The following is a 115,343-nucleotide window of genomic DNA, read 5'->3' on the forward strand; positions in this document are numbered from 1 at the left end:
TCAGGTGGTTAGCCAGCAAAAGGCGGCGACACTGATCAGTTCTGACGAGAAACCGCAGGCGCTGCTGACGCCCGATCCCATCGGGGGTCCGGCGCGTATGCCGTTATTTTCCTTACCAGCAAATAAAAGCAGCTTACAGCAACTGGAGAGTGATTTTTCCCGCGTGCTGAATAGCCGCAGTGGACTGGTGATTTTTTATAGTAATGCCGCGTTGTGGGGAAAACTATCACCCGATGAATTGGCCATTTGGCTTAAGCGCATGCGTCGATTGATAACTAAAAAACAAATCACGCTGTTAATGATCACCTCCGGCACGTCAATAATTCACTTACGTCATCATCTGCAAGCTTATTTTCGTCAGCTTGATGGTCTCGCGCATTTAGATTTTCAGCAGGACAGTTGGCAATATCGAATTAACTGGTGGTCTGCAGCAGATAAATTGCTGGCCGATCGTGCGATCCGTTTGATTTGCGGTGATAATCAATTTATTGCCGTAAATGACGCAGAAAAAAATATTCCATTAAGCCGCAATGATGAAAACCAATTCCTTGCGCAAGAGGGTGTGCTGGAAGGCGCACCGCCACTTTCTGTGCAGTGGCAATTATTTAGTGACAATGAAAGCGTGTTCTCACGTGCTCAGCAGGCAAATGCGGCAACCGTCATCTTTAGCCTGGTCCATAACCAAGACATTAATTCTTTAGCAACCATGGTCCATAGTCTGCGCCGTTCACGTGGTAGCGCGCTTAAGATTGTGGTGCGCGAAATCAGTACCACGCTGCGCTACAGTGATGAGCGTTTGCTGCTGGCCTGCGGCGTGAATGCCATCGTGCCGACGGCGGCCAGCTTGTCGCGTTTTCTTACCATGCTGGAAGGGATTCAGGGGCAACAGTTCTCGCGCCATGTGCCTGCCAATCTCAATGCACTGATGCAGGCGTTGCAGCCCTTGCAGCAGAAAGGCTATTTACCGCTGGACGCGTTTTGCGCGGCGGTGCAGCAGCTAATGGCCAACACGTTGCTGCCGGAAAATGACAAAGGTTTGCTGGTGGCGCTGCGCGCGGTGCCGCAGCTGAAACCCGAACAGATTCTGACGCTGTGTAAACCGCGCCGCTTTGGCGATTTGGTGACGCTGGTGAATGACCGCATTTATCTGTTCCTCTCTTCGTGCCGCTTCAACGATTTGGATATCGCGCTTAAATCAATCTTCTCCTTGCCGCATGACGAGCTGTTTAGCAATCGCATCGTCTGGTTTGAAGATAATCAGATCGTGTCGGAGGCGGACAAAATTCGTCAGCTGACATCGGTGATACAGCGCGACAGACAAGCCGCGCCGCTGGCCGCTGTGCCCGTCGCTGCGCAGGCCGATGTGCCTGAGCGCGGAGCACAAACGCCGCAGCCGATCACCCTCAACCTCGATGGAGCAAGCCACTAATGACACTGATGGATTGGGTGCAGGTGGCGATCCTGCTGTTACTGATTTTACTGTTCCTGAGATCACTGTTTGGGCGCGGGCTCACGCGCAGCGGCACCAATCCGCTGCTGCGTTTGCTGCCGACGCGCGCATTGAAATCAGAAGGACAGTGGCAACGCAAAACCAATAAAACGGATAAACATGAATAACAGATTCACGATGCACGGTTCGTGGTGGCGCGGCCTCGGTGGCTGGAACTTTTACTTCCTGATTAAATTTGCGCTGCTGTGGTACGGCTACCTCAATTTCCACGCGCTGAGTAATCTGGTGTTTCTGGCGTGGCTGCTGTTCCCGCTGCCGAGCGCGCGGCTGCATCGTCTGCGTCAGTGGATTTCGCTGCCAATTGGCATTGCGCTGTTCTGGCACGATACCTGGCTGCCGGGACTCAGCTCGATCATGAGCCAGGGCAGTCAGCTGGCGGGCTTCTCGCCCAGTTACATGCTCGACCTTGCCAATCGCTTTATCAACTGGGAGATGATTGGCGCGGCCTTTGTGCTGCTGGTGCTGTATCTGTTTGTCGCGCAGTGGATTCGCGTCACCGTGCTGGTGTCGCTGATGCTGATCTGGCTCAACGTGCTGACGATTGCCGGACCGGCAATGAATTTACTGCCAAGCAGCGCCGCTACGCCGACGGTGAAGCTCAACGATACGCCAGCGGCGAAAGCACCAGATGGCCTCGATCAATCCGCGCCGCCAACCAGCGCCAATCTTACCGCGTGGCTTAACCGTTTTTACGACGCCGAGCGCCAGCGTTCAACGCACTTCCCGGACGCATTGCCTGCCGATTCGCAGCCGTTCGATATTCTGGTGATCAATATCTGTTCGCTGTCATGGTCGGATTTGAATGTCGCGCAGTTGCGCAATCATCCGCTGTGGCAGCACTTCGATATTCTGCTCAACAACTACAACTCCGCCACCGGTTACAGCGGCCCGGCGGGGATTCGTCTGCTGCGTGCCAGCTGCGGCCAGAGCTCGCACAGCGATCTGTACAAAGCAACCGATCAGCGCTGTTATCTGTTCGATAATCTGGCCAAGCTGGGCTTTAAACAGCAGTTGATGATGGATCACACCGGCGTGTTTGGTAACTATCTCAAAGAGCTGCGCGAAGAGGGCAATCTGCAGGCGCCGTTGATGTCGCAGGCGGGCATCGCGCCGGAGGTGACGTCGTTTGATGGCTCTCCGGTATTCAATGATGCGCAGTTGATGCAGCGCTGGCTCGACGACCGCACCAAGAGCAGCGATGCGCGCTCCGCCACCTTCTATAACCTGATTCCGCTGCACGACGGTACGCGTGAACTCGGCAGCACGCGCAGCGCAGACTGGCAGCCGCGCGCCAAAGTGCTGTTTGATCAGCTCGATGCTTTCCTGACTAATCTGGAGAAATCGGGTCGCCGCGTGATGGTGCTGGTGGTGCCGGAACACGGCGCAGCGCTGCAGGGTGACAAGATGCAGATGTCGGGATTGCGTGACATCCCAAGTCCGGATATCACCCATGTGCCGGTCGGCATTAAGTTTGTTGGCATGAAAGCACCGCATCAAGGCCAGCCGCTCAGCGTGGAGACGCCAACCAGCCTGATGGCGATTTCGGAAATCGTGTCGCGCGTGGTGGATGGTCAGGTGTTTAACGCGCCGAACGTCAATATGTCGGTGATGACCGATAATCTGCCGCAGACGCCGGTGGTGTCCGAGAACGATAATGCGGTGGTGATGATGTATCAGGGCAAACCGTGGATCCGCCTGAACGGCGGCGATTGGGTGCCATATCCGCAGTAATCCGGAACGAGGATGAACCAGGTCGCCATAAATGACGACCCTACAGGTTTTATATCGTAGGGGCGCCATTTATGGCGACCTGGCATGCATTTACTCACGCCAAAACCTGCATAATTCCGAATCACTTCATAAATAACCCAACTTACCGATTTTTCGCCTTTATCCCGGCGAAAAAAACGCGTGACCTGGGATATACTCGCTGCGAATTTCATCTCATTACACGCCTGTGTGGCCTGGAGAAGTTTTGTTGCGCGTCAGTCGTTCTCTAACGATAAAGCAGATGGCGACGGTTTCTGCCGTGGCGATGGTGACCATCTGCATCTTTATTGTCATCCAGCTCTTTCACTTTGTGCAGCAGCGCAGGATTGACTACGCCCAGCAAATGGAAAATGTGGCGCACACCGTGCGTCAGCCGCTCTCCGAAGCGGTACTTAAAGCCGATATCCCGCAAGCCGAACGCATCCTCAATACGCTAAAACCGGCCGGTATTTTATCGCGTGCCGATGTGGTGTTGCCGAATGCCTTCCAGGCGCTGCACGCTGATTTCGCGCCGGAAAAACCGGTGCCGCGCTGGGTCGCGCGCCTGTTTGAACTGCCGGTACAAATCACGCTGCCGCTCTATTCGGTGGAGCGATCGGGCTTGCCGAAGCCGATTGCCTATCTGGTGTTGCAGGCCGACTCCTCGCGCGTTTATCAGTTCCTGCTCAGCACCTTATCGACCATGATCACCACCTATCTGTTGCTGGCGCTGATCCTCTCCATCGCCATCAGCTGGTGTATCAATCGGTTGATTGTGCATCCGCTGCGCGACATTTCGCGTGATTTGCAGGAGCTGCCGCCGCAGGCGATTCTGACCCACAAAATGAAGCTGCCGCATAATCATCGTGATGATGAAATCGGTATGCTGATTCGCAGCTACAACCGCAATCAGCAGGTGCTGGAGTCGATTCACGACGAAATGAGTCGCATGACCACCCATTTCGCCGTGACGGATCTGCCCAATCGCGCGCTGTTCCTTGCGCTACTCGAACAGCACATCAGCCATCGCCACAATCGTCAGGCGTGGGGCTTGATGGTGATTCGAATTGAAACGCTGCAGGAAGCCAACGGCGTACTGAGCGATGAACAGCGCGATACGCTGATGCTGACGCTGGTGGAGAAGATTCGCAGCACCGTCGACGATCACTCGCTGCTGGCGCAAACCGGCCCCAGCGACTTTGCCTTGCTGATGAAGCGCGCGCACAATCCGTTCCGCGCCATGCGTTTAGCGCGCAACCTGATGATTCGCATCAATCAGCCGGTGAACCTGCAACAGCTGCAGCTGCGTCCGAATGCCAGCATCGGTCTGGCGCTGCACGAAGAGAACAGCATTTCGGCTAGCGAACAGCTTGATCGCGCGACTTCGGCGATGATGTCGGCGCGCCATCAGGGCAAAAACCAGATTCTGTTCTTCGACCCGGCGCTCACCGAGCGGGCGCAGAAGCGTTTAACGCAGGAGCACGACATCTTGCAAGGTTTACAGGACGAGCAGTTTGCCCTTTATCTGCAACCGCAAATCAATATGGAAACCGGCGGGCTGGCCGGTGCCGAAGCGCTGCTGCGCATGCGCATGCCGGATGGCAGCTACGGATTGTCAGAAGAGTTTATTGCCAGCGCCGAAGAGATTGGTGTGATTTCGGCCATTGGTCGCTGGGTGTTTGAGGAAGCCTGCCGCATTCTGGCCGGCTGGCAGAAGCAGGGCATTAATATCCCGCTCAGCGTCAATATCTCGGCGGTGCAGCTGCGTGATGCCAGTATGGTCAGCCATTTGCAGGGCTTGCTGGAGCGCCATCGCATTGCACCGGGCAACTTCGTACTGGAAATCACCGAAACCGCACAGATTGGCGATGCCGAGCAGGCGATTGCGCTGCTGCGCTTACTGCAGCAAACCGGCGTGGCAGTGGCGCTCGACGATTTCGGTATGGGCTACTCCAACCTCAACTATCTGCATCAGTTCAAAGCGCTGCCGGTGAATAAGCTGAAAATGGATCGCAGCTTTGTCGCCGCGCTGCCGGATGACGACACCATGGTGCGCATCGTGGCGGCGATTGCCGACATCATTCACCTCGACGTCATCGCCGAAGGTGTGGAAACCGCCGAGCAGCGCGACTGGCTGCTGGCGCGCGGAATTACTATAGGGCAAGGCTACTTATACGCTGAAGCGCTGCCGCTCCACGTCTTTAATCAACGCTGGCTCAATACCTCGCAACTCCCTGAATAATCACCTTGCTTATTGATTTTCCTTACAAAATTGTAGCGAAGCGCTGTGCTGAAGCGTTTCAGTTCATAGTTAGAGTTTTGTAACTTTTGTAAGGAATAGTAGGGGATATTAATCTTGTTAACAGGGTGTTATTTTCCTCGCCATCGGTAAGGTTTTACGCTTCTGGCGGCTTGCCGCATGCGTTCTCCACAACAATGGCGGTGCGAACCGTCTTACTGGACACCTGTTATGAAAATCTTAAAAAGCCTCTATTTTCAGGTACTGGTTGCCATCGGCATCGGCGTCCTGTTGGGCCACTTCTATCCTGAGTTAGGCGCGCAAATGAAGCCGCTTGGCGATGGTTTCGTTAAGTTGATCAAGATGATCATCGCCCCCGTGATTTTCTGTACGGTGGTGACCGGTATTGCCGGCATGGAGAGCATGAAAGCCGTTGGACGTACGGGCGCAGTGGCGCTGCTGTACTTTGAAGTGGTCAGCACCATCGCGCTGATCATCGGTTTGGTGGTAGTTAACGTGGTGCAGCCAGGCGCGGGCATGAACGTTGATCCGGCCACGCTGGATGCCAAAGCGGTCGCGGTTTACGCACAGCAGGCGGAGCAGCAAGGTGTGGTCGCCTTCCTGCTGGATGTGATTCCAAATAGCGTGATTGGTGCCTTCGCCAGCGGCAACATTCTGCAAGTGCTGCTGTTCGCTATTCTGTTCGGCTTCGCTCTGCATCGCCTCGGCAGCGCTGGCACCGTGATGTTCAACGTCATTGAGAGCTTCTCGAAAGTGATCTTCGGCGTGATCAACATGATTATGCGTCTCGCGCCAATCGGTGCCTTCGGGGCGATGGCCTTTACCATCGGTAAATATGGCGTCGGCTCGCTGGTGCAGCTGGGTCAGCTGATCATCTGCTTCTATATCACCTGCGTGCTGTTCGTGGTGGTGGTGTTGGGGCTGATTGCACGCTTCGCCGGCTTCAACATCTTTAAATTTGTCGCCTACATCAAAGAAGAGCTGCTGATTGTGCTCGGCACTTCCTCATCTGAATCGGCGCTGCCGCGCATGCTGGATAAGATGGAGAAGCTGGGCTGTAAGAAATCGGTGGTGGGCTTGGTGATTCCAACTGGCTACTCCTTCAACCTCGATGGCACCTCGATTTACCTCACCATGGCGGCGGTGTTTATCGCGCAGGCGACCAACGCGCATATGGATGTGTTCCACCAAATCACGCTGTTAGTGGTGCTGCTGCTCTCCTCAAAAGGCGCAGCGGGCGTAACCGGCAGTGGCTTTATCGTGCTGGCGGCCACCCTGTCAGCGGTGGGACATTTACCGGTTGCTGGTCTGGCGCTGATTCTCGGTATCGACCGGTTTATGTCCGAAGCGCGTGCGCTAACCAATCTGGTGGGTAACGGCGTAGCGACCATCGTGGTGGCGAAGTGGGTCGGACAACTGGATGAGAAACAACTGAATGCGACGCTTTCTGCAGGGAAAAAGGTGAATAACGCACCAGAAACCGCCGCATAGCCTGCTATTTGCGTTAATTTGCCGAGAAATGCCCGCTGTCGCTTGCCCTGACAGCGGGCATTTGCATAATAAACCCCATTGATTTTTTTCCCGATTTTTTGCCTCGTTGCGCGACATCCTGACCTTCTCGTGGTCAAAGAGTCTGTTATTAAATAAACGTGGCGGCAAAATGCCGCACCGGTCACCCCAGATGTGGCCGAACATGCCGCGCTAACGAGCGTTGATCTGTTTGAGTAGGGGTTCACATGCAGGGCACCAGAATTCGGCTTTTGGTTGGCGGATTGCTACTGGCAGCGTCCGGTTTTGGCGTGCACGCCGAGACGCTCCAACCCGATCCCGCCTGGCAGGAAGGCAAACTGGACAATGGTTTTAGCTGGCAGCTGCTGACCACACCACAACGTCCAAGCGATCGTATTGAACTGCGCCTGATTGTTAACACCGGTTCGCTGGTGGAGAGTGCGCAACAAACGGGCTATAGCCATCTTTTACCGCGTTTAGCGATGGTGCATAACGCCACGCTGGACACCAATCAGCAACGCGCGCTGTGGCAGCAAGCCATGGATCCGCAACGTCCGCTGCCGCCTGCCATCTCGTCGTACGATTACACCCAATACAACCTGAGCTTGCCGAATAACCGCCCTGATCTGCTGAAAGAAGCGCTCAGCTGGCTGGCGGCGACTGCCGGGAAAATGACAATCAATGAGCAAGTGGTGGCTACCGCGTTAACGGCCACCGATCCGATTGCCACCTGGCCCGCCAATACCCAGGACGTGTGGTGGCGCTATCGCCTGAAAGGCTCGGCGATGCTGGCGCACGATCCGGGCGAGCAACCGCGCGCGCCGGTGGATATCGCCCAGCTCAACAGCTTCTATCAGCAGTGGTACACGCCCGATGGCATGACGCTGTACGTGGTGGGTAACGTCGATAGCCGCAGTATGGCGGAGCAGATCAACAAAGCCTTCGCGCCGCTGAAAGGCAAGCGCGTGGCACCTGCCGCGCTACCGACGCTGTCACCGCTGCCGCATCAGCCGGTGAATCTGGTGAATGGCGGCATGAGTCAGGATCGCCTGTCGCTGGTGTGGGACACCGCATGGCAGCCGATTCGCGATTCGCAGAATTTGCAGCGCTACTGGCAGAGCGATTTAGCGCGTGAAGCGCTGTTCTGGCATGTGCAGCGGGCGCTGGCTGACAGCAAAGCGCAAAGCGTGCAGGTTGGTTTCGATTGCCGTGTGCTCTATCAACGCGCGCAGTGCTCGATCAACATGGACAGCCCGAACGCCTCTTTGCCGCAGAATATGAATCAGGTGGCGAAAGAGCTGGCGGCGGTGCGCGACAAAGGGTTACCGCAGGAGGAGTTTGATGCGCTGATGGCGCAGAAGCTGCTGGAGCTCAATAAGCTGTTTGCCACTTATGCCCGCACCGATACTGATATTCTGATGGGCCAGCGTCTGCGCTCGCAGCAAAATTCGGTCGTGGACATTGCGCCTGAGCAGTATCAAAAGCTGCGTCAGACGTTCCTCGGCGAGATGACGCGTGACCAGTTGAATCAGGAGCTGCGTCAGCAATTGTCGCAGGAACTGACCATGGTGCTGATTCAGCCGCAGGGTGAAGCCGAGACCAACGTGAAGATGCTGCAGGAAGGCTGGGATAAAGTGATGAAGCTACCGGTACCGCCAGCGGCTCCGGCTAGCCCGGAAGACGTGAAGCCGGATAGCAGCGCAGGCGCGGCGGAACAGACCGCGCCATCATCCTGATGATCAGGTCTTCGCTCTGAGCCATTCGGTGACGAGCATCGGCCAGCTTGCCAAAGGCAAATCCGCCACGCCACGGATACCAAATCCGTGGCCGCCTTTCTGGTAGAAGTGAATCTCCACCGGCACTTTGTGCTCACGTAGCGCGCTGAAGAACACCATGCTGTTGTTCACCGAAACCGACTCATCATCGGAGGCGTGAATCAGCAGCGTCGGAGGCGTTTGCGCATGCACGCGCGTTTCCATTGAGTAAGCATCAATCATTCTTTGATCCGGCCACGCGCCGAGCAAGCGGGTGCGCGCACCTTCATGCGCCAGACCTTCACGCATACTGATCACCGGATAAAGCAGCACCATCGCATCCGGGCGCGGCGTAAAGCTGTCGGCCTGATCCTGCACCGGATAGAGTTTCTCGCCAAAGCGCGTGCCGAGGCTGGCAGCAACGTGTCCGCCCGCCGAGAAGCCCATCATCACGATATATTTGCCGTTCAACCCGCGCTGCGCACGTTCACGCAGCACGCGCACCGCACGCTGCGCATCAGCCAGCGGCGCGTCTGGACCTTCATGGTGACCGTCATACGGCAGGCGATAGGTCATCACCGCCAGCGTGTAGCCCATTGACGTGAAGAAGGTGGCGAGCGCGCTGCCTTCACGGTCGATCAATACCCGCTGATAACCGCCGCCCGGCGCCACCAGCAGCGTGATGCCGTTGGAGGTTTCCGGATGCCAGATAGCAATCTCCGGGCAGCGCACGCCGGTGGCGGCGCGGTCATAAGGTTCGTACTCTTTGGCGAGATCGACGATCTGCGGCTGAGCGCGCGAATCGCTCGCGCCTGGCGCATCACCGTGTGGCCAGATGTTGATGATTTCTGTGTGCATAAGTCAGTCCTGAGCGAGTCATGTTGTCGTTATTTTTTTCGCGGCCGGAGTAACAGCGTCCTGCTGTTATTGATTAAAACATGGTCTCTTTTGCAGCTGGCGTCCAGCCGAAAACCGCCGATTTAGCCAGTTTCGGACTATGCCTGGCGGCCAGATTTCGTGCCATAACGCATTGAATTTAAATCGATCTGATTAGCGTGATTGAAGAAGCAATACGGGTTTTGTTACAGAAGTGGATGAGTCAGGTGATTAGCGGAAATTGGCAGGGAAAAATGCTGCGTTAAGGCAAACTGCGCGGGCGGGTTGGTTAGCACAGGTAATAAATGGCGCAGAGATTTTTAGCGGCGCGATTCATCGCGCAACAAATTGCGCCGCTACGGTTGGTGCAGGTGGTTATGTCATTTCGGCATCGCGCTGAGCGGGATAATCGCGCCGCGATGCTGGATCACCGTGCTGGCGGTGAGATGACCGCGTGCGGCGGCATCTTCGGCGCTTCCTCCGGCTAAACGCACCGCCAGATAACCGGCGCTGAAGGAGTCGCCAGCCGCGGTGGTATCGATCACTTTCTCTTTCGCCAGCTTGATGGCGGCGACTTCGCGCAGTGGCTCATCGCCGACCGCCACCAGACAGGAATCCGCACCGCGTTTAATGGCAATCTCCTGCACGCCCGCAGCGCGTGTGCGGGCAATCACCGCATCCAGCGGCTGCTCGCCCCACAGCAAATCTTCGTCGTCGAGCGTCAGGAATGCCATGTCGGTATGACGCAGCATCTCGGCATACGCCTGCTGAGCGCTGGCTTTATCGGCCCACAGACGCGGACGATAGTTGTTATCGAAAATCACCTTGCCACCGTTCTGACGACAGGCGCTGAGCAGCGTCATCAGTTTTTCGCGACTGGCCGCTGGCAGAATCGCCAGGCTGATGCCGCTCAAATAGAGATAATCGTAGTGTGCCAGCTGCTGGCAAATCAGGTCTGCTTGGGTGCTGTCCAGCCAGAAACGGGCGGCAGCGTCGTTGCGCCAGTACCAGAAAGTGCGCTCGCCGTGTTCGTCGGTTTCAATGAAGTACAAACCTGGCATTTTATTGTCGAGGCGCTGAATCAGCGTGGTTTCGACCTTTTCCTGCTGCCAGGCGGCGATCATCTGGTCACTGAAGCTGTCGGTGCCGAGTGCGGTGACATAATCGACACGCAGTTGCTGGCTATCTGACTGACGCGCCAGATACACCGCCGTGTTCAGCGTATCGCCGCCAAAACCGCGTTTGATGTTCTCACCTTTCTCGGACAGCTCAATCATGCATTCGCCAATAATGGCGATTTTCTTCTGCGTCATGGTCTTCGGCCTATAGTGAATTCTGCCTTAGTCTCGCGTCTGGTATGGCAGTCGTCAATGGTTTTTAAAACGATGTTTTGATTTAACTTAAGGCAGTAAACCGCCTACGCTACGGCGATTTAACGGCCAAAGCGCGTTTTGTTTTGCCGATTAAGCGCGGCGCACGCTGTTACACTCAACTCTTCATGGGACTAACGAGATTGATAAAGTTATCCCGGCGATCGCCGATACTTGCTGCTGAGATGCTATTTGCAGGCACTCGACACCAACCAGGAAAAAACCATGGTGATGAAGAATTTGAGTCATCGGCTGCCTGTTTCAAATGAACTGGAGCAACAACAGGAAACGCGTCTCTTCTGGCAGAAATGCCAACGATTCTATACTTTCCAGCCGATTTACCAGGTCTCAGGCCGCTTGCTGGCCATTGAATTACTGACGGCGGTGACTCATCCCTCCGCGCCAGAGAAAAGGCTGTCGCCCGAAGACTATTTTGAAGCACTGACTATCGCGCAGCGGCTCGGTGTCGTCCAGGAACAACTTGAGCTGCTGATAACATGGTCACCGTTTTTCAATCAGCGTCAGCTGGTGGCGTCGGTGAATATCGACGGTCCAACATTGATGGAGATTGAGCAGCATGAGTCGATTCGCACGCTGATCGCACAGCTGCCGTGGGTGCGCTTCGAACTGACGGAACATCATGCGCTGCCGCAGGAAGAGATGGTAGCGAAGATGCCGGAACTCGGGCCGCTGTGGCTGGATGATTTTGGCTCCGGCATGGCGAACTTCTCGGCGCTGACCGAACTGCGTTACGACTACATCAAACTCTCGCGCGAGCTGTTTATGCTGCTGCGTGCCACCGATGAAGGCCGCTCAATGTTCTCGATGCTGCTGGCGTTGATTAACCGTTATTGCAACGGCGTCATCGTCGAAGGTGTAGAAACCGAAGAGGAGTGGCAACAGGTACGCAGCTCGCCAGCCATGGCGGCGCAGGGCTACTTCTTCTCGCGTCCGGTGCCGTTTAGCGAGCTGGAACGTATGGCACTTCAGCTTCCCTGATCCCGTTCCGCGACGTCTCGACTATCCTTAGTCAGACGTGGAAGGGCAAGGAGGAAGCAATATGTCACGTACTCGAAAGATCCTGAGCTGGGTGTTCGGGATTTTTTTGTTATTGGTTGTAGTGATTGTGGTGATCATCGCCACCTTTGACTGGAACCGCCTGAAACCTACGATTAATCAAAAAGTTTCGGCCGAACTGAACCGACCTTTCGCGATTCGCGGCGATCTTGGCGTGGCCTGGGTTCGCAATCGCGAAGAACCTGGCTGGCGCAGCTGGGTGCCGTGGCCGCAGGTGCATGCCGACGATGTGATGCTCGGTAATCCGCCATCCATTCCTGATGTCACCATGGTGCATCTGCAGCGCGTTGAAGCGACGATTGCGCCGCTGGCGCTGCTGCATCAGCAGATCTACCTGCCGTGGATCAAGATGCAAAAGCCGGATGCGCGGCTGGTGCAAACCGCTGATAAAAAGAATAACTGGACCTTTGATCTCGCCAGCAGCCAGAACAGCGATGCTAACGCCGCGCCTTCTGCCTGGTCCTTCCGCCTCGACAACATTATGTTCGATCAGGGACAAGTGCGCTATCGCGACGCCGTCAATAAGGCCGATGTCACGGTAACCATCAATCCGCTGGGCAAACCGGTGCCGTACGCACAGGTAGCGGGCGGTGACGATCAGCAGAAAGGCGCGGGTGATTTTGTCTTTGGCTGGCAGGCGAGCGGCACTTACAACAATCAGAAGCTGGAGGGCGACGGCAAAATTGGCGGCATGTTATCGCTACGCAGTAAAACCACGCCGTTCCCGCTGCAGGTGGATGTGCGTAATGGCACCACGCGCGTGCGCATTGACGGCACCTTGCAGGACCCGCTCAATCTCGGCGGGCTGGATGTGCGCCTGCGCTTCGCGGGCGATACGCTGGCGAATCTGTATGGCCTGACGGGCGTGCTGCTGCCTGATACGCCGCCGTACGAAACTGACGGCCATTTGATTGCGCGTTTCAATGAGGAGAAAGGGCCGCTGTTCCGCTACGAGAAGTTTAACGGCCACATCGGCGACAGCGATATTCACGGCTCCCTCGTTTATCGTCAGGGCAAACCGCGCCCAACCTTGACCGGTGAACTGACCTCAAACCAATTGCGGATGGAAGATTTGGGGCCGCTGATTGGCGTCAACTCGGGCAAAGGTAGCGAGAAAACGCAGCAGGCCAAAGCGCAACGTGGCGATGCCTCAACGCAGCCCGCCGATCGCGTTCTGCCGCATGACAAGTTCGATACCAAGAGCTGGGATGTGATGGATGCGGATGTGAAGTTCAGCGGCAAACGCATCGAACACAGCAGCAAGCTGCCGCTCAGCGATCTCTATACGCATCTGCAGCTGAAAAACGGCGACCTGTTGCTCGATCCGCTGCGCTTCGGTATGGCCGGCGGCAGCATCAACTCCACCATTCATCTGGAGGGCGACCGCAGCCCGATGCGCGGACGTGCCGATTTGCACGCGCGTAAGCTGCGTCTGCGTCAGCTGTTCCCGGATGTCACCGCGATGCAGAACAGTTTGGGCCAGCTCAACGGCGATGCCTCGCTGAGCGGCACCGGCAATTCGGTGGCGGATCTGCTCGGCACCAGCAATGGCGAACTGAAGCTACTGATGAATGATGGCCTGATCAGTCGCAGCCTGATGGAGATTGCCGGACTGAACGTCGGTAACTATGTGGTAGGAAAGCTGTTCGGCGATGATGAAGTGAAGATCAACTGCGCGGCGACCGATATGAATATTCGTCAAGGCTTAGCGACGCCGAAACTGTTCCTGCTGGATACCGAGAATGCGGTGATCAACGTGACGGGCAACGTCAACTTCGCGAATGAACGCATGGACTTGTCGATCAATCCGGAGAGTAAAGGGATCCGCATCATCACGCTGCGTTCGCCGCTGTATGTGCGCGGCACCTTTAAAAATCCGGATGCCGGGGTGAAAGCCGGACCGCTGATTGCACGCGGTGCCGCAGCGGTGGCGCTCGGGGCGGTGGTTGCTCCCGCCGCCGCGTTGATCGCACTGATTTCGCCTAGCGATACTGACGACAATCAGTGCAGTAATGTGCTGCAGCAGATGAAGAATCAGAAGTAATCAGTTACGCCACAGCACTTTGATGATGTGGTAACCAAAGGCGGTTTTCACCGGTCCGTAAGGCTGTAGCAGCGGACAGGAGAAGACCGCCTTATCAAATGCCGGTACCATTTGTCCTTTACGGAACTCACCCAAATCACCGCCGTTGCGCCCGGATGGGCAGGTAGAGTGTTTCTTTGCCAGCTGCTGGAAGTTCGCCCCTTTCTCAAGCTGCGATAGCAGGGATTTGGCCTGCGCTTCCTCTTTCACGAGGATATGTAAAGCCGCCGCGGTTTTCGCCATGATGAAGTCCTAATGTGTATAATCCGGCCATTATAACCCTGTTTCTTTTGATCCCACTGAGCGAATTCCGTTATGCGTTTAAACCCCGGCCAACAACGAGCTGTCGAATTTGTCACCGGTCCTTGTCTGGTGCTGGCCGGTGCTGGCTCGGGTAAAACCCGCGTGATCACCAACAAAATCGCCCACCTGATCCGCGAATGTGGCTATCAGGCGCGCCACATCGCCGCCGTGACTTTTACCAATAAAGCCTCGCGCGAGATGAAAGAGCGTGTGGCGCAAACGTTGGGACGTAAAGAGGCGCGCGGATTGATGATTTCCACCTTCCATACACTTGGGCTGGAGATCATCAAACGCGAATACAAGGCGCTGGGAATGAAAGCCAGCTTCTCACTGTTCGACGATCAGGATCAGCTGGCTTTGCTCAAAGATCTAACCAAACAGTGGCTGGAAGAGGATAAAACGCTGTTACAGCAGCTGATTTCCACCATCTCCAACTGGAAGAACGATTTGGTCGATCCGCAGGGCGCAGCGGGTTTGGCGCAATCGCAGCGCGACCAGATTTTTGCGCACTGTTATCAGCTGTATGATCAACACCTGAAATCCTGCAACGTGCTGGATTTCGACGACTTAATCGCGCTGCCAACGCTGCTGCTGCAGCGCAATCACGAAGTGCGCGAACGCTGGCAGCAGCGCATTCGCTATCTGTTGGTGGATGAGTATCAGGATACCAACACCAGCCAATATGAGCTGGTGAAGCTGTTGGTGGGTGCGCGGGCGCGCTTTACCGTGGTGGGCGATGACGATCAGTCGATTTATTCGTGGCGCGGCGCGCGTCCGCAAAACCTGGTGCTGCTGCAACAGGATTTCCCGGCGCTGGAAGTGGTGAAGCTGGAGCAGAATTATCGCTCGACGCAGCGCATCCTGAAATCGGCCAACATCCTTATCGCCAACAATCCGCATGTGTTCGAGAAACGCCTGTTCTCAGAACTGGGGCAGGGCAGCGAGCTGAAGGTGCTGAGCGCTAATAACGAAGATCACGAAGCGGAACGCGTGGCGGGCGAACTGATCGCGCATCACTTCATCAACAAAACCGCCTACAAAGATTACGCCATTCTCTATCGCGGCAACCATCAGTCGCGGGTGTTTGAGAAGCAGCTGATGCAGAACCGTATTCCGTATCGTATCTCAGGCGGTACGTCGTTCTTCTCGCGTCCGGAAATCAAAGATTTGCTGGCCTACCTGCGTGTGCTGACCAATCAGGAAGATGACAGCGCGTTTCTGCGTATCGTGAATACGCCGCGCCGTGAGATTGGTCCGGCAACGCTGCAAAAACTGGGCGAATGGGCCAACCTGCGCAATAAAAGCCTGTATAACGCCAGCTTCGATATGGGACTCGAACAAACGCTGAGCGGGCGCGGGCTCGAGCATTTGCAGCGCTTTACGCACTGGTTGAATGAGATCGTCCAGCTGACCGAACGTGAGCCGGTTAACGCAGTGCGCGACCTGATTCGCGGCATCGACTACGAAAGCTGGCTGTTTGAAACCTCGCCCAGCCCGAAAGCGGCTGAGATGCGTATGAAGAACGTCAATCTGCTGTTCCAGTGGATGACCGAGATGCTGGAAGGCGATGAGCTGAACGAACCGATGACGCTGGCGCAGGTGGTGACGCGCTTTACGCTGCGCGACATGATGGAGCGCGGTGAGAGCGATGAGGAGCTCGATCAGGTACAGCTGATGACGTTGCACGCCTCAAAAGGGCTGGAGTTCCCGTATGTCTATCTGGTCGGCATGGAAGAGGGCTTATTGCCGCACCAGAGCAGTATCGATGAGAACAATATCGAAGAAGAGCGACGTCTGGCTTACGTGGGGATTACGCGAGCGCAGAAAGAGCTGACCTTTACGCTGTGCCGTGAACGCCGTCAGTACGGTGAGCTAATGCGCCCGGAACCGAGTCGCTTCCTGCTGGAGTTGCCGCAGGACGATGTGGTGTGGGAGCGCGAGAAAAAAGTGGTGAGCGCAGAAGAGCGCGTTAAGACCGGACAGACGCGCGTCGCCGGGTTAAGGGCGATGCTGGAGAATGCGAAGAAGGGTTGAGTTCTCAGTCCGTGCTTGCAGTCCCCCTCCTCGGTCCTCCCCCATTAATGGGGGAGGAAGATGCTGCCACATGTCAGTGATGGAGCTGCATGTGGCAGCATCTCCTTCCCCCGCTTGCGGGGGAAGGTCGGGATGGGGGGCAGCCAGCACATGCCAAATCAGGAAATCGTCAATAACCAGTGCACGTACGACTGATAATGACTCTCCTGCTCCAGCAGCTCAGAACGCAATGGATGCACTTCGCGCCAACCGGCTGGCAGCGTCAAATGCAGCGCATCATCATCCGCCTGTAAACGCACGGCAGGCAAAGTGTCATCGCGACGACGGCTTGAGAAAATAATCGCTAAACGCAACAAACGGCTCAAACGCTCCGCCATGCGCGGCGGCACGGCGTTTTGTTGCGTCAGCAACGCCAGATCAATGCTGCCGCTTTGGTTCTGCAGCAGGCAAGCCAGCATTTTTTTCTGTGCGGGAGTGAAGCCAGGAAGATCGAGATGGCGAATCAGGTAAGCGGCATGCTGCGGTGCCTGACGGAAATCGACGCTCAGGCCAATTTCGTGGATGGAACAGGCGCTAAGTAGCAGATCACGACATCGGTTATCCAGCTTCCAGCTGCTGCTCACCTGACGGAAGAAGCTCTCCGCCAACTGACGCACACGACCGGCCTGATCAATATCAATGGCAAAACGACGCTGCACGTTCTGCAATGTGCGGCTGCGGATATCGCGATCAACCGGCAGATGCAGCATGCCATACACTAAGCCTTCGCGCAGGGCGCCACCGGCCAGCGTCATACCTTCAATGCTCAGTTCCTGGAAGATAGCGATGAGGATCGATAAACCGCTCGGGAACACTAAAGCGCGCTCCAGCGTCAATCCTTCAATTTCCAGCTCTTCCAGCTTGCCGCACTGAATTGCGCGTTGTTTCAACTGTTGCAGCTTGCTCAGGGTGATGCGCTCATCCATGCCCTGCGCCATCATAATTTCCTGCAACGCTTGTACGGTGCCTGACGCGCCGACACAGATTTGCCAGCCTTTCTCGCGCAGCGCAGCGGCCACCGGACGGATCATCTCGCGCGCGGCCAGTTCGGCCTGCTCAAAATTCTCTTTTGCCAGATGACGATCGCTGAAATAGCGTTCAAGCCAGGTTACGCAGCCCATCGACAAGCTGAACAGCGTGGTGGCATGCGAACCTTCGCCAGTCACCAGTTCGGTGCTGCCACCGCCGATGTCGACCACTAAACGCTGATCGGAACCGCCGGTGGTATGCGCTACACCCTGATAAATCAGGCGTGCTTCCTCTTCGCCGCTGATGACATTCACCGCGCAGCCAAGAATCTGTTCAGCCGTTGTGAGGAAATCCTGCGCATTTTCAGCAAGGCGCAGCGTGGCGGTTGCCACCACGCGGATTTGTTCCGCAGGAATATCCTGTAGCTGTTCGGAGAACAACTTCAGGCACTGCCAGCCGCGTTGCATCGCCTCGGCAGAGAGATGATTCGCTTTGTCGAGGCCAGCCGCCAGACGCACTTTGCGCTTTATCCGCGCGACGGTCTGAATGCTGCCAGACACCTCGCGCACCACCAACATATGAAAGCTGTTAGAACCTAAATCAATCGCTGCATAAAGTGACGATGCGCTTAGCATGGTGTGCTTAACCCGAACGTTTACGGTTGCTATTGCGCGGCGCGCCGCTCCGACGGTTATTGTTGTTCCCGCCACGGCGTGGACCGTTTCCTGAACGACTGCGTTGCAGACGCTTCGGCGGTGGCAGTTCATTCAGTAAGGCATCGCTGTTGTACTTGCTCACCGGAATACCGTGACCGATGTACTCTTCGATTGCCGGCAGGTTCAGCGCGTACTCTTCGCATGCCAGGCTAATGGAGTGACCGCTGGCGCCCGCGCGGCCAGTGCGGCCGATACGGTGAACGTAGTCTTCGCGATCGTCAGGCAGATCGTAGTTGAACACATGCGTGACGGCAGGAATGTGCAGACCACGTGCCGCGACGTCGGTGGCAACCAGGATATCCACATCGCCTTTGGTGAAGTCGTCGAGAATACGCAGACGTTTTTTCTGCGCCACATCACCGGTCAGCAGACCCACGCGATGACCATCGGCAGCAAGATGGCCCCAAATGTCTTCGCAGCGGTGCTTGGTGTTAGCAAAGATGATGGCGCGATCTGGCCACTCTTCTTCTACCAACGTCTGCAGCAAGCGCATTTTCTCTTCATTCGAAGGATAGAAAAGCTCTTCTTTAATGCGGTGGCCGGTTTTCTGCTCAGGCTCAACTTCCACGTATTCGGCGTTGTTCATGTGCTCAAATGCCAGTTCACGCACGCGGTAAGACAAGGTCGCAGAGAACAGCATACTCAGGCGTTGGGTGGCCGGCGGCATGCGGCGGAACAGCCAACGAATGTCTTTAATAAAGCCGAGATCGAACATGCGATCGGCTTCATCCAGCACAACAACCTGAATCGCGCCCAGGTTGACATGGTTCTGCTTGGCGTAGTCGATCAGACGTCCGGTGGTGCCCACCAGAATATCGACACCATCAGCCAGCACTTTCAGCTGTTTATCGTAGCCGTCGCCACCATAAGCCAGGCCCAGCTTTAAGCCAGTGACCTTCGCTAATGGTTCAGCATCGGCATGGATTTGTACGGCGAGCTCACGCGTCGGGGCCATGATCAGCGCACGTGGCTGATTAGTCTGGCGACCTTCTGCGGCAGGATGAGAAAGAAGATAATGAAACGTTGACGTAAGGAACGCCATCGTTTTGCCGGTACCGGTTTGCGCCTGACCCGCAACATCACGCCCTGTAAGCGTAAGAGGCAACGCGAGCGCCTGAATAGGCGTGCAGTGGCTAAAGCCTTTAGTATCAAGGGCTTCTATCACCTGAGGGTGCAGGGCGAAGTCGGAAAACTTCTGTTCAGTTAAGTGTGTTTTGCTCATAGTGTGGTAGAATATCAGCTTACTAGCGCTTTACGAAAGCGTATCCGATGAAATAAAGTCAACCTACGTTGGTATCATTTCCGCCAATTCGCCAGGCGCAATCTTTTGGAGTTAAACATGAGCAGCGATAAGATCGTTCACTTGACCGATGACAGTTTCGACACAGACGTACTGAAAGCAGACGGTGTCACTCTGGTTGATTTCTGGGCTGAATGGTGTGGTCCTTGCAAAATGATCGCCCCAATTCTCGACGAAGTCGCAGAAGAGTACGAAGGTAAACTTACCATCGCTAAGTTGAATATTGATGACAACCCGGGTACGGCGCCGAAATACGGCATCCGCGGTATCCCAACTCTGCTGCTGTTCAAGAACGGCGAAGTGGCGGCAACCAAGGTTGGCGCACTGTCTAAAGGACAGTTGAAAGAGTTCCTGAACGCCAACCTGGCCTAAGCCCAGCAGGGTGTTTGTTCGGCAGTGGTGAATTTTTTCGCCACTGCTGGACGTCTCACTTTAAGCGTGTTAAGTTGAGTTCACTGCATTACGCTCTTACCTTGTAGTTTGCATCTAAGTTTTCCCTTGTCAGACCCTACTCGCAATGAACGTTATCGTGGTTTGGCAATCTGATGACTAGCACATTCGGCATCATCTTTCGACCGTCTCCTCGTTTCCTATCGCCACATCTGACGATAATCGTCGAGCTGAGTTGAAAAAGAGCCATTAACAGGCATGGAATTTTTGCCATACCACTCACGACAATCATTTCGAGAATTACCCCGAGTTTAAGAACCCATCACTATGAATCTTACCGAATTAAAGAATACGCCGGTTTCTGAGCTGATTACCCTCGGCGAAAATATGGGGCTGGAAAACCAGGCGCGTATGCGCAAGCAGGATATTATTTTCTCTATCCTGAAACAGCACGCAAAAAGCGGCGAAGACATCTTTGGTGATGGTGTGCTGGAGATATTGCAGGACGGATTTGGTTTCCTCCGTTCTGGAGATAGCTCCTACCTCGCCGGTCCCGATGATATCTACGTCTCTCCTAGCCAAATCCGCCGTTTCAACCTCCGCACTGGTGACACCATTTCTGGCAAGATTCGCCCGCCAAAAGAAGGTGAACGCTACTTTGCGCTGTTGAAAGTTAACGAAGTTAACTACGACAAGCCGGAAAACGCGCGTAATAAGATTCTGTTCGAAAACCTTACGCCGCTGCACGCCAGCAAGCGTATGCGTATGGAACGCGGTAATGGCTCGACTGAAGACCTGACTGCACGCGTGCTGGATCTGGCTTCTCCGATTGGTCGTGGTCAACGTGGTCTGATTGTGGCGCCGCCGAAAGCGGGTAAAACCATGCTGCTGCAGAACATCGCGCAGAGCATCGCTTACAACTATCCAGATTGCCTGCTGATGGTGCTGCTGATTGACGAACGTCCAGAAGAAGTGACCGAGATGCAGCGTCTGGTTAAAGGTGAAGTTATCGCTTCGACCTTTGATGAGCCAGCATCACGTCACGTGCAGGTTGCTGAGATGGTGATCGAGAAGGCCAAGCGCCTGGTTGAGCACAAGAAAGACGTGATCATCCTGCTTGACTCCATCACGCGTCTGGCGCGTGCCTACAACACCGTGGTTCCAGCATCAGGTAAAGTCCTGACCGGTGGTGTGGATGCCAACGCCTTGCATCGTCCGAAGCGTTTCTTCGGTGCGGCACGTAACGTGGAAGAGGGCGGCAGCCTGACCATCATCGCGACCGCGCTGGTTGATACCGGTTCGAAGATGGACGAAGTGATTTACGAAGAGTTTAAAGGTACAGGTAACATGGAATTGCACCTCTCGCGTAAAATCGCTGAGAAGCGTGTATTCCCAGCGATTGATTACAATCGTTCCGGTACCCGTAAAGAAGAGTTGCTCACCACTCAGGAAGAGCTGCAAAAAATGTGGATCCTGCGCAAAATCATCCATCCAATGGGTGAAATCGACGCGATGGAGTTCCTCATCAACAAACTGGCCATGACCAAAACCAACGACGAATTCTTCGATATGATGAAGCGTTCCTAAGTTGCGATCGGCGAGTCGCTAAGCCAAGCGGTGATTCGCACAATTTGCCAGGAAATATTGCTAACGCCACGTCTTAACGTGGCGTTTTTTATTTATGGGCATTAGGATTAGCGCAGTCAGGAAGCTTTTATAATGACTGTGGCAGAGATGCGTTTGTTTTTTCAACAATCAGGCTTTTCTGCAGCAGAATTCGGAATAGGGATATGCGGCAATGGCGGGTGTTTTGCATATTGTTGTCCACGATTTTAGCTGAGAGCATTAATGTGAATTTACTCACTATGAGTACAGAGCTTGGTCTAACTTTTCTTTTTTCTTTGGCCTTTATCTTCATCGCTCGAAAAGTAGCGAAAAAGATAGGGTTGGTAGATAAGCCAAACTTAAGGAAAAGACATCAGGGTGTTATTCCTTTAGTTGGTGGGATCTCTGTTTATGCAGGCGTCTGTTTTGCTTTTATGATTACAAAATCCTATATGCCGAACGGGTTTCTCTACCTGATATGTGCTGGCATTTTGGTTCTGGTTGGTGCTCTTGATGACCGTTTCGACATTAGCGTTAAATTTCGTGCCTTCGTACAGGCGGTAATTGCTGTTGTCATGATGGTAGGCGCCAAGTTATATCTCCTGAGCCTTGGATTTATTGTTGGTCCGGTTGAATTTATCGTTGGGCCTTTTGGATACGTACTTACCCTTTTTGCCGTCTGGGCCGCAATTAATGCATTCAATATGGTTGATGGTATTGATGGCTTACTTGGCGGCCTTTCATGTGTCACCTTTGCCGCTATGGGCATCATCCTTTATTTTGATGGGATGTTTAGTCTTGCGATGTGGTGCTTTGCCATGATTGCAGCCACCATCCCTTACATACTTCTTAATCTGGGATTTCTCGGACGACGTTATAAGGTCTTCATGGGTGATGCTGGCAGCACCATGATAGGTTTTACGATTATTTGGATATTGTTAGAAACGACTCAAGGGCTTAGCCATCCGATAACACCGGTTACTGCGCTCTGGCTCATCGCCATACCTTTGATGGACATGATAGCGATTATGTACCGTCGCTTACGTAAAGGGATGAGTCCTTTTTCTGCAGACAGGCAACATATTCACCATCTCATCATGCGAGCGGGATTTTCGTCCCGACAGGCTTTTTTACTCATTACCGTTGCAGCCGCATTATTAGCGGGTATTGGCGTATTAGGTGAATATCTCGCTTTCATTCCAGAATGGGTCATGCTCGTCCTTTTCTTAATGGCATTCCTTCTTTATGGCTATTGCATCAAGCATGCCTGGCGGATGGCACGTAGATTGCGTCGCTTAAAACGTCGATGGAATAAGGCCACTTCTGGCAATAATTACTCCAGGTAAGTAAGTGCCTAAATAAGGATTTTGTTATGACCTCTGTCGTTGTGGAGAACGAACTGGATATGCGTGGCCTAGGCTGCACGCTCTGGCGTGGTAAACGCTGGATAATCGGCTTGGCGCTGCTGTTTGCGCTGGTCGCCTGGCTGGCATCGATGTTAATGAAGCAAGCGTGGAGCACCACGGCGGTGACCGATCGTCCAACGGTGAATATGTTGGGTGATTTCTTCGTGCAGCAACAATTCCTTAATAATCTGGATGTGCGCACTAATACGCTCAATCTAAGCTCGCCAGCCCCAACCGTGATGGATGAGGTTTATCAGGAGTTCACCATGCAGCTGGCATCCTGGGATACGCGTCGTGATTTCTGGCAGCAGACTGAATACTTCAAAGGTCGTAAAAGCGGTAACGCGCACAACGATGCGGCGCTGCTCGACGACTTAATCACCAACATCCAGTTCACCGCTGCCGACCCGGCGCGCAATATCTTAGATAACATCAAGCTGGTCGCTGAAACCGCCAGCGATGCCAACAATCTGCTGCGTCAATATATTGCCTACGCCAGCGAACGTGCGGCGCGTCATCTGAATGCGGAACTAAAAGGTGCCTGGCAGGCGCGCAGCGTGCAGTTGGCGTCGCAGGTTAATCGCCAGCAGGAAGTGGCGCAGGCGGTATTTGAACGACAACGCCAGCGCATCGAGCAGGCGCTGAAAGTGGCGAGCGAGCAGGGCATCAAAGAGAACCGCGCACCGGCAACCGGCGAGGCGCTGCCAGACAGCGATCGTTTCCTGCTCGGGCAGCAAATGCTGCAGGCGCAACTCGACACTTTACAAGCCAGCGGACCTGCTTACGATTTAAGCTATGATCAAAACAAAGCGATGCTGAGTACGCTGCAGGCCGGGCCGCGTCTGGATCAACAATTCCAGACTTACCGCTACTTGCGCACCCCGGAAGAGCCGGTGTCGCGCGACAGTCCGCGCCGCCCGTTTATGATGATCATGTGGGGCGTGATTGGCGCGCTGGTCGGTGCGGGAGTGGCGCTGGTGCGTCGTCCGCGTTCAACGTTAGCAACGAGCCATTAAGAGAAGCCACGTGAAAGTTCTGACGGTATTTGGCACGCGTCCTGAAGCGATCAAAATGGCTCCGCTGGTGCAGGCGCTGGCGCAGGATGCTGCGTTCGAATCGCGCTTATGCGTCACCGCACAACATCGTGAAATGCTCGATCAGGTGCTGCGTTTGTTCCAGCTGCAGCCTGATTATGATCTGAATATCATGCGTCCGGAACAAGGGCTGACGGAGATCACCAGCCGCATTCTGCAGGGCATGAAAACCGTTCTGGCCGATTTCCAGCCGGATGTGGTGTTAGTGCACGGCGATACCACCACCACGTTTGCGGCGAGCCTGGCAGCGTTTTATCACCAGATTCCGGTGGGTCATGTGGAAGCAGGATTACGCACCGGCAACCTGATGTCGCCGTGGCCCGAAGAGGCCAATCGCACGCTCACCGGCCATCTTGCCAGCTATCACTTCACGCCGACGCAAAATTCGCGGCAAAACCTGCTGCGTGAGAATCTGCCGGATGCGCGCATTTTTGTCACCGGCAACACAGTGATTGATGCGCTGCTGTGGGTGCGTGACCGCGTGCTGGACGATGCCGATCTCAATGCGCGCCTTGCCGCGCGCTATCCGTTCCTCGATGCCGACAAAAAGCTGATTCTGGTCACGGGCCATCGCCGCGAAAGTTTTGGCGACGGCTTCGAACGCATTTGCAGTGCGCTGGCGCACATCGCGCGCCAGCATCCGCAGGTGCAAATTGTCTATCCTGTGCACCTCAATCCCAACGTCAGCGAGCCGGTCAATCGCATTCTCAGCGGCATTGAAAACATCATCCTGATTGAGCCGCAAGAGTATCTGCCGTTTGTCTGGCTGATGAATCGCTCATGGCTGATTCTTACCGATTCCGGCGGCATTCAGGAAGAAGCGCCGTCATTAGGTAAACCGGTGCTGGTGATGCGCGATACCACCGAGCGCCCGGAAGCCGTGGACGCAGGTACGGTGAAACTGGTCGGCACCGATATCAGTAAAATTGTCGCTGAAGTCAGCCTGCTGTTGCAGGACGATGAAGCCTGGCAGGCAATGAGCCGCGCGCACAATCCGTATGGCGATGGCCATGCCTGCGCGCGCATCTTGCAGGCCCTAAAACAACACAGAGTCTAACCATGCGTTTTGAAACTATTTCCGTTATCGGACTGGGCTACATTGGGCTGCCAACGGCGGCCGTTTTTGCCTCAAAGGGAAAGAAAGTCGTTGGTGTGGATATTAATGTCCGCGCCGTTGAAACCATCAATCGCGGCGATATCCATATCGTGGAACCCGAGTTGGGTGATGTGGTGCGCGAAGCCGTACACGCCGGTCATCTGCGTGCTACCACCCAGGCCGAAGCCGCCGATGCGTTCCTGATTGCCGTGCCCACGCCGTTTATCGGCGACCATCAGCCGGATCTCAGCTATGTGCAGGCTGCGGCGCTGTCGATTGCGCCAGTACTAAAAGCGGGCGATCTGGTGATCCTCGAGTCGACGTCGCCAGTAGGTGCCACCGAGCAAATGGCGGAATGGCTGGCGGCGGCGCGCCCCGATCTGCGTTTCCCGCAGCACGGTGATGCGTGCGATGTGTTTATCGCTTACTGCCCGGAGCGCGTGTTGCCCGGCAAAGTGATGGTCGAACTGCTGGAAAACGATCGCGTGATTGGCGGCATGACGCCAGCCTGTTCCGCACGCGCCAGCGAGTTGTATCGCATTTTCCTGCGCGGCGCGTGTGTGGAAACCCATGCGCGCACCGCCGAGATGTGCAAACTCACCGAGAATAGCTTCCGCGATGTGAACATCGCCTTTGCCAATGAACTGTCGCTGATTTGCGCCGAGCAGGACATCAACGTGTGGGAGCTGATTGCACTGGCGAATCGCCATCCGCGCGTCAACATCCTGCAACCTGGACCGGGCGTCGGCGGGCACTGTATCGCCGTCGATCCGTGGTTTATCGTGGCGCAAAATCCCGAGCAGGCGCGACTGATTCGCACCGCGCGTGAAGTGAATGACGCCAAACCAGGCTGGGTGCTGGATCAGGTAAAACAGGCGTTAGCAGAGTGCCTTACCGCCAGCGGTAAATGCGCCAGCGATGTCACCATTGCCTGCTTTGGCCTGGCCTTCAAACCGAATATTGATGATCTGCGCGAAAGCCCGGCGATGAGCGTCGCGCATCGAATTGCCGAATGGCACAGCGGCAAAACCTGGGTGGTTGAACCGCATGTAAAAGACATTCCACAACGTCTGGCGCATGAAGCCACGCTGGTTGCCACTGACGTGGCGCTGCAGCAGGCGGATATTCTGGTGATGCTGGTTGATCACGCCCAGTTCCGCGCAATTGATGCGGCACAGATTGCCCAGCCGTGGATTGTTGATACCAAAGGCGTCTGGCGATGAAACAGTTTCTGGTCACCGGTGGCGCAGGTTTTATCGGTTCGGCGCTGGTGCGCTTTCTGCTTGAACACACCGATCACCGCGTGGTGGTGGTCGATAAGCTGAGCTATGCCGGCAATCTGGCGTCGCTGGCACCGGTGCAACAGGATGCACGTTTCGCTTTCGAGCAGGTGGATATTTGTCATCGCGCCGAGCTGGATCGCGTTATGGCGCAGTATCAGCCGGATTGTATTATGCATCTGGCGGCGGAAAGCCATGTTGACCGTTCGATCGATGGGCCAATCGCCTTCGTCGAAACCAATATTGTCGGCACCTATCAGCTGCTGGAAGCGGCACGTCATTACTGGAATGGCATGGCAGATGAACGCAAAAAAGGCTTCATTCTGCATCATATCTCCACCGATGAAGTGTTTGGTGACCTGCACGGTAGCGACGACTTCTTTACTGAAACCACGCCATACGCGCCGAGCAGCCCCTATTCGGCGACCAAAGCCAGCAGCGATCACTTGGTGCGCGCCTGGCTGCGTACTTACGGTTTGCCGGTCATCATCACCAACTGTTCTAACAATTACGGTCCGTATCATTTCCCGGAGAAGCTGATCCCGCTCACCATCATCAATGCACTGGCGGGCAAACCGCTACCGGTGTATGGCAATGGCAGCCAGATACGTGACTGGCTGTACGTGGAGGATCACGCGCGGGCGCTGTATAGCGTGGTGAGCAGCGGCAGAGTGGGGGAAACCTACAATATTGGTGGCCACAATGAACGACGTAATCTTGAGGTAGTGGAAACGCTCTGCGATCTGCTGGATGAACTGGCACCGCAGCAGCGTGCGCCGCATCTGGCTCGCTATCGCGACCTGATTACCTTTGTTACCGATCGTCCCGGTCACGACCAGCGCTACGCCATCGACGCCAGTAAAATCGCGCGCGAGCTGGGTTGGACGCCGCAGGAAACCTTTGAGAGCGGTATCCGCAAAACGGTGCAGTGGTATCTGGCCAATCCGCAATGGTGGCAGTCGATTCTTAACGGCAGCTATCGTGGCGAGCGTTTAGGCTTAGCCACGCCGCGCTGAAACCCATGATGAAGGAGCAGCGATGAAAGGCATCATTTTAGCCGGAGGTTCGGGTACGCGTTTGCATCCGATCACTCGCGCCATCTCGAAACAGCTGTTGCCGGTGTACGACAAGCCGATGATTTACTATCCGCTGTCGGTACTGATGCTGGCGGGAATCCGTGAAATTCTGATCATCACCACGCCGGAAGATCGTGCCCACTTTGAACGCCTGCTGGGCGACGGCAGTGAATTCGGTTTGCAGCTGGCCTATGCCGAGCAGCCGAGCCCGGATGGGTTGGCGCAGGCGTTTATTATTGGTGAATCCTTTATCGGCAATGATCACTGTTGTCTGGTGCTGGGCGACAATCTTTATTTCGGGCAGGGATTCAGCCCCAAACTGAAGAAAGTGGCCGCGCGCAGCAGCGGCGCGACCGTTTTTGCCTATCAGGTGATGGATCCGGAACGTTTTGGCGTGGTGGAGTTTGATGACGATTTCAACGCGCTCTCCATTGAAGAGAAACCGCAGCAGCCGAAATCTCGCTGGGCGGTTACCGGCCTCTATTTTTACGATAACCGCGTGGTGGAGTTTGCCAAACAGGTGAAACCTTCCGAACGGGGTGAGCTGGAAATCACCGCCATCAACCAGATGTATCTCGATCAGGGCGAGCTTGCGGTTGAGTTACTGGGGCGCGGATTTGCCTGGCTGGATACCGGCACGCACGACAGCCTGATTGAGGCGAGTATGTTTGTGCAGACGGTGGAAAAACGTCAGGGCTTTAAAATTGCCTGCCTGGAAGAGATTGCATGGCGTAACGGCTGGCTAAGCGATGCCCAGCTTTTAGCCGCGGCTCAGGCGCTAACCAAAACCGGCTACGGCCAGTATCTGCTGGATGTTCACAATGCCCGTCCGCGTCAATATTGATTCCCTTACGTGGGAAAATGACTTCTTCGGTCAGAACAGCGCGCGCTTGTCGCTGGATGGCGATCTGCCGCTGGCCGAGGCGCTTCAGCAACCTTATGCGCTGTGGCAGGTGAAGGTGCCTGCTGAACGTGTTGATGCCATTGATGCACTGAGCCAGCACGGTTTTCAGTTGGTGGAAGGCGAAGCCGATCTCACTCTCAGCATCAAACACACCGAGCGGCAAGTTGGCGTGCGCATTGCGCGGGAAGCACAAATCCCGGCACTGCGTAAAGCGGCTGCGCAGGCGTTTAGTCAAAGCCGTTTCCGCGCACCATGGTTTGCTGCGGCGGACAGCGGACGTTTTTACGCGCAGTGGATTGAAAATGCCGTGCGCGGCACCTTTGATAATCAATGTCTGGTGGCCTGCGATGAGCAGGGCGCGCTGCAAGGTTTTGTCTCGATGCGCGAAGTGGACGGCGAAATGCGCATCGGTCTGCTGGCGGTATTGCCAGCCGCCCAAGGCTGCGGCGTCGGCCAACGCCTGCTGCTCGCCGCCGCCGACTGGGGCCGCGTGCGTCAGCTAACGCATCTGCGCGTGGCGACCCAGCTCAGCAATCTCACGGCGATGCGCCTCTATTTACGCAGCGGTGCGCGGCTGGAAAGCACCGCTTACTGGTTCTACAGGAAAGCCTCATGATCCCATTTAATGCGCCGCCGATTGTCGGCAGCGAAGTTGAATATATGCAGTCGGCGATGGCCAGCGGCAAGCTGTGTGGCGATGGCGGCTTTACTCGCCGCTGCCAGCAGTGGATGGAACAACATTTCGGCAGCAAAAAAGTGCTGCTGACGCCATCCTGCACCGCGTCGCTGGAGATGGCAGCGCTACTGATTGATCTGCAGCCGGGCGATGAAGTGATCATGCCGAGCTATACCTTCGTCTCCACCGCCAACGCCTTTGTGCTGCGCGGCGCGACCATCGTGTTTGTCGACGTGCGTCCCGATACGTTGAATATCGACGAAACGCTGATTGAAGCGGCGATCACGCCGAAAACCCGCGCCATCGTGCCAGTACATTACGCGGGCGTGGCCTGCGAGATGGACAGCATCATGGCGCTGGCGGCGAAGCATAAACTCTATGTGATCGAGGATGCCGCGCAGGGCGTGATGTCGCAGTACAAAGGGCGCGCGCTGGGCACCATTGGTCATATTGGCTGCTTTAGCTTCCACGAAACTAAAAACTACACCGCGGGCGGCGAAGGCGGCGCAACGCTGATTAATGACGCGAAGCTGGTGGATCGGGCCGAAATCATTCGTGAAAAAGGCACCAACCGCAGCCAGTTTTTTCGTGGTCAGGTGGATAAATATACCTGGCGCGATATCGGCTCCAGCTATTTGATGGCGGATCTGCAAGCAGCCTATTTGTGGGCGCAGCTGGAAGCGGCGAAGCAGATTAATCAGCAGCGTTTGCGTTTATGGCAGCGCTACTACGATGCGCTCCAGCCGCTGGCTGCTGCCGGCCGTATTGAGCTGCCGGTGGTGCCAAAAAATTGCCGCCACAATGCGCACATGTTCTACATCAAGCTGCGCGACAGCGGCGATCGTCAGGCGCTGATTAACTGGATGAAAGAGGCGGAAATCCTCACGGTGTTCCACTACATCCCGCTGCACTCGTCGCCAGCGGGTGAACGTTTTGGCCGCTTCCACGGTGATGATGCCTTTACCACGCGTGAAAGCGAGCGCCTGCTGCGCCTGCCGCTGTTCTACAACTTGTCGGATAACAATCAGCGTACGGTGATCAGTTCGCTGCTGAGTTTCTTTGCCTGATGTCATTAGCAAAAGCTTCAGTCTGGACCGCCGCTTCGACGCTGGTAAAAATCGTTGCTGGCCTGCTGGTAGTGAAACTGCTGGCGGTGAGTTTTGGGCCGGAAGGGATCGGGCAAGCCGGTAACTTCCGCCAGTTGATTACCGTACTCGGCGTGCTGGCGGGCGCGGGCATCTTTAACGGCGTCACTACGCTAGTCGCGCAACATCAGCAACAGCCACAGCAGCTACGCGCGGTCACCGGCACGGCTTCGGCGATTGTGCTCGGCTTTTCAACGCTGCTGGCGCTGCTGTTTTTGCTGGCGGCGTCGCCGATCAGCACGGCGCTGTTTGGTCATGCTGAATATGCAAACGTGGTGCGCATTGTCGCCTTTCTGCAACTCGGTATTGCCTGGGCCAACCTGACGCTAGCGTTGCTGAAAGGTTTTCGCGATGCGCGCGGTAACGCGCTGGCGCTGATTGCTGGAAGTGTAGTGGGCGTGCTGGGTTATGTGCTGTGCTGGTGGCTGAGCGGCTATGCCGGTGCGTTAGTTGGATTGGCGCTGGTACCGGCGCTACTGGTGTTTCCAGCATTGCTGATGCTGCGTCGCCATCGCGATCGCTTGCCGCTGAGCTGGCTGATGCCAACCTGGCATCCCGAACTGGCGCGCAATCTGGCGAAGTTTACGCTGATGGCGCTGATCACCTCGTTCACCTTGCCGGTGGCGTGGGTGATGATGCGAAATCTGCTGGCTGAGCAACAAGGCTGGTCGCAGGTGGGTTTATGGCAGGGCGTGACCAGCATTTCCGATGCTTATCTGCAATTTATCACCGCCACTTTCAGCGTCTGGCTGCTGCCCACGCTGGCGCGGCTGGAGCAAAAGCCGCAAATCGCGCGTGAGATTGGGCGTGCACTGCGCTTTGTATTACCTGCCGTCGCGGCGGCCAGTTTCTGTGTATGGCTGCTACGCGATGTCGCTATCTGGCTGCTGTTTTCGCCACAGTTCAGCCCGATGCGTGACCTTTTCGTCTGGCAGTTGTGCGGAGATGTGTTTAAAGTCGGCGCCTATGTTTTCGGATATCTGGTGATCGCCAAAGCGTCGCTGCGCTTCTATATTCTGACTGAAATCAGCCAGTTTGCCCTGCTGACCGGCTTTTCTCATTGGTTGATTCCGCTGCACGGGACTGCCGGAGCCGCGCAGGCTTACATGGCAACCTACGTTCTCTATTTCGCCCTGTGTTGTGGCGCCTTCATGATTTATTGCCGGAAAAAATGACGACTTTTCACGTATTGGGATCGGATATCCCGCATCACAATCATACGGTGCTGCGCTTCTTTAATGACGTGATGAGCGCCGAGCTACCAGGCGATGCACCACGTCAATTTATGGTGGTTTCCAGCGCGCCCGAGACGCTGCAAGCGTATAGCTCATTGCAGATTGAAACCTTTGCCAGCAAGCGTGCGCTTGCGCAAGCGGTGATAGCGCGTGCCGCCGATCGCTCGCAGCGTTTCTTCTTTCACGGCCAGTTTAATCCCAGCATTTGGTTAGCCTTACTGAGCGGCAAACTGCGTCGTCAGCAGGCGTTCTGGCACGTATGGGGCGCGGATCTTTATGAAGAAGGGCACGGCCTCAAGTATCAACTGTTTTATCTGCTGCGCAGAATGGCGCAGGGGCGCGTGGCGCGCGTGTTTGCGACGCGGGGTGATTTGTACCATTTCCAGCAGCGCCATCCGCGCGTTCCCGCTTCGCTGCTCTACTTCCCGACGCGCATGCCGGATATGGCGCCGCCCACGCAGGTGGAAAATCCTGATTTCACTATCCTGCTCGGTAACTCCGGCGATCGCAGTAATCGCCACATTGCCGGATTGGAGGCGATCCGCGCGCAGTTTGGCGAACAGGTAAAAATCGTCGTGCCGCTCGGTTATCCGCAAAATAATCATGCTTACATCGAAGAGATTGGCGCTGCCGCGCAGCGCCTGTTCCCGGCGGGGCAAGTGACGTTGCTGCGCGACAAGATCGACTTTGATGCCTATCTGACATTGCTTAGCCGCTGCCAGCTCGGCTATTTTATGTTCGAGCGCCAGCAAGGCATTGGTACGCTATGCCTGCTGATTCAGGCCAATATTCCGTTTGTGCTGAACCGCAAAAATCCGTTCTGGCGCGATCTCAGCGAGCAAGGCTTGCCGGTGCTGTTTAGCGAAGATGCGCTGGATGCGGCCAGCGTGGCCGAAGCGCAACGACAATTAGCGCAATGTGATCACGCATCGATTGCCTTTTTTGCCCCTGGCTATCTGGCAGGCTGGCGCGACGCGCTTACCCTGAGTGAAAGGGAGAGAACATGAGCCTGATGCAGTTTAGTGGTCTGCTGGTGGTTTATCTGTTTTCGCTGGGTTTCATTCTGACCCTAACCTGGCGGGAATTTAAGCGGGTGCGTTTCAACTTCCACCTGTTCTTCACCATTCTCTTTTTGCTGACCTTCTATTTCGGCTTCCCGCTGACCAGCGTGCTGGTGTTCCGCTTTAACGTGGCGGTGGTGCCGCCGGAATATCTGCTGCAGGCGCTGCTGGCCGCTACCAGCTTTTATGCCATCTATTATGTCAGCTACAAGGTGCGGCTACGGCCGGCCCATGCGCCTGCGCGTAAGCCCTGGCTGCAGATGAATCGGGTTGAAACCAATCTGACCTGTTTGCTGCTGGCGCTGGTGGCGATTGGCACTGTCACGGTGTTCTTTATGCACAACGGCCTGCTGCTGTTTAGGCTTTCGGCTTACAACCAGATTTTCTCCAGCGAAGTATCTGGCGTGGCGCTCAAACGCTTCTTCTACTTCTTTATTCCGGCGATGCTGATTCGCTACTTCCTCAAGCCAACCCAGCGTCAATGGCTGTGGTTTTTGCTGGTGTCGGTGGCATTTGGCTTGCTGACTTACGCGCTGGTGGGCGGCACGCGCGCCAATATCATCATCGCTTTCGCGCTGTTCCTGTTCATTGGTATTACGCGCGGCTGGATCACGCTGTGGATGCTGGTCGGCGCCGGTGTAATGGCAATCGGCGGCATGTTCTGGCTGGCGTTGCGTCGCTATAACCTCGACGTGGTCGGCGATGAGGCGTTTTACACTTTCCTTTATCTGACGCGCGATACCTTCTCGCCGTGGGAAAATCTGGCGCTGTTACTGCAAAATTACGACAAGATCGATTTTCAGGGCCTGGCACCGATTTGGCGTGATTTCTACGTGTTCATTCCCAGCTGGATGTGGCCGGGACGCCCATCAGCCATTCTCAACAGCGCCAACTACTTTACCTGGGAAGTGCTGAACAACCATTCCGGGTTGGCGATCTCGCCGACGCTGTTGGGTTCGCTGGTGGTGATGGGCGGCGTGTGGTTCATCCCAATCGGTGCGGTGGCTGTCGGCCTGCTAATGAAAGGATTCGATAACCTTTATCTGTATGGCCGTGATACCAGCAACCGTTACAGCGGGGCGATTTTGCAGAGCTTCTGCTTCGGCGCGGTATTTAATATGATCGTGCTGGCGCGTGAAGGGCTGGATGCTTTCGGCTCGCGCGTGGTGTTTTTTTGTTTGATTTTTGCGGCCTGCATGTGGGCGGCAAAATTGCTTTACTGGCTGTTGGCGCGCGCGGGATTGATTCGTCCGCGCAGCGAGCCGGCTTTACACAGCCCATCTTAACCTCTGGGCACAACGGGAAATTCATACCATGGAAACCGATAAGCCGCGCTATAGCCTGCGCGGAGTCGATCTTCACGCCTTCAACGATATGGCAAGTTTTCTGCGCTTTCTGCTGCCCGAGGGCAAGCCGCGCTGCGGCACGCTGGTGGCGATGAATGCCGAGAAAATGCTGACGCTGGAAGAAGATGCGCAGCTACGCGCACTGATTGCTGAGGCCGAATTCAAATATCCGGATGGCATCAGCATCGTCCGTTCGCTGCGTAAGAAGTATCCCCAGCTGCAGGTGAACCGCATCGCGGGCGCGGATCTGTGGGAAGCGCTGATGGAGAGCGCGGGACGCAGCGGCATTCCGGTGTTTCTGATTGGTGGACGTCAGGCGGTGCTGCAGGAAACCTGCGACAAGCTGCGCCAGCAGTGGAATGTGAATATCGTTGGCAGCCAGTATGGTTACTTTGCGCCTGAAGCGCGCGACGCGCTGTTTGCACGCATTGCGGCAAGCGGTGCGCAGATTGTCACGGTGGCACAAGGTTCGCCGCGCCAGGAGCTATTGATGCGTGATTGCCGCGCACATTGGCCGCATGCGCTCTATATGGGCGTTGGTGGCACTTATGATGTTTTTACCGGGCACGTTAAGCGCGCGCCGGTTTGGTGGCAAAAATCCGGACTGGAATGGCTCTATCGTCTCATTCGTCAGCCTTCGCGTCTGCGTCGCCAATTAAAGCTGCTGAAATATTTGCGCTACCATTGGCGCGGCGATCTCTGAAATTGCTGGTTTTTTCAGCAGAAATACGAGGGTAAGCACCTCAAACTGCTGTAATTATCGATGGAATGCACAAAGCGTAATCAAACGCGGTTTTTTTCTAAAAAAGGGCTGGACAGCATGAGGTCAAGCCCGTAGTATGCCCATCCGCAACGGCGCTACGCGCCCGTAGCTCAGCTGGATAGAGCGCTGCCCTCCGGAGGCAGAGGTCTCAGGTTCGAATCCTGTCGGGCGCGCCATTTAGTTTGTGCGCAAGAGCTTCGGTGGTTGGTTAGACCGCGTTATGCAGTGAATTTTAGTAAGCGAGACATGCTTACGCACCAGAATTATGGTGGCTATAGCTCAGTTGGTAGAGCCCTGGATTGTGATTCCAGTTGTCGTGGGTTCGAGTCCCATTAGCCACCCCAGATTTTGCTCGGTCACGCGATGGTGGCGGAATTGGTAGACGCGCTAGCTTCAGGTGTTAGTGTTCTTACGGACGTGAGGGTTCAAGTCCCTCCCTTCGCACCAGGCAAAATTACGCAGTAGCGTTAAAGAAGTAAAAAATCGGCGAGTAGCGCAGCTTGGTAGCGCAACTGGTTTGGGACCAGTGGGTCGGAGGTTCGAATCCTCTCTCGCCGACCATATTCGAAAAGCCTGCTTGAAAAAGCAGGCTTTTTTCGTTTGTACCCACCTTCCGCATTCGCCACTCATCCCATCATTTCCTTAAAACGTAATTCTGCACATTGTCGCTATTCAGATACATATAACTCACTGATTTATAATGGCATGACAATTCCTTGCATAGCTTGTCGTTTTACGGAGACAGCTTTTGGGCTATGCGTCGCGATTTACCGACAGCGGCTAACACGTGGATCGTGTGGTGGGTTGTATCCTGTTGATAGAAAATAACTTATTGCGATAACTGCAACTTTGGCACGTCTTGTGCAATAATCTCCCTGTAGATGCTCATTCCACCTCTTATGTTTGCTGATGCTACATAAACCTGGGAATGATGCAGAGCCCCTTACGGCATCCGTTGTCCAGCCTGGCAGTAATTGCGCACGCTTTACTGCAGTAAGAAGGACATTACGTTGAGTCGGATGCCATCAGTTGTCTGAACGACCTGATCTTACACCTGCTTATGGCAGGTGTTTTTTTGTCTGCAGTTTATGACAGGCAAAAAAAAGCCGGGACCAGCCCGGCGTGCACAAAAGTAACAATCGTAAAATCAGGCGCTGGGATTGGTCTTCAGCGTAAGTAGCAGGCCTTCGCGACGCATTTTGGCGGCGTCTTCCGGGCGATGCAGGCGGTCGTAAACATCGGCCAGCCAGGCATAATCAAACGCATCAGGACGCTGAGCCAGCGCTTGCTGGAACGCTTCTGCCGCCTGCTGCCATTCTCCATGACGCATGAGCATCTGTCCCAGCGTGCTGTGCAGCAGGGGCGTGGCGCCATGCTGTTTAATCTGCTGACGCAATGCTTTCTCCAGAGATTGCGGATCGCCACTTTTGATGCGCGGCATCAGCAACACCAGACGATCGTCATATTGACGCTTCAGACCTTCCAGCACGATGCTCTGCGCGGTGTCCGGATCGTCACACTCAATCAGATGTTCTGCCATCGCCACCTGCAAGGCGGTTTCCTGACGCGTTTTGCGGCTCTGGTTCTGCCACCATTTTTTCAAACCGTCGCTGCCTTGATCGGCCATCGCCTGGTTCATCAGGCCCAGCCAGGCCTGCTGCTGCAAGGCATCGCGCTGTGCTTGATCATTGATCTGCACTTTCTGCATTGAAGGCAGAATGTCGAGCAATGCGCCCCACGCGCCGGTACGAATGTAGGCTTGTTCTGCCAGACGCAACACTTCCGGATGGCGCGGCGCGACTTCCAGCAAGCGGTCAACGCCGTGACGTGCAGCATGATCTTCGTTGCGTGCCAGTTGCAGACGTACGCGCGTGATTTCAACTGGAATCGTATCATTCACCGACAACTCAGAAGCGCGCTCCAGGTGCTGGTTAGCACGGATTTCGTCCCCGCGTTGCTGCGCCGCTTCGGCAGCCAGCAAGTAGTTAGCTACCGGCTGATCGGCGTGGTCGGCATTTTTCGACAGCAATTTTTCTGCCTGCTTGAAGTCACCTTCCGCCAGTTTCATCAACGCGCTCTGCGTGTGGCGCTGTGCGCTACGACGCTTGCGACCGGTGAACCAGCCGCGGGTACGTGCGCCGGTGCGGAACAGGCGACGCAGAATCCATTCCAGCAACAAAATCACCAGCAGGCTGAGAATCAAAATGATCGCCAGGCCGGTTACGCTGGTTTCAATGTTCCAGTTGTCGGTCTGGATCAGCACGTAGCCCTGATGGCCTGCAACCATCGGTCCAACCACAATGCCGGCAATCAGCAGCAGAAAAAGCACCAATACTTTCAGCATGGTTAGCCTCCCTGTTGATCAGCAGCAACCGATGGCTGAGCCAGCAAATTACGCACGCGAGTTTGCATCAGTTTTTCCAGCAGCGGCTGGCTTTCCAGCGTATCCGGCACATCCATCGAAATGCTTTGCTGGCTCAGTTCATCCAGCTGCGCAAGGAAGGCTTTGGTGGCGGCATCGTTGGTGTCGTACCAGGCACGAACCCAGGTTGATACCGCATCGATAGACTGTTTGTAGATCTCATCCTGATGACGCGGTACGGCCTGGGCGGCAATCAGCAGGCGCGAACGAATGTTTTCGCGCAGGTAGACATCCTGATTCGGAGCCAGCAGCGGCTGTGCGGTGTTATCGCGGCGGCGGATGGTGATGAAATCATCCATAAAGTTGTGCCAGCTTTTCACCAGATTTTGACGCCACTCGTGCAGCGAACTGGAGAGCTCACCGCCATCGGCGTCCATAGGTGAATCATCGCTGTCGTTGTCAGCCAGACGCAGATTATCGACGCCGTTCGACAGCTGATTGAGCTTGAGGATGGTGCCGTCATAATCAATCTGGCTGACGGCGGAGAGTGAACTGATGTCCTGCGTTAGGGCGCGACGCACGTTCATTACGCTTGGATCGTTCATATCGGCCAGACTGGTATCGGCACTTTTCAGTAACGCTGCTGCGGTGGTGACATCCTGATCGCTCCACAGTTTGCGGCCCGCCAGTTTGACGAGGTAATCCGCCTGCGCCAGCAGCCAGGTACGCGTGTCGTTTCCAGAGATGGTGGCGACTTTATCGCGCAGGGTTTCCAGCTCTTTAGCGCTGTTATCCTGCTGCGTGCGCGTCTCCTGTAAGGCGCTGTTGGCGCTAGCCAGCTGTTGCGTCAGTTGCTGTTTGTCGCTGCCCAGTTGCTGCTGCAAGGTGCTCAGCTGCTCACTGAGATTCTGATTAGTTTGAGCCTGTAAATCGGCCTGGTGTTTCCCATTAAGGTAAAGTCCCGCCCCAATCGCCAGCGCAATCACAATCGCCACTGCACTCAGCACCTTGCCATCGCTTTTTTTATCGCGTGGTGGCTTAGTTGCTGGAGAGGGAGAATTGTCCGCTGGGGTGGTTTCTTCAACCATGGCGGAGGAGGCTTTTTGTTCCGTCATTATGGCTCATCCCATTGTTAAGTTCAGCGTAACGCGCGCAGCAGCGCGTCGTTATCGGCACCATCGGCTACATCAATGTCCTGCCAGCCTAGTTCAGCGGCTTGCGTAGCCAAACGTTCACTGACGACCACAAGCCGACAGTGTAGTAACCATTCCCGACGATCAATTGGCGGAAACAGAGAAAAGAGTTGTTGTAACATTTCGCCGCTGGTGACCACCAGCGTTGTAATGCCGCGATCGCGCCAGCGGCGGCCTTCAGTCGCGCCGTTGTAGTGCTTTTCACAGCGCTGATAACACTCGCAATATTGCACCTCAGCGCCGCGCTCAATCAGCGTTTCTGCCAGCAACTCGCGTCCTGGGCTGCCGCGCAGAATCAGCGCGCGTTTGCCACTAACCTGCTGCAGACGGTTCAGGCGCACCAGCTCTTCGCTGGTCTCCCGCGCATGAGGATAGTCTACTTTGAGATTACTGACGGTATGCAGGGCTAAAGCGGTGCTGCGACCAATAGCATAATAGTTGAGGGCTTCAGGCCATGTTGTCGCGCTTTGCTGTAAAGCGGGCTCGGCGAACGTGACGACCTGCTGCGACAGCAAAAACACCAGATCGCCTGGCTGGAGTGCAGCAAGTTGCTTAGGTAAATGAATAAGATCGCGACCCGGCGTGAATTCAATCAGCGGAAGGCTCCATGCCAGTTTGCCCAGGCTGCGCAAACGCGAGACCAGTTCAGTGGCGGCCGGTTCCGGGCGGGTCACGAGGATGGTCATGCTGGCGGTTGACCTTGATAGACTTCACGCAGAATGTCGCGCGCGCCGCCATCCAGCAGCTCTTCGGCCAGCGAAATGCCCATTTTTTCGGCGTGATCGCGTGGACCCCGGCGCTCGCCCACCACCATTTGACTGCCGTCCGGCGAGCCGACTAATCCGCGCAGCCACAGCTGATCGTCTTCCAGCACCGCGAAGCTGCCGATTGGCACCTGACAACCGCCTTCCAGCCGTGTATTCATCGCACGTTCGGCACGCACGCACACGGCGGTATCGTCATGATTCAACGCCTGGAGCAGCGTAATTAATTGCTCATCATCCACGCGACATTCAATGCCGACGGCGCCCTGACCCACAGCGGGCAGGGAAATTTCTGCAGGCATTGCCTGACGAATGCGATCTTCCAGACCTAAACGCTTCAAACCCGCCGCCGCCAGTATGATGGCGTCATATTCACCTGCATCGAGTTTGCCCAGACGCGTACCGACGTTGCCGCGCAGCGAGCGAATCACTAGGTCCGGACGGCGGGCGCTAAGCTGACACTGGCGGCGCAGGCTGGACGTCCCGACAACCGCGCCTTGCGGCAGCTCATCAATACTGTTGTAACGATTGGAGACGAAAGCATCGCGCGGATCTTCACGCTCGCAAATGGTCACCAGACCAAGACCTTCTGGAAAATCGATCGGCACATCTTTCATCGAGTGCACGGCGAGATCGGCACGCCCTTCCAGCATTGCCAGCTCAAGCTCTTTAACGAACAGCCCTTTGCCGCCAACCTTTGCCAGTGGCGTATCAAGGATGACATCACCTTTGGTGACCATCGGCAGCAGCTCAACTTGCAGACCCGGATGAGCCGCCATCAGGCGCTGTTGGACATATTGTGCCTGCCACAGAGCAAGGGGACTTTGTCTGGTAGCAATTCTGAAAATTTTGTTTAACATGCTGTTAACCATTTTGATCGTTCATCGAATATCCTATCATTGATAGGGGAATGCTGTCAGTTTCAACGGATTGAAAAGGCCGCGATGTCAGACTGTGCCTGGATCTTGAGGGTCGCAGTTGAGAGTCGAAGTCTGAAAAAAGCAGAGCTACGGTCGGAACATGCTAAACTGTTAAGTAGCGCAACTTTCTTTACGGTCAATCCTCCAGGTGTTAGATTGATCACGTTTCCAGCAATTATTTGCCCAATATCTTTATTACTAAGCGGCAAAATTCGGAAACAGGGTGCTTAACACTGGGACAATCAGGCGAAACGTCTTGTACCTCTACATTGAGACACTGAAACAGAGACTGGATGCGATTAACCAGCTGCGTGTAGATCGCGCACTGGCTGCCATGGGACCTGCTTTCCAGCAAGTCTACAGTCTGCTGCCAACATTATTGCACTACCATCATCCACTGATGCCTGGCTACGTTGAAGGTAACGTTCCGCATGGCGTCTGCCTCTACACGCCCGATGAAAACCAACTTCAGCTGCTGCAGAACTTAGCGGGCGGTCAACCGCTCGAGCTCAGCTCTGCCGTGGCGGGCGAACGTCCGATTACCGGCATTTACTCAATGGGCAGCACCTCGTCCGTTGGGCAAAACAGCATCTCCGATCTTGATATCTGGGTGTGCCACCAATCATGGCTGGATAATGAAGAGCGCCTCAATCTGCAGCGTAAGTGTACGCTGTTGCAGAAATGGTGTGTGTCGATGGGTGTGGAAGTCAGCTTCTTCCTGATTGACGAGAACCGTTTCCGCCATAACGAAAGCGGCAGCCTCGGCGGTGAAGACTGCGGTTCTACCCAACATATTTTGCTGCTGGATGAGTTTTACCGTACCGCCGTGCGTATGGCGGGTAAACGCATCCTGTGGAACATGGTGCCTGGCGAAGAGGAGCACCATTACGACGATTACGTCATGTCGCTCTATTCACAAGGCGTTCTGACGCCGAATGAGTGGCTGGATCTCGGCGGGCTTGGCACGTTGTCAGCGGAAGAGTACTTCGGTGCCAGCTTGTGGCAGCTGTATAAAAGTATCGATTCGCCATACAAAGCGGTGCTGAAAACCCTGCTGCTGGAAGCCTACAGCTGGGAATACCCCAACACGCAGCTGTTGTCGATGGACATCAAGCAGCGCCTGCACGACGGCGAAATTGTCTGCTTCGGTCTCGATCCTTACTGCATGATGCTGGAACGCGTAACGCGCTATCTCACCAGCGTTGATGACATGGCGCGTCTTGATTTAGTACGTCGATGTTTCTATTTAAAAGTGTGTGAAAAGCTCTCGAGCGAAGATCACCATCATCAGCGCACCGGCTGGCGTCGCGAGATTCTTTCGCAGCTGGTTAAAGAGTGGGGCTGGGATGAGGAGAAGTTAGCGGTTCTGGATAACCGCGCGCAATGGAAAATCGAACGCGTACGCGAAGCGCACAATGAGTTACTGGATGCGATGATGCAGAGCTATCGCAACCTGATTCGCTTTGCGCGTCGCAACAATTTAAGCGTCAGCGCCAGCCCGCAGGATATCGGCGTGCTGACGCGTAAACTGTATGCCGCGTTCGAGGCGCTGCCGGGTAAAGTCACCTTAGTGAACCCGCAGATTTCGCCCGATCTTTCGGAAGAGAATCTCACCTTTATTCACGTCCCGGCGGGCCGCGCCAATCGCGCCGGTTGGTATCTGTATAACCAATCGCCGGACATGAGTTCCATCATCAGCCATCAGCCGCTGGAATATAACCGCTATCTGAACAAGCTGGTGGCGTGGGCGTGGTTTAACGGTTTGCTGACCAGCAAAACGCGTCTGCATATGAAAGGCAACGATCTGTGCGATCTGCCACGTTTGCAGGAGCTGGTCAACGATGTGTCGAGCCACTTCCCGCTGCGCGTGCCGGCACCGACGCCGAAAGCGCTCTACAGCCCGTGCGAAATTCGTCACTTAGCGATTATCGTTAACCTTGAACACGATCCTACCTCGGCGTTCCGCAATCAGGTGGTGCATTTTGATTTCCGTAAGCTGGATGTGTTCAGCTTCGGTCAGCAGCAGCAATGCCTGATTGGCAGCATCGATCTGCTCTATCGCAACTCGTGGAATGAAGTGCGTACGCTGCACTTCAACGGCGAGCAGGCGATGATTGAGGCGCTGAAAACCATTCTGGGCAAAATGCATCAGGATGCTGCGCCACCGGATACGGTGGAAGTGTTCTGCTACAGCCAGCATCTGCGCGGTTTAATTCGTACCCGTGTGCAGCAGCTGGTTTCGGAATGTATTGAGCTCCGTCTGTCGAGCACGCGTCAGGAACCGGGCCGCTTTAAAGCGTTGCGCATGGCGGGCCAAACCTGGGGCTTATTCTTCGAACGCATGAGCGTGTCGGTGCAGAAGCTGGAAAACGCCGTCGAATTCTATGGCGCGATTTCTAACAACAAGCTGCACGGCTTGTCGATCAAAGTGGAATCAAACCAGACGCCGCTGCCACCGGTGGTAAACGGCTACGCCAGCGAAGGCATCATTCAGTTCTTCTTTGAAGATACTAATGACGATCGCGGTTTCAACATCTATATCCTCGACGAAACCAACCGCGTTGAGGTTTATCACCATTGCGAAGGCAGTAAAGAAGAGCTGGTGCGCGACGTGAGTCGATTCTATTCGTCGTCGCATGACCGTTTTACCTACGGCTCCAGCTTTATCAATTTCAACCTGCCGCAGTTCTACCAGATTGTGAATACTGGCGAACGTTTCCAGGTGATTCCTTTCCGCAGCCAAACGTTAACGCAGCTCTGCGCTACGCAGCCTGACAACGACAACGGCGACTTCCAGCCACGCTACCAAATGCATTGATCCCGCCTGCGTTCGCGCGGCGGGATGCGCTGTAACTCTGACCTGCCGCAGGAAATGCGGCTATTTCCTGTTGCTTTTACAACGTCAACTGCGATGATAAGCAACCATGGCTTAAGGACAGAAGAGCAGACAGAATGATACGAGTGATGAGTCAGCTGGGTATGGCGCTGGCACTGGTCAGCCTGGTAGGCTGTGGCCTGAAAGGACCGCTGTATTTCCCGCCGCAAGATCAGCCAAACAAGCCGAAACAGCAGGTCACCGAGCAGCAGCAAAAAGCCGCTCAGGATGCTGATGTCGGTGGTTTGGTTACCAGCAAGCCTGGTTCGCAGGCGAACTAAAATCTATGAGTAATCCGGCGGAGCAGAAAATGCAGTTCTCAAAAATGCACGGTCTCGGCAACGACTTTATGGTTGTGGATGCTGTGACGCAAAACGTCTTTTTTTCGCCGGAACTGATTCGCCGCCTGGCGGACAGAAATCTGGGGATCGGTTTTGATCAGCTGCTGATCGTCGAGCCGCCCTACGATCCGGATCTCGATTTCCATTACCGCATTTTCAACGCCGATGGCAGCGAAGTCGCGCAGTGCGGCAACGGCGCGCGCTGTTTCGCCCGCTTTGTGCGTCTGAAAGGGTTGACCAACAAAAGCGACATTCGCGTCAGTACACAAACCGGCCGCATGGTGCTCAGCGTCACCAATGATGAGCTGGTGCGCGTCAATATGGGCCAACCGAACTTCGAACCGCAAAGCGTGCCGCTGCGTGCCAATAAAGCCGAGAACCTTTATTTGCAGCGTGTGGCCGATCAAACCGTGATGTTTGGTGCGGTATCAATGGGCAATCCGCACTGCGTGATTCAGGTCGAGAGCGTGAAAACCGCGCCGGTGGAAACGCTCGGTCCAGAGCTGGAAAGCCACGAGCGTTTCCCGGAGCGCGTCAACGTCGGTTTCATGGAAGTAGTCAATCGTGAACACATCCGTCTGCGCGTATACGAACGTGGCGCGGGCGAAACCCAGGCATGCGGCAGCGGCGCGTGTGCGGCGGTGGCCTGCGGCGTTCAGCAGGGCATTTTGGCGGAGAACGTTCGCGTCGATTTGCCGGGCGGAACGCTGCATATTGCCTGGAAAGGGGAAGGGCAACCGCTGTTTATGACCGGTCCTGCCACACACGTCTACGATGGGTTTATTCATCTATGAAAAATGTCGAAGAGCAGACCGAAAGCGAGGTTTTGCTGGACGATCAATCGGTAAGCGCATTTCTGCGTCAAAACCCCGACTTCTTTATTCGCAATGCGCGCCAGGTCGAACAGATGATGGTGCCGCATCCGGTACGCGGCAGCGTTTCGCTGGTGGAGTGGCATATGGCGCGTCAGCGTAACCACATCCAGCAGTTGGAAGAGGAGATCACGCTACTGATGGAGCAGGCTACGGCTAACCATCAGCTGTTTGATCGCCTGCTGGCGCTGCAAGGTCATCTTGCCGCCGCCGACAGCTTACAAGAGATGCTGACGCGTCTGCATCGCTGGGCGCGCGAACTCGGTCTGGCCGGTGCGCACGTGCGCGTGTTCAATGACAAATGGCACATCGGCGCGCCATCTGACTTCACCCAACTCGGCTTATCGCGTCAGGCATTCGAACCGCTGCGCATTCAGCGCTTCGGTAATGAACATCACTATCTCGGCAGCCTCAACGGCCCGGAACTGCTGCTGCTGTTGCCGCAGGCCAAAGCGATTGGCTCGGTGGCGATGTCGCTGATGGGCGAACGTGGCGAGCTGGGCGTATTGATGTTCACCAGCCGCGATAATCAGCACTATCAGGCAGGCATGGGCACGCTGCTGCTGCAGCATCTGGCGCAAATGCTGCCGGACTTGCTGTCACGCTGGATTGAACGCGCATGAGTCACGTCAGTCCGCTGCTGCCGGCCGTGGATGACTTTCTGCGTTATCTGAAGGTCGAACGCCAGCTCAGTCCGCTGACGCAAAAGAATTACCAACGGCAATTGCAGGCGATTATGGCAATGGCCGATGAGATGAAGCTGACGAGTTGGTCGCAGCTGGAACCGGCGCAGGTGCGCAGCCTGGCGGCGCGCAGCCGCCGTGGCGGTTTGGGCGCCAGCAGTCTGGCGCTGCGCATGTCGGCACTGCGCAGTTTTCTCGACTGGCAAGTCCATCAAGGCATGCTGAGCGCCAATCCCGCCAAAGGCATTTCCACGCCGCGTAACGCGCGCCATCTGCCGAAAAACATGGACGTCGATGAAGTTAACCAACTGCTGGAGATCGATCTCAATGATCCGCTGGCGGTGCGCGACCGCGCGATGCTGGAAACCATGTACGGCGGCGGCTTGCGTCTCTCCGAGCTGGTGAATATGGATTGTCGCCACATGGATTTGGACGCGGGCGAAGTGCGGGTGCTGGGTAAAGGCAGCAAAGAGCGCCGCGTACCGATTGGCGGCACGGCGGTCACCTGGATTCAGCACTGGTTATCGCTGCGTGATAGCTTTGCGCCGCAGGATGATGCGGTGTTTGTCTCCAGCCGCGGCAGCCGGATTTCGACGCGCAACGTGCAGAAGCGTTTTGCCGAATGGGGCATCAAGCAAGGCGTTGCCAGCCATATTCATCCGCATAAACTGCGCCACTCTTTTGCCACGCATTTGCTGGAATCGAGCGGCGATCTGCGCGCGGTACAGGAACTGCTCGGTCACGCTAATCTGGCGACCACGCAAATCTATACCCATCTGGATTTCCAGCATCTGGCGACGGTTTATGATGCGGCCCATCCGCGTGCCAAACGAGGAAAGTCTTAATGAAGTTTTATCGTCCGCTCGGCCCGATCAAAGCGATCACTTTTGATCTCGACGACACCTTGTATGACAACCATCCCGTGATCCGCAAAACCACCGCCGAATCGCATGCTGCACTGCAGGCGTATCATCCGGCGCTGCGTGAATTCACCCCGGCAGATTATCAGGCGCTGCGTAATGAGTTGCTGGCGCGTGAGCCGGAAATTTATCACGACGTGTCTGAATGGCGCCGCCGCTCGGTGGAGCTGGCGTTGCTCAATGTCGGCTTATCGGCATCAGAAGCCAGTGCCGGTGCCCGCGACGTGATGAGCGTGTTCCATCAGTGGCGCAGCGAAGTGACGATGCCGGAAGAGACGCATCAAACGTTGACGTGGCTGGGCGAGCGCGTGCCGCTGGTGGCGATCACTAACGGTAACGCCTGCCCGGAAAAGCTCGGCATCCATCATCACTTCCAGTTCGCGCTGCGTGCCGGTCCGCACGGTCGCGCTAAGCCGTGGCAGGATATGTATCATCTGGCCGCTGAGCGTTTGGACATCGCCCCGCAACACATTCTGCACGTTGGCGACGATCTCACTACCGATGTTGCCGGTTCGCTGCGTGCCGGCATGCAAGCCTGCTGGATCAACCTGCGTGAAGGCAATCTGATGAAGATCGACGATGCGCGTTTGCTACCGCATGTTGAAATTGATCGGTTGGCATCTCTGACCTCGCTGCTATAATCAACAGCTGTAAATACATCCAGTCGTATCCATCATCATTCGACTTGCCGCCGCGTTGGCTGCGCGTGCTCACCCCGGTCACTTACTCATGTAAGCTCCCGGGGATTCACACACTTGCCGCCTTGCTGCAAGCCGAATGATTTTGGATACGTATCTCAATTGTTAAAACGGTGCTTATGGACGTTTCTGAACTGCTTGACGGCTTGAATGACAAACAGCGCGAGGCGGTCGCCGCACCGCGCAGCAACCTGCTGGTGCTGGCCGGAGCAGGCAGTGGCAAAACCCGTGTGCTGGTGCATCGCATTGCGTGGCTGCTGTCGGTAGAGAACTGCTCGCCGTATTCGATTATGGCGGTGACCTTTACCAACAAAGCGGCGGCGGAAATGCGCCATCGTATCGATCAGCTGATCGGCACCAGCCAGGGCGGCATGTGGATTGGTACCTTCCACGGCCTGGCGCATCGTTTACTGCGCGCGCATCACCTTGATGCCGGTTTGCCGCAGGATTTCCAGATCCTCGACAGCGACGATCAGCTGCGTCTGCTAAAGCGCCTGATCAAAGCCATGAACCTTGATGAGAAACAGTGGCCTGCGCGTCAGGGCATGTGGTACATCAACGGCAAAAAAGATGAAGGTCTGCGACCAAAACACATCGAAAGCTACGGCAATCCGGTTGAACAAACCTGGCTGCGCATCTATCAGGCGTATCAGGAAGCCTGCGATCGCGCTGGTTTAGTGGATTTCGCCGAGCTGCTGCTGCGCGCCCACGAACTGTGGCTCAACAAGCCACATATCCTCAACCATTATCGCGAGCGTTTCAGCAACGTGCTGGTGGATGAGTTCCAGGATACCAACAACATTCAGTACGCATGGATTCGCATGCTGGCGGGTGATACCGGCCGGGTGATTATCGTCGGCGATGACGATCAGTCGATTTACGGCTGGCGCGGGGCGCAGGTGGAAAACATCCAGCGCTTCCTGCAGGATTTCCCTGGCGCGGAAACCATTCGCCTGGAGCAGAACTATCGCTCGACCAACAACATTCTGAAAGCTGCTAACACGCTGATCGCCAACAACAATGGCCGCCTCGGTAAAGAGCTGTGGACCGACGGCAGCGATGGCGAAAAGATCTCGCTCTACTGCGCGTTCAACGAGCTGGATGAAGCGCGCTTTGTGGTCAATCGCATCAAAAGCTGGCATGAAAACGGCAACGCACTGCAGGATTGCGCCATTCTCTATCGCAGCAACGCCCAATCGCGTGTGCTGGAAGAGGCGCTGCTGCAGGGCAGCATGCCGTATCGCATTTATGGCGGCATGCGCTTCTTCGAGCGTCAGGAGATCAAAGATGCGCTGGCCTATCTGCGTTTGATGGCCAATCGCAATGACGATGCGGCATTTGAGCGTGTGGTGAACACGCCGGTGCGCGGCGTGGGCGATCGTACGCTCGACGTGGTGCGCCAGACCGCACGCGATCAGCAACTCACTTTATGGCAGGCCACGCGCGAGCTGTTACAGAACAAAGTTTTAGCCGGACGCGCCGCATCGGCGCTGCAGCGCTTCTGCGAGCTGGTCGATTCACTGGCCAGCGAAACATCCGAGATGCCGCTGCATGTGCAAACCGATCGCGTGATTAAAGACTCCGGTTTATGGGTGATGTACGAGCAGGAGAAGGGCGAGAAAGGCCAGGCGCGTATTGAAAACCTTGAGGAACTGGTCACGGCAACGCGCCAGTTCAGCTATCAGGACGAAGACGAAGATCTGATGCCGCTGCAGGCGTTCCTGTCGCATGCGGCGCTCGAAGCGGGCGAAGGTCAGGCCGACAAATGGCAGGACGCGGTGCAGCTGATGACCATGCACTCGGCGAAAGGGCTGGAGTTCAGCCAGGTCTTTATCGTCGGCATGGAAGAGGGCATGTTCCCCAGCCAGATGTCGCTGGATGAAGGCGGTCGTCTGGAAGAGGAGCGTCGTCTGGCTTACGTTGGCGTGACGCGTGCGATGGTCAAGCTGACGCTCACCTATGCCGAAAGCCGTCGTCTTTATGGTAAGGAAGTGTATCACCGTCCATCACGCTTTATCGGCGAGCTGCCGGAAGAGTGCGTGGAAGAGGTGCGTTTGCGCGCCAGCGTCAGCCGTCCGGTGAGCCATCAGCGCATGGGCACGCCCATCGCGCAAAACGACAGCGGCTTCACGCTCGGCCAACGCGTGCGCCATGCCAAGTTCGGCGAAGGCACCATCATCAACCTCGAAGGCAGCGGCGAACACAGCCGTTTGCAAGTGGCGTTTCAGGGCCAGGGAATCAAGTGGCTGGTGGCGGCTTACGCCCGTCTTGAGACGGTGTAGCGCGGTTGCGCTACCTTGACGACTTTTTCGTCTCAGCGTAACATGCGCGCACTATTATCATGAGAGGACAATGCCTTGGACGCGCCCAGTCGATGCTGGCTCAATCACCTGTTTAACAGGAACTCCTAAGGTTACCTCTTTTAGCTGGTAGCCTTAGCGGTTATCAGCGACCTCCCTTTTTTACTCTCGTCGCGTGAGTTAGCACTGATTTACCCTTGAAGCGAAAGTTTCCGTGTTCAGGCTTCGCCGTGCCCGTAATCTACAGTGGTCACCGCCTTGTCCCATTCCGAAAAAATGGGGAGTTATTGCTATGCTGAGCGCATTTAAACTCGATCGTAATCGCCTGACGCGCATCGAGCTGGAAGAAGACAACGACAAACTCAACACGTCTGTTTGGGTCGATCTGATCGAACCCGACGACAGCGAACGCGATCGCGTGCAGTGCGAGCTCGGCCAGAGCCTGGCAACGCGTCCGGAGCTGGAAGACATCGAAGCCTCGGCGCGTTTCTTCGAAGACGAAGACGGCCTGCACATTCACTCCTTCTTCTTCTTTGAAGATGCCGAAGACCACGCGGGCAACTCCACCGTGGCATTCACCATCCGCGAAGATCGCCTGTATACGCTGCGCGAACGCGAGCTGCCGGCTTTCCGTCTCTATCGCATGCGTGCGCGCAACCAGATGCTGACTGATGGCAACGCCTATGAACTGTTGCTGGATCTGTTTGAGACCAAAATCGAACAGCTGGCGGATGAGATCGAGAACATCTATAGCGCGCTGGAGAAACTCAGCCGCGTGATCATGGAAGGCCAGCAGGGAGAAGAGTACGACCAGGCGCTGTCACGTCTGGCGGAACTGGAAGATATCGGCTGGAAGGTGCGTTTGTGTCTGATGGATACCCAGCGCGCGCTCAACTTCCTGGTGCGCAAAGCGCGTCTGCCGGGCAACCAGCTGGAGCAGGCGCGTGAAATCCTGCGCGATATCGAATCACTGCTGCCGCATAACGAATCGCTGTTTCAGAAGGTTAACTTCCTGATGCAGGCGGCGATGGGCTTCATTAACATCGAGCAGAACCGCATCATCAAGATCTTCTCAGTGGTTTCGGTGGTGTTCCTGCCGCCAACGCTGGTGGCATCAAGCTACGGCATGAACTTCGAGTTTATGCCGGAGCTGAAATGGAGCTTTGGTTATCCGGGCGCGATCAGCCTGATGATCCTCGCCGGCCTGGCGCCTTACCTCTATTTCAAACGCAAGAACTGGTTGTAACCGTTCTCAAGTCCAGGTCGTCATGAATGACGACCCTACAAAACCGCTCATGACAAACGTAGGGTCGCCATTTATGGCGACCTGGTAGATAAACTTCAATTTTCTGCGTAACCTGTTGGCTCTGCTCACTATCTGATTCTTTGCTTATGGCGCGCTTCTCATTGCGACTGCAATGGACACTTCTGCTGATTGCTTCGTTAGTGCTGGGGATGATCCTCCAGCTGTTCCACCTTCCTGCGGCCCTGCTGCTTGGCCCAATGATCGTCGGCACCGCAATGGGTTTGTCCGGCGCCACCGTGCGCATCGATAAACGCCTCTTCGTGCTGGCACAAGCGGTGCTCGGCTGCATGATCGGCCAGACTTTATCGCCGGGCATTCTCACACCACTGATCCAGGATTGGCCGGTGGTGCTGGCGGTGCTGCTGCTGACGTTAGCGGCCAGCGGCTTGTCCGGTTTTCTTTTGGTGCGCTTCAGTAATTTGCCCGGCCCAACGGGCGCATGGGGATCATCGCCCGGCGGCGCTTCGGCGATGGTGGCGATGGCCGGTGATTTCGGCGCGGATGTGCGGCTGGTGGCGTTTATGCAGTATCTGCGCGTGCTGTTTGTCGCCACCGCTGCGGCGGTAGTGGCGCGCATTGGCCTCGGCAGCAACGGCGGTGCGGCTGAACTGGTGTGGTTTCCCGCGCTGCACAGCAGCTTTCTGCTGACATTGCTAGTGATGTTCGCCGGTGCGTGGCTCGGCCAGAAGCTGCGCATTCCTTCCGGTGCTTTGCTGCTGCCGGCGCTGATTGGCGCGGTGCTGCACGGCACCGATGTAGCGACCTTGCAGGTGCCAGAATGGTTGCTGGCGCTGGCTTATGCGTTGATTGGCTGGAGCGTGGGATTGCGTTTCACCCGGCCGATTTTCAAGCTGGCGCTGCGAACGCTGCCGCAAATGTTACTGTCGATTTTCGGCTTGATGCTGTTGTGCGGCGGATTAGCCTGGATGCTGACGCGCGTTTTGCACGTCGATCTGATGACCGCCTATCTGGCAACCAGCCCGGGCGGGCTGGATACCGTGGCGATTATTGCGGCCGGCACGCGGGTCGATATGGCATTTGTCATGGCGCTGCAGACGCTACGTCTGTTCACCATTCTGCTTACCGGCCCGGCGCTGGCGCGTTTTATTTCACGCTATGCGCATGCGCGCCCGAGCTGAGAACGCGACCGCATCGATAATGAACACGGCGAGCGCCAGCCAGATAAAGCCGAAGGTCACCATTTTATCCGGCGTCAGGCTCTCGCCGTAGAACAGTATCGCCAGCAGGAACATCAGTGTCGGGCCGAGATACTGGAAGAAGCCGACAGTCGATAAGCGCAGACGCGCGCAGGCGGCCGCAAACAGCATCAGCGGAATGGTGGTGATAATGCCCGCCGCGACCAGCTTGAGATTAAGGCTCATAGCGTTGGCGCTGAGATGACTGGTGGCGCTGTCGGCAAAGCCAAACAGGTAAATTGCCGCCAGCGGAAACAGCCACAACGTCTCGATCAGCATGCCGCTCTGCGCATCGACCTGAATCTTTTTGCGCACCAAACCGTACAATGCAAAACTCAGCGCCAGGCCAAGGCCGATAATCGGCAGCGATCCAAACTGCCACAACTGCACCAGCACGCCGGTTGTCGCCAGCAATACCGCCAGCCACTGCAAGCGGCGGAAGCGTTCACGCAGGAACAGCATGCCAAACACCACGTTAATTAGCGGGTTGATAAAGTAGCCGAGGCTAGCCTCCAGCATGTGCTGATTGTTCACCGCCCAGATAAACAGTAGCCAGTTGCCGCCAATGGTCACGGCGGTCAGCGCCAGCAGCAGCACCTTTTTCGGCTGCGCCAGCACGCTACGTACCTGCGTCCAGCTACGCGTCAGGGTGATCAGCAGCAGCATAAACAGCGCGGACCAAATCACACGATGCGTCATAATTTCGGTGGCGGGCACCGCTTTGACCAGCTTGAAGTAGGCGGGCGCGATGCCCCAAATAAAGTAAGCGCCGAGCGCGTAGCCAATACCCTGGCGAGTTTGTTGCGAATCCATCATGTCATTCCAAAAGTACTGATTAGCCAATCATGTAGGTGGCGGTAGCGGTAGCGATGTAATCGCCTTGCTGGTTATGTAACTCCACGCGCGCCACGGCAACTTTATTGCCGCCGCGCAGCAGGCTGCTGGTGGCGATAAAGCGCTCGCCGCGGCCTGGGCGCAGATAATCAACGCGCATATCGATGGTGCCCATGCGGGATAGGCGCTGACGCAGCTCTTCCTCGGTAATGCTCTCCTGTCGCGTCAGCGCATAGCTGACACACACCAGCCCGGCGGCGACATCCAGTACCGAGGCGATGACGCCGCCATGCAAAATCTGCTGCGCCGCGTTGCCGACCAGCATGGTTTTATTGGCGAAGCCGAGTTCGGCGTAATCCGCTTCCAGTCGATCCAGCTCTAATCCGAGCGCCTGATTGAAAGGCATGTGATAAACAAAAATTTCGCCAATCAGACGGCGCGCTTCCTGCTGTGTCAGCAACGGGGATAACATAATTCCTGCCTTAAAATGTTAACGAGTTGTGTATATTATGCCGCGTTCGAGCCGCTTTCCAGTTTCGGAAATCGGCGCTGATCAACCGCAGGTTTTGCGTGTAGAATGGCCTGCTTTTTGAACCGTCACTTGACGATTACGACACGCAGTTCTCTGGAGAATTCTATGCGTAAGCATTACGCCTTGCTGGCCGCGGCGCTGATCCTTCCTGGCCTGGTGCAGGCTGAAGAAGCCACGATAAAAGAGGTTCATGATGCACCGGCAGTGAAGGGCAGCATTATCGCTAACCTGCTGGAGAAACACGATAACCCGTTCGTACTTTATCCTTACGAAAACAACTATCTGCTCTACACCTACACCACCGACATGAACAAAGAGGCGATCTCTTCGTACAACTGGGCAGACAAAGCTAAAAATGATGAAGTAAAATTCCAGCTCAGCCTGGCGTTTCCGCTATGGCGCGGCATTTTAGGCGATAACTCGGTGCTGGCGGCGTCCTATACTCAGCGCTCGTGGTGGCAGCTCTCGAACCGTGGTGCGTCATCACCGTTCCGTGAAACCGATTATGAGCCACAGATTTTCCTCGGCTGGGCCACCGATTACACCTTCGCAGGCTGGACTTTACGCGATGTGGAAACTGGCTTAGTGCATCAGTCGAACGGCCGCAGCGAGCCAACTTCACGCAGCTGGAACCGCGTCTACGCGCGCTTCATGGCGCAGAACGGCAATCTGCTCGCGGAGATCAAACCCTGGTATCGTCTGCCAGAAAGTGAAAGCAATGACGATAACCCGGACATCACCAAATACATGGGTTACTACCGCGCCAAGCTCGGCTATATGATGGGCGAGAACATTTTCAGCGTGGAAGGTAACTACAACTGGAACAGCGGCTTCGGCGGTGCAACTTTCGCCTGGAGCTACCCAATCTCTGAACATGTGCGCTTTTACACGCAGGTGTTCAGCGGTTATGGTGAATCGTTGATCGACTATAACCATCGCCAGACGCGCTTCGGCGTAGGCGTGACGCTCAACGATCTGTTCTAACCCGCAACAAAGACAGGATTACCGTGGCAACATCGGCAGTGCTTAATCAGGAAATGCTGGCGCAGCAGGTATTACAAGACACCTTCGGCTATCAGCAGTTCCGCCCAGGTCAGCAAAACATCATCGAAACCGCCCTGTCAGGACGCGATTGTCTGGTGGTGATGCCGACCGGCGGCGGCAAATCGCTGTGCTATCAAATCCCGGCGCTGGTGCGCGAAGGGCTGACGCTGGTGGTTTCACCGCTGATTTCACTGATGAAAGATCAGGTCGATCAGCTGCTGGCGAACGGCGTGGCAGCAGCGTGCCTCAACTCAACGCAGACGCGTGAGCAGCAGCAGCAGGTGTTTGCGGATTGTCGTACCGGTAAGCTCAAGCTGCTGTATATCGCGCCTGAACGTCTGATGATGGACAATTTCCTCGACAGCCTGCACCAGTGGAATCCGGTGATGCTGGCGGTGGATGAAGCGCACTGTATTTCACAGTGGGGCCACGATTTCCGTCCGGAATATGGCTCGATCGGCCAGCTGCGTCAGCACTTCCCTGATCTGCCGGTCATGGCGTTGACCGCCACCGCCGATGAAACCACGCGTAACGATATCGCCCATCTGCTGCAGATGGACGATCCGCTGATTCAAATCAGCAGCTTTGACCGCCCGAATATTCGCTACACGCTGGTGGAGAAATTCAAACCCACCGAGCAGCTTCTGCGTTATGTGCAGGATCAGCGCGGCAAAAGCGGCATTATTTACTGTAACAGCCGCGCCAAAGTGGAAGACACCGCCGCGCGCCTGCAGAGCCGTGGTTTGAGCGTTGGCGCTTATCACGCCGGTATCGATAGCGCGCAGCGTGCCAGCGTGCAGGAAGCTTTCCAGCGTGACGATCTGCAAATTGTGGTCGCCACCGTCGCGTTCGGTATGGGCATCAATAAACCCAACGTGCGCTTTGTGGTGCACTTCGATATTCCGCGTAACATCGAATCCTATTATCAGGAAACCGGTCGCGCCGGGCGTGATGGCCTGCCTGCCGAAGCGATGATGCTTTACGATCCGGCCGACATGGCGTGGCTGCGTAAATGTCTGGAAGAGAAAGTGCCTGGCCCGTTGCAGGATATTGAACGCCACAAGCTCAATGCGATGGGGGCATTTGCCGAAGCGCAAACCTGTCGTCGTCTGGTCTTGCTGAACTATTTCGGCGAAGGTCGCCAGCAGCAGTGCGACAACTGCGATATCTGCCTCGATCCGCCACGTCGCTACGACGGCTTGCTGGAGGCGCAAAAGGCGCTTTCGAGCATCTATCGTACCGGCCAACGCTTTGGCATGGGCTATATTGTTGAAGTTTTGCGCGGCGCCAGTAATCAGCGTATCCGCGACAACGGCCACGACAAACTGCCGGTGTACGGCTTAGGCCGCGAGCACAGTCACGAACACTGGATCAGCGTGCTGCGTCAGCTGATTCATCTCGGCATGGTGACGCAAAACATCGCCATGCATTCGGCGCTGCAACTCACTGAAGCGGCGCGTCCGGTATTACGTGCCGAAGTGCCGCTGATGCTGGCGGTGCCGCGTATCGTGACGGTGAAAACGCGCGGCAGCAGTTCGCCGAAGGTGCACAGCGGCAATTACGATCGCCAGCTGTTTGCCAAGCTGCGTAAGCTGCGCAAAGCGATTGCTGATGAAGAGAATATTCCGCCGTACGTGGTGTTTAACGATGCCACGCTGATTGAAATGGCAGAACAAATGCCGATTAGCGCGTCAGAAATGCTCAGCGTGAACGGCGTCGGTCATCGCAAACTGGAGCGTTTTGGTAAGCCGTTCCTGGTGATGATCAAAGAACATGTTGATGAAGGTTAAAGGAAAAAATTCATGCTGATGTTATTCGCCACCGTCGCGCTGGTGCATCTGGTTGCGCTGATGAGTCCCGGCCCGGACTTCTTCTTCGTGTCGCAAACGGCGGCGAGCCGCTCGCGCAAAGAGGCGATGATGGGCGTTCTGGGCATTACCTTGGGCATTGTGATCTGGGCCGGTGTGGCGCTGATGGGCCTGCATCTGATCCTGGAAAAAATGGCCTGGCTGCATGAAATCATTATGGTTGGCGGCGGCTTGTATCTGCTGTGGATGGGCTGGCAGCTAATGCGTTCAGCGCGTCAACGTCACAAGCAGCCACAATCGGAAGCGCCGGTGGTAGAGCTGCCGAAAAGAGGCATGAGCTTCCTGAAAGGTTTCCTGACTAACCTGTCGAACCCAAAAGCGATCATCTACTTCGGTAGCGTGTTCTCACTGTTTGTTGGCAACGACGTCGGCGCGATGGAGCGCTGGGGTTTGTTCCTGCTGATTATCGGTGAGACGTTCGCGTGGTTTACGCTGGTGGCGGCGATTTTCGCTATGCCGTGGATGCGTGATAAGTATCAGCGGATGGCGAAGTGGGTGGATGGTATGGCGGGCGTGCTGTTTGCCGGTTTTGGCATTCATTTAATTATTTCGAGATAAACCAGGTCGCCATAAATGGCGACCCTACGTAGGGTGGGCATTTATGCCCACCGGGTTTAATATCACGCCATTCTGCGGGCGCTGGCTAACAGCGCGCCCACCGCCATAAACAATCCACCAAAGGTGCGGTTCAGCAGCTTCATCTGCTTCGGTCCTTTAATCCAGCCAGCAATGCGAGTTGCCAGCGTGGCGTAACCAATCATCACGATGATATCGACCACAATGGTGGTCACGCCGAGCACCAGATATTGCATCAGCTGCGGCTGGTGCGGCTGAATAAACTGCGGGAACAGCGCGGCAAGAAACACGATGCTTTTCGGGTTGGTGAGGTTCACCAACAAGGCACGCTTAAACAGGCGGCGACGCGGCATGGCTTTGGCAACGGCGTCGAGGTCGATGCCACCCGCTGAGCGCCACTGCTGAATGCCCAGCCACACCAGATAGGCTGCGCCAGCCCACTTCAGGACTTCAAACGCCAGAATCGATTGGGAAAACAGCGCACCCAAACCGGCGCCGACCAGCACAATATGAATCGCCAGGCCAAGCTGCAAGCCGGTAATTGATGCAACCGCGCCGCGATAACCGTGGCTGATACCGGTACTCATGGTGTTAATCGCACCGGAACCGGGTGAAAGGCTGAGGATAGTTGTGGTCAGCAGGTACGTTAACCACCATTCAATGGTCATGTGTGACATTCCCTGAAGTTAGCGAAGTGTGACACAATACGACAGAAAATCGCCGCACGCTACGCAGCACGGGCGCGCGAATCACGTTTTTTTCAGGGGGACGGATGCAGCAGCATAAACAGAGTTGGCTCGGACGTGAGCGAGGCTTTTCGGCCTTTGCTACCGGTCCGCTGCTCGACTTCTGGCGTCGCCGTGAAGAGTGTGAATTTACCGGTGTCGGCAACCTGAAGATTCGCTACGTTCGTTTCGCCTCACCGCAACATCGTCGTGTCATTCTGGTCGTGCCTGGCCGCATTGAGAGCTATATCAAGTATCCTGAACTGGCTTACGACCTGTTTATGTGCGGCTACGATGTGGTGATCCTCGACCATCGCGGTCAGGGACGATCTGAACGTCTGCTGGAAGATTCGCATCGCGGCCATGTAGTGGAATTTGGCGACTACGTTGACGATCTGGAAACGCTGTATCTGAAAGAGATAGTCAGCAACCGTTATCAGCAGCGCTACGTGCTGGCTCACTCGATGGGCGGCGCGATTTTAGCGCTGTTTCTGGCGCGTCAACCGCAGGCGTTTCATGCTGCGGTATTCTCCGCGCCGATGTTTGGCATTGTGCTGCCGCTACCGGACTGGATGGCGCACCGCATTCTGGACTGGACAGAAAAACTGCCCGCGCTGCGTGAAGGCTACGCGCTGGGTACCGGGCGCTGGCGCGCCAATCCGTTTGGCATCAACCGCCTGACGCACAGCCGCGAACGCTATCGCCGCAACCTGCGTTTTTACGCCGACGATCCGGCGCTTCGCGTTGGTGGTCCCACTTATCACTGGGTGCGCGAAGGCGTGCAGGCCGGGCGGGACATCTTCAATCAGGTAGCGAACATCACCACGCCGACCTTGCTGCTGCAGGCCAGTGAAGATGATGTGGTGGATAACCGCTCACAAAATCTCTTTTGTACGGCGATGGCCGAAGCAGGACATCCCTGCGCGGGCAACGCGCCGTATGTGATAAAAGGAGCGCGTCATGAGATCCTGTTTGAAACAGACGCGATGCGTGCCGAAGCGCTAAACGCGGTGGTCGATTTCTTTGAACACCACGCTTAATCAATTTTACTTTCCGATATCAACACCCGAGGTTTACATGTATCACATCGTCGCATCCGACCTGGATGGCACGCTGCTCTCTCCGGATCACCGCCTGACGCCGTTCGCTCGCACTACGCTGCAGGAACTGGTGGCGCGAGACATCCACTTTGTTTTTGCCACCGGCCGTCACTATATCGACGTCGGACAGATGCGCGATAAGCTCGGCATTCCGGCTTATATGATCACGTCCAATGGTGCGCGCGTGCACAACGCCGAAGGTGAACTGGTGTTCAGCCACAACCTCGACGCCGACATCGCCAGCGATTTGTATGGCCTGCAATATCATGACGAGCACATCCTGACGCACGTTTATCGCGACGATGAGTGGTTCATGAGCCGTCATCGTCCGGATGAGCAGGACTATTTCCGCGAATCGGTATTTAACTATCAGGTTTACCAGCCGGGCATGCTGCCGACCGACGGCATCAGCAAAGTGTTCTTCACCTGCGAAGATCCGGAGCGCCTGGTTCCAATGGAGCAGGCGATTGAAGCGCGCTGGGGCGATCGCGTGAATGTCAGCTTCTCGCTGCCAACGTGCCTGGAAGTGATGGCGGGCGGCGTTTCCAAAGGTCACGCGCTGGAAGCGGTAGCGAAACAGCTCGGCCACTCGCTGAAAGCGTGCATAGCCTTCGGCGACGGCATGAATGATGTGGAGATGCTCAGCATGTCAGGTAAAGGCTGCATCATGCGTAATGCACAGCAGCGCCTGAAAGATACCTTGCCGACGCTGGACGTGATTGGCAGCAACGCGGATGACGCCGTCCCGCACACGCTGCGAAAGCTGTTCCTCGCGTAAAAAAATGGGCCGGTTATCACCGGCCCGTTCTGGTTATACCAGCTGTTTCTTGTGCTTATGTTCACTGACCATGGTCAGCAGCAGCAGAATCACCGCCAGCACCGATCCGCCAATCATCACAATGAATCCGCCGTCCCAGCCGAAGTAATCCACGGTGTAACCGACAATGGCACTGGCCGCTACCGATCCGCCGAGATAGCCAAACAGCCCGGTAAAGCCCGCTGCCGTTCCGGCCGCTTTTTTCGGCGCCAGCTCCAGCGCGTGCAAGCCAATCAACATCACCGGACCGTAAATCAGGAAGCCGATCACAATCATGCACAGCATGTCGATGCCTGGATTGCCTGGTGGGTTCAGCCAGTACACCACGGTGGCGATGGTCACCAGCGTCATAAAGAACACGCCGGTTGCGCCACGGTTGCCGCGGAATACTTTGTCCGACATCCAGCCGCACAGCAGCGTGCCGGGAATACCGGCATATTCATAGAAGAAGTAGGCCCACGAGGATTTATCCAGCGTGAAGTGCTTCACCTCTTTCAGGTAGGTCGGCGACCAGTCGAGAATGCCGTAACGCAGCAGGTACACAAACACGTTCGCCAGTGCGATGTACCACAGCAGCTTATTGGGCAGAATGTACTGCATGAAAATCTGCTTCGCCGTCAGCTCCTGCTCGTGCTCCTCGTTGTAATCCGGCGGATAATCATTCTTCCACGCTTCAATTGGCGGCAAACCGCAGGATTGCGGCGTATCGCGCATCAAGGCAAAGGCGATAATGGCGATGAGAATGGCGCCAAACGCCGGCATGTACAGCGCGGCTTTCCAGTCGTTAAACCACGCCATGCCAAGCAGGAACAGCAGCGGAGGAATACCGCCACCGACGTTATGCGCGCAGTTCCACACCGATACGATTCCGCCGCGCTCTTTCTGCGACCACCAGTGCACCATGGTACGCCCGCACGGCGGCCAGCCCATGCCCTGGAACCAACCGCACAGGAACAGCAGCACAAACATCACCATGATGCTGGAGGTGGCCCACGGCACGAACCCCATCACCAGCATCACCGCCGCAGCGAGAATTAATCCGGCGGGCAAAAACACGCGCGGATTCGAGCGGTCCGATACCGAACCCATAATGAATTTTGAGAATCCGTAAGCGATGGAAATGCCCGATAGCGCAAAGCCGAGATCGCCGCGCGAAAAACCTTGTTCCACCAGATAAGGCATCGCCAGCGCAAAATTCTTACGCACCAAATAGTAGGCGGCATAGCCAAAAAATATTCCCAGGAAAATTTGCCAGCGCAGGCGACGATAGAGTGGATCGACACGATCATCGGCCACTTGCGGGCGATGCGGTGCAGGTTTGAAGATACTCAACATGAGTGTGGCCCTCCAGGGCGCAATATAGTTATGGATTCCCAGCAGGTTGGGGCAAAAGCAACAGACGTTAAAAATGGAAAAGCGAAGTTTCCATTTCGCGCAAAGGATAGTGATGGTCACGCGCGGTTACTGTGACATGTGACACATATGTTACAGTTTTATGACATTAGAGAGCGATAAAAACCAGGAAATGTTGTATTTCGCGCATTTTTATCCAGGCGAATAGGCGATCAGTTAAAACTAATTGTCGTCATTTTGTACAATCGTAAACCAGATAGTTCACGCCAATCGCGACAGTTTGTTTACACTAACGCCACTGTTCATTTTGAGATCGTTACCGTGCCGTTACTGATCGTTACCACCATTCTGTGGGCTTTTTCCTTCAGTTTAATCGGGGAATACCTCGCAGGTCAGGTGGATTCCTGGTTCTCTGTGTTAATGCGTCTGGCGCTCGCCGCCATCGTCTTCCTGCCGTTCCTGCGCTGGCGCGGATATCGTGCTTCCACCATCCTGCTGTATATGCTGGTGGGCATGCTGCAGCTCGGCATCATGTACCTGCTGAGCTTTGAAGCCTATCTCTATCTGAGCGTGACCGAATTCCTGCTGTTCACTGTGATGACGCCGCTGTACGTCACGCTGATCTACGATTTGCTCAGCCGACGTCCGCTGCGTATCGGCTATGCTTTCAGCGCATTGCTGGCGGTCATTGGTGCGGCGATTATTCGTTACGACAAAGTCAGCGATCATTTCTGGTTCGGCTTGCTGCTGGTGCAGGCGGCAAATATCTGCTTCGCCATCGGCATGGTGGGCTACAAGCGTCTGCAGGAAACCCGGCCGATGCCGCAGCACACCGCGTTTTCATGGTTCTATCTGGGCGCAGTGATTATCGCGGTGATCGCCTGGAGCTTGTGGGGCAATCCGAACAAACTGCCCACCACCTCGCTACAGTGGGGCATTCTGGTTTGGCTGGGCGTGGCGGCTTCAGGTTTGGGCTACTTCATGTGGAACTACGGTGCGACGCAGGTGGATGCTGGCACGTTGGGTATTATGAACAACATGCATGTGCCTGCTGGCTTGCTGGTGAATCTGGCGATCTGGCAGGAGAAACCGCATTGGCCAAGTTTTATCGCCGGTGCCGCCGTGATTTTTGCATCCCTGTACGTACATAAACGCTGGGTGCTCGGCAAGACCACCAAAAGCCACGCCTAGGCCGAAAGGGAGGGGATAGCGCGGCAGAGGAGCAAAGCATCCGAGCCATGGATGGCGAGGCTGCTCCACAGGGAAGTGGTTACTCTTTGCGATCTGCCGCGCTATCCCTGACCCGGCTCGAACAAAGAAGCGATTACGCTTTCTTAGCCGGCCCCGGACGATGAATCATCGTCAAACCTTTCAGGAAATTACGCAGAATCTGGTCACCGCATTCGCGGAAATTCTTATGGTCTGGATTGCGGAAAATCGCGCCAACCTCAGCCTGTGAAATCTTAAAGTTCGCTTTCAGCAGCACATCCGGGATATCGGTGGTCTTCAGCTCAAACGCGATACGCAATTTCTTCATGAAAATGTTGTTATTCATGCGGCGCTCAATCGAAGGCGCGGGCGCATCTTCACTCTTACCGCGACGGTAAAAAATCAGACCGTTGAGGAAATAACCCATCAACACATCCGGCAGCTTACGAAACGCAGCATCGTCATCCTTCTTCATCCACGCCTGCACGTCTTCCAGCGGCACTTCACTCCCCGCTAAGGCAAAAATCTCCACCACTTTGCTATCGCTCAAATCAAGCATATAGCGCACGCTGCGCAGAACATCGTTACTCATCATGGTGAAACTCTCTTGGTCGCGGGTTGAGGCGGCGCATTATAGAGCAGGCGGGACAGGGATAACAGCGCGGGCGACCTTCGCCGCCCAACAACATCAGGATGAGAGGGTTTGCAGTGAGCCGGGACGCGCGGCATCGCGCACGAAGGGCAGGTGTTCACAGGCGTGCTGACGGGCAAACCGCACAAAGGCTTCCATCACCGGTTGACGCTGCTCGCCTTCGCGTACGGCGGCATACAGGCGGCTCCAGAGGCCATCACCCAAAGTCTTGGTCACCACCAAACCTTGCTGCTCAAAATTCTCGACCACCCAATGTGGCAGCGCGGCGATGCCCATGCGTGCCGACACCATCTGAATCAGTAACAGCGTATTGTCCACGCTCTTCAAAGCCGGGCTTACGCCCGCAGGTTGCAGGAAATGGCGCCACACATCTAAACGCTGACGCTGCACCGGATAGATCATCAATACCTCATCGGCCATATCTTCCGGGGAAATATGCTCAAGCTGCGCCAATGGATGATCCGGTGCCATCACCAAACGCACTTCAAAATCGAACATCGGTGAATAGAACAATCCGCTGCGCGGCAGAATATCGGAGGTCAACACCACATCCAATTCGCCCTGCTGCAATGCGGGTTGCGGATCAAAGGTCACACCGGATTTGAAATCCATCACTACCTGCGGCCAGCTCTGGCGGAAATTATTCAGCGCAGGCGTCAGCCACTGAATACAGCTGTGACACTCAATCGCGATACGCAACGTGGCCTGATGCGGCTCATGACACGCCTGCAAAGCCTGTTGAATCTGCGGCAAAACCTGCTCGGCCAACTGCAGCAAAATCTCTCCCTGCGGCGTAAAACGCAGCGGCTGGCTTTTGCGCACAAACAGACGAAAGCCCAGCCGCTGCTCCAGATCGCTGAACTGGTGAGACAACGCCGATTGCGTCTGATGAAGATGTGAGGCGGCGGCGGCTAACGAGCCGGTGTTCCGTAACGCCTGCAGCGTCCGCAGGTGTTTGAGTTCGATCATGAGAATCCTTCACATCGAGATTGAACAAATTGCGCTTGAGGAACATACAGTACCCGCAGATTATGGCGGTGTAAACATCTGGACGGCTAAACATCTCTGCACCCTATTCAGTTAATAATATCTGGAGAACAGAAAATGACCATTCTGAACCACACTCTCGGTTTCCCTCGCGTTGGATTGCGTCGTGAATTGAAAAAAGCACAGGAAAGCTACTGGGCAGGTAAAAGCTCACAGGAAGAGCTGCTGGCGGTGGGGCGCGAACTGCGCGCCCGTCACTGGCAACAGCAGAAAGAGGCGGGCGTCGATCTGTTGCCGGTCGGCGATTTTGCCTGGTACGATCACGTGCTGACAACCAGCCTGCTGCTGGGTAACGTGCCCGCACGCCACCAGAACAAAGATGGATCCGTTGATCTCGACACGCTGTTCCGCCTCGGTCGTGGCCGCGCACCAAGCGGTACACCGGCGGCGGCGGCGGAAATGACTAAATGGTTCAACACCAACTATCACTATATGGTGCCGGAATTCACGCAAGGCCAGCAGTTCAAACTGACCTGGACCCAACTGCTGGATGAAGTCGACGAAGCGCTGGCGCTCGGCCACAAGATTAAACCGGTGCTACTCGGCCCGGTGACCTATCTGTGGCTGGGTAAAGTGAAAGGTGTGCCTTTCGATCGCCTTTCATTGCTCAAAGACATTCTTCCGGTTTACCAACAGGTGCTGGCGGAACTGAAAAAACGCGGCATCGAATGGGTACAAATCGACGAACCTGCACTGGCGCTGGAATTGCCGCAGGCGTGGCGCGATGCATACAAACCGGCTTACGACGCGCTGCAGGGTGAAAGCAAACTGCTGCTCACCACCTATTTCGACAGCATCGGCCAGAACCTCGACATGATCAAAGCGCTGCCGGTGCAAGGCTTGCACGTTGACCTGGTGCACGGCAAAGACGACATCCAACAGTTAAACCAGCAGATCCCGGCAGATTGGCTGCTCTCCGTCGGCGTGATCAATGGCCGTAACGTGTGGCGCGCGGATCTCAGCAGCTGGTTTGAACGCTTGCAACCGCTGGTGGGCCAGCGTCAACAATTGTGGATCGGATCATCTTGTTCGCTGCTGCACAGCCCAATCGATCTCAGCGTGGAAACGCGCCTCGATGAAGAAGTGAAAAGCTGGTTCGCCTTTGCCCTGCAGAAGTGTGCGGAGCTTGCACTGCTGAGTCAGGCGCTGAACAACAACGATGCCGCTTCGCTGGTGGAGTGGAGCGCACCGATTCGTGCGCGTGCCAACTCCACGCGTGTGCACAATGCCGCAGTCGGCGAGCGTCTGGCGAAAATCCAGGCCAAAGATGTTGAACGTACCAGCCACTACACCGAACGCGCCAAAGCGCAGCGTAACCGCTTCAACTTGCCAGCGTGGCCGACCACCACCATCGGTTCATTCCCGCAAACTACCGAAATTCGCGGCCTACGTCTCGACTTTAAAAAAGGCAACATTGATGGCGGTAACTACCGCACCGGCATCGCCGAACACATCAAACAGGCGATTGTTGAGCAGGAACGTTTGGGCCTCGATGTGCTGGTGCACGGAGAAGCAGAACGTAACGACATGGTGGAATACTTCGGCGAGAACCTCGACGGCTTCGTGTTCACCCAAAACGGCTGGGTTCAGAGCTACGGTTCACGCTGCGTTAAACCCCCGATCATCATCGGCGACGTGAGCCGTCCACAAGCCATCACCGTTGAGTGGGCGAAGTACGCGCAGTCGCTGACCGACAAGCCGGTGAAAGGCATGCTGACCGGTCCGGTAACGATTCTTTGCTGGTCATTCCCGCGTGAAGATGTGAGCCGTGAAACCATCGCCAAACAGATTGCGCTGGCGCTGCGTGATGAAGTGGAAGATCTGGAAAAAGCCGGGATCGGCATTATTCAGATCGATGAACCGGCACTGCGCGAAGGTCTGCCGCTGCATCAGTCCGATTGGGCCGCGTATTTGACCTGGGCGGTGGATGCATTCCGTCTCAATGCCGCCGTGGCGCAGGATGACACCCAGATTCACACCCACATGTGTTATTGCGAGTTCAATGACATTATGGATTCGATTGCCGCGCTGGATGCGGACGTCATCACCATCGAAACCTCACGTTCCGATATGGATCTGCTGGATACCTTCAAGGAGTTCGACTATCCCAACGAAATCGGTCCGGGCGTGTATGACATTCACTCACCGAACGTGCCGAGCGTGGAGTGGATGGAAGAGTTGCTGCGCAAAGCGGCGCAGAGCATTCCGGAAGCGCGTTTGTGGGTGAATCCAGATTGTGGCCTGAAAACCCGGGGCTGGACGGAAACCCGTCAGGCATTGGCGAATATGGTCAAAGCGGCGCAAAACCTGCGGGGTGAAACGGCTTAGTCGCGGTAAATGAGATGGGGGCGCAGAGGCGCCCCTTTTTATTAGGCGTTCGGCGCCACGCCATGCTGCGCGAACCACGCCAGCATACGTTGCCAGCCATCTTTGGCGGAATCGGCGTGATAACTGGCACGATAATCCGCGTTGAAAGCATGTCCGGCATCCGGATACACCACGATCTCTGCTTTGGCATTGGCGGCGTGCAGCGCCTGACGCATCTTATCAATACTCTCCAGCGGAATGCTCTCATCCTGACCACCGTAGAGGCCAAGCACTGGCGCGTTCAGATCTACCGCGATATCAATCGGATGCTTCTGCTGCTTCAGCGTCTTCTCACCGTCTATACGGCCATACCATGCCACCGCCGCGCGCACCTGCGGATTGTGCGCGGCAAACAGCCAGCTAATGCGTCCGCCCCAGCAGAAACCGGTAATCGCCAGACGACGGATATCACCATCGTGGCGCGTGGCCCAGTTGGCCACATGATCGAGATCGGACAACACCTGCGAATCTGGAACTTTGCTCACTAGCTCTTTGAACAGCGTGGGAATATCGTTGTAATCGTTGGGATCGCCTTCACGAAAATAGAGTTCGGGCGCGATCGCCAGATAACCTTCCAGCGCCAGACGGCGGCAGACATCGCGGATATGCTCGTGCACGCCGAAAATCTCCTGCACCACCAACACCACCGGCAAGGTGCCTTGATACTCTTTTGGTCGGGCATAATAAGCAGGCAGATTTTCGCCCTGGCTCGGAACCGAGGTCTCGCCAGCATGAATGGCGTCGCTGCTGGTAATAATGGTGCTGCTTGCGGTGGGCTGAACGGCCGGTGCAAAGCCGCCGGGTGCCGTTTTTTGTGCCATATTGTCTTCGGTTTTCATTGTTCTCTCCGTGCTAGCAAATGCGCAATCACGTAACTATAGCCTGGCGAAGTAAAGCAAGGCTGGCGTAAGGTGCAGAGGGATTTTTTTCACGTGTGCTGCTTCTCTATTAACATTGCCACCAACACTTACACAGCACCGCTTGTAGCAATTCAGAATTGCACAGCGCTAATGTGTGATACAAATCACATAATGTTTTTCTGATAATGTAATTTTCATTATCGATGGTGAATTGAGTCACATATTTATGCCGCCTGCTGACGTAGAGTGGCGCGCACATCCCCAATTATCAGGAGTCTGTTATGGCCCAGTCTGACGTTTTCCACCTTGGCATCACCAAAGCTGATTTGAAAGGAGCCACGTTGGCCATCGTGCCTGGCGATCCTGAGCGCGTGAAGAAAATCGCCGCGCTGATGGACAATCCACAGCATCTGGCTTCACACCGTGAATTCACTACCTATCTGGCCGAAGTGGATGGCAAACCGGTTGTGGTGTGCTCCACCGGTATCGGCGGACCTTCAACGTCGATTGCGGTTGAAGAGCTGGCCCAGCTTGGCGTGCGCACTTTCCTGCGCGTTGGCACCACCGGCGCTATCCAGCCGCATATTAATGTGGGCGATGTGCTGGTCACCACCGCATCGGTGCGTCTCGACGGCGCCAGCCTGCACTTTGCGCCGATGGAATTCCCGGCCGTAGCTGATTTCACCTGCACCACCGCGCTGGTGGCAGCCGCAGAGGCGTGCGGTGCGAAAACCCACATCGGTATTACCGCCTCCTCTGACACCTTCTATCCTGGTCAGGAACGGTACGATACCTTCTCCGGCCGCGTGGTAAATCGCTTCCAGGGTTCAATGGAAGAGTGGCAGCAAATGGGCGTCCTTAACTATGAGATGGAATCCGCTACACTGTTAACCATGTGCGCCAGTCAGGGACTGCGTGCCGGCATGGTGGCGGGCGTCATCGTGAACCGTACGCAAAAAGAGATCCCGGATGCCGCGACCATGAAACAGACCGAAAGTGATGCGGTGAAAATTGTGGTTGAAGCCGCGCGTCGCTTAATTTAGTGCGCCAGTCAGGGATGAATTCGAGACCAGGCTTATAAGGATTCCAGCTATTTCCTGATTAGAATGCGCGCAATTTCAGCAGCTACTGAGAAATTTCTTATGCGCAAAATGGTTTCTGTCTCACGTCCCAATTTCATGAATAATCCCGCTACTGCACAATCACGCGTTGAAGGTGCAGCAGCGAGATTTCGCCAGGCGATGGCGGTGAATAACTATCCTCTTGCGCGTCAGTGCTGTGAAGAAGTGCTGCGCGTCTTACCCAATCATATGCAGGTGCTGAGCGACTACGCGTTAACCCTGATGCGTGTGGGCGAGCACAAAAAATCCTATAAAATTTACCAGAAGATCTATCAGGCTCCGGCCGCGCAACGCGCGCAGGCGTCGGAAACCTGGCTGGATGGATTAACGGAAGTGTGTGGCTGGCTGAATAAAGAGGATGAGGTGGCGCGTTACGGCCTCGAATCACTGCAGAATTCCGATGTGACCTTCAGCAAAGGGGCGAAAGTAGCATTCCCTTCTGACGCACCACCGCCGATCAACCGCAACAATCCAGCAGAAAATATCATCTCCTTTAGCCTGTATGGCGGCCAGCCACGCTACTGCGAAACCTTGATTAAAAACATCGAAGTAGCGCGCGAGTTCTACCCCGACTGGATCTGCCGCATCTATCTTGACGACAGCGTGCCGCAACACGTCTGGCAGCGCCTGAAGCAGCAAAACACCCAGCTAGTGGATATGTCGCATGAGAAAACCATTTTCCCAACGCTGTGGCGTTTCCTGGTGATGGATGATGCCAGCGTCAAACGCTACATCGTGCGTGACGCGGATTCCTTGCTCTCCGAGCGCGAAGTGGTGGCGGTAGATGCCTGGCTGAACTCGCCGTATTGGTTCCATCATATGCGTGATTACTTCTCGCATACCGAGCTGCTGCTGGCGGGCATGTGGGGCGGCTGCCACGGCGTGTTTCACAATGTTGAACAGCAGATGCGTGACTTCATCGCGCAATATGAAGGCAGCGAACGCTTCACCGATCAGTACTTCCTCAAAGTGGCGCTGTGGCCAACGGTCCGCGAAAGCATATTGAATCATGACGATATCTTCCGCTTCCACCATGCACAACCGTGGCCGGCGCATCAGCCGATTCGCTGGCAAACCGACAGTTTCCACGTCGGCAGCAACGCCGGTTTTGCCAGCATGGCGGGCCAGGTCGAAAACGCTGAGAACGGTTGGCAGCAGGTTGAGATCACCTACGACGGGAAAAGCTGGACTTATCCGGCCAAAATCCACGGCGAAACCGAATGGGTGTTGCCGATGCCCTTCTTCCTGATTGATGCGTGGAAAGCGGGCGATCTGACAGTTAAAGCGCTTTAACATTCTTCTGGACATTCATACAGTACACCTCTACCTTTTCCCTCAGCGAGACGATCCGCGGGGGGATTATGGATCAGCAACTTATCATTAGCGGCGCGCTGGCGCTGGCCGGTTTGGGCATTGGCTGGATCATTGCTCAACTGCGCGCCGGCCATCAGTACGCCAGCTTCACTACCGAGCGACGCCTGCTGGAAGAGGCGCAGCAGCGTCAACAGCAGCAGCTCGAACAGTTACAGCAGCAAATCCAGCAACGCGAACAGGAGATGCGCCAGCTACACGGCGCGCTCAGCGGTGCGCAGGAACGTTTGCAACAGCTTGATTACTGGCGCGGCGAAAGTGAACAGCTCAGTCGTGAGCTGCGCAATCAGCTGGAAGTGAACAGCGCGCAGGAAGCCGAACTGCGTGAAGTGACCATTCGTCTTGAAGAGACACGCTACGGTGCAGAAGAGAAACAGCGACTGCTGACCAACAGCGAACAGCGCCTTAGCGCGCAGTTTGAAAATCTCGCCAACCGCATCTTTGAAAACAGCGGACGGCGCGTCGATGAACAGAACCGTCAAAGTCTGAATAGCCTGATTGGCCCGCTGCGTGAACAGCTGGACGGTTTCCGCCGTCAAGTGACTGATAGCTTTGGCGTGGAAGCGCGTGAGCGTCACACGCTGACCCACGAAATTCGCCAGTTGCAGCAACTCAACGCGCAGATGGCGCAGGAAGCGGTCAATCTTACTAAAGCGCTGAAAGGCGACAACAAAATTCAGGGCAATTGGGGAGAAGTGGTGTTGGCCCGCGTGCTGGAAGCCTCTGGCTTGCGTGAAGGCTATGAATACCAAACGCAGGTCAGCGTGCAGCTGGAACAGCAGGGCAGGATGCAACCGGATGTGATTGTGCGTTTGCCGCAGGGCAAAGATGTGGTGATTGACGCTAAAATGACGCTGGTTGCCTACGAGCGCTACTTCAACGCCGACGATGAAGCCACGCGTGAGCAGGCGATTCAGGAACACGTTAGCGCCATGCGCGGACACATTCGCCTGCTGAGCCGTAAAGATTACCAACAATTGCCCGGTTTACGCTCTCTGGATTATGTGTTGATGTTTATCCCGGTGGAACCGGCGTTTCTGTTGGCGATCGATCGTCAGCCCGAGCTGATCAGCGAAGCGTTACAGCAGAACATCATGCTGGTCAGTCCCACCACATTGCTGGTGGCGCTGCGTACTATCAACAATCTCTGGCGTTATGAGCATCAAAGCCGCAACGCACAGCGCATCGCCGACCGGGCCACGCGGCTGTACGACAAAATGCGGCTGTTTGTCGATGACATGAGCGGCATCGGCCACAATCTCGACAAAGCGCAGCAAAGCTATCATCAGGCGATGAAAAAGCTGTCTGAAGGGCGCGGCAACCTGATCGCGCAAAGTGAAGCTTTCCGTTCGCTTGGCGTGGAGATCAAACGTCCAATTAATCCGCAACTGGTTGAACAAGCGCAGCCGGAAGAGGCAGATGAAGATTGGGCAGACGATCGCACCGAGGATGAAAACGTTGCAGAACCAACAACAGACTCGCTGCGCCGCATCAACGAATAGCACGGTGGTCGCGTGCTCGCGTAGCGCGACTCTGATACACTTCGGCAAGAATTGTTTGTGGAACAGGTAAAACCGATGGCAGATGAATCACAGCAGGAAACTACCCATTTTGGCTTCCAGACCGTCGCGAAAAGCGAAAAGGCCGATAAAGTCGCGGACGTGTTTCACTCCGTTGCGGCAAAATATGACCTGATGAACGATTTGATGTCGTTTGGCATCCATCGTGTCTGGAAGCGTTTTACCATTGACAGCAGCGGCGTGCGCCGCGGTCAACGCGTGTTGGATCTGGCGGGTGGTACCGGCGATCTAACGGCAAAATTCTCACGTCTGGTGGGCGAGACCGGCCAGGTTGTGCTGGCAGACATCAACAGCTCGATGCTGAAAATGGGCCGCGAAAAGCTGCGTAATCTCGGCGTATCGGGCAACGTTAGCTATGTGCAGGCCAACGCCGAAGCGCTGCCATTCCCGGATAACTATTTCGATTGCATCACCATCTCCTTCGGCTTGCGTAACGTGACCGAAAAAGAGAAAGCGCTGGCGTCGATGTTCCGCGTGCTGAAACCGGGTGGACGTCTGCTGGTGCTGGAGTTTTCGAAGCCTCTGCTGGAGCCGCTCAGCAAAGCTTATGATACCTATTCATTCCACATACTGCCGCGTATTGGCCAGCTGGTGGCGCAAGACGCTGAAAGCTATCGCTATCTGGCGGAGTCGATTCGTATGCATCCCGATCAGGAAACCCTGAAAGCGATGATGAACGACGCGGGCTTTGAAAATACCACCTACTTCAACATGACGGGCGGTATTGTCGCGCTGCATCGCGGATTTAAATTCTAATCCATCATGACTTTAACTCCTCTCATCACCGGCGGTCTTGAGACCGCCCTGAACCGTGTTCTCTATCGCGATCGCAGCCTGAAAGCCGCACGCCAGCGTCTGGTGGGCAAAGTATTGATGCTGCGTCTGCAAGAGCTCGATTTTCCTTTGGTACTGGTGTTTAGCGAATCGCAACTCGATGTGCTGAGTGATTGGCAGGACAACAGCGACTGCACGGTGAGTTTGCGTGTCAGTACCTTGCCGAAACTGCTCGATCGCCAGCAGCTCACCAGCTTGATTCGTAGCGGTGAACTGGAGGTGGACGGCGATTTGCAGGTGGTACAGCAATTCTCCGCGCTGATGGATCTTGCCGAGCTGGATCCGGCGGAATACCTCGCGCCGTGGATGGGCGATATCGCCGCGCAAGGTGTAAGTCAGGCCGCGCAGCAGGCGCTGAAATTCGTGCAGCAGCAGTTTACCCGCCGGCAGGATTATCTTGGCCAGGTGCTGACGGAAGAGTGGCGTGTCGCGCCGGGCGCACTGGAGCTGGCATGGTTTTGCGAGGAAGTGGAAGCGATGGAACGTTCGCTCAATGCGTTTGAAACGCGTTTAGCACAGCTGGAGGCGAAATGACGTTGGGAGAAATTCGGCGCTTATACTTCATCATCAAGATCTTTCTGACTTACGGCCTTGATGAACTGATTCCCCGCATGCGCTTCACACTGCTTTTACGCTTGTGGCGGCGCTGTATTTTCTGGATCCCTAACCAACATAAAGACGCTTCCGCCGGCGTGCGCATCCGTTTAGCGATGGAGCAGTTGGGTCCGGTATGGATCAAATTCGGTCAAATGCTCTCTACGCGTCGCGATTTGTTCCCACCCGCGATTGCCGATGAACTGGCGGTGCTGCAGGACCGCGTTGCGCCATTTGATGGCGTGAAAGCCAAAGAACAGATTGAAAAATCGATTGGCGGCCCGGTGGAAACCTGGTTTGAAGACTTCGATATCAAACCGTTGGCGTCGGCGTCTATCGCGCAGGTGCATACCGCCACGCTGAAATCCAATGGCCGCGCGGTAGTGATCAAAGTGATTCGTCCCGACATCCTGCCGGTGATCAGAGCCGATATGCGACTGATTTACCGTCTGGCGCGTTGGGTGCCGCGTTTGCTGCCGGATGGACGTCGTCTGCGTCCGGTGGAAGTGGTGCGTGATTACGAAAAGACCTTAATCGATGAGCTGAATCTGCTGCGTGAAGCGGCGAACGCCATCCAGCTGCGTCGTAACTTTGACCAGAGCCGCATGCTGTATGTGCCGGAAGTATTCTCGGATTATTGCAGCGAGTCGATGATGGTGATGGAGCGCATTTACGGCATTCCTATTTCGGATATCGCCACGCTGGAGCAGCACGGCGTTAACATGAAACTGCTGGCCGAGCGCGGTGTGCAAGTGTTCTTCACCCAGGTATTCCGCGACAGCTTCTTCCATGCCGATATGCATCCCGGCAATATCTTCGTCAGCTACGATCACCCGGAAGATCCGCAATACATCGGCATCGACTGCGGTATCGTCGGTTCGCTGAATAAAGAAGATAAGCGCTACCTCGCTGAGAACTTTATCGCCTTCTTCAACCGCGATTACCGCAAAGTGGCCGAGCTGCATGTGGATTCGGGCTGGGTGCCGCCCGATACCAACGTTGAAGACTTTGAGTTTGCCATTCGCACCGTGTGTGAGCCGATTTTCGAAAAGCCGCTGGCTGAAATTTCGTTTGGTCACGTGCTGCTGAACCTGTTCAACACCGCGCGTCGCTTCAATATGGAGGTGCAGCCGCAATTGGTGCTGCTGCAAAAGACGCTGTTGTACATTGAAGGGATTGGTCGCCAACTCTATCCGCAGCTCGACCTGTGGAAAACCGCCAAGCCGTTCCTCGAAGATTGGATCAAAGATCAGATTGGTATCCCGGCGATTATGCGGGCGGTGAAAGAGAAAGCACCGTACTGGGCGGAGAAACTGCCGGAGTTGCCGGAGCTATTTTACGACAGCATGCGCCAGCACAAATTATTGAAGCACAGTGTCGATAAACTCGTCACCGATTTAAACGTACAGCGAACACGCAATCATCAGGCGCGCTATCTGTTTGGTGTAGGCGCTACACTGTTATTAAGTGGCACCGCCGTGCTGTTAAGTCGACCGGATTGGGATTTCTTCCCGGCGCTATTAATGGCCGCTGGCATCGTCACCTGGCTTATTGGCTGGCGCAAGACAAACTGATTGTCTGCCTGGTACAAATCGCGTAATGTCGCAAGCTAAAGCCCGAAATCATACGGGCTTTCTGTGCGTTACAGTCAACAGTTTTTCACAGAATATTAGAGGCATATCTCATGGGCGGTATCAGTATTTGGCAATTGTTAATCATTGCCGTCATTGTTGTTCTTCTGTTCGGTACCAACAAGCTTCGCAACCTGGGTTCGGATTTAGGATCTTCCATTCGCGGCTTCAAAAAAGCCATGGGCGATGAAGACGATAAAAAGGATCAACCGAAAGAGCAGGACGCTGACTTCAACGCCAAAACTCTGGCAGACAAACAGCAAACCACGGCGACTAAAGACGACGCCCGGAACGACAAGCAGGTATAACTGTGTTCGACATTGGTTTTAGTGAACTGGTATTGGTGTTCGTGATCGGGTTGATTGTGCTTGGCCCGCAACGATTACCGGTTGCGGTGAAAACCGTCGTCGGCTGGATCAGAGCCATTCGCTCGCTGGCCGCGAATGTACAAAACGAACTGGCGCAAGAGCTGAAACTGCAGGAATTGCAGGACAGCCTGAAAAAGGTGGAAGAAGCGGGCCGTGGCACGCTATCACCCGAGCTGAAAGAGTCGATGGAAGAACTGCGTAAAACCGCCGACTCGATGAAGCGTTCGGTGCAGCAGAGTATCGATGTCGAAAAAGAGGAAGATGAAGCCAACACCATTCATCAGACTCAGCCAGCAGCAGCGCAGCCCGGCACTTCACCTGCGGTCACGCCTGCCTCAGCGGAACATCAAACCAGTGCACCCGCACAGGCTCCGCAGCCAGACAACATCGCTTCAGAAGCAGAAACCCATCCCGTCGCCAGTGCTCCTGAAAGCACCGCGAAGATTTCTCTCGTAAAAGATGAACGATAAACATGGCCGTTGAAGATACCCAACCGCTCATTAGCCATTTGATTGAGCTGCGCAAGCGTTTGTTGAATTGCATCATCGCTGTTTTAGTCATCTTTTTGTGTCTGGTCTATTTCGCGAATGATATCTACCATCTGGTCGCGGCACCGCTGATTAGCCAGATGCCAGCCGGTGCGAGCATGATCGCCACCGACGTGGCATCGCCGTTCTTCACGCCGATCAAACTCACCATTATTGTTTCGGTGTTTCTGGCCGTGCCGGTGATTCTGTATCAGGTGTGGGCGTTTGTGGCGCCTGCGCTCTATCGCCACGAGCGCAAACTGGTGATGCCGTTGCTGTTCTCCAGTACGCTGCTGTTTTACGTCGGCGTGGCGTTTGCCTATTTCATCGTGTTCCCGCTGGCGTTTGGCTTTTTCGCCAAAACCGCGCCGCAAGGTGTGACCATCGCAACGGATATCACCAACTACCTCGACTTCGTCATGACGATTTTCATGGCGTTTGGCGTGGCGTTTGAGGTGCCGATTGCGATTGTGCTGCTGTGCTGGACCGGCATTACGTCACCCGAAGATTTGAAGAAGAAACGTCCTTATATGTTGGTTGGCGCGTTCGTGGTTGGGATGTTGCTCACACCGCCGGATGTTTTCTCGCAAACTTTGCTCGCTATTCCGATGTACTGCCTGTTTGAAGTCGGCGTATTCTTCTCCCGCTACTATGTGGGTAAAGGACGTCAGTCTTCGGATGAGGAACACAACACCGAATCCTGATGTCTTCGGTAAGATGCATCTAAACCGCCCCGTTGGGCGGTTTTTTATTGGGGAGAAAACATGTTTGATATCGGTGTAAACCTGACCAGCACGCAATTCGCAAAAGATCGCGATCAGGTGGTAAAACGTGCGCGCGAAGCAGGCGTCACCGGCCTGTTAATTACCGGCACCAATGCATTAGAGAGCCAGCAAGCGCGCCAACTGGCTACGCAACATGCAGGATATTGCTGGTCAACCGCTGGCGTCCATCCTCACCATGCCAGTGAATGGTCGGCGGAAACCGCGAATACCTTACGTCGCCTGGCGGAAAGCGAGCAGGTGGTCGCAATTGGCGAATGTGGCCTGGATTTCAATCGCAATCTCTCGGCCCACGATCAGCAGGAATACGCTTTCGATGCGCAGCTGGCGTTGGCCGCTGAGCTGCAATTGCCGGTGTTTCTGCATTGCCGAGAGGCGCACGATCGTTTTGTCGCGGTGCTTGAGCCGTGGCTGCCCAAATTGGTAGGCGCTGTCGTTCACTGCTTTACCGGTACGCGTGATGAACTGCAAGCGTGTCTGGCGCTGGGATTGTCGGTGGGCATTACCGGCTGGGTGTGCGATGAGCGTCGCGGTATGGAACTGCGTGAATTGCTGCCGCTGATTCCGGCTGAGCGCCTGTTACTGGAAACCGACGCACCGTATTTACTGCCGCGCGATATGCATCCACGTCCCACTTCACGCCGCAATGAGCCGTGCTTCCTGCCGCATATTGTGCAGCAGGTGGCGAACTGGCGTGGCGAAGAAGCAGAAGCGCTAGGCGCGCAGGTAAATCTCAACGCGCGTCAGCTGTTCAAACTCGCTTAGAGTTTGCGGAACTGCTTGTTATCCACGCTGCGCATCACCTGTTTGTTCAGCATGTTGAGCAGCAGAACGGAGCGCGTTTCACCATCCGGCTCGGCAAAAATGGCGCGCAGCCCTTCGAAAGTGCCATCGGTGATGATCACTTCATCACCGCTCTGCGGGGTTTCCGGATCCAATACGATCTGCGGTGCATCAGTTTGCAGCGCTTCGATCACATCGTGCGATACGGTGGCCGGCATGGTGCCAAAGCGCACGAAGTGGCTGACGCCGCGCGTGCTGCTGATGGTGGTAGTGTGAATCGCTTCGGGATCGAACTCGATAAACAGATAGTTAGGGAACAGCGGCTCACTCACGGTGGTGCGTTTGCCGCGCACAATCTTCTCCAGAGCGATCATTGGGCTGAGGCAATTCACCTCTTGCCGCTCAAGATGCTCTTTCGCGCGCAACAGTTGTCCACGTTTGCAATAGAGTAAGTACCAGGATTCCATAATCGCTCCCAAATAATGGACGCTAAGAATATCAAATCAGTTGTCAGAGTTATAGCGCATCGGCGGGTGGAAACCGGGTGCTGAAAACAATTTCACTACGATTTATCCGATTGATGCGGCTTATTTACGCTTTCTTGCAAGAAAATTGACGGCTGACGACCATCTGTATCAGACTCCATCCCCATCTTTCGATTGAAAAGGAGTGGCTGATGGAACTGTTCCTGTTAAGTAACGGCAAAGTGGCTGACGATGCGCCGCTGTTAGGTTACGCCCACCCGCAGCTGCACGCGATGATCGCCCAGCGCGGCATCACCTCGGCGGTGCTGGTGCCGTACGCGATTATTCGTGGCGATCATGCGCAGCGCGCGCAGGATTTATCCGCGTCGTTAGGTATTGAGGTGCGCACCGTGCACGAGTTTGCATCGCCCGTTGCGGCGATTGAACACGCTGAGCTGATTCTGGTGAGCGGCGGAAATACCTGGTTCCTCAACCAAATGCTGCATGAGCACGGCTTGATCGTTGCCATCCAACGTGCGGTGCGAGAGCGTGGTGTGCCGTACGTTGGCTGGAGCGCCGGTTGCAATGTGGCAACGCCTTCCATTCGCACCACCAATGACATGCCGGTGCGCAGCAGCGTAGTGTTGCCCGCGCTTGGGCTGTTCCCGGTGCAGATCAATCCGCATTACCTTGATGCGCACGTCAGCGGCCACATGGGCGAAACGCGTGACGAACGTCTGGCCGAGTTCTGTGCCGTTAATCCGCATGAATCGGTGATTGCGCTGCGCGAAGCCAGCTTCCTGCACGTGAGCGAGAATCGCCTGCGTTACTACAGCGCTCGCGGCGAAGACTTCAAAGTGTTCCGCCACGGCGAGCCGATTGCTGCGTATCACGATGTATTGGCGATTCAGTCGCTGGTGCCGTTTTCCTGTCAGCCTGCCTGACGCAAAACCTCAACATGTCAGCGTGAAACGCCCCTATAATGGCGCTTCACTCTGGCCGGAAAGCTAAAGCCGCATGAAATATCAGGATTTACGAGACTTCCTCGCATTGCTGGAACAGCGTGGCGAGTTAAAGCGCATCACTCAGGAGATCGATCCTGAGTTAGAGATGACTGAAATTGCCGATCGTACGCTGCGCGCCGGCGGCCCGGCGCTGCTGTTCGAAAACCCGAAAGGCTACGACATGCCGGTGCTGTGTAATCTGTTTGGCACACCAAAGCGCGTGGCGATGGGCATGGGCCAGGAAGAGGTCAGTGCGCTGCGTGAAGTCGGCAAGCTGCTGGCGTTCCTGAAAGAGCCGGAACCGCCAAAAGGCTTCCGCGATCTGTTCGATAAGATGCCGCAATTCAAGCAAGTGCTGAACATGCCGACTAAGCGCCTGCGCAATGCGCCGTGCCAGGAAGAGATTTTCAGCGGCGATGAAGTCGATCTGTCGCGCATTCCGGTGATGAAATGCTGGCCGGGCGATGCTGCGCCGCTGATTACGTGGGGATTAACCGTCACGCGCGGCCCGCATAAAGAGCGACAAAATCTGGGTATCTATCGCCAGCAGGTGATCGGCAAGAACCGCGTGATTATGCGCTGGCTGTCGCATCGCGGCGGCGCGCTGGATTTCCAGGAGTGGTGTAAAGCACATCCGGGCGAACGTTTCCCGGTGTCGGTGGCGTTGGGCGCCGATCCAGCTACCATTCTCGGCGCGGTGACGCCGGTGCCGGATACCTTGTCCGAATATGCCTTTGCCGGTTTACTGCGCGGTAACAAAACCGAAGTGGTGAAGTGTATTTCGAACGAACTCGAAGTACCGGCCAGCGCGGAAATGGTGCTGGAAGGTTATATCGAGCCGGGCGATGTCGCGCCGGAAGGTCCGTACGGCGACCACACAGGCTACTACAATGAAGTAGACAGCTTCCCGGTGTTTACCGTGACGCACGTAACGCAACGTCGCAACCCGATTTATCATTCAACCTACACCGGACGTCCACCGGATGAACCGGCGGTGCTGGGCGTGGCGCTCAATGAAGTGCTGGTGCCGATTCTGATTAAGCAGTTTCCGGAGATTGTAGATTTCTATCTGCCGCCGGAAGGCTGTTCTTATCGCCTCGCGGTCGTGACGATCAAGAAACAGTACGCGGGTCACGCCAAGCGTGTGATGTTCGGCGTGTGGTCGTTCCTGCGTCAGTTCATGTATACCAAGTTCGTGATTGTGTGTGATGACGACGTCAACGCGCGCGACTGGAATGATGTGATTTGGGCGATTACCACGCGTATGGATCCGGCGCGTGATACCGTGCTGGTTGAGAACACGCCGATCGATTATCTCGACTTCGCCTCGCCAGTTTCCGGCTTAGGCTCGAAGATGGGAATGGATGCGACCAATAAGTGGCCGGGCGAAACCACGCGCGAGTGGGGCACGCCGATTGTGAAAGATCCGGCGGTGACCGCGCGCATTGACGCCATTTGGGATGAGTTAGCTATCTTTGCCGAGCCGCCGCAGCGCTAACGGCGGCAGACCAATTAGATCCGAAGAAAAAGGGAACGCATGACAACGTTAAGCTGCAAAGTGACTTCGGTTGAAGCGATTACGGACACGGTTTACCGCGTTCGTTTAATTCCGGCGGCGGATTTTAACTTCCGCGCAGGACAGTATTTGATGGTGGTGATGGATGAGCGCGATAAGCGCCCGTTTTCCCTGGCTTCTACGCCAATGGAAAAGGACATCATTGAGCTGCACATCGGCGCATCGGATCTCAATCTCTACGCGATGGCGGTGATGGACCGCATCAAGAACGATCGCCAGATAACCGTCGATATGCCGCACGGCGATGCCTGGCTGCGTGAAGATAGCGATCGTCCGATCATTCTGATTGCGGGCGGCACCGGCTTCTCCTATGCGCGCTCTATTCTGCTGACCGCGCTGGCACAGAAACCCGATCGCGAGATTGCGATTTACTGGGGCGGCCGTGAGCTGATGCATCTGTACGATCTGGATGAGCTGAATGCGCTGGCGGTGAAGCATCCGAACCTGAAAGTGATCCCGGTAGTGGAACAACCGGCAGATGACTGGACCGGGCGCAGCGGCACGGTGCTGACGGCGGTGATGCAGGATTTCGCATCGCTCAGCGAGCACGATATCTATATTGCCGGTCGTTTTGAGATGGCGAAGATCGCGCGTGAGCGTTTCTGTGCTGAGCGCGGCGCGCTGGAAGCGCAGATGTTCGGCGATGCGTTTGCGTTTATCTGATGGCCGCCATAAAAAACCCGCCCGAAAGGGCGGGAACACGTGCAACATTAACGTATTAAACCCGTTCGAACACTGTGGCGATGCCCTGGCCTAAGCCAATGCACATGGTCGCCAGACCAAATTGCGCATCGCGACGCTCCATCAGATTCAGCAGCGTGGTACTGATACGCGCGCCGGAACATCCCAGCGGATGACCGAGCGCAATCGCGCCGCCATTCAAATTCACTTTCTCATCCAGCTGTTCCAGCAAGCCCATATCCTTGATGCACGGCAGCGCCTGTGCAGCAAAAGCCTCGTTGAACTCGAACAGGTCGATATCCTGCACGCTCAATCCGGCACGCTTGAGCGCCAGCTTGCTGGCGGGAACCGGACCGTAACCCATAATCGACGGATCGCAGCCGACCACCGCCATGCTGCGAATACGCGCGCGCGGCGTCAGACCGAGTTCGCGTGCGCGGCTTTCGCTCATGATCAACATTGCCGCTGCGCCGTCGGAGAGCGCGGAGGAGCTGCCTGCGGTCACGGTGCCGTTGACTGGATCGAACGCCGGGCGCAGCGCAGCCAATCCTTCGAGGCTGGTCTCTTCACGAATCACTTCGTCGCTCTCGAAACGTTTCAACACGCCGTTGGCGTCGTGGCCGTAGGTCGCCACAATCTCACGCTTGAAGTCGCCGCGCTGGGTTGCCGCCCAGGCGCGCTGGTGTGAACGCAATGCGAAAGCATCCTGCTGCTCACGCGTGATGTGATGCATGCGCGCCAGCATCTCGGCGGTTAACCCCATCATGCCTGCCGCTTTCGCCACCGTGCGACCCAGGCCCGGATGGAAATCCACACCGTGGCTCATTGGCACGTGGCCCATATGTTCGACGCCGCCAATCAGGCAGCTGTGTGCATCGCCAACCATAATGGCGCGCGCCGCGTCGTGCAGCGCCTGCATCGACGAACCGCACAGGCGGTTGACAGTGCTGGCAGGCACGCGATGCGGGATCTCGGCCAGCAGCGCGGCGTTACGTGCAATGTTGAAGCCTTGCTCCAGCGTCTGCTGCACGCAGCCCCAGATAATGTCGTCCAGCGTGGCGGGATCGACCGCCGGATTGCGGCTCAGCAGCTCGCGCATCAAATGCGCCGAGAGATCTTCTGCGCGCACCTGGCGAAACGCACCGCCTTTGGAGCGTCCCATCGGCGTGCGGACCGCATCAACAATGACTACTTTTTCCATTTTCATTACCTCAGGCACTTTGCAGCGCCGCTTCGTCAATCGGTTGCACCGCGGGATACCAGCTCTGGTGCTGATGGGCTTTTTGCAACAGCAGCTCCGGCAGCGCGTAAAGCGGGCCGAGCGCGGTATAACGTTTGGCCTGATCGACCACGTTGCTGTTGCCCAGCGTATCCATGTAGCGGAACGCGCCGCCACGGAACGGCGGGAAGCCTAAACCGTACACCAGCGCCATATCGGCTTCGGCCGGTGAAGCGATGATCTTCTCTTCGAGGCAGCGCACCACTTCGTTGAGCATCGGCAGCATCATGCGGTTGGCGATCTCGTCATCGCTGAACACGCGCGTCGGCTGGCAAATCGGTTCCAGCAATGCATCGACAGCCGCATCGGCCTTCTTCTGCGCCTTGCCTTTTTTATCCAGCTCCCAGCGGTAAAAGCCCTGACCGTTTTTCTGGCCGTAACGTTTGGCTTCGAACAGCACGTCGATCGCGTCGCGATAATCTTTCTGCATGCGAGACGGGAAGCCTTGCGCCATCACTTGCTGAGCGTGGTGCGCGGTATCAATGCCGACCACATCCAGCAGCCACGCTGGGCCCATCGGCCAGCCGAACTGTTTTTCCATTACGTTATCGACCTGACGGAAATCCGCGCCGTCGCGCAGCAGCAGGCTGAAAGCGGCGAAGTAGGGGAACAGCACGCGATTCACAAAGAAGCCGGGACAGTCATTCACCACAATCGGCGTCTTGCCCATTTTGCTCGCCCAGGCCACCACTTTGCTGAGAGTCGCTTCTGAAGTTTTCTCACCGCGAATCACTTCGACCAGCGGCATACGCGGCACCGGATTGAAGAAGTGCATGCCGCAGAAGTTTTCCGGACGTTTTAAGGCTTGCGCCAGTTGGCTAATCGGAATGGTTGAAGTGTTGGAGGCGAGAATGGCGTCCTCACGCAGATGCTGTTCGGTTTCTGCCAGCACTTTGGCTTTGATCTGCGGATTTTCCACTACCGCTTCCACCACTACGTCGGTGCGTTCGAATCCGGCGTAATCCAGCGTCGGCTGAATGGTGGTAAGTACGCTGGCCAGTTTGGCGCCGTCAATTTTGCCGCGCTCCAGCTGTTTGTTCAGCAGCTTGCTGGCTTCGGTCATACCCAGCGTTAACGCCTGCGGATTGATATCTTTCATCATCACCGGCACGCCTTTCCATGCCGATTGATAAGCAATGCCGCCGCCCATAATCCCTGCGCCCAACACTGCAGCTTGCTGCGGCGCACCGGCCGCGCTGCTGTGCTTCTTCGCCAGGCCTTTGACGTACTGATCGTTCAGGAAGATACCGACCAGCGCACGCGCCACATCGCTCTGCGCCAGCGGCACAAACGCGGCGGTTTCCAGCTTCAGCGCATCATCACGTCCGAGGCTGGCGGCGGCTTCAATGGTTTTCACGGCAGTAATCGGTGCCGGATAGTGTTTGCCTGCGGTTTGCAGCACCATGCTTTTGGCGATGGTGAAGCTCATGGCGGCTTCAATCGGGCTGAGTTTCAGCGGTGCCAGCTTCGGCGCGCGACGTGCTTGCCAGTTGCCTTGCACAATGGCGTCCTGCAAAACGGTGAGTGCGGCGGCACGTAGTTTGTCGCTGCTGACCACCGCATCCACCAAACCGAGTTTCAGGGCGCTGTTGCCATCAACATCTTTACCGGCGGCGATGATTTCCATCGCGCTGTCGGCACCGAGCAGGCGCGGCAAACGCACGCTGCCGCCAAAGCCCGGCATGATGCCCAGTTTGGTTTCCGGCAGGCCGATGCGTGCGGTGGGTGTGGCAACGCGGAAGTCGGTCGCCAGTATGCATTCACAGCCGCCGCCCAGCGCATAGCCATCAATGGCGGCCACGGTTGGCACCGGCAAATCCTCTAAGCGATTGAAGATGCTGTTGGCAAACGCCAGCCACTGACTCAGCTTCTCTTCTGGCGCATCAAACAGCGACAGAAATTCTGTGATGTCAGCACCGACGATAAATGCCGGTTTGGCCGACGAGAGCAGCAGACCGCGCAGCGCAGGTTGCTGTTCCAACACGCTTAATGCCTCGCCCAATGAGGCAACGGTTTTGGTATCGAGTTTGTTCACCGAACCGGGCGCATCGAAAACCAGCTCGGCGATGCCGTCGTCAAGCCAGTGAACTGAAAGGGTATCGCCTTGGTAGAGCATGTCCGTCTCCTGAAACCGCGAAAGTTGATCTGGTCATACCAGATGAGTTGGAGTGTGAGTCTGATGTTAATTATTTGCAAACGAGAGTTTGCTTATTTGATACAACGATCACAGCGTGTGCAGCACGGCATCGCTTACACGGCTGTGCTACACTGCGGCCACTTTCGCGACATTGGAGACAAGTCCATGGATTCACTGAAAACCCTGTATCACGCGCACATCAATACGCTGCAGCAGCGAGCGCAGCAGGTGCTGGCTCGCTTTAAGCTTGATGCCATGCTGATTCATTCCGGCGAGCTGCTGACCGTTTTTCTCGACGATCACGACTATCCGTTTAAGGTGAATCCCCAGTTCAAAGCGTGGGTGCCGGTGACGCAGGTGCCAAACTGCTGGTTATGGATTGATGGCGTGAATAAACCCAAGCTGTGGTTCTATTCGCCGGTTGATTACTGGCACAACGTTGAGCCGCTGCCAAACAGCTTCTGGACCAACGATGTGGACGTGATTGGCCTGAAGAGTGCCGATGAGATCGCGCAGTTGCTGCCTGCACAGCGTGAAAACGTGGCCTATATCGGTCCGGTGCCATCACGTGCTTCACAGCTCGGTATTAACAGCGAGCAGGTGAACCCGAAAGGTGTGATCGATTTCCTGCATTATCATCGCAGTATCAAAACTGAGTACGAACTGGCGTGTATGCGTGAAGCGCAGAAGCTGGCGGTGGCGGGTCATCGCGCGGCCAAAGAGGCGTTCTTCTCGGGTATGAGCGAGTTCGATATCAATATCGCCTATCTGACCGCAACCGGCCATCGCGACACCGATGTGCCTTACGGCAACATTATCGCGCTGAATGAACATGCCGCAGTACTGCACTACACCAAACTGGATCATCAACCGCCGGCCAAACGCCACAGCTTCCTGATTGACGCCGGTGCGGAGTATCTCGGTTACGCCGCTGACCTGACGCGCAGCTATGCGGCGCAGAGCAAATCGCGCTATGCCGAAATGGTTGCGGCGATGGACAAGGAAGAGCTGGCGCTGATCGCTACCTTGAAAGCTGGCGTGCGCTATACCGATTATCATCTGCAGATGCATCAGCGCATTGCGCGTCTGCTGCTGAAGTTCGAACTGGTGAAAGGCCTGACCGAAGAGACGCTGGTGGCGGAAGATTTAACCGGTCCGTTTATGCCGCACGGCCTTGGACATCCGCTCGGCCTGCAGGTGCACGACGTGGCTGGCTTTATGCAGGACGACAACGGCACGCATTTGGCAGCGCCGTTGCAGTATCCGTACCTGCGTTGTACGCGCGTGCTGGAACCTGGCATGGTGCTGACTATCGAACCAGGCTTCTATATTATCGATTCGCTGCTGGCGAAGCTGCGAGGCGGCAAGTTCAGTCAATACTTTGACTGGGCGGCAATCGATGCACTCAAACCGTACGGCGGTATTCGTATCGAGGATAACGTGGTGGTTCACACCAATCGCATTGAAAATATGACGCGCGATCTGCACCTTGCCTGATGGATGCTTACGATATTCCCGCTGAGGCCGTGAGTCTCAGCGAGGAAACCATCAAGAAAAGCCGCTTCATTACCTTGCTGGCGCACACGGCGGGCGTGGAAGCGGCGCGCGCGTTTGTGCAGCAGGTGAAGCAGGAACATCCCACTGCGCGGCATCACTGCTGGGCGTGGGTAGCAGGCGCGCCGGATGATTCGCAGCAGTTGGGTTTCTCCGATGATGGCGAACCATCCGGCACCGCCGGCAAACCGATGTTGGCTCAGTTGATGGGCAGCGGCGTCGGAGAGATCACCGCAGTGGTGGTGCGTTACTATGGCGGCATCATGCTGGGCACCGGCGGGCTGGTAAAAGCGTATGGTGGCGGTGTGCAGCAAGGGCTGAAGCAACTGGCGCGTCAGCGTAAAGTGCCGATGGAATCTTTTACCCTGCAATGTGAGTACGCCCAACTGAGTGACATCGAGCGCCTGCTGCAACGTTTTGACGGCATTATAGAAGAGAGCCATTATCAGGATCGTATTGCGCTGCGTTTAGCGTTGCCGCATGCGCAGATTGATGGCTTTCGCCAAAACCTCTCTGATTACAGCCGGGGCGCGCTGACGCTCATCCCGCTGACAAACTAAAAGCTTCTGTTTAAAGGAAACGGCTGAATGCATTTTCGCGCCATTACCCGCATCGTGGGCCTGCTGGTGATTCTGTTCTCGGTGACCATGATTTTACCGGGCCTCGTCGCCTTGATTTACCGTGATGGTGCCGGGCGCGCGTTCAGTCAGACCTTTATGATGGCAATCGTCATCGGTTCGCTGCTGTGGTGGCCTAACCGCAAGCAGAAAAGCGAACTTAAGCCGCGCGAAGGCTTCCTCATCGTGGTGCTGTTCTGGACCGTGCTGGGCAGCGTCGGTGCGATGCCGTTTATCTTCGCCGAGCAGCCGCATCTTTCAATCACCGATGCGTTCTTTGAATCCTTCTCTGGCCTGACTACCACCGGCGCCACCACGCTGGTGGGGCTGGATACGCTGCCGAAAGCGATTCTGTTCTATCGGCAGATGCTGCAGTGGCTCGGCGGCATGGGGATCATTGTGCTGGCGGTGGCGATTTTGCCCATTCTGGGCGTGGGTGGCATGCAGCTTTATCGCGCTGAAATGCCGGGGCCGCTAAAAGATAATAAGATGCGCCCGCGTATTGCGGAAACAGCGAAAACGCTGTGGCTGATCTACGTGTTGCTCACCGTCGCGTGCGCGGTGGCGCTGTGGCTGGCGGGCATGCCGATGTTTGATGCTATCGGCCATAGCTTCTCGACTATCGCGATTGGCGGGTTCTCAACCCATGATGCCAGCATCGGCTACTTTAATAGCCCAACCATCAATACCATCGTCGCGGTATTTCTGCTGATCTCGGGTTGTAATTACGGTCTGCACTTCTCTTTATTAAGCGGTCGCAACCTGAAAGTGTATTGGCGCGATCCCGAATTTCGCATGTTTATTGGCGTACAACTGACCTTAGTGCTGATCTGTACCATCGTGCTGTGGTTCCACAATGTGTACGCCAGCGGCTGGCAAACGCTGAATCAAGCGTTTTTCCAGGTGGTTTCGATGGCGACCACGGCCGGTTTCACCACCGACAGCATTGCACGCTGGCCGCTGTTCCTACCGGTGCTGCTGCTGTGTTCGGCCTTTATCGGCGGCATGGCGGGTTCTACGGGCGGCGGATTGAAGGTGATCCGCATTCTGCTGCTGTTCAAACAGGGTTCGCGTGAGCTGAAGCGTTTGGTGCACCCGAATGCGGTTTACACCATCAAACTGGGTAACCGCGCGTTGCCAGAACGTATCCTCGAAGCGGTGTGGGGTTTCTTCTCAGCTTATGCGCTGGTGTTCCTGCTCAGTATGCTGGCCATCATCGCCACCGGCGTGGATGACTTCTCTGCTTTTGCTGCCGTGGCCGCGACGCTGAATAACCTCGGGCCCGGTTTGGGTGTCGTGGCAGACAACTTCACTTCAATGAATGATGTCGCGAAGTGGATTTTGATTTTGACCATGCTGTTTGGACGCCTTGAAGTGTTCACGCTGCTGGTGCTGTTCACGCCGACCTTCTGGCGCGAATAATAAAATAGGATTGAGTAATGAAAGCGTTGATTCTGTATTCCAGCCGCGATGGGCAAACCCGTGACATTGCCGCGCGCATTGCGCAGACGTTAGTGCCGCATCAACTGTGTGACGTGATCGATCTACTGGGGGCAAACCAGATTGATTGGTTGCAGTACGATCGCGTGCTGATTGGTGCTTCGATCCGCTACGGTCATTTCAATCCGGCGTTGCTTAAGTTTGTTACGCAGCACAGAGCGCAGCTGCAGCAGCGCGTAAGCGGCTTCTTTAGTGTTAACCTCACGGCGCGTAAAGCCGATAAGTGCACGCCAGAGACCAATGCGTATACGCGCAAGTTCCTGGAGCAGTCACCGTGGCAACCCGATTGCTGTGCGGTTTTCGCTGGCGCGTTGCGTTATCCGCGTTATCGCTGGTTTGATCGCGTCATGATTCAATTCATTATGCGTATGACCGGCGGTGAAACCGATGCATCGAAAGAAGTGGAATACACTGATTGGAATAAAGTGGCGCTTTTTGCCCAGGATTTTGCGCAGTTACCAGGCAAATCGTTGTGAAATACAGCGTTGTGGCGAAATTTAGGTCGAACAGTAATTTATTTGCAATAAACCCTTGTCAGCTCCGAATAACTCCCTATAATGCGCCACCACTGAGACGGCAAAGCGGCAACGCAGACGGCTCAGCAGGGAGTGAAGAAATTCATCCCGCCGGATGAAAACGCTGAAAAAAGTGTTTGACTCCGAAGGAGAGTCGCGTAGTATACGCCACCTCGCGACAGACGGTTCAGCCGCTGCTCGCAACGCTCTTTAACAATTTATCAGACAATCTGTGTGGGCACTCGCAGGATTGATATCAGCGTCTTAGGACGCAACAAAATATCAAAGCCTCACGAGTGAACACATAATGAAATTCATTATGACGTTTTACAGATGAGCACCGCTGAACTTGTTTCAGCAAATCAAACTTAAATTGAAGAGTTTGATCATGGCTCAGATTGAACGCTGGCGGCAGGCCTAACACATGCAAGTCGAACGGTAGCACAGAGAGCTTGCTCTCGGGTGACGAGTGGCGGACGGGTGAGTAATGTCTGGGAAACTGCCCGATGGAGGGGGATAACTACTGGAAACGGTAGCTAATACCGCATAACGTCGCAAGACCAAAGTGGGGGACCTTCGGGCCTCACACCATCGGATGTGCCCAGATGGGATTAGCTAGTAGGTGGGGTAATGGCTCACCTAGGCGACGATCCCTAGCTGGTCTGAGAGGATGACCAGCCACACTGGAACTGAGACACGGTCCAGACTCCTACGGGAGGCAGCAGTGGGGAATATTGCACAATGGGCGCAAGCCTGATGCAGCCATGCCGCGTGTATGAAGAAGGCCTTCGGGTTGTAAAGTACTTTCAGCGGGGAGGAAGGCGGTGGAGTTAATAACTTCACCGATTGACGTTACCCGCAGAAGAAGCACCGGCTAACTCCGTGCCAGCAGCCGCGGTAATACGGAGGGTGCAAGCGTTAATCGGAATTACTGGGCGTAAAGCGCACGCAGGCGGTCTGTCAAGTCGGATGTGAAATCCCCGGGCTTAACCTGGGAACTGCATTCGAAACTGGCAGGCTAGAGTCTTGTAGAGGGGGGTAGAATTCCAGGTGTAGCGGTGAAATGCGTAGAGATCTGGAGGAATACCGGTGGCGAAGGCGGCCCCCTGGACAAAGACTGACGCTCAGGTGCGAAAGCGTGGGGAGCAAACAGGATTAGATACCCTGGTAGTCCACGCCGTAAACGATGTCGACTTGGAGGTTGTTCCCTTGAGGAGTGGCTTCCGGAGCTAACGCGTTAAGTCGACCGCCTGGGGAGTACGGCCGCAAGGTTAAAACTCAAATGAATTGACGGGGGCCCGCACAAGCGGTGGAGCATGTGGTTTAATTCGATGCAACGCGAAGAACCTTACCTACTCTTGACATCCACGGAATTTAGCAGAGATGCTTTAGTGCCTTCGGGAACCGTGAGACAGGTGCTGCATGGCTGTCGTCAGCTCGTGTTGTGAAATGTTGGGTTAAGTCCCGCAACGAGCGCAACCCTTATCCTTTGTTGCCAGCGGGTTATGCCGGGAACTCAAAGGAGACTGCCAGTGATAAACTGGAGGAAGGTGGGGATGACGTCAAGTCATCATGGCCCTTACGAGTAGGGCTACACACGTGCTACAATGGCGCATACAAAGAGAAGCGACCTCGCGAGAGCAAGCGGACCTCATAAAGTGCGTCGTAGTCCGGATCGGAGTCTGCAACTCGACTCCGTGAAGTCGGAATCGCTAGTAATCGTAGATCAGAATGCTACGGTGAATACGTTCCCGGGCCTTGTACACACCGCCCGTCACACCATGGGAGTGGGTTGCAAAAGAAGTAGGTAGCTTAACCTTCGGGAGGGCGCTTACCACTTTGTGATTCATGACTGGGGTGAAGTCGTAACAAGGTAACCGTAGGGGAACCTGCGGTTGGATCACCTCCTTACCTGAAGATACCTTCCCGCGCAGTGCTCACACAGATTGTCTGATAAAAAGTAATGAGCAAGACGGCTGCGAAGTCGTGACACTACCCGTGTCCCCTTCGTCTAGCGGTTAGGACTCCGCCCTTTCACGGCGGCAACAGGGGTTCGAATCCCCTAGGGGACGCCACTTGCTTGGTGACAGGTGAAAGGTGTCTCTACGAAGTATCTCAAAACTGACTTAACCGTCATGTTTGAGATATTGCTCTTTAACAATCCGGAACAAGCTGAAAATTGAAACGACGTGTTGGTTCATTTCTCCGTAATAGGAAATGAATAACAACATGTTCGAGTCTCTCAAATGCTTGCAGTCCGCAGCGTTGCAAAACGCCTGTGGGTTGTGAGGTTAAGCGACTAAGCGTACACGGTGGATGCCCTGGCAGTCAGAGGCGATGAAGGACGTGCTAATCTGCGTAAAGCGTCGGTAAGGTGATATGAACCGCTACAGCCGACGATGTCCGAATGGGGAAACCCGGTGCACTCAGTGCATCATCGCAACATGAATACATAGTGTTGCGAGGCGAACCTGGGGAACTGAAACATCTAAGTACCCAGAGGAAAAGAAATCAACCGAGATTCCCCCAGTAGCGGCGAGCGAACGGGGAACAGCCCAGAACCTGAATCAGTTTGTGCGTTAGTGGAAGCGTCTGGAAAGTCGCGCGATACCGGGTGATAGCCCCGTACACGAAAGTGCACATACTGTGAGTTCGAAGAGTAGGGCGGGACACGTGGTATCCTGTCTGAATATGGGGGGACCATCCTCCAAGGCTAAATACTCCTGACTGACCGATAGTGAACCAGTACCGTGAGGGAAAGGCGAAAAGAACCCCGGCGAGGGGAGTGAAACAGAACCTGAAACCGTGTACGTACAAGCAGTGGGAGCCTCTTTAATGGGGTGACTGCGTACCTTTTGTATAATGGGTCAGCGACTTATATTCTGTAGCAAGGTTAACCGTATAGGGGAGCCGCAGGGAAACCGAGTCTTAACTGGGCGTTAAGTTGCAGGGTATAGACCCGAAACCCGGTGATCTAGCCATGGGCAGGTTGAAGGTTGGGTAACACTAACTGGAGGACCGAACCGACTAATGTTGAAAAATTAGCGGATGACTTGTGGCTGGGGGTGAAAGGCCAATCAAACCGGGAGATAGCTGGTTCTCCCCGAAAGCTATTTAGGTAGCGCCTCGTGAACTCATCTTCGGGGGTAGAGCACTGTTTCGGCTAGGGGGCCATCCCGGCTTACCAACCCGATGCAAACTGCGAATACCGAAGAATGTTATCACGGGAGACACACGGCGGGTGCTAACGTCCGTCGTGAAGAGGGAAACAACCCAGACCGCCAGCTAAGGTCCCAAAGTCATGGTTAAGTGGGAAACGATGTGGGAAGGCACAGACAGCCAGGATGTTGGCTTAGAAGCAGCCATCATTTAAAGAAAGCGTAATAGCTCACTGGTCGAGTCGGCCTGCGCGGAAGATGTAACGGGGCTAAACCATGCACCGAAGCTGCGGCAGCGACACTATGTGTTGTTGGGTAGGGGAGCGTTCTGTAAGCCGTTGAAGGTGTGCTGTGAGGCATGCTGGAGGTATCAGAAGTGCGAATGCTGACATAAGTAACGATAAAGCGGGTGAAAAGCCCGCTCGCCGGAAGACCAAGGGTTCCTGTTCAACGTTAATCGGAGCAGGGTGAGTCGACCCCTAAGGCGAGGCTGAAAAGCGTAGTCGATGGGAAGCAGGTTAATATTCCTGCACTTGGTGTTACTGCGAAGGGGGGACGGAGAAGGCTAGGTTATCCGGGCGACGGTTGTCCCGGTTTAAGCGTGTAGGCTGATATCTTTGGTAAATCCGGGATATCTTAAGGCTGAGGCGTGACGACGAGCCACCACGGTGGTGAAGTAACTGATGCCCTGCTTCCAGGAAAAGCCTCTAAGCTCCAGGTAACACGAAATCGTACCCCAAACCGACACAGGTGGTCAGGTAGAGAATACCAAGGCGCTTGAGAGAACTCGGGTGAAGGAACTAGGCAAAATGGTGCCGTAACTTCGGGAGAAGGCACGCTGGCGCGTAGGTGAAGGGACTTGCTCCCGGAGCTGAAGCCAGTCGAAGATACCAGCTGGCTGCAACTGTTTATTAAAAACACAGCACTGTGCAAACACGAAAGTGGACGTATACGGTGTGACGCCTGCCCGGTGCCGGAAGGTTAATTGATGGGGTTATCCGCAAGGAGAAGCTCTTGATCGAAGCCCCGGTAAACGGCGGCCGTAACTATAACGGTCCTAAGGTAGCGAAATTCCTTGTCGGGTAAGTTCCGACCTGCACGAATGGCGTAATGATGGCCAGGCTGTCTCCACCCGAGACTCAGTGAAATTGAAATCGCTGTGAAGATGCAGTGTACCCGCGGCAAGACGGAAAGACCCCGTGAACCTTTACTATAGCTTGACACTGAACATTGAGCCTTGATGTGTAGGATAGGTGGGAGGCTTTGAAGCGTGGACGCCAGTCTGCGTGGAGCCAACCTTGAAATACCACCCTTTAATGTTTGATGTTCTAACGTAGGCCCGTGATCCGGGCTGCGGACAGTGTCTGGTGGGTAGTTTGACTGGGGCGGTCTCCTCCCAAAGAGTAACGGAGGAGCACGAAGGTTGGCTAATCCTGGTCGGACATCAGGAGGTTAGTGCAATGGCATAAGCCAGCTTGACTGCGAGAGTGACGGCTCGAGCAGGTGCGAAAGCAGGTCATAGTGATCCGGTGGTTCTGAATGGAAGGGCCATCGCTCAACGGATAAAAGGTACTCCGGGGATAACAGGCTGATACCGCCCAAGAGTTCATATCGACGGCGGTGTTTGGCACCTCGATGTCGGCTCATCACATCCTGGGGCTGAAGTAGGTCCCAAGGGTACGGCTGTTCGCCGTTTAAAGTGGTACGCGAGCTGGGTTTAGAACGTCGTGAGACAGTTCGGTCCCTATCTGCCGTGGGCGCTGGAGAATTGAGGGGGGTTGCTCCTAGTACGAGAGGACCGGAGTGAACGCACCACTGGTGTTCGGGTTGTCATGCCAATGGCACTGCCCGGTAGCTAAGTGCGGAAAAGATAAGTGCTGAAAGCATCTAAGCACGAAACTTGCCCCGAGATGAGTTCTCCCTGACTCCTTGAGAGTCCTGAAGGGACGTTGAAGACTACGACGTTGATAGGCCGGGTGTGTAAGCGCAGCGATGCGTTGAGCTAACCGGTACTAATGACCCGTGAGGCTTAACCTTACAACGCCAGAGGCGTTTTGGTCTGAGAGGCCTAAGATTTTCAGCTTGTTTTACGGATTAAAGATTTAGCGGAAGCGGATGTTATTCGTTTTTGCGCAAAGAATTTGCCTGGCGGCTTTAGCGCGGTGGTCCCACCTGACCCCATGCCGAACTCAGAAGTGAAACGCCGTAGCGCCGATGGTAGTGTGGGGTCTCCCCATGCGAGAGTAGGGAACTGCCAGGCATCAATTAAGTGAAGAAGCCCCGAACGAAAGTTCGGGGCTTTTTTACGTCGGCACATCAGTAATATCCCATCAGAAATACGAAAACATCAAACTAGCAACCTGCCGATCAGGTAAACTACGGCCAGATTAATCAGTAAAGGCCCTGAAATGTCCAGCCCCAATACATCCCTAGAAGCTTTCAACACCCTTGGTCTTGCGATCAATGCTCAAACGCTGACCATCGCTGAAACTCCTGACGCTATTACTCTTGCCTGGAAAAACAGTCAGCAATCAAACCTGCCCTTTATCGTATTAGGTGAAGGGAGCAACGTACTGTTTCTGGAAGATTTCAGCGGGTCTGTAGTCGTTAATGCGATTAAAGGCATAACTATCGAAGAGCATGATGAAGCATGGCATTTACATGTTGGTGCTGGCGAAAATTGGCATGCTTTAGTCGAGCAGATGCTAAAGAAAGGCATTACAGGACTGGAAAACCTGGCGCTAATTCCCGGCATGGCAGGCTCAGCACCTATTCAAAATATCGGTGCTTATGGTGTCGAATTTAAAGATATCTGTCATTACGTTGACGTTTTACATCTTCCAACGCAAAAGATTATTCGTTTGTACCGGGAAGAGTGCCAGTTTGGCTACCGCGATAGTGTTTTCAAACATGCAATGAAGAATGACTATGTCATTGTTGCAGTGGGATTACGCCTGGCGAAACAGTGGAAACCTGTTCTGACTTATGGCGATCTAACTAAATTAAACCCAGCAACAGTCTGTGCGTGGGATGTATTCATTGCTGTTTGTCATATGCGTCAAAGCAAACTGCCTGACCCAAAAATTACAGGCAATGTGGGAAGTTTCTTCAAGAATCCGCTCATCACCGCTGAGCATGCAACTGCGCTAGTTAAGCAGTGGCCATCCATTCCTCATTATCCTCAGGTCAGCGGTGAAATGAAATTAGCAGCTGGCTGGTTGATCGACCAATGCGGCCTTAAAGGCTTTCGTGTTGGCGGTGCCGCAGTTCACCGACAACAGGCTTTGGTACTGATTAATGAAGATCATGCCACTCCACAGGATATTGTCGATTTGGCGCATCAGGTCAGAAATAGAGTCGGTCAAAAATTTGATGTTTGGCTGGAGCCAGAAGTGCGCTTTATAGGTGCTCGAGGCGAGCGTAACGCCGTTGAGGTAATTTCATGAAAGATAATAGCGTGCCGTTAAAGTTGGTGGCATTGGTGGCTGATGGTGAATTTCACTCTGGTGAACAACTGGGCGAAGCACTTGGCATGAGCCGTGCAGCGATCAATAAACATATACAGACCCTGAAAAGCTGGGGTCTGGATGTCTATACGGTGACGGGTAAAGGCTACAGCTTACCGCAACCTATCCAGTTACTGGATGAAGAAGTCATTCTATCTCACCTGCATCAACCTAATCTGGCGGTGATTCCTGTTATCGATTCTACCAATCAGTATTTGCTGGATCGGATGGATAAATTGCCGTCTGGCTATGCGTGCATTGCCGAATATCAGCAAGCAGGGCGCGGACGTCGCGGCCGTAAGTGGTTTTCTCCATTTGGCTCCAACCTGTATATGTCCATGTATTGGCGCCTGGAGCAGGGGCCAGCCGCGGCGATGGGCCTGAGTCTGGTGATTGGTATCATCATGGCAGAGGTGATTCAATCATTAGGTGCGCCGAATGTCCGGGTTAAGTGGCCAAATGACCTCTATCTTAACGATCGTAAACTTGCCGGTATTTTAGTTGAGTTAACCGGTAAAACCGGCGATGCCGCTCAGATCGTTATAGGTGCGGGCGTCAATTTGCTGATGTGTTCAGAAGGTACGGCGGAAATTAATCAGGGTTGGATTAATCTTCAGGAAGCTGGTGTTGATATTGATCGCAACGAGTTGGCTGCAAAGTTGATCAATAGCCTTCGTGAAGCGTTACCCATCTTTGAGCGCGATGGTTTGGCACCTTTTGTCTCTCGCTGGGAAGCGCTTGATAACTTCATTAATCGCCCAGTAAAGCTACTTATTGGGGATCGTGAGGTATATGGCATTGCGCGTGGTATTGATAAGCAGGGCGGTTTATTGCTGGAGCAGGACGGAGTCATTAAATCCTGGGTCGGGGGCGAGATTTCACTGCGCCCAGACAATTAATTCATACCAACTAAAAAATAAAATGCCCACACTCTTTTATGGGCATTTCATTAAAAAAACTATTTTCTCAAACGTACACTTTGCACAGCATGATCAGCCGACTTAGTCATAATAAGGCTGGCCCGCTCACGTGTAGGCAGGATATTTTCCTTTAAATTAAGCCAGTTAATCTCTTTCCAAAGCCCGCGCGCAATATTGAGTGCATCTTCTTCTGGTAATTGCGAATAGTGATGGAAATAAGAGTCCGGATCGCTAAACGCGCCCTCACGGAATTTCAAAAATCGATTTACATACCAGCTCTCGAGTAAGGACTCTGGTGCATCGACGTAAATTGAAAAATCGACGAAGTCAGACACAAATACGTGATGAGGATCGTGAGGATAGTCCATACCGCTTTGCAGCACATTCAATCCTTCAAGAATAAGAATATCAGGCTGTTGTACAACCTTATCGCCATCCGGAATGACATCGTAAATCAGATGAGAATAAACCGGCGCTGTCACCTGGCTGGCACCTGATTTTAAATCAGAGACGAAGTTAACGAGGCGATGCATATCGTAAGATTGTGGGAACCCTTTTTTCTTCATCAGACCGCGCTCTTTGAGCACGGAATTAGGATGCAAAAAACCATCAGTAGTGATCAGTTCTACTTTACGGTGTTCTGGCCAGCGGCTAAGCAGCGCCTGAAGCACACGAGCGGTTGTGCTTTTTCCTACCGCAACGCTGCCGGCAATACTGATGATATAAGGGATTTTCTGCCCATTAGTGCCAAGGAATTGCTCAAGCACTGCCTGACGACGCAGATTAGAACTGATATAGAAATTAAGCAGACGCGAAAGCGGCAGATAAATCTCGGCCACTTCTTCTAATGAAAGGTCTTCATTGATACCACGCAGACGCTCAATTTCACCTTCAGCCAACGTCATTGGTACTGAATCGCGCAGTGCTGCCCATTGCTGGCGATTAAACTGCAAATAGGGCGTAGTAAGAGGTGTCGTTTTTTTACTCATAAGCATGCATTTGAGTGCAAATTCTGATTAATCAACACCTTGCTGCATTAGGCAAACAACGATGTATCAAACTCAATTGCACATCACAGGGGTAATTAACGAGAACAATGGGCAGGAGGGTAACACCAGTGTGACTTTAAAAAGAAGTAAAATGATAAATAGGAGCACGCTTTCGCAAGCGTGCCCGCATTTTTCTTGTCGGTCAGTAGCTTGTCACTACATTTTCTGCTGGGCGGGCGCGCAGACGTTTATAGTAAATCGCGCCGGGATGAGGATGCCCATCTGCGCATAATGCATAGTCGGGCAATTCCCCTAAATAGTGGTAGCCATGCGAACGGTAGAAATTTTCTGCCACAGAACCCGCAATGACATCCAAATAAAGCAGACCACGTTGATAGCTTTCTGCCTTGTGCTCAAGCGTCTGTATTAATCTACGCCCGATCCCTTCTCGTTGAGCGCTGGAATGAACGAGCAGCTGTAAAACCTCCGCGCGATTTTGTCCATTTGGGCGCTGACAAATGTTGAGCTGTATGCTTCCCACCACAACCGAGTCGATGATAGCGATCCATAACAGCAGCTCATGGTGTGCCATTTGGTTGCGCAAGCTATGAAAATAACGCTCGGCATCCTGATACTGTTGCATCTTTTGCGAATGTTGGAATGCCGAAGTCATATTGTTTTTTACCGCGTCTATCATCAGGGCAGCCAAAGCCTCGCGATAACGGGGTAATGTTTCTGCAGTAATCTGAACAATATTCATACGACACACTCCATTTAATGACCCGATTTAATAGATAAGCAAAATGCGGGCCAGCCGAAAAAATGGCTGTGGAGGAGGTTTTCACAAAAAAAGTCTAAAATTTGCACAGGAGAAAGGCAGTGCGCTTCAAATATGTGCATTGGCAATGATGTTGATACAGAGAAAATCAATCGACAGAGTGATGTAAAAATGGACATGTTTTGGATGATTTTACTGCATGAGATAGCTAATTTGAGATGATTTGCACAAATAGTAAGCGATAGAACAATTTTGGCGATTTTTTTGTTGCATCCTTCTTCGGGTCTTCCTAGAATGCGCTCCACTTGATGCCGGCTTAGCTCAGTTGGTAGAGCAACTGACTTGTAATCAGTAGGTCACCAGTTCGATTCCGGTAGCCGGCACCATCAAGTAGGTGGGATTCCCGAGCGGCCAAAGGGAGCAGACTGTAAATCTGCCGTCACAGACTTCGAAGGTTCGAATCCTTCTCCCACCACCATCTCAACCTCCTGGTTGGGCATCAGATAAAGTCTTTATCTGATGGGTGAGTTCTTCATCTCTCACCTTCGAATTTCAGATTGCGCATTAGCGTAATCAAAGTTGGTCAGAAACTCTGACCGGCTCGAATAATAGAAGGTCTTCTTTTATTATTCATAAGCTACAGAAAGAACAGGTAGCCGAGTTCCAGGATGCGGGCATCGTATAATGGCTATTACCTCAGCCTTCCAAGCTGATGATGCGGGTTCGATTCCCGCTGCCCGCTCCAGATGTGCTGATATGGCTCAGTTGGTAGAGCGCACCCTTGGTAAGGGTGAGGTCCCCAGTTCGACTCTGGGTATCAGCACCACTTCCTTTATCTCTCTCCTGATTCTCTCTCTGTAAACCAAACAGTCAGGCCTTGCCTGGTTGATATGACGATATCTTCGATATATCCGTGTCTTAGAGGGACTAGCGATGGCTAAAGAGCAATTTCAGCGTAACAAACTGCACGTAAACGTCGGCACCATCGGTCACGTTGACCATGGTAAAACCACTCTGACTGCAGCAATCACCACCGTTCTGGCTAAAACCTACGGCGGTAAGGCAAGCAAATTCGACGAGATCGATAAAGCGCCAGAAGAGAAAGCACGTGGCATCACCATCAACACCTCTCACGTTGAATATGAAACCCCGACTCGCCACTATGCGCACGTTGACTGCCCAGGCCACGCCGACTATGTGAAAAACATGATCACCGGTGCTGCGCAGATGGACGGCGCGATCCTGGTTGTTGCTGCGACTGATGGCCCTATGCCACAGACTCGTGAGCACATCCTGCTGGGTCGTCAGGTTGGCGTTCCTTACATCATCGTGTTCCTGAACAAGTGCGACATGGTTGATGATGAAGAGCTGCTGGAACTGGTTGAGATGGAAGTACGTGACCTGCTGTCAGCATATGACTTCCCAGGCGACGACACTCCAATCGTTCGTGGTTCTGCTCTGAAAGCGCTGGAAGGCGAAGCTGAGTGGGAAGCTAAAATCATTGAGCTGGCTGAGCATCTGGATACTTATATCCCAGAGCCAGTTCGTGCAATCGACATGCCGTTCCTGCTGCCAATCGAAGACGTATTCTCAATCTCTGGCCGTGGTACTGTTGTTACCGGTCGTGTTGAGCGCGGTATCGTTAAAGTGGGCGACGAAGTTGAAGTTGTTGGCCTTAAAGATACAGTGAAATCAACCTGTACTGGCGTTGAAATGTTCCGCAAACTGCTGGACCAGGGTCAGGCAGGCGAGAACTGTGGTGTTCTGCTGCGTGGTATCAAGCGTGAAGACATCGAGCGTGGCCAGGTTCTGGCTAAGCCGGGTTCAATCAAGCCACACACCCAGTTCACTTCAGAAGTTTACGTTCTGTCTAAAGATGAAGGCGGCCGTCATACTCCGTTCTTCAAAGGCTACCGTCCTCAGTTCTACTTCCGTACTACTGACGTGACCGGTGACGTTCAGCTGCCAGAAGGCGTTGAGATGGTAATGCCAGGCGACAACGTAAAAATGACCGTAACTTTGATCAAGCCAATCGCTATGGATCAGGGTCTGCGTTTCGCAATCCGTGAAGGCGGCCGTACTGTTGGTGCGGGTGTTGTTGCTGAAATTATCGCTTAATTGCGATAACATTTGACGCAATGCACAAGGAAAGGGCATCATTTGATGCCCTTTTTGCACGCTGTTACATAGAACCTGGCTCATCAGTGATTTTCAATCATAATCATTGTTGAGACAGGCTCTGTTTCACGGCGTTGGATACCGAGTTACGCTCAAAAGCTCATTCGGTTTGGATGCCTCGCTCTGCGGGGCAGAATAGTTTCTGAATTATTGTGGCAGGTTGGTTTATGAGTGCGAATACCGAAGCTCAAGGAAGCGGGCGCGGCCTTGAAGCGATGAAATGGGTAGTTGTGATCGCATTGCTCCTGGTAGCAATTGTCGGCAACTATATTTATCGCGATGTAACTCTGCCGCTGCGTGCGCTGGCTGTAGTAGTGCTGATTGCTGCAGCAGGCGGCATCGCACTGCTGACAATCAAAGGCAAAGCGACTGTGGCATTTGCCCGTGAAGCAAGAACCGAAATGCGTAAGGTCATTTGGCCAACTCGCCAGGAAACATTGCACACCACGTTAATCGTTGCCGCGGTAACTGCCGTGATGTCACTGATTTTGTGGGGGCTGGATGGTATTCTGGTCCGTCTGGTATCGTTTATCACTGGCCTGAGGTTCTGAGATGTCTGAAGCTCCAAAAAAACGCTGGTACGTCGTTCAGGCGTTCTCCGGTTTTGAAGCTCGCGTAGCTAAATCGCTGCACGAGCATATCAAACTGCACAACATGGAAGAGCTTTTTGGCGAAGTCATGGTGCCGACTGAAGAAGTCGTCGAGATCCGTGGTGGCCAACGTCGCAAAAGCGAACGTAAATTCTTTCCTGGCTACGTATTGGTCCAGATGGTAATGAATGACGCCAGCTGGCACTTGGTACGCAGTGTACCGCGTGTGATGGGCTTTATCGGCGGAACGTCCGATCGTCCTGCGCCAATCAGTGATAAAGAAGTTGATGCGATTATGAACCGCCTGCAGCAGGTTGGTGATAAGCCGCGTCCAAAAACGCTGTTCGAGCCAGGCGAAATGGTGCGCGTCAGCGACGGTCCGTTTGCCGATTTCAACGGTGTGGTCGAAGAAGTGGACTACGAGAAGAGCCGCTTGAAAGTTTCTGTTTCCATCTTTGGCCGTGCAACGCCAGTGGAACTCGACTTCGCTCAGGTGGAAAAAGCTTAACCCTATTGTTCACTTTTTAGCTCTTGCGGAAGGCGCGAAATTTACCTATAATTTCGCGCCTTTTGTTTTTATGCGCTGCTATTAGCGTGTAAATCGTTATCACGGGGAGCCTGTTTTTCAGGCGCTAAAACCCAATTGAGGAAATATCATGGCCAAGAAAGTACAAGCCTACGTCAAGCTGCAGGTTGCAGCTGGTATGGCTAACCCAAGCCCGCCTGTTGGTCCAGCTCTGGGTCAGCAGGGTGTTAACATCATGGAATTCTGCAAAGCGTTTAACGCTAAGACAGAATCTCTGGAGAAAGGCCTGCCTACTCCAGTTGTTATCACCGTATACAGCGACCGTTCCTTCACTTTCGTTACCAAAACGCCTCCGGCTGCCGTTCTGCTGAAAAAAGCAGCGGGCATCAAGTCTGGTTCTGGTAAGCCGAACAAAGATAAAGTCGGTAAAGTGACTCGTGCTCAGGTACGTGAAATCGCAGAAACTAAAGCTGCGGACATGACAGGTTCTGACGTAGAAGCGATGACTCGCTCTATCGAAGGTACTGCTCGTTCCATGGGCCTGGTAGTAGAGGATTAAGAAATGGCTAAGCTGACCAAGCGCATGAGCGTAATTCGCGACAAAGTTGACGCGACCAAGCAGTACGACATCACCGAAGCTGTTGCTCTGTTGAAAGAACTGGCTACCGCTAAGTTTGTTGAAAGCGTTGACGTTGCTGTTAACCTCGGCATCGATGCACGTAAATCTGATCAGAACGTGCGCGGCGCGACCGTTCTGCCACACGGTACTGGTCGTTCAGTACGTGTTGCCGTCTTCACCCAAGGTGCAAACGCTGAAGCTGCTAAAGCAGCTGGCGCAGAGCTGGTTGGTATGGAAGACCTGGCTGAGCAGATCAAAAAAGGCGAAATGAACTTTGACGTTGTTATTGCATCTCCAGATGCAATGCGCGTTGTTGGCCAGTTGGGCCAGGTTCTGGGCCCACGCGGTCTGATGCCAAACCCGAAAGTTGGTACTGTAACCCCTAACGTTGCTGAAGCAGTTAAAAATGCTAAAGCAGGTCAGGTTCGTTATCGTAACGACAAAAACGGCATCATCCACACCACCATCGGTAAAGTGGATTTTGACACTGACAAATTGAAAGAAAACCTGGAATCCCTGCTGGTTGCGCTGAAAAAAGCTAAGCCATCTCAGGCGAAAGGCGTGTACATCAAGAAAGTCAGCATCTCTACCACCATGGGCGCCGGCGTTGCCGTTGACCAGGCTGGTCTGAGCGCATCAGCAAACTAATTGCTGCTTGTAACGGGCGAAAAATTCATCTAGAATCTTACGCCCGTTGTTCTGGTTGTTAACGCAATTCAGAACCCAGATTCAAAGTGAGTGAATGACAAAGTCTAAACGCTTAGTTATTCAATCGCTTAGGTTGGAGCCAGGCCTTATCCTGGCCTCCGTCCGAGACCGCAGGAGCAGAATATTTTCGGATATCTTGCTTAATACCCTGCGTAGACGGTGACAGAACCAAAAAGAATTTTTTCTTCGCTGGATTCTGCTCACCGTGTAATAGCGCTTATCGCCTTCGGGTGAATGAGTGAAGTGAGTTCCGGGAAATTATTCCCGGCCAATCCAGGAGCAAAGCTAATGGCATTAAATCTTCAAGGCAAACAAGCGATTGTTGCTGAAGTTAGCGAAGTAGCCAAAGGCGCGCTTTCAGCGGTTGTTGCGGATTCCCGCGGCGTAACCGTTGATAAAATGACCGAACTGCGTAAAGCAGGTCGTGAAGCTGGCGTTTACATGCGTGTTGTTCGTAACACCCTGCTGCGCCGCGTCGTTGAAGGTACTCCTTTCGAGTGCCTGAAAGACACGTTTGTTGGTCCGACCCTGATTGCATACTCTTTGGAACACCCGGGCGCTGCTGCTCGTCTGTTCAAAGATTTCGCTAAAGCGAATGCAAAATTTGAGGTCAAAGCTGCAGCCTTTGAAGGTGAGCTGATCACGGCGGCCAATATTGACCGTCTGGCAACTCTGCCGACTTACGAAGAAGCACTGGCACGTCTGATGTCGACCATGAAAGAAGCCGCTGCTGGCAAACTGGTCCGTACTCTGGCTGCTGTGCGCGATGCAAAAGAAGCGGCTTAAGGCCAAATTCTTTTCCTTCGTGCTTGCTAACGTATAAACTTTTTCTGATTTTTAGGAACAATCGATATGTCTATCACTAAAGACCAAATTCTGGAAGCTGTTGCCGCTATGTCCGTAATGGAAGTAGTTGAGCTGGTTTCTGCTATGGAAGAAAAATTCGGCGTTTCTGCTGCTGCTGCTGTAGCTGTTGCTGCTGGCCCAGCTGAAGCTGTTGAAGAGAAAACTGAATTCGACGTAATTCTGAAAGCTGCTGGCGCTAACAAAGTCGCAGTAATCAAAGCGGTACGTACTGCAACTGGCCTGGGCTTGAAAGAAGCTAAAGACCTGGTTGAAGCTACTGGCGCAATCAAAGAAGGCATCAGCAAAGATGACGCAGCTGCTCTGGAAGCACTGCTGAAAGAAGCTGGCGCTGACGTTGAAGTTAAGTAAGACAACCTTCGGGTTGCAGCCTGAGTTACATTAGGCTGATGGCTGGTGACTGTTTAGGTCACCAGCCTTTTTGCGCTACAGGGGAATGATGGCGTTTCGCACTGTTTGTCCGTCATTCCTCTTCAATATCTTTTTCTATCGACGCCTTAATATATCGCTCTCCTGCAAAGGTTCCCTGCCTAAGCAACGGCGATGAAATGATTTAAGAGTGATAGAAAGATGTATTGCATGGGGTGCTGCGCATCGCATGAAAAACAAAAAATAGTGTTGCATGAACTGTCCTTTTCAGGACGGACAGCGTGGTTCGACATGTCAGCTAGCTGAGGAACCCCATGGTTTACTCCTATACCGAGAAAAAACGTATTCGTAAGGATTTTGGTAAACGTCCACAAGTTTTGGACATACCTTATCTCCTTTCTATCCAGCTTGACTCGTTCCAGAAGTTTATCGAGCAAGATCCAGAAGGCCAGTACGGTCTGGAAGCAGCCTTCCGCTCCGTATTCCCAATCTCAAGCTACAGCGGCAACTCTGAGTTGCAGTATGTAAGCTACCGTTTGGGTGAGCCTGTCTTTGACGTAACTGAATGTCAGATCCGTGGCGTGACCTATTCGGCACCGCTGCGCGTGAAACTGCGTCTGGTGATCTACGAGCGCGAAGCGCCGGAAGGCACCGTAAAAGACATTAAAGAACAAGAAGTCTACATGGGTGAGATTCCACTCATGACGGACAACGGTACCTTTGTTATCAATGGTACTGAGCGTGTTATCGTTTCTCAGCTGCACCGTAGTCCTGGCGTGTTCTTCGACAGCGATAAGGGTAAAACGCACTCTTCCGGTAAAGTGCTTTATAACGCACGTATTATCCCTTACCGCGGTTCATGGCTCGACTTCGAGTTTGACCCTAAAGACAACCTCTTCGTCCGTATTGACCGTCGTCGTAAGCTGCCGGCCAGTATCATTCTGCGCGCGTTAAACTTCACCTCAGAACAAATCCTGGATCTGTTCTTTGACAAAGTCGTTTACGAAATCCGCGATAACAAACTGCAGATGGAACTGGTGCCTGAGCGCCTGCGTGGTGAAACCGCCTCCTTCGATATCGAAGCAAACGGCACTGTCTACGTTGAGAAAGGTCGTCGCATCACTGCGCGCCACATCCGTCAGCTGGAAAAAGACAACATTCAGCACATCGAAGTGCCAGTTGAATACATTGCTGGCAAAGTGGTTGCTAAAGACTACGTCGATCTGAACACCGGCGAGCTGATCGTTCCAGCGAACATGGAATTGTCACTGGATCTGTTGGCGAAGCTGAGCCAGTCAGGCCACAAGCGCATTGAAACGCTGTTCACCAACGACCTGGATCACGGTGCGTACATCTCCGAGACCCTGCGTGTTGACCCAACCAACGATCGCTTAAGCGCGCTGGTTGAGATCTACCGCATGATGCGTCCTGGTGAGCCACCAACGCGTGAAGCCGCTGAAAACCTGTTCGAGAACCTGTTCTTCTCTGAAGATCGTTACGATCTTTCTGCGGTTGGCCGCATGAAGTTCAACCGTTCTCTGCTGCGTGAAGAGATCGAAGGTTCAGGTATCCTGAGCAAAGACGACATCATCGAAGTGATGAAAAAGCTTATCGGTATCCGTAACGGTATCGGTGAAGTGGATGATATCGATCACCTCGGTAACCGTCGTATTCGTTCTGTTGGCGAAATGGCAGAAAACCAGTTCCGTGTTGGCCTGGTTCGTGTTGAGCGTGCAGTTAAAGAGCGTCTGTCTTTGGGCGACCTCGATACGCTGATGCCTCAGGACATGATCAACGCTAAGCCGATTTCGGCGGCGGTGAAAGAGTTCTTCGGTTCAAGCCAGCTGTCCCAGTTTATGGATCAGAACAACCCGTTGTCTGAGATTACGCACAAGCGTCGTATCTCTGCTCTGGGCCCAGGCGGTCTGACCCGTGAGCGCGCCGGCTTTGAAGTACGTGACGTACACCCAACCCACTACGGTCGTGTATGTCCTATCGAAACCCCGGAAGGCCCGAACATCGGTCTGATCAACTCACTCTCTGTTTACGCGCAGACTAACGAATACGGTTTCCTTGAAACCCCGTATCGTCGCGTTGTTGACGGTAAAGTGAGTGATGAAATTCATTACCTCTCTGCAATTGAAGAGGGTAACTACGTTATCGCTCAGGCGAACACCAACCTCGCAGAAGATGGCAGCTTTGTTGACGATCTCGTCACCTGCCGTAGCAAGGGTGAGTCAAGCCTGTTCAGCCGCGATCAGGTTGACTACATGGACGTTTCCACCCAACAGGTGGTTTCTGTCGGTGCGTCACTGATTCCGTTCCTGGAACACGATGATGCTAACCGCGCCTTGATGGGTGCGAACATGCAACGTCAGGCGGTTCCAACTCTGCGCGCTGATAAGCCGCTGGTTGGTACCGGTATGGAGCGTGCAGTAGCGGTTGACTCCGGTGTAACTGCCGTCGCGAAACGTGGTGGTACCGTTCAGTACGTTGATGCTTCTCGTATCGTTATCAAAGTTAACGAAGAAGAGATGTATCCGGGCGAAGCGGGTATCGACATCTACAACCTGACCAAGTACACCCGTTCTAACCAGAACACCTGCATCAACCAGATGCCGTGTGTCAATCTGGGTGAGCCGATTGAGCGTGGCGACGTGCTGGCAGATGGCCCGTCTACCGATCTCGGTGAACTGGCGCTGGGTCAGAACATGCGCGTGGCGTTCATGCCATGGAACGGTTACAACTTCGAAGACTCCATCCTCGTATCCGAGCGTGTGGTTCAGGAAGACCGTTTCACCACTATTCACATCCAGGAACTGGCATGTGTGTCTCGCGACACCAAGCTGGGGCCAGAAGAGATCACCGCTGATATCCCGAACGTGGGTGAAGCTGCGCTTTCTAAACTGGATGAATCCGGCATCGTGTATATCGGTGCGGAAGTGACCGGTGGCGACATTCTGGTTGGTAAGGTAACGCCGAAAGGTGAAACCCAGCTGACGCCAGAAGAGAAACTGCTGCGTGCGATCTTCGGTGAAAAAGCCTCTGACGTGAAAGATTCGTCACTGCGCGTTCCGAACGGCGTATCCGGTACGGTTATCGACGTGCAGGTCTTTACCCGCGATGGCGTGGAAAAAGACAAGCGCGCGCTGGAAATCGAAGAGATGCAGCTGAAGCAGGTTAAGAAAGACCTGTCTGAAGAACTGCAAATCTTTGAAGCGGGCCTGTTCGGCCGTATCCAGGCAGTACTGATCTCGGGTGGTGTTGAAGCTGAGAAGCTGGACAAACTGCCACGTGAGCGCTGGTTGGAGCTGGGCCTGACTGACGAAGAGAAGCAGAATTCTCTGGAGCAGCTGGCTGAGCAGTACGACGAGCTGAAGCACGAGTTTGAGAAGAAACTTGAAGCGAAGCGTCGCAAGATCACTCAAGGCGATGATCTGGCACCAGGCGTGCTGAAAATCGTTAAGGTGTATCTGGCCGTTAAACGTCAGATCCAGCCTGGTGACAAGATGGCAGGTCGTCACGGTAACAAGGGTGTTATCTCTAAGATCAACCCTATCGAAGACATGCCTTACGATGAGAACGGTACGCCGGTCGATATCGTACTGAACCCGCTGGGCGTACCATCGCGTATGAACATCGGTCAGATCCTGGAAACTCACCTGGGTATGGCGGCGAAAGGCATTGGTGAAAAAATCAATGCGATGCTGAAGAAGCAGGAAGAAGTCTCCAAACTGCGTGAGTTCATCCAGCGTGCTTACGATCTGGGCACTGATGTGCGTCAGAAAGTTGACCTGAACACCTTTACAGACGACGAAGTACTGCGTCTGGCAGAAAACCTGAAGAAGGGTATGCCAATCGCGACTCCGGTGTTTGACGGTGCGAAAGAGAGCGAAATCAAAGAGCTGTTGCAGCTCGGCGGCTTGCCTTCTTCCGGTCAGATCACCCTGTTCGACGGCCGTACCGGTGAGCAGTTTGAGCGTCAGGTAACCGTAGGTTACATGTACATGCTGAAACTGAACCACCTGGTCGACGACAAGATGCACGCACGTTCTACCGGTTCTTACAGCTTGGTTACTCAGCAGCCGCTGGGTGGTAAAGCGCAGTTCGGTGGACAGCGCTTCGGTGAGATGGAAGTGTGGGCACTGGAAGCATACGGTGCCGCGTATACCCTGCAGGAAATGCTTACTGTTAAATCTGATGACGTTAACGGCCGTACGAAGATGTATAAAAACATCGTCGACGGTAACCATCAGATGGAACCGGGCATGCCGGAATCCTTCAACGTACTGTTGAAAGAGATTCGCTCGCTGGGTATCAACATCGAGCTGGAAGACGAGTAAGTACTCGCAAGTACTGGTTACGGGACGTGCACTTCGGGTGCGCGTCCCTGAGAGTTCCACTCCGACGGGAGCTAATCCGTGAAAGACTTACTTAAGTTTCTGAAAGCGCAAACTAAGACCGAAGAGTTTGATGCGATCAAAATTGCTCTGGCCTCGCCAGACATGATCCGTTCATGGTCTTTTGGTGAAGTTAAAAAGCCGGAAACCATTAACTACCGTACCTTCAAGCCTGAGCGTGACGGTCTTTTCTGTGCCCGTATTTTCGGACCGGTAAAAGATTACGAATGCCTGTGCGGAAAGTACAAGCGTTTAAAACATCGCGGCGTGATCTGTGAGAAGTGTGGCGTTGAAGTTACACAGACCAAAGTACGTCGTGAGCGCATGGGCCACATTGAGCTGGCTTCTCCAACTGCGCACATTTGGTTCCTGAAATCACTGCCTTCGCGTATCGGCTTGCTGCTGGATATGCCACTGCGTGATATCGAGCGCGTGCTGTACTTCGAATCTTATGTGGTTATCGAAGGCGGCATGACCAACCTGGAAAAACGTCAGATTCTGACGGAAGAGCAGTATCTTGACGCGCTGGAAGAGTTCGGTGACGAATTCGACGCGAAGATGGGTGCGGAAGCTATCCAGGCGCTGCTGAAAAATATGGATCTGGAGCAAGAGTGCGAGCAGCTGCGTGAAGAGCTGAACGAAACCAACTCCGAGACCAAACGTAAAAAGCTGACCAAGCGTATCAAGCTGCTGGAAGCATTCGTTCAGTCTGGTAACAAGCCAGAGTGGATGATCCTGACCGTTCTGCCGGTTCTGCCGCCAGATCTGCGTCCGCTGGTACCGCTGGATGGTGGTCGTTTCGCTACGTCGGATCTGAACGATCTGTATCGTCGCGTGATCAACCGTAACAACCGTCTGAAACGCCTGCTGGATCTGGCTGCGCCAGATATCATCGTACGTAACGAAAAACGTATGCTGCAGGAAGCGGTTGATGCACTGCTGGATAACGGCCGTCGCGGTCGCGCCATCACTGGCTCGAACAAGCGTCCGCTGAAATCTCTGGCAGACATGATCAAAGGTAAACAGGGTCGTTTCCGTCAGAACCTGTTGGGTAAACGTGTTGACTACTCTGGCCGTTCAGTTATCACCGTTGGTCCATACCTGCGTCTGCATCAGTGCGGTCTGCCGAAGAAAATGGCTCTTGAGCTGTTCAAACCGTTCATTTACGGCAAGCTGGAACTGCGTGGCCTGGCCACCACCATCAAAGCCGCGAAGAAAATGGTTGAGCGCGAAGAAGCTGTCGTTTGGGATATCCTGGACGAAGTGATCCGCGAACACCCGGTACTGCTGAACCGTGCACCAACTCTGCACCGTTTGGGTATCCAGGCGTTTGAACCGGTTCTGATCGAAGGTAAAGCAATCCAGCTGCACCCGCTGGTTTGTGCGGCATATAACGCCGACTTCGATGGTGACCAGATGGCTGTTCACGTACCGCTTACGCTGGAAGCCCAGCTGGAAGCGCGTGCACTGATGATGTCGACCAACAACATTCTGTCACCCGCGAACGGCGAGCCAATCATCGTTCCTTCACAGGACGTTGTTCTGGGTCTGTACTACATGACCCGCGACAAAGTGAACGCCAAAGGCGAAGGCATGGTGCTGACTGGCCCGAAAGAAGCTGAGCGTGTTTACCGCGCTGGCCTGGCCGAGCTGCATGCACGCGTTAAAGTGCGTATCACTGAATACACAAAGAACGAGCAGGAAGAGTTCGTTGCGAAAACCAGCATTATCGACACCACCATTGGTCGTGCGATTCTGTGGATGATCGTTCCGAAAGGCCTGCCTTACTCCATCGTCAACCAGGCGCTGGGTAAGAAAGCAATTTCCAAGATGCTGAACACCTGTTACCGCATCCTGGGCCTGAAGCCGACCGTTATCTTTGCTGACCAAACCATGTACACCGGTTTTGCTTACGCAGCCCGTTCAGGTGCCTCTGTAGGTATCGACGACATGGTGATTCCAGCGAAGAAAGCGGAAATCGTAGCCGAAGCGGAAGCGGAAGTTGCTGAGATTCAGGAACAGTTCCAGTCTGGTCTGGTAACTGCTGGCGAACGTTACAACAAAGTTATCGATATTTGGGCCGCCGCTAACGAACGCGTTTCCAAAGCGATGATGGATAACCTGCAAACTGAAACCGTGATCAACCGTCATGGCGAAGAAGAGCAGCAGGTATCGTTCAACAGCATCTACATGATGGCCGACTCCGGTGCGCGTGGTTCTGCTGCACAGATTCGTCAGCTGGCCGGTATGCGTGGTCTGATGGCTAAGCCAGATGGCTCAATCATCGAAACGCCGATCACCGCGAACTTCCGTGAAGGTCTGAACGTACTCCAGTACTTCATCTCCACGCACGGTGCGCGTAAAGGCCTTGCGGATACCGCACTGAAAACTGCTAACTCCGGTTATCTGACGCGTCGTCTGGTAGACGTAGCGCAGGATCTGGTTGTTACCGAAGATGACTGCGGCACGTTCGAAGGCATCATGATGACTCCGGTCATCGAAGGTGGCGACGTTAAAGAGCCGCTGCGTGAGCGTGTACTGGGTCGTGTAACGGCTGAAGACGTTCTGAAGCCGGGCACTGCAGACATCCTGATCCCGCGTAACACCCTGATCGATGAGCACTGGTGTGATGTGATCGAACTGAATTCAGTCGATGCGATCAAAGTGCGCTCTGTTGTTGGCTGTGAAACCGACTTCGGTGTGTGCGCACACTGCTACGGTCGCGATCTGGCACGTGGTCACATCATCAACAAAGGTGAGGCCATCGGTGTTATCGCAGCACAGTCCATCGGTGAGCCGGGTACTCAGCTGACGATGCGTACGTTCCACATCGGTGGTGCGGCATCTCGTGCGGCTGCTGAATCCAGCATCCAGGTGAAGAACAAAGGTACTATTAAGCTTACCAACGCGAAGTCTGTAACCAACTCCTCAGGAAAACTGGTTATCGTTTCACGTAACGTTGAGCTGAAGATGATCGACGAGTTCGGTCGTACCAAAGAGAGCTATAAAGTGCCTTACGGTGCGGTTATGGCTAAAGGTGATGGCGAGCAGGTTGCAGCGGGCGAGACCGTAGCAAACTGGGATCCACATACCATGCCGGTAATCACCGAAGTGGGCGGTTTCATTCGCTTCACTGACATGATCGACGGTCAGACCATTACGCGTCAGACTGATGACTTGACCGGTCTGTCATCGCTGGTGGTTCTGGATTCTGCAGAACGTACTGCGGGCGGTAAAGATCTGCGTCCTGCGCTGAAAATTGTTGATGCCAACGGAAATGATGTTCTGATTCCAGGTACCGACATGCCAGCACAGTACTTCCTGCCGGGCAAAGCGATTGTTCAGCTGGAAGATGGCGTTAAGATCAGTGCCGGTGACACGCTGTCGCGTGTTCCGCAAGAATCTGGCGGTACCAAGGATATTACCGGTGGTCTGCCGCGCGTTGCTGACTTGTTCGAAGCGCGTCGTCCGAAAGAGCCAGCAATCCTGGCGGAGATCAGCGGTATCATCTCCTTCGGTAAAGAGACCAAAGGTAAGCGTCGTCTGGTAATCACGCCGGTTGATGGTAGCGATCCGTATGAAGAGATGATTCCAAAATGGCGTCAGCTTAACGTATTCGAAGGTGAGCGCGTAGAACGTGGTGACGTCGTATCTGACGGCCCAGAGTCTCCGCACGACATCCTGCGTCTGCGTGGCGTCCATGCTGTTACCCGTTACATCACCAACGAAGTGCAGGAAGTTTACCGTCTGCAAGGCGTTAAGATTAACGATAAACACATCGAAGTCATCGTTCGTCAGATGCTGCGTAAAGCAACTATCTCGAGCGTGGGAAGCACCGACTTCCTGGAAGGTGAGCAGGCTGAATACTCTCGCATCAAGATCTCTAACCGTGAACTTGAAGCGAATGGCAAAATCGGCGCGACATTCATGCGCGATCTGCTGGGTATCACCAAAGCGTCACTGGCAACCGAATCGTTCATCTCTGCAGCATCGTTCCAGGAGACCACACGTGTCCTGACCGAAGCAGCAGTTGCAGGTAAGCGCGATGAACTGCGCGGCCTGAAAGAGAACGTAATCGTGGGTCGTCTGATCCCAGCCGGTACCGGTTATGCTTATCACCAGGATCGTATGCGTCGCCGCTCTGCGGGTGAAGCACCGGTTGCACCGCAGGTTACTGCGGATGAAGCCTCTGCTAGCCTGGCTGAATTGCTGAACGCCGGTCTGGGCGGAAGCGACGACGAGTAATTCGTCTGCTAAAGCTGACCAATAAAAAACCCTGCCTCGGCAGGGTTTTTTTTCGTCTTGATTTTGTCAGAACTTACGGCAGACATCTTCGCGTGTCAGTCCGATATCCCGCAGCTGATTGTCACTCAGTTTTGACAGGATGCGATGCGTTTCCCGCCGTGCTTTCCAGTGTTTAACCATACGTACTGCGCCACGGAAGATATCCAGTAAAGTGACATCAAAAGGTTTAGCCGCGCGGTTTTGATCGAATTCCATAATCCTTGCCCTCAGTAGGTTGCCTGAGATGCATTGTCCAATTCCTGCGTATTATGATACAGACGCAAAAATCACTTATCTTTAACATACAGATTGCGCTGTGATGAATCTGAATGGTAATAATAAGGGCTATCTGTACTGGTTTGTTATGATCTAAGGCTTAGTGAGGCATACGATGACGCGCTACCAACATTTGGCATGTTTGCTTTCGGATCGAATTGAGCAGGGGCTGTATCGCAGCGGCGAGCGCTTGCCATCGGTGCGCACGCTTAGCCTGGAACACGGCGTGAGTATCAGTACCGTTCAGCAGGCATATCATCTGCTGGAAGAGAAACAGCTGATCGTGCCGCAGCCTCGATCCGGGTATTTCGTTGCAACGCGCAAAGCGACGCCGCCGATGCCCGCCATAACCCGACCGGCACAGCGCCCGGTGGAAATCACACAGTGGGAATCTGTGCTGGAGCTGCTCAGCAGCAGGACTAACAGCGATGTATTGCAACTCGGCAGCGGTATTCCCGATCTCACTCAGCCCACGTTGAAACCGCTGTGGAAAATTCAGAGCCGCATGGCGCAGAGGCAGGAAATTGATCAGCTCAACTATGACAGTTTGTTGGGCGTCGCGGCATTGCGCGAACAGGTTGCGCGTCTGACGATTGACAGCGGTTGTCAGCTCACGGCAGAAGATATCGTGATTACCACTGGCTGCCATGAAGCGTTGTCGATTTCGATTCGTGCAATATGCCAGGCCGGTGACATCATTGCGGTTGAGTCGCCCACTTTCCACGGCACCATGCAAACCCTGCGCGGCTTCGGCATTCGCGCTATTGAAATTCCTACCGATTCGGTCACAGGCATCAGCCTGGAAGCGCTGGAACTGGCGTTCGAGCAGTGGCCGATCAAAGCGGTGGTGGTAGTGCCCAACTGCAATAATCCGCTGGGCTTCATCATGCCGGAATCTCGCAAACGTGCGCTGGTTACGCTGGCGCAGCGTTTCGATGCCGCGATTATTGAAGACGATGTGTATGGTGAGCTGGCGTGGGAATATCCGCGTCCGGTTACCATCAAGTCGTTGGACCACGATGGCCGCGTGTTGTTGTGCAGTTCGTTCTCCAAAACGCTGGCGCCGGGATTGCGGGTCGGTTGGGTGGCGCCGGGGCGCTATCGCGATCGCGTGCTGCATATGAAATACATCAGCACCGGGTCGACGGCCACACAGCCGCAGCATGCGGTCGCCGAGTTTATACGCCTTGGTCATTATCTGCCGCATTTGCGGCGCATGCGTCAGGTGTATCAACGCAACTACGAAACCTTTAGCTGTTGGGTGCGCCACTACTTCCCGTGCGGGATTTGTGTGTCGCGTCCGCAGGGCAGTTTCCTGATGTGGATTGAATTGCCAGAGGCGTTTGACGCGGTCAGGCTCAATACCGAATTGCGTGAGCTGAACATGCAGGTTGCGGTGGGCTCGCTGTTTTCGGCCTCGGGCAAGTATCGCAACTGCTTGCGCCTGAATTATGGTTTGCCAATGAATGAGCATACGGAACAGGCGATAGCCCAACTCGGTGCAGCAGTAGAACGTGCCATGCTGGCTTGTAGTGTGGAAACCGTACATACCTCCTCCCTGACTATGTGAAGAAAGGCAGGGCTGGGAGAGGTTAAGACCAGCCCTGGCCCGCTGCAAGCGACAGCGGGCAGGCACACTTTAGCTTTATCAGGAAAGGGCGCTAGCCATCACATCACGCTGCTGCGCGACAGATTCCAGCGTTTCATCCTCACTTACCACGCATTACATTACTTTTGCAGGTTCGATTCCATTTTCCACCAGTGACAGCAACTGCTGCGTTGCTGCGCGCCAGTCTGCGGCCTGGGTAATCGCACTCACCACCGCAATACTGCCCACGCCGGTAGCCAGCACTTCAGGCACGCGCGCCAGTGAAATACCGCCAATCGCCACGGTTGGCACATCCTGTAAACGCGACAGATGGCGTTTCAATTCCACCACGCCCTGCGGCGCAGATGGCATGTCTTTGGTTTGCGTAGGATAGATGTGGCCAAGCGCAATGTAAGAAGGGCGCAGCGCCAGCGCTCGATCCAGCTCGGCATCGTCATGCGTCGATAAACCCAGGCGCAATCCCGCCTCACGAATGGCCGCCAGATCGGCGACATCGAGATCTTCCTGGCCAAGGTGCACGCCATAAGCATGATATTTAATGGCTAAGCGCCAGTAATCATTGATAAACAGGCGTGCCCGATACTGTTTGCCAAGCGCAATCGCCTCGCGCACGGCATCTTCCACCTCATGATCTTCACAATCTTTGATGCGCAGCTGAATGGTGCGCACACCGGCTTCCAGCAAGCGCGCGATCCATTCCACGCTATCGACAACCGGATACAGCCCCAGTTTTGGGGCCGTGGCAGGAAAGGTGTCGGTCATACATTTTCCTCTTTAAGGGTATCGGCAGCGTGATAAAGCCCGCCGCCACGATTGCGGAAGGCATCTGACATTTGCGCCATACCAATCTCAATCGGCTGGGCTTCAGCCTGCTGGCGGGCGGCAAACTCGCGCACTTCCTGAGTAATTTTCATTGAGCAGAATTTCGGGCCGCACATTGAGCAGAAGTGCGCCACTTTGCCTGATTCCTGCGGCAAAGTTTCATCGTGATAGGCGCGTGCGGTGTGCGGATCGAGCGCCAGATTGAACTGATCTTCCCAGCGAAATTCAAAACGCGCTTTCGACATCGCATTGTCGCGGATCTGCGCGCCCGGATGACCTTTCGCCAGATCCGCTGCGTGCGCGGCGATCTTGTAGGTGATCAGCCCTTGCTTCACATCCTCTTTATTCGGCAAACCGAGGTGCTCTTTCGGCGTCACGTAGCACAGCATTGCGCAGCCGAACCAGCCGATCATGGCCGCACCGATGCCAGAAGTGAAATGGTCATAGCCGGGCGCGATATCGGTGGTGAGCGGGCCAAGCGTGTAAAACGGCGCTTCGTGACAATGCTCAAGCTGTTCAGTCATATTGCGACGAATCATCTGCATCGGCACGTGTCCCGGACCTTCAATCATCACCTGCACATCATATTCCCAGGCGATTTTAGTCAGTTCGCCCAGCGTATGCAGTTCGGCAAATTGTGCCTCATCGTTGGCATCCTGAATTGAACCGGGACGCAGGCCGTCGCCGAGCGACAGCGCCACATCGTAGGCGGCACAAATTTCACAAATCTCGCGGAAGTGCAGATAGAGGAAGCTTTCGGTGTGATGCGACAGGCACCATTTCGCCATAATCGAGCCGCCGCGCGACACAATGCCGGTCAGCCGGTTGGCCGTCATCGGCACATAGCGTAGCAATACGCCAGCGTGAATGGTGAAGTAGTCAACGCCTTGTTCCGCTTGCTCCAGCAGCGTGTCGCGGAAAATCGCCCAGTTGAGATCTTCTGCAATGCCGTTCACTTTTTCCAGCGCCTGATAAATCGGCACTGTACCAATCGGCACCGGGCTGTTTCGCAAAATCCACTCGCGCGTTTCATGGATGTAGCGGCCGGTTGAGAGATCCATCACGGTGTCTGCGCCCCAGCGCGTCGACCACACCAGCTTCTCCACTTCTTCTTCAATCGATGAACTCACCGCCGAGTTACCAATATTGGCATTTACCTTCACCAGGAAGTTGCGGCCGATGATCATCGGTTCGGATTCGGGATGGTTGATGTTAGAAGGAATGATGGCGCGGCCGCTGGCGACTTCCTGGCGAACAAATTCAGCGGTGATATTTTCCGGCAGATTAGCGCCAAAGCTGTGGCCCGGATGCTGCTGTAGCAGCACTTCACCGCGAATACGCTCGCGGCCCATGTTTTCACGCAGCGCAATAAACTCCATCTCCGGCGTGATGATGCCCTGTCGCGCATAGTGCAGTTGGGTAACCCGGCGACCCGCTTTGGCGCGGCGCGGTTGTGGCAGATATTCAAAACGCAGGTGATCCAAGCCTTCATCCGCCAGACGCTGCTGCGTGTAGCTGGAACTTAGCTGGCGGATAGTTTCACTGTCGTCACGTTCTTCGATCCAGTTGGCGCGCAGCCTGGCGAGTCCCTGATGCACATCAATAGTGGCTTGAGGATCGCCATAAGCACCGGCGGTGTCGTATACCGGCACCGCTTCATTCGGCTCATATTGCGGATGTTCTTTGCTGCCGCCGATATGTGTCGGGCTGAGCTGTATCTCACGCATCGGCACGCGAATATCCGCGCGGCTGCCGGTGATCCAGATACGTTTGGAGTTGGGGAAAGCGG

General features: G+C 54.7%; 92 protein-coding genes, 9 tRNA genes and 3 rRNA genes (2 of these 104 only partly in view). 80 read left to right on the top strand and 24 right to left on the bottom strand.

Going from position 1 to position 115,343, the window contains the following annotated elements:
- The 6 genes from bcsE to NQH49_RS00790 form a co-directional block, all read left to right on the top strand.
- Positions 1–1,429: the 3' portion of a cellulose biosynthesis protein BcsE gene (bcsE, locus tag NQH49_RS00765; RefSeq protein WP_256698011.1), read on the top strand. It extends 119 nt beyond the left edge of the window; only the last 1,429 of its 1,548 coding nucleotides appear in the window; its start codon lies beyond the left edge, outside the window; its stop codon occupies positions 1,427–1,429.
- On the top strand, positions 1,429–1,617 hold the full coding sequence (locus tag NQH49_RS00770; RefSeq protein ID WP_008105667.1) for a cellulose biosynthesis protein BcsF: 189 nt from the start codon (positions 1,429–1,431) through the stop codon (positions 1,615–1,617). Before bcsE ends, NQH49_RS00770 begins: the two co-directional genes overlap by 1 nt.
- Positions 1,610–3,241, top strand: a complete 1,632-nt coding sequence (gene bcsG, locus NQH49_RS00775; RefSeq protein WP_256698012.1) for a cellulose biosynthesis protein BcsG — start codon at positions 1,610–1,612, stop codon at positions 3,239–3,241. The genes NQH49_RS00770 and bcsG overlap by 8 nt, the downstream gene beginning before the upstream one ends.
- 247 nt (positions 3,242–3,488) lie before the next feature.
- The gene (hmsP, locus tag NQH49_RS00780; protein ID WP_256698013.1) at positions 3,489–5,501 is read left to right on the top strand and encodes a biofilm formation regulator HmsP; all 2,013 of its coding nucleotides are present in this window, start codon (positions 3,489–3,491) and stop codon (positions 5,499–5,501) included.
- A gap of 228 nt (positions 5,502–5,729) precedes the next feature.
- Positions 5,730–7,010 (top strand): dicarboxylate/amino acid:cation symporter, encoded by a 1,281-nt coding sequence (locus tag NQH49_RS00785; RefSeq protein ID WP_222185700.1) that lies wholly within the window; start codon positions 5,730–5,732, stop codon positions 7,008–7,010.
- 245 nt (positions 7,011–7,255) lie between these two features.
- On the top strand, positions 7,256–8,764 hold the full coding sequence (locus NQH49_RS00790) for a M16 family metallopeptidase (protein WP_256698014.1): 1,509 nt from the start codon (positions 7,256–7,258) through the stop codon (positions 8,762–8,764).
- A 3-nt stretch (positions 8,765–8,767) separates the two neighbouring features.
- On the opposite strand, the gene NQH49_RS00795 is transcribed toward NQH49_RS00790, so the two are convergent.
- Positions 8,768–9,640, bottom strand: coding sequence for an alpha/beta hydrolase (locus NQH49_RS00795; protein ID WP_008105727.1), 873 nt, complete (start codon positions 9,638–9,640; stop codon positions 8,768–8,770).
- A 398-nt stretch (positions 9,641–10,038) separates the two neighbouring features.
- Positions 10,039–10,971 carry a 2-dehydro-3-deoxygluconokinase gene (kdgK, locus tag NQH49_RS00800; protein ID WP_256698015.1) on the bottom strand — a complete coding sequence of 311 codons (933 nt, stop codon included), beginning with the start codon at positions 10,969–10,971 and terminating at the stop codon, positions 10,039–10,041.
- 282 nt (positions 10,972–11,253) lie between these two features.
- Here kdgK and pdeH point away from each other — a divergent pair, with 282 nt between their 5' ends.
- Together pdeH and NQH49_RS00810 are read left to right on the top strand one after the other, a co-directional pair.
- Positions 11,254–12,027: a cyclic-guanylate-specific phosphodiesterase gene (gene pdeH, locus NQH49_RS00805; protein WP_256698016.1), complete on the top strand. Its 774-nt coding sequence runs from the start codon at positions 11,254–11,256 to the stop codon at positions 12,025–12,027.
- Positions 12,028–12,088: 61 nt separating this feature from the next.
- Positions 12,089–14,149 (top strand): AsmA family protein, encoded by a 2,061-nt coding sequence (locus tag NQH49_RS00810; protein WP_256698017.1) that lies wholly within the window; start codon positions 12,089–12,091, stop codon positions 14,147–14,149.
- On the opposite strand, the gene ppiC is transcribed toward NQH49_RS00810, so the two are convergent.
- The gene (gene ppiC / locus NQH49_RS00815; RefSeq protein ID WP_256698018.1) at positions 14,150–14,431 is read right to left on the bottom strand and encodes a peptidylprolyl isomerase PpiC; all 282 of its coding nucleotides are present in this window, start codon (positions 14,429–14,431) and stop codon (positions 14,150–14,152) included. It lies immediately after the preceding gene.
- A gap of 72 nt (positions 14,432–14,503) precedes the next feature.
- Between ppiC and rep the strand changes: the two genes are divergently transcribed.
- Positions 14,504–16,525, top strand: coding sequence for a DNA helicase Rep (rep, locus tag NQH49_RS00820; protein ID WP_256698020.1), 2,022 nt, complete (start codon positions 14,504–14,506; stop codon positions 16,523–16,525).
- Positions 16,526–16,683: 158 nt separating this feature from the next.
- Here rep and gppA read toward each other — a convergent pair whose 3' ends face one another.
- Both gppA and rhlB read right to left on the bottom strand, forming a co-directional pair.
- Positions 16,684–18,168, bottom strand: a complete 1,485-nt coding sequence (gene gppA / locus NQH49_RS00825; RefSeq protein ID WP_256698021.1) for a guanosine-5'-triphosphate,3'-diphosphate diphosphatase — start codon at positions 18,166–18,168, stop codon at positions 16,684–16,686.
- 7 nt (positions 18,169–18,175) lie between these two features.
- Positions 18,176–19,471, bottom strand: a complete 1,296-nt coding sequence (rhlB, locus tag NQH49_RS00830; protein WP_256698022.1) for an ATP-dependent RNA helicase RhlB — start codon at positions 19,469–19,471, stop codon at positions 18,176–18,178.
- A gap of 117 nt (positions 19,472–19,588) precedes the next feature.
- On the opposite strand from rhlB, the gene trxA reads away from it, so the two are divergent.
- The 18 genes from trxA (at position 19,589) to NQH49_RS00920 (ending at position 35,187) form a co-directional block, all read left to right on the top strand.
- On the top strand, positions 19,589–19,921 hold the full coding sequence (gene trxA, locus NQH49_RS00835) for a thioredoxin TrxA (RefSeq protein WP_008105741.1): 333 nt from the start codon (positions 19,589–19,591) through the stop codon (positions 19,919–19,921).
- Positions 19,922–20,266: 345 nt separating this feature from the next.
- Positions 20,267–21,526 (top strand): transcription termination factor Rho, encoded by a 1,260-nt coding sequence (rho, locus tag NQH49_RS00840; RefSeq protein WP_008105744.1) that lies wholly within the window; start codon positions 20,267–20,269, stop codon positions 21,524–21,526.
- A 278-nt stretch (positions 21,527–21,804) separates the two neighbouring features.
- A complete protein-coding gene (gene wecA / locus NQH49_RS00845) occupies positions 21,805–22,890 on the top strand; it encodes a UDP-N-acetylglucosamine--undecaprenyl-phosphate N-acetylglucosaminephosphotransferase (RefSeq protein ID WP_256698023.1) in 1,086 nt (361 codons plus the stop codon).
- Between the two features lie 26 nt (positions 22,891–22,916).
- Positions 22,917–23,966 (top strand): ECA polysaccharide chain length modulation protein, encoded by a 1,050-nt coding sequence (gene wzzE, locus NQH49_RS00850; RefSeq protein WP_256698024.1) that lies wholly within the window; start codon positions 22,917–22,919, stop codon positions 23,964–23,966.
- Between the two features lie 10 nt (positions 23,967–23,976).
- Entirely contained in the window at positions 23,977–25,101 is a 1,125-nt protein-coding gene (gene wecB, locus NQH49_RS00855) for a non-hydrolyzing UDP-N-acetylglucosamine 2-epimerase (RefSeq protein WP_179452834.1), read from the top strand.
- 2 nt (positions 25,102–25,103) lie between these two features.
- Complete coding sequence (gene wecC / locus NQH49_RS00860; protein ID WP_256698025.1) at positions 25,104–26,363, top strand: UDP-N-acetyl-D-mannosamine dehydrogenase; 1,260 nt, start codon at positions 25,104–25,106, stop codon at positions 26,361–26,363.
- Positions 26,360–27,436, top strand: coding sequence for a dTDP-glucose 4,6-dehydratase (gene rfbB, locus NQH49_RS00865; protein ID WP_256698026.1), 1,077 nt, complete (start codon positions 26,360–26,362; stop codon positions 27,434–27,436). The genes wecC and rfbB overlap by 4 nt, the downstream gene beginning before the upstream one ends.
- Positions 27,437–27,458: 22 nt before the next feature.
- Positions 27,459–28,340 carry a glucose-1-phosphate thymidylyltransferase RfbA gene (gene rfbA, locus NQH49_RS00870; RefSeq protein ID WP_256698028.1) on the top strand — a complete coding sequence of 294 codons (882 nt, stop codon included), beginning with the start codon at positions 27,459–27,461 and terminating at the stop codon, positions 28,338–28,340.
- Positions 28,318–29,016 carry a dTDP-4-amino-4,6-dideoxy-D-galactose acyltransferase gene (rffC, locus tag NQH49_RS00875; protein ID WP_256698029.1) on the top strand — a complete coding sequence of 233 codons (699 nt, stop codon included), beginning with the start codon at positions 28,318–28,320 and terminating at the stop codon, positions 29,014–29,016. The genes rfbA and rffC overlap by 23 nt, the downstream gene beginning before the upstream one ends.
- Positions 29,013–30,143 (top strand): dTDP-4-amino-4,6-dideoxygalactose transaminase, encoded by a 1,131-nt coding sequence (rffA, locus tag NQH49_RS00880; protein ID WP_256698031.1) that lies wholly within the window; start codon positions 29,013–29,015, stop codon positions 30,141–30,143. Before rffC ends, rffA begins: the two co-directional genes overlap by 4 nt.
- Positions 30,143–31,396: a lipid III flippase WzxE gene (gene wzxE / locus NQH49_RS00885; RefSeq protein ID WP_256698032.1), complete on the top strand. Its 1,254-nt coding sequence runs from the start codon at positions 30,143–30,145 to the stop codon at positions 31,394–31,396. Before rffA ends, wzxE begins: the two co-directional genes overlap by 1 nt.
- Positions 31,393–32,463, top strand: a complete 1,071-nt coding sequence (locus NQH49_RS00890) for a TDP-N-acetylfucosamine:lipid II N-acetylfucosaminyltransferase (RefSeq protein WP_256698034.1) — start codon at positions 31,393–31,395, stop codon at positions 32,461–32,463. The genes wzxE and NQH49_RS00890 overlap by 4 nt, the downstream gene beginning before the upstream one ends.
- Positions 32,460–33,803, top strand: a complete 1,344-nt coding sequence (gene wzyE, locus NQH49_RS00895) for an ECA oligosaccharide polymerase (protein WP_256698035.1) — start codon at positions 32,460–32,462, stop codon at positions 33,801–33,803. The genes NQH49_RS00890 and wzyE overlap by 4 nt, the downstream gene beginning before the upstream one ends.
- Positions 33,804–33,831: 28 nt before the next feature.
- Entirely contained in the window at positions 33,832–34,566 is a 735-nt protein-coding gene (gene wecG, locus NQH49_RS00900) for a lipopolysaccharide N-acetylmannosaminouronosyltransferase (RefSeq protein ID WP_256698037.1), read from the top strand.
- A gap of 159 nt (positions 34,567–34,725) precedes the next feature.
- Positions 34,726–34,802, top strand: a tRNA-Arg gene (locus NQH49_RS00905).
- A 92-nt stretch (positions 34,803–34,894) separates the two neighbouring features.
- Positions 34,895–34,970, top strand: a tRNA-His gene (locus NQH49_RS00910).
- 16 nt (positions 34,971–34,986) lie between these two features.
- A tRNA-Leu gene (locus NQH49_RS00915) sits at positions 34,987–35,073 on the top strand.
- A gap of 37 nt (positions 35,074–35,110) precedes the next feature.
- Positions 35,111–35,187: transfer RNA gene (locus NQH49_RS00920), tRNA-Pro, on the top strand.
- Between the two features lie 586 nt (positions 35,188–35,773).
- Here NQH49_RS00920 and hemY read toward each other — a convergent pair.
- From hemY to hemC, 4 genes are read right to left on the bottom strand one after another with little or no spacing between them, the layout of a single operon-like run.
- Positions 35,774–36,970 carry a protoheme IX biogenesis protein HemY gene (hemY, locus tag NQH49_RS00925; protein WP_256698038.1) on the bottom strand — a complete coding sequence of 399 codons (1,197 nt, stop codon included), beginning with the start codon at positions 36,968–36,970 and terminating at the stop codon, positions 35,774–35,776.
- A gap of 2 nt (positions 36,971–36,972) precedes the next feature.
- Positions 36,973–38,103: a uroporphyrinogen-III C-methyltransferase gene (hemX, locus tag NQH49_RS00930; protein WP_008105767.1), complete on the bottom strand. Its 1,131-nt coding sequence runs from the start codon at positions 38,101–38,103 to the stop codon at positions 36,973–36,975.
- A gap of 23 nt (positions 38,104–38,126) precedes the next feature.
- Complete coding sequence (gene hemD, locus NQH49_RS00935) at positions 38,127–38,867, bottom strand: uroporphyrinogen-III synthase (protein WP_008105768.1); 741 nt, start codon at positions 38,865–38,867, stop codon at positions 38,127–38,129.
- Positions 38,864–39,805: a hydroxymethylbilane synthase gene (gene hemC, locus NQH49_RS00940; RefSeq protein ID WP_036648709.1), complete on the bottom strand. Its 942-nt coding sequence runs from the start codon at positions 39,803–39,805 to the stop codon at positions 38,864–38,866. Before hemC ends, hemD begins: the two co-directional genes overlap by 4 nt.
- A gap of 316 nt (positions 39,806–40,121) precedes the next feature.
- Between hemC and NQH49_RS00945 the strand changes: the two genes are divergently transcribed.
- From NQH49_RS00945 to NQH49_RS00985, 9 genes are all read left to right on the top strand, one after another.
- Positions 40,122–42,683: a class I adenylate cyclase gene (locus tag NQH49_RS00945; protein WP_036648695.1), complete on the top strand. Its 2,562-nt coding sequence runs from the start codon at positions 40,122–40,124 to the stop codon at positions 42,681–42,683.
- A gap of 134 nt (positions 42,684–42,817) precedes the next feature.
- A complete protein-coding gene (gene lptM / locus NQH49_RS00950) occupies positions 42,818–43,021 on the top strand; it encodes an LPS translocon maturation chaperone LptM (protein ID WP_256698040.1) in 204 nt (67 codons plus the stop codon).
- Positions 43,022–43,050: 29 nt separating this feature from the next.
- On the top strand, positions 43,051–43,875 hold the full coding sequence (gene dapF / locus NQH49_RS00955; protein WP_008105772.1) for a diaminopimelate epimerase: 825 nt from the start codon (positions 43,051–43,053) through the stop codon (positions 43,873–43,875).
- Positions 43,872–44,576, top strand: a complete 705-nt coding sequence (locus NQH49_RS00960; protein ID WP_256698042.1) for a DUF484 domain-containing protein — start codon at positions 43,872–43,874, stop codon at positions 44,574–44,576. Before dapF ends, NQH49_RS00960 begins: the two co-directional genes overlap by 4 nt.
- Positions 44,573–45,481: a tyrosine recombinase XerC gene (gene xerC / locus NQH49_RS00965; RefSeq protein WP_256698044.1), complete on the top strand. Its 909-nt coding sequence runs from the start codon at positions 44,573–44,575 to the stop codon at positions 45,479–45,481. The genes NQH49_RS00960 and xerC overlap by 4 nt, the downstream gene beginning before the upstream one ends.
- Positions 45,481–46,197 carry a 5-amino-6-(5-phospho-D-ribitylamino)uracil phosphatase YigB gene (yigB, locus tag NQH49_RS00970; RefSeq protein ID WP_256698046.1) on the top strand — a complete coding sequence of 239 codons (717 nt, stop codon included), beginning with the start codon at positions 45,481–45,483 and terminating at the stop codon, positions 46,195–46,197. Before xerC ends, yigB begins: the two co-directional genes overlap by 1 nt.
- Before the next feature lie 176 nt (positions 46,198–46,373).
- On the top strand, positions 46,374–48,536 hold the full coding sequence (uvrD, locus tag NQH49_RS00975; RefSeq protein WP_154156861.1) for a DNA helicase II: 2,163 nt from the start codon (positions 46,374–46,376) through the stop codon (positions 48,534–48,536).
- Between the two features lie 310 nt (positions 48,537–48,846).
- On the top strand, positions 48,847–49,800 hold the full coding sequence (corA, locus tag NQH49_RS00980) for a magnesium/cobalt transporter CorA (RefSeq protein WP_008105777.1): 954 nt from the start codon (positions 48,847–48,849) through the stop codon (positions 49,798–49,800).
- A gap of 146 nt (positions 49,801–49,946) precedes the next feature.
- On the top strand, positions 49,947–50,999 hold the full coding sequence (locus tag NQH49_RS00985; protein WP_256698048.1) for an AbrB family protein: 1,053 nt from the start codon (positions 49,947–49,949) through the stop codon (positions 50,997–50,999).
- Here the strand turns inward: NQH49_RS00985 and rarD are convergent.
- Together rarD and NQH49_RS00995 are read right to left on the bottom strand one after the other, a co-directional pair.
- Positions 50,970–51,869 (bottom strand): EamA family transporter RarD, encoded by a 900-nt coding sequence (gene rarD / locus NQH49_RS00990; protein ID WP_256698468.1) that lies wholly within the window; start codon positions 51,867–51,869, stop codon positions 50,970–50,972. The genes NQH49_RS00985 and rarD overlap by 30 nt on opposite strands.
- A gap of 22 nt (positions 51,870–51,891) precedes the next feature.
- Positions 51,892–52,362 (bottom strand): thioesterase family protein, encoded by a 471-nt coding sequence (locus tag NQH49_RS00995; protein WP_256698049.1) that lies wholly within the window; start codon positions 52,360–52,362, stop codon positions 51,892–51,894.
- Between the two features lie 165 nt (positions 52,363–52,527).
- On the opposite strand from NQH49_RS00995, the gene pldA reads away from it, so the two are divergent.
- The 3 genes from pldA to rhtC are packed head-to-tail and all read left to right on the top strand — an operon-like array spanning position 52,528 to position 55,892.
- Positions 52,528–53,406: a phospholipase A gene (gene pldA, locus NQH49_RS01000; protein ID WP_222185719.1), complete on the top strand. Its 879-nt coding sequence runs from the start codon at positions 52,528–52,530 to the stop codon at positions 53,404–53,406.
- A 23-nt stretch (positions 53,407–53,429) separates the two neighbouring features.
- Complete coding sequence (recQ, locus tag NQH49_RS01005; protein WP_061719374.1) at positions 53,430–55,256, top strand: ATP-dependent DNA helicase RecQ; 1,827 nt, start codon at positions 53,430–53,432, stop codon at positions 55,254–55,256.
- A 12-nt stretch (positions 55,257–55,268) separates the two neighbouring features.
- On the top strand, positions 55,269–55,892 hold the full coding sequence (gene rhtC / locus NQH49_RS01010) for a threonine export protein RhtC (protein WP_008105783.1): 624 nt from the start codon (positions 55,269–55,271) through the stop codon (positions 55,890–55,892).
- A 62-nt stretch (positions 55,893–55,954) separates the two neighbouring features.
- On the opposite strand, the gene rhtB is transcribed toward rhtC, so the two are convergent.
- Entirely contained in the window at positions 55,955–56,578 is a 624-nt protein-coding gene (rhtB, locus tag NQH49_RS01015) for a homoserine/homoserine lactone efflux protein (protein WP_256698051.1), read from the bottom strand.
- 104 nt (positions 56,579–56,682) lie between these two features.
- Between rhtB and pldB the strand changes: the two genes are divergently transcribed.
- Positions 56,683–57,675, top strand: a complete 993-nt coding sequence (gene pldB, locus NQH49_RS01020; protein ID WP_256698052.1) for a lysophospholipase L2 — start codon at positions 56,683–56,685, stop codon at positions 57,673–57,675.
- A gap of 37 nt (positions 57,676–57,712) precedes the next feature.
- Positions 57,713–58,513, top strand: coding sequence for a sugar/pyridoxal phosphate phosphatase YigL (gene yigL, locus NQH49_RS01025; RefSeq protein ID WP_256698054.1), 801 nt, complete (start codon positions 57,713–57,715; stop codon positions 58,511–58,513).
- 33 nt (positions 58,514–58,546) lie between these two features.
- Here yigL and glpT read toward each other — a convergent pair whose 3' ends face one another.
- Positions 58,547–59,887 (bottom strand): glycerol-3-phosphate transporter, encoded by a 1,341-nt coding sequence (gene glpT, locus NQH49_RS01030; RefSeq protein ID WP_256698056.1) that lies wholly within the window; start codon positions 59,885–59,887, stop codon positions 58,547–58,549.
- Positions 59,888–60,226: 339 nt separating this feature from the next.
- On the opposite strand from glpT, the gene NQH49_RS01035 reads away from it, so the two are divergent.
- On the top strand, positions 60,227–61,096 hold the full coding sequence (locus NQH49_RS01035) for a carboxylate/amino acid/amine transporter (protein WP_256698057.1): 870 nt from the start codon (positions 60,227–60,229) through the stop codon (positions 61,094–61,096).
- A gap of 133 nt (positions 61,097–61,229) precedes the next feature.
- On the opposite strand, the gene NQH49_RS01040 is transcribed toward NQH49_RS01035, so the two are convergent.
- Positions 61,230–61,709 (bottom strand): YehS family protein, encoded by a 480-nt coding sequence (locus tag NQH49_RS01040; protein ID WP_154194529.1) that lies wholly within the window; start codon positions 61,707–61,709, stop codon positions 61,230–61,232.
- 93 nt (positions 61,710–61,802) lie between these two features.
- Positions 61,803–62,735: an HTH-type transcriptional regulator MetR gene (gene metR, locus NQH49_RS01045; protein WP_256698058.1), complete on the bottom strand. Its 933-nt coding sequence runs from the start codon at positions 62,733–62,735 to the stop codon at positions 61,803–61,805.
- A 135-nt stretch (positions 62,736–62,870) separates the two neighbouring features.
- Here metR and metE point away from each other — a divergent pair, with 135 nt between their 5' ends.
- The gene (metE, locus tag NQH49_RS01050) at positions 62,871–65,141 is read left to right on the top strand and encodes a 5-methyltetrahydropteroyltriglutamate--homocysteine S-methyltransferase (RefSeq protein WP_256698060.1); all 2,271 of its coding nucleotides are present in this window, start codon (positions 62,871–62,873) and stop codon (positions 65,139–65,141) included.
- 41 nt (positions 65,142–65,182) lie between these two features.
- Here the strand turns inward: metE and NQH49_RS01055 are convergent, their stop codons facing one another.
- Complete coding sequence (locus NQH49_RS01055) at positions 65,183–66,019, bottom strand: dienelactone hydrolase family protein (RefSeq protein WP_256698062.1); 837 nt, start codon at positions 66,017–66,019, stop codon at positions 65,183–65,185.
- A gap of 302 nt (positions 66,020–66,321) precedes the next feature.
- Here NQH49_RS01055 and udp point away from each other — a divergent pair, with 302 nt between their 5' ends.
- The 10 genes from udp to tatD all read left to right on the top strand — a co-directional run bounded on the left by udp (position 66,322) and on the right by tatD (position 75,613).
- Positions 66,322–67,083 carry a uridine phosphorylase gene (gene udp / locus NQH49_RS01060; protein ID WP_008105797.1) on the top strand — a complete coding sequence of 254 codons (762 nt, stop codon included), beginning with the start codon at positions 66,322–66,324 and terminating at the stop codon, positions 67,081–67,083.
- Between the two features lie 99 nt (positions 67,084–67,182).
- Entirely contained in the window at positions 67,183–68,454 is a 1,272-nt protein-coding gene (locus NQH49_RS01065; RefSeq protein WP_256698064.1) for a tetratricopeptide repeat protein, read from the top strand.
- A 68-nt stretch (positions 68,455–68,522) separates the two neighbouring features.
- The gene (gene rmuC / locus NQH49_RS01070) at positions 68,523–70,034 is read left to right on the top strand and encodes a DNA recombination protein RmuC (RefSeq protein ID WP_256698066.1); all 1,512 of its coding nucleotides are present in this window, start codon (positions 68,523–68,525) and stop codon (positions 70,032–70,034) included.
- Positions 70,035–70,109: 75 nt separating this feature from the next.
- Positions 70,110–70,868: a bifunctional demethylmenaquinone methyltransferase/2-methoxy-6-polyprenyl-1,4-benzoquinol methylase UbiE gene (gene ubiE, locus NQH49_RS01075; RefSeq protein ID WP_008105805.1), complete on the top strand. Its 759-nt coding sequence runs from the start codon at positions 70,110–70,112 to the stop codon at positions 70,866–70,868.
- A gap of 6 nt (positions 70,869–70,874) precedes the next feature.
- On the top strand, positions 70,875–71,480 hold the full coding sequence (gene ubiJ / locus NQH49_RS01080; protein ID WP_256698067.1) for a ubiquinone biosynthesis protein UbiJ: 606 nt from the start codon (positions 70,875–70,877) through the stop codon (positions 71,478–71,480).
- Positions 71,477–73,114: a ubiquinone biosynthesis regulatory protein kinase UbiB gene (ubiB, locus tag NQH49_RS01085; protein WP_256698069.1), complete on the top strand. Its 1,638-nt coding sequence runs from the start codon at positions 71,477–71,479 to the stop codon at positions 73,112–73,114. The genes ubiJ and ubiB overlap by 4 nt, the downstream gene beginning before the upstream one ends.
- Positions 73,115–73,224: 110 nt before the next feature.
- A complete protein-coding gene (tatA, locus tag NQH49_RS01090; RefSeq protein WP_008105810.1) occupies positions 73,225–73,479 on the top strand; it encodes a Sec-independent protein translocase subunit TatA in 255 nt (84 codons plus the stop codon).
- Positions 73,480–73,481: 2 nt separating this feature from the next.
- Entirely contained in the window at positions 73,482–74,009 is a 528-nt protein-coding gene (gene tatB / locus NQH49_RS01095; protein WP_256698070.1) for a Sec-independent protein translocase protein TatB, read from the top strand.
- Between the two features lie 2 nt (positions 74,010–74,011).
- Positions 74,012–74,770 (top strand): Sec-independent protein translocase subunit TatC, encoded by a 759-nt coding sequence (gene tatC / locus NQH49_RS01100; protein WP_008105814.1) that lies wholly within the window; start codon positions 74,012–74,014, stop codon positions 74,768–74,770.
- A gap of 60 nt (positions 74,771–74,830) precedes the next feature.
- Positions 74,831–75,613 (top strand): 3'-5' ssDNA/RNA exonuclease TatD, encoded by a 783-nt coding sequence (tatD, locus tag NQH49_RS01105; protein WP_256698072.1) that lies wholly within the window; start codon positions 74,831–74,833, stop codon positions 75,611–75,613.
- On the opposite strand, the gene rfaH is transcribed toward tatD, so the two are convergent.
- Complete coding sequence (gene rfaH, locus NQH49_RS01110) at positions 75,610–76,098, bottom strand: transcription/translation regulatory transformer protein RfaH (protein WP_008105818.1); 489 nt, start codon at positions 76,096–76,098, stop codon at positions 75,610–75,612. The genes tatD and rfaH overlap by 4 nt on opposite strands.
- Before the next feature lie 209 nt (positions 76,099–76,307).
- Between rfaH and pepE the strand changes: the two genes are divergently transcribed.
- The 3 genes from pepE (at position 76,308) to fre (ending at position 79,338) form a co-directional block, all read left to right on the top strand.
- Positions 76,308–77,039, top strand: coding sequence for a dipeptidase PepE (gene pepE / locus NQH49_RS01115; protein WP_256698073.1), 732 nt, complete (start codon positions 76,308–76,310; stop codon positions 77,037–77,039).
- A gap of 73 nt (positions 77,040–77,112) precedes the next feature.
- Positions 77,113–78,597, top strand: coding sequence for a 4-hydroxy-3-polyprenylbenzoate decarboxylase (gene ubiD, locus NQH49_RS01120; protein ID WP_256698074.1), 1,485 nt, complete (start codon positions 77,113–77,115; stop codon positions 78,595–78,597).
- A gap of 39 nt (positions 78,598–78,636) precedes the next feature.
- Positions 78,637–79,338 carry an NAD(P)H-flavin reductase gene (gene fre, locus NQH49_RS01125; RefSeq protein WP_256698075.1) on the top strand — a complete coding sequence of 234 codons (702 nt, stop codon included), beginning with the start codon at positions 78,637–78,639 and terminating at the stop codon, positions 79,336–79,338.
- Positions 79,339–79,393: 55 nt separating this feature from the next.
- Here fre and fadA read toward each other — a convergent pair whose 3' ends face one another.
- Both fadA and fadB read right to left on the bottom strand, forming a co-directional pair.
- Complete coding sequence (gene fadA, locus NQH49_RS01130) at positions 79,394–80,557, bottom strand: acetyl-CoA C-acyltransferase FadA (protein WP_256698076.1); 1,164 nt, start codon at positions 80,555–80,557, stop codon at positions 79,394–79,396.
- 10 nt (positions 80,558–80,567) lie between these two features.
- Entirely contained in the window at positions 80,568–82,751 is a 2,184-nt protein-coding gene (gene fadB, locus NQH49_RS01135; protein ID WP_256698077.1) for a fatty acid oxidation complex subunit alpha FadB, read from the bottom strand.
- 186 nt (positions 82,752–82,937) lie between these two features.
- On the opposite strand from fadB, the gene pepQ reads away from it, so the two are divergent.
- The 10 genes from pepQ to birA all read left to right on the top strand — a co-directional run bounded on the left by pepQ (position 82,938) and on the right by birA (position 94,521).
- Entirely contained in the window at positions 82,938–84,269 is a 1,332-nt protein-coding gene (gene pepQ / locus NQH49_RS01140) for a Xaa-Pro dipeptidase (protein WP_256698078.1), read from the top strand.
- Positions 84,269–84,886, top strand: coding sequence for an IMPACT family protein (locus NQH49_RS01145; RefSeq protein WP_154194511.1), 618 nt, complete (start codon positions 84,269–84,271; stop codon positions 84,884–84,886). The genes pepQ and NQH49_RS01145 overlap by 1 nt, the downstream gene beginning before the upstream one ends.
- 27 nt (positions 84,887–84,913) lie before the next feature.
- On the top strand, positions 84,914–86,365 hold the full coding sequence (gene trkH, locus NQH49_RS01150; protein WP_256698079.1) for a Trk system potassium transporter TrkH: 1,452 nt from the start codon (positions 84,914–84,916) through the stop codon (positions 86,363–86,365).
- Positions 86,366–86,382: 17 nt separating this feature from the next.
- Complete coding sequence (gene hemG, locus NQH49_RS01155) at positions 86,383–86,919, top strand: menaquinone-dependent protoporphyrinogen IX dehydrogenase (protein ID WP_256698080.1); 537 nt, start codon at positions 86,383–86,385, stop codon at positions 86,917–86,919.
- Positions 86,920–87,328: 409 nt separating this feature from the next.
- Positions 87,329–88,869: ribosomal RNA gene (locus NQH49_RS01160) — 16S ribosomal RNA — on the top strand.
- 89 nt (positions 88,870–88,958) lie between these two features.
- Positions 88,959–89,033, top strand: a tRNA-Glu gene (locus tag NQH49_RS01165).
- Positions 89,034–89,247: 214 nt separating this feature from the next.
- Positions 89,248–92,153 (top strand): 23S ribosomal RNA (locus NQH49_RS01170).
- A gap of 107 nt (positions 92,154–92,260) precedes the next feature.
- Positions 92,261–92,376, top strand: a 5S ribosomal RNA gene (gene rrf, locus NQH49_RS01175).
- Together the 16S, 23S and 5S rRNA genes with 1 tRNA gene alongside form the textbook arrangement of a ribosomal RNA operon.
- A 148-nt stretch (positions 92,377–92,524) precedes the next feature.
- A complete protein-coding gene (gene murB, locus NQH49_RS01180) occupies positions 92,525–93,562 on the top strand; it encodes a UDP-N-acetylmuramate dehydrogenase (protein WP_256698081.1) in 1,038 nt (345 codons plus the stop codon).
- The gene (gene birA, locus NQH49_RS01185; RefSeq protein WP_256698082.1) at positions 93,559–94,521 is read left to right on the top strand and encodes a bifunctional biotin--[acetyl-CoA-carboxylase] ligase/biotin operon repressor BirA; all 963 of its coding nucleotides are present in this window, start codon (positions 93,559–93,561) and stop codon (positions 94,519–94,521) included. Before murB ends, birA begins: the two co-directional genes overlap by 4 nt.
- Before the next feature lie 59 nt (positions 94,522–94,580).
- Here the strand turns inward: birA and coaA are convergent, their stop codons facing one another.
- On the bottom strand, positions 94,581–95,531 hold the full coding sequence (gene coaA / locus NQH49_RS01190) for a type I pantothenate kinase (RefSeq protein WP_256698083.1): 951 nt from the start codon (positions 95,529–95,531) through the stop codon (positions 94,581–94,583).
- Between the two features lie 202 nt (positions 95,532–95,733).
- Positions 95,734–96,291 (bottom strand): GNAT family N-acetyltransferase, encoded by a 558-nt coding sequence (locus NQH49_RS01195; RefSeq protein ID WP_256698084.1) that lies wholly within the window; start codon positions 96,289–96,291, stop codon positions 95,734–95,736.
- A 328-nt stretch (positions 96,292–96,619) separates the two neighbouring features.
- Between NQH49_RS01195 and NQH49_RS01200 the strand changes: the two genes are divergently transcribed.
- From NQH49_RS01200 to rpoC, 13 genes are all read left to right on the top strand, one after another.
- Positions 96,620–96,695, top strand: a tRNA-Thr gene (locus tag NQH49_RS01200).
- A gap of 7 nt (positions 96,696–96,702) precedes the next feature.
- A tRNA-Tyr gene (locus NQH49_RS01205) sits at positions 96,703–96,787 on the top strand.
- A gap of 192 nt (positions 96,788–96,979) precedes the next feature.
- Positions 96,980–97,054: transfer RNA gene (locus tag NQH49_RS01210), tRNA-Gly, on the top strand.
- Between the two features lie 5 nt (positions 97,055–97,059).
- Positions 97,060–97,135, top strand: a tRNA-Thr gene (locus tag NQH49_RS01215).
- 107 nt (positions 97,136–97,242) lie between these two features.
- Positions 97,243–98,427 carry an elongation factor Tu gene (gene tuf / locus NQH49_RS01220; protein ID WP_256697630.1) on the top strand — a complete coding sequence of 395 codons (1,185 nt, stop codon included), beginning with the start codon at positions 97,243–97,245 and terminating at the stop codon, positions 98,425–98,427.
- 227 nt (positions 98,428–98,654) lie between these two features.
- Positions 98,655–99,038, top strand: coding sequence for a preprotein translocase subunit SecE (gene secE, locus NQH49_RS01225; protein WP_008108388.1), 384 nt, complete (start codon positions 98,655–98,657; stop codon positions 99,036–99,038).
- A gap of 1 nt (position 99,039) precedes the next feature.
- Positions 99,040–99,585 (top strand): transcription termination/antitermination protein NusG, encoded by a 546-nt coding sequence (nusG, locus tag NQH49_RS01230; protein ID WP_008108391.1) that lies wholly within the window; start codon positions 99,040–99,042, stop codon positions 99,583–99,585.
- A gap of 148 nt (positions 99,586–99,733) precedes the next feature.
- The gene (gene rplK / locus NQH49_RS01235) at positions 99,734–100,162 is read left to right on the top strand and encodes a 50S ribosomal protein L11 (RefSeq protein ID WP_008108393.1); all 429 of its coding nucleotides are present in this window, start codon (positions 99,734–99,736) and stop codon (positions 100,160–100,162) included.
- A gap of 3 nt (positions 100,163–100,165) precedes the next feature.
- Positions 100,166–100,870, top strand: coding sequence for a 50S ribosomal protein L1 (rplA, locus tag NQH49_RS01240; RefSeq protein ID WP_008108395.1), 705 nt, complete (start codon positions 100,166–100,168; stop codon positions 100,868–100,870).
- Between the two features lie 348 nt (positions 100,871–101,218).
- Positions 101,219–101,716 (top strand): 50S ribosomal protein L10, encoded by a 498-nt coding sequence (gene rplJ / locus NQH49_RS01245; protein ID WP_007886294.1) that lies wholly within the window; start codon positions 101,219–101,221, stop codon positions 101,714–101,716.
- Between the two features lie 66 nt (positions 101,717–101,782).
- Positions 101,783–102,145 (top strand): 50S ribosomal protein L7/L12, encoded by a 363-nt coding sequence (rplL, locus tag NQH49_RS01250; RefSeq protein ID WP_256698085.1) that lies wholly within the window; start codon positions 101,783–101,785, stop codon positions 102,143–102,145.
- A gap of 332 nt (positions 102,146–102,477) precedes the next feature.
- Positions 102,478–106,506, top strand: coding sequence for a DNA-directed RNA polymerase subunit beta (gene rpoB / locus NQH49_RS01255; RefSeq protein ID WP_256698086.1), 4,029 nt, complete (start codon positions 102,478–102,480; stop codon positions 106,504–106,506).
- Between the two features lie 78 nt (positions 106,507–106,584).
- Entirely contained in the window at positions 106,585–110,808 is a 4,224-nt protein-coding gene (gene rpoC / locus NQH49_RS01260) for a DNA-directed RNA polymerase subunit beta' (protein ID WP_008108402.1), read from the top strand.
- A 66-nt stretch (positions 110,809–110,874) separates the two neighbouring features.
- Here rpoC and NQH49_RS01265 read toward each other — a convergent pair whose 3' ends face one another.
- On the bottom strand, positions 110,875–111,063 hold the full coding sequence (locus NQH49_RS01265) for a DUF1127 domain-containing protein (RefSeq protein WP_008108404.1): 189 nt from the start codon (positions 111,061–111,063) through the stop codon (positions 110,875–110,877).
- Positions 111,064–111,238: 175 nt separating this feature from the next.
- Here NQH49_RS01265 and NQH49_RS01270 point away from each other — a divergent pair, with 175 nt between their 5' ends.
- Positions 111,239–112,693, top strand: a complete 1,455-nt coding sequence (locus tag NQH49_RS01270; protein ID WP_256698087.1) for an aminotransferase-like domain-containing protein — start codon at positions 111,239–111,241, stop codon at positions 112,691–112,693.
- A gap of 153 nt (positions 112,694–112,846) precedes the next feature.
- On the opposite strand, the gene thiE is transcribed toward NQH49_RS01270, so the two are convergent.
- On the bottom strand, positions 112,847–113,494 hold the full coding sequence (gene thiE / locus NQH49_RS01275; protein WP_256698088.1) for a thiamine phosphate synthase: 648 nt from the start codon (positions 113,492–113,494) through the stop codon (positions 112,847–112,849).
- Positions 113,491–115,343: the 3' portion of a phosphomethylpyrimidine synthase ThiC gene (gene thiC, locus NQH49_RS01280; protein ID WP_256698089.1), read on the bottom strand. The gene runs 70 nt beyond the window's last position; only the last 1,853 of its 1,923 coding nucleotides appear in the window; its start codon lies beyond the right edge, outside the window — the gene reads right to left on this strand; it ends in the stop codon at positions 113,491–113,493. The genes thiE and thiC overlap by 4 nt, the downstream gene beginning before the upstream one ends.

Origin of the sequence: Pantoea trifolii (assembly GCF_024506435.1) — a bacterium.
GTDB lineage: Bacteria > Pseudomonadota > Gammaproteobacteria > Enterobacterales > Enterobacteriaceae > Pantoea > Pantoea trifolii.

Coding starts and splice junctions, on each gene's coding strand:
- pldB (WP_256698052.1), top strand. CDS start 56,683: ATGCAGCAGCATAAACAGAGTTGGCTCGGACGTGAGCGAGGCTTTTCG.
- rarD (WP_256698468.1), bottom strand. CDS start 51,869: ATGGATTCGCAACAAACTCGCCAGGGTATTGGCTACGCGCTCGGCGCT.
- rho (WP_008105744.1), top strand. CDS start 20,267: ATGAATCTTACCGAATTAAAGAATACGCCGGTTTCTGAGCTGATTACC.
- NQH49_RS00790 (WP_256698014.1), top strand. CDS start 7,256: ATGCAGGGCACCAGAATTCGGCTTTTGGTTGGCGGATTGCTACTGGCA.
- rplJ (WP_007886294.1), top strand. CDS start 101,219: ATGGCATTAAATCTTCAAGGCAAACAAGCGATTGTTGCTGAAGTTAGC.
- NQH49_RS00770 (WP_008105667.1), top strand. CDS start 1,429: ATGACACTGATGGATTGGGTGCAGGTGGCGATCCTGCTGTTACTGATT.
- rffC (WP_256698029.1), top strand. CDS start 28,318: ATGCCCGTCCGCGTCAATATTGATTCCCTTACGTGGGAAAATGACTTC.
- lptM (WP_256698040.1), top strand. CDS start 42,818: ATGATACGAGTGATGAGTCAGCTGGGTATGGCGCTGGCACTGGTCAGC.
- wecG (WP_256698037.1), top strand. CDS start 33,832: ATGGAAACCGATAAGCCGCGCTATAGCCTGCGCGGAGTCGATCTTCAC.
- NQH49_RS01195 (WP_256698084.1), bottom strand. CDS start 96,291: ATGAATATTGTTCAGATTACTGCAGAAACATTACCCCGTTATCGCGAG.
- NQH49_RS00810 (WP_256698017.1), top strand. CDS start 12,089: ATGTCACGTACTCGAAAGATCCTGAGCTGGGTGTTCGGGATTTTTTTG.
- coaA (WP_256698083.1), bottom strand. CDS start 95,531: ATGAGTAAAAAAACGACACCTCTTACTACGCCCTATTTGCAGTTTAAT.
- murB (WP_256698081.1), top strand. CDS start 92,525: ATGTCCAGCCCCAATACATCCCTAGAAGCTTTCAACACCCTTGGTCTT.
- NQH49_RS00795 (WP_008105727.1), bottom strand. CDS start 9,640: ATGCACACAGAAATCATCAACATCTGGCCACACGGTGATGCGCCAGGC.
- xerC (WP_256698044.1), top strand. CDS start 44,573: ATGAGTCACGTCAGTCCGCTGCTGCCGGCCGTGGATGACTTTCTGCGT.
- ubiB (WP_256698069.1), top strand. CDS start 71,477: ATGACGTTGGGAGAAATTCGGCGCTTATACTTCATCATCAAGATCTTT.
- tatA (WP_008105810.1), top strand. CDS start 73,225: ATGGGCGGTATCAGTATTTGGCAATTGTTAATCATTGCCGTCATTGTT.
- metR (WP_256698058.1), bottom strand. CDS start 62,735: ATGATCGAACTCAAACACCTGCGGACGCTGCAGGCGTTACGGAACACC.
- fre (WP_256698075.1), top strand. CDS start 78,637: ATGACAACGTTAAGCTGCAAAGTGACTTCGGTTGAAGCGATTACGGAC.
- metE (WP_256698060.1), top strand. CDS start 62,871: ATGACCATTCTGAACCACACTCTCGGTTTCCCTCGCGTTGGATTGCGT.
- trkH (WP_256698079.1), top strand. CDS start 84,914: ATGCATTTTCGCGCCATTACCCGCATCGTGGGCCTGCTGGTGATTCTG.
- tatC (WP_008105814.1), top strand. CDS start 74,012: ATGGCCGTTGAAGATACCCAACCGCTCATTAGCCATTTGATTGAGCTG.
- rhlB (WP_256698022.1), bottom strand. CDS start 19,471: ATGAGCAAAACACACTTAACTGAACAGAAGTTTTCCGACTTCGCCCTG.
- hemG (WP_256698080.1), top strand. CDS start 86,383: ATGAAAGCGTTGATTCTGTATTCCAGCCGCGATGGGCAAACCCGTGAC.
- secE (WP_008108388.1), top strand. CDS start 98,655: ATGAGTGCGAATACCGAAGCTCAAGGAAGCGGGCGCGGCCTTGAAGCG.
- rfbB (WP_256698026.1), top strand. CDS start 26,360: ATGAAACAGTTTCTGGTCACCGGTGGCGCAGGTTTTATCGGTTCGGCG.
- rep (WP_256698020.1), top strand. CDS start 14,504: ATGCGTTTAAACCCCGGCCAACAACGAGCTGTCGAATTTGTCACCGGT.
- NQH49_RS00785 (WP_222185700.1), top strand. CDS start 5,730: ATGAAAATCTTAAAAAGCCTCTATTTTCAGGTACTGGTTGCCATCGGC.
- hemX (WP_008105767.1), bottom strand. CDS start 38,103: ATGACGGAACAAAAAGCCTCCTCCGCCATGGTTGAAGAAACCACCCCA.
- hemC (WP_036648709.1), bottom strand. CDS start 39,805: ATGTTAAACAAAATTTTCAGAATTGCTACCAGACAAAGTCCCCTTGCT.
- rplL (WP_256698085.1), top strand. CDS start 101,783: ATGTCTATCACTAAAGACCAAATTCTGGAAGCTGTTGCCGCTATGTCC.
- NQH49_RS00985 (WP_256698048.1), top strand. CDS start 49,947: ATGGCGCGCTTCTCATTGCGACTGCAATGGACACTTCTGCTGATTGCT.
- rhtC (WP_008105783.1), top strand. CDS start 55,269: ATGCTGATGTTATTCGCCACCGTCGCGCTGGTGCATCTGGTTGCGCTG.
- rfbA (WP_256698028.1), top strand. CDS start 27,459: ATGAAAGGCATCATTTTAGCCGGAGGTTCGGGTACGCGTTTGCATCCG.
- glpT (WP_256698056.1), bottom strand. CDS start 59,887: ATGTTGAGTATCTTCAAACCTGCACCGCATCGCCCGCAAGTGGCCGAT.
- hemD (WP_008105768.1), bottom strand. CDS start 38,867: ATGACCATCCTCGTGACCCGCCCGGAACCGGCCGCCACTGAACTGGTC.
- yigB (WP_256698046.1), top strand. CDS start 45,481: ATGAAGTTTTATCGTCCGCTCGGCCCGATCAAAGCGATCACTTTTGAT.
- wzzE (WP_256698024.1), top strand. CDS start 22,917: ATGACCTCTGTCGTTGTGGAGAACGAACTGGATATGCGTGGCCTAGGC.
- tatD (WP_256698072.1), top strand. CDS start 74,831: ATGTTTGATATCGGTGTAAACCTGACCAGCACGCAATTCGCAAAAGAT.
- birA (WP_256698082.1), top strand. CDS start 93,559: ATGAAAGATAATAGCGTGCCGTTAAAGTTGGTGGCATTGGTGGCTGAT.
- ubiD (WP_256698074.1), top strand. CDS start 77,113: ATGAAATATCAGGATTTACGAGACTTCCTCGCATTGCTGGAACAGCGT.
- NQH49_RS00890 (WP_256698034.1), top strand. CDS start 31,393: ATGACGACTTTTCACGTATTGGGATCGGATATCCCGCATCACAATCAT.
- wecA (WP_256698023.1), top strand. CDS start 21,805: ATGAGTACAGAGCTTGGTCTAACTTTTCTTTTTTCTTTGGCCTTTATC.
- fadB (WP_256698077.1), bottom strand. CDS start 82,751: ATGCTCTACCAAGGCGATACCCTTTCAGTTCACTGGCTTGACGACGGC.
- rhtB (WP_256698051.1), bottom strand. CDS start 56,578: ATGACCATTGAATGGTGGTTAACGTACCTGCTGACCACAACTATCCTC.
- dapF (WP_008105772.1), top strand. CDS start 43,051: ATGCAGTTCTCAAAAATGCACGGTCTCGGCAACGACTTTATGGTTGTG.
- wzyE (WP_256698035.1), top strand. CDS start 32,460: ATGAGCCTGATGCAGTTTAGTGGTCTGCTGGTGGTTTATCTGTTTTCG.
- gppA (WP_256698021.1), bottom strand. CDS start 18,168: ATGCTAAGCGCATCGTCACTTTATGCAGCGATTGATTTAGGTTCTAAC.
- trxA (WP_008105741.1), top strand. CDS start 19,589: ATGAGCAGCGATAAGATCGTTCACTTGACCGATGACAGTTTCGACACA.
- NQH49_RS01145 (WP_154194511.1), top strand. CDS start 84,269: ATGGATGCTTACGATATTCCCGCTGAGGCCGTGAGTCTCAGCGAGGAA.
- tuf (WP_256697630.1), top strand. CDS start 97,243: ATGGCTAAAGAGCAATTTCAGCGTAACAAACTGCACGTAAACGTCGGC.
- thiE (WP_256698088.1), bottom strand. CDS start 113,494: ATGACCGACACCTTTCCTGCCACGGCCCCAAAACTGGGGCTGTATCCG.
- hemY (WP_256698038.1), bottom strand. CDS start 36,970: ATGCTGAAAGTATTGGTGCTTTTTCTGCTGCTGATTGCCGGCATTGTG.
- NQH49_RS01055 (WP_256698062.1), bottom strand. CDS start 66,019: ATGAAAACCGAAGACAATATGGCACAAAAAACGGCACCCGGCGGCTTT.
- NQH49_RS01265 (WP_008108404.1), bottom strand. CDS start 111,063: ATGGAATTCGATCAAAACCGCGCGGCTAAACCTTTTGATGTCACTTTA.
- rpoB (WP_256698086.1), top strand. CDS start 102,478: ATGGTTTACTCCTATACCGAGAAAAAACGTATTCGTAAGGATTTTGGT.
- NQH49_RS00960 (WP_256698042.1), top strand. CDS start 43,872: ATGAAAAATGTCGAAGAGCAGACCGAAAGCGAGGTTTTGCTGGACGAT.
- wecC (WP_256698025.1), top strand. CDS start 25,104: ATGCGTTTTGAAACTATTTCCGTTATCGGACTGGGCTACATTGGGCTG.
- rffA (WP_256698031.1), top strand. CDS start 29,013: ATGATCCCATTTAATGCGCCGCCGATTGTCGGCAGCGAAGTTGAATAT.
- yigL (WP_256698054.1), top strand. CDS start 57,713: ATGTATCACATCGTCGCATCCGACCTGGATGGCACGCTGCTCTCTCCG.
- bcsG (WP_256698012.1), top strand. CDS start 1,610: ATGAATAACAGATTCACGATGCACGGTTCGTGGTGGCGCGGCCTCGGT.
- corA (WP_008105777.1), top strand. CDS start 48,847: ATGCTGAGCGCATTTAAACTCGATCGTAATCGCCTGACGCGCATCGAG.
- udp (WP_008105797.1), top strand. CDS start 66,322: ATGGCCCAGTCTGACGTTTTCCACCTTGGCATCACCAAAGCTGATTTG.
- rmuC (WP_256698066.1), top strand. CDS start 68,523: ATGGATCAGCAACTTATCATTAGCGGCGCGCTGGCGCTGGCCGGTTTG.
- NQH49_RS01065 (WP_256698064.1), top strand. CDS start 67,183: ATGCGCAAAATGGTTTCTGTCTCACGTCCCAATTTCATGAATAATCCC.
- wzxE (WP_256698032.1), top strand. CDS start 30,143: ATGTCATTAGCAAAAGCTTCAGTCTGGACCGCCGCTTCGACGCTGGTA.
- fadA (WP_256698076.1), bottom strand. CDS start 80,557: ATGGAAAAAGTAGTCATTGTTGATGCGGTCCGCACGCCGATGGGACGC.
- pepE (WP_256698073.1), top strand. CDS start 76,308: ATGGAACTGTTCCTGTTAAGTAACGGCAAAGTGGCTGACGATGCGCCG.
- pepQ (WP_256698078.1), top strand. CDS start 82,938: ATGGATTCACTGAAAACCCTGTATCACGCGCACATCAATACGCTGCAG.
- NQH49_RS01270 (WP_256698087.1), top strand. CDS start 111,239: ATGACGCGCTACCAACATTTGGCATGTTTGCTTTCGGATCGAATTGAG.
- uvrD (WP_154156861.1), top strand. CDS start 46,374: ATGGACGTTTCTGAACTGCTTGACGGCTTGAATGACAAACAGCGCGAG.
- rplK (WP_008108393.1), top strand. CDS start 99,734: ATGGCCAAGAAAGTACAAGCCTACGTCAAGCTGCAGGTTGCAGCTGGT.
- NQH49_RS01040 (WP_154194529.1), bottom strand. CDS start 61,709: ATGATGAGTAACGATGTTCTGCGCAGCGTGCGCTATATGCTTGATTTG.
- kdgK (WP_256698015.1), bottom strand. CDS start 10,971: ATGACGCAGAAGAAAATCGCCATTATTGGCGAATGCATGATTGAGCTG.
- nusG (WP_008108391.1), top strand. CDS start 99,040: ATGTCTGAAGCTCCAAAAAAACGCTGGTACGTCGTTCAGGCGTTCTCC.
- pldA (WP_222185719.1), top strand. CDS start 52,528: ATGCGTAAGCATTACGCCTTGCTGGCCGCGGCGCTGATCCTTCCTGGC.
- rplA (WP_008108395.1), top strand. CDS start 100,166: ATGGCTAAGCTGACCAAGCGCATGAGCGTAATTCGCGACAAAGTTGAC.
- ppiC (WP_256698018.1), bottom strand. CDS start 14,431: ATGGCGAAAACCGCGGCGGCTTTACATATCCTCGTGAAAGAGGAAGCG.
- ubiJ (WP_256698067.1), top strand. CDS start 70,875: ATGACTTTAACTCCTCTCATCACCGGCGGTCTTGAGACCGCCCTGAAC.
- pdeH (WP_256698016.1), top strand. CDS start 11,254: ATGGTGATGAAGAATTTGAGTCATCGGCTGCCTGTTTCAAATGAACTG.
- rfaH (WP_008105818.1), bottom strand. CDS start 76,098: ATGGAATCCTGGTACTTACTCTATTGCAAACGTGGACAACTGTTGCGC.
- NQH49_RS00995 (WP_256698049.1), bottom strand. CDS start 52,362: ATGTTATCCCCGTTGCTGACACAGCAGGAAGCGCGCCGTCTGATTGGC.
- ubiE (WP_008105805.1), top strand. CDS start 70,110: ATGGCAGATGAATCACAGCAGGAAACTACCCATTTTGGCTTCCAGACC.